A 112,123-nucleotide genomic window follows, 5' to 3' on the forward strand; every position below is an offset into this window, starting at 1 on the left:
GGCCGAGGCAGTGACAGCTGAGGCCACCATGGCCGACGCGGCTGGTGAGAGCACTGTCGAGGGCACGACGTCCTCGACCGGGGAGCACGAGGAGTAGAGCGTGAGTGGAGCCACGGGCGCCGGTTCGGCCGCTTCCGGAGCCGGCGCGAACGGTGCCCGTGGCCCTGCCACGGACTCCCAAGGGGGCACTGTGACGGATACCCGGGGTCCTCAACCCCAGTACGAGGGCTACGCGGCCGGGCCGCTGCCCGGTGAGCGCGAGCCCGCACCGGGCCAGGCGGGGCCGTACCACCCGCCGCAGGCCTACCCCTCGCCTCCGGGCGGGACCCACGGCGGCCGCCCCCAGGGGGGCCAGCAGGGCGTGGGCGCGGCTCAGGCGTCCCGCAAGCCGCGGACGGGGGCGCGGACCACTCCGCGTACCCGCAAGGCGCGCCTGCGGGTGGCCAAGGCCGATCCGTGGTCGGTGATGAAGGTCAGCTTCCTGCTGTCCATCGCGCTCGGCATCTGCACCGTGGTCGCGTCGGCGGTCCTGTGGATGGTGATGGACGCGATGGGCGTCTTCTCCACCGTGGGCGGCACGATCAGCGAGGCGACGGGTTCCAACGAGGGCAGCGGCTTCGACCTGCAGTCGTTCCTGTCGCTGCCGAGGGTCCTCATCTTCACCTCGGTCATCGCCGTGATCGATGTGGTGCTGGCGACCGCGCTGGCGACGCTGGGGGCCTTCATCTACAACTTGTCGGCCGGCTTCGTGGGCGGTGTCGAGCTCACGCTGGCCGAGGACGAGTAGCGGCTCATCTATCGATTTTGGGACTGGCCCCGACGTGCGCTAATCTTCTTCACGTCAGCGCGACACAAAAGCGCGGCGGGGCTATAGCTCAGTTGGTTAGAGCGCATCCCTGATAAGGATGAGGCCACAGGTTCAAATCCTGTTAGCCCCACAGTGACAACAGAAGGCCCGGTCCCTCTTCGGAGAGACCGGGCCTTCTGCGTGGGCGGAGCCTGGTGGGGGTGAGTGGAGCTCGGCGGGATCCGGTGGGCTCCGGCTGTTGCGGCGGGGGCCGTCGGAGCTGTCGGGGCCGTCGGCGTCTTCGGGGCTGCGGGGCTGCGGGGGGCCATGAGGCCCGGGGGCGTTCCCGTTGCACCGTCAGGGGATGTGTGTGCCGCGCACGTCCGGGCGGCGCTCGACACAGGCGGGACGGCTGTGGCGGGGTCGGCTGGGGTGGCGGGTCGGGCCGTTGGGGGCGGCGGGCGTGGCGCGCGTGACGGTCCTGGGGGCGTGACGGTCCTGGCAGGCGTCACGGTCCTGTCGGGTGTGACGGGGCGAGTGGGGTGCGCGGGAGCACGGGAAAGCCCCCGTCCGGTGTGAACCGGCCCGGGGGCTCTGGGTGTGTCAGGTGCGCCGCTCTCAGGGGGGCAGCAGGGACGCGTCCCCCGCCGGGGCTCCATGCGAGGCGCGGGCGGTGCTGGTGGTGTTCACGGTGTCCGTGTTGTCCGTGGTGTCGGAGGACAGGTGGCGCGTGGAGGGTGAGGAGCCGTGCGCCTCGGCGCGGATGCGCTGCTTCATCGTGGGCGGCAGCGACCGGTCACGCGGAAGGGCCCATCGCACCGACGGGGTGTTCGCGGTTGCCGCGGTCGTACCCGTGTGCTCGTGGGTCGTGGCCGCCGGCTCCGTGACCGTGGCTTCCGTGGCCGAGGCGGTGGAGCCCGCGAGGCCCAGTGCCGCGAGAAGTGCGAAGAACGCGGTGACGAAGGCGGTCCAGATGTTCTTGGCCCGGTAGGTGCTCATGGCCCCTCACTCACTTTCAGGTGGTCCGTTTTGCTTACCTTCCTGATGATGTGGATCCGGGGCGCGATTTCACGGACCGACGCAGCCGATGTGCCGATGTTCAGATGAACACCACTCGTATGGTGCAACCGGCCCCGATCGGCCGGGGCGGGGCCCTCCACGGGCGTCGGTGACGGTGTGGTGGTAGTGCGGTGACAGGGCGTCGGCAGGGCTGACCCGATCCTCCGACGATCGCTTTTCCGCAGGCCCCAGTTGGGTTGCGGGGAGGTCACCGGTCGATATCGGCCGGTGTGTATAGTCGGGCGGCAGAAGTCCCCTACGCCAACGAAAGACGAGGTCGCGCGGTGAAGAAGCTTCTCCTGGTCGCACTGGCCGCCATCGGCGGGCTCCTCGTGTACCGCCAGATCCAGGCGGATCGCGCCGAGCAGGATCTGTGGACGGAGGCGACTGACTCCGTGCCCGCAGGTTCGGGTGTGTGAGACAGAACAGCCTGTTTGCGAGCCCCGGTCGCCTGAGCGGCCGGGGCTTCGTGCTGTTGCGGGACCGTGACACCTGTGCCCTTGAGTTCACCTACGCAAATCAATAGGTTGCTTGAGCAAAGAAGCCGGGGATTTCGGTCTAGGGGGAACGGATGAGGGCTGGCAGCCACCGCCGTACTGTGCGGGCGGGGACATTGATCGGCGGGGCGCTGTTCGCCCTGGTGGCGGGCGCCCTGCCGGCCGAGGCGGGGCCCGGGGGGTCGGACGCGGTCTCCGCCGCCCGCGCGGACGGCGGGAGCGGCGGCCTGGTCATGGTGCTCGACTCGTCCGGCTCCATGGGGGACGACGACGGGACGGGCCGGACCCGGATGGAGAGCGCCCGAGCGGCTGTCGGCACGGTCGTGGACGGCCTGCCCGACGGCCACCCGACCGGCCTGCGGGTGTACGGCGCCGACCGGCCGCAGGGCTGCACGGACACCAGACTCGTGCGCCCGGTTCAGAAGCTCGACCGGGCCGCGCTGAAGCGGGCGGTCGCGGCCGTACGGCCCAGGGGCGACACCCCCATCGGTCTGTCGCTCCGCAAGGCGGCACAGGATCTGCCCCGGCCTGCGGACGGTGCCGTCGGCACGCGCACGATCCTGCTGATCTCCGACGGCGAGGACAACTGCGGTACGCCGCAGCCCTGCGAGGTCGCCGAGGAGCTCGGCAAGGAGGGCGTCGGGCTGCGGATCGACACCGTCGGATTCCAGGTGAAGGGCGCGGCCCGCGACCAGCTCGAATGCATCGCACGGTCGGGCAACGGGCGTTACTACGACGCCCCGGACGCCGAGGCGCTGGCCCGCCAGCTCCAGCGCGCCGCGCAGCTCTCCGCCGGCGCGTACCGCTTCCGGGGCGAGCGGGTGACGGGCGCGGCCGCGGCCGGCCGGGCCCCCGTGCTCGTACCCGGGCAGTATCTGGACACCATCGGGCCGGGCGAGAAGCGCTACTACGGGGTTGATCTGGACGCGGTGTCCACGGTGGACTTCGCGGCGACCGCGGTGCCGCAGCCGGGCGCTGCCGTCGACACGTTCGACGCGCTGAGCACCAGGATCGAGCACGACGAGCACGGCTCCTGCGATACGGACACCGAGCGCTTCCTGCAGAAGGAGGGGGCGGCTCCGCTCACCTCGGCGGTCGTCCGGATCCGCTCCGAGGACGGCACCCGGACCTGCGACCGTGCGGGCAGCTACCGGCTGGTGGTGGAGCGGCAGAGCAAGAGGGGCTCCGACGCGGCGCGTTGGCCGCTGGAGCTCGTGTACGGGGTCGAGAAGCCGCTGAAGGAGGGCGTGCTGCCCGCCGAGTCGCAGGCGGAGTACGGCAGCGGCGGCAAGGAGGCCACGCTGCCGGCGGGTGATCCCCGCGACGCGCGGGGCGGCACCGGCTTCAACGATGCCAGGGAGCTCGGCAAGGGCGTGTGGCGCGACCGGATCCTGCCCTCCCAGACGCTCTGGTACAAGGTTCCGGCCGGCTGGGGCCAGCAGGTGCGCTACGACGTGGAGTTCGCGAACGAGCCCACGGTGGAGCGCGCCTCCGACACGTACTCCTACGGGGCGACCCAGCTCTACACACCGGCCCGCCATCCGCTCACCGGAGGCGGCGAGTTCACCCCGAGCACGATGTACGACGGGCGGCCCACGGCGCTTCGGATGGGCGGCGTCCCGGTCTCCTGGACCAACCGCTACGAGAGCCGGAACAATGTGCGGCCGGTTCATGCCAGGGGCGGCTTCTACATCTCGGTGACGCTGGGCGCGCGGGCCGCCGAGATCGCGGAGCACCCGCAGATCGGTCTGGTGCTGCGGGTTTCGGTCCTCGGCGCGGAACGTACCGGGCCGCAGCACGGGGCGCCCGTGCGGGCCGGCTCCGACGGCGGTCTCGACCGGGGCAGCGACCGGGGCGCCGGCAACGACGCGGACAACAGGGACGATTCGACCGCGTCCGCAGACAGCGGTGGTGCTGGAGGGGCAGGATGGACCGTCATCGCGGCTGCTGCCGGGGCGGCCGTCATGGCTGTGCTGATCGCCGTGTTCGTATATGTACGCAACCGCCGCGGGGCAGCCGCACGGACGACGAGGGGGAGCGCGTGATGAGGCAGCGCAGCAGGGGCCGGGCGGTGCTGGCCGCAGCCGCGGCGATGTGCGCGGTGGCGGCGCTGCCGGGGCAGGCGTACGGGGCCGGCGAGGCTGCCGCGTACGCCTTCGACCCGCAGGCGAAGACGGTCAGCGGCGCCGACGTGAGTACCGACGCGACGACGCTCACGACCGGTTCGGTCTACCGGAGTTCGATCAAGTACGGCCAGAAGCTCTACTACCGGCTCGACCTGAAGGCGACGACGAACGCGTACGTCTCGGCCGTCGTCGTACCCAAGGGCGGCGGCAAGGTCGCCTACGGGGACGGCATCGCGATCAGCATCAGGGACAAGTCCGACCTGCAGTGCAGTTCGGAGAACGCCCGCTTCGGGTCTGCGGAGTACCTGCGTCCCATCGCCGCGTACGCCTACCGCAACGTGGACAAGGACAGCAGCAGCTGCCAGGGCGCCGGTGTGTACAACGTCCTGATCGAGCGCGAGAGCGAGGACACCTCGGGACGCGGCGAGTGGGATCTTGAGATCCGGTACGACTCGGAGCCGGAGCTCGCCAAGGGCGGGACGACGCCGACCGAGGCGCCGGAGGACTGGCCGTCCGCGTCACCGGAGCCGCCGGCCGCCGTGGCCGACAACCGCAGGCACGGCGGCAGCAGTTACTACGACGCGACCAGCCTGCAGACCGGGGAGTGGAAGGACAGGGTCGAGCCGGGCCAGACCCTCTTCTACCGGGTCCCGGTGGACTGGGGGCAGCAGGTCTTCGCCACCGCCGCGCTCGGCAACAGCACCGTCCCGGACGCGGACGAGTACGTCAGCGGGGCGCTCGCGCTGGCCCTGGACAATCCGGCGCACGGCCATGTCGGCAACGCCTCCCCCATGGCCTACTCGGGCAAACCGGCCTCGGTGTCCCTGGACCCGGTGCCTCCCGTGGCGTACGAGAACAGGTTCGCCTCCGACACCGGCGTCAGCGCGATGCGCTTCGCGGGCTGGTACTACCTGTCCGTCACGCTGAGCCCGGAGGTCGCCAAGGCCTACGGCTCCGAGCCGTTTCCGCTGACCCTCACGGTCAAGGTCGACGGGAAGGCCAAGGGCACGCCGTACCGGGGCGACGCGGGGATCTTCGGCGTCTCACAGGGCGACAAGGACATGGCGCGCAGCGGCCAGAGCGGCGCCCAGGCCGCCGAGAGCAGGAGCAGCAACATGAAGCTGCTCGGCGCGGCCGGCATCGGTGCGGGCGCCGTGCTGGTGCTCGGACTGGGCGGGTGGATGCTGCTCGCCCGGCGCGGGCAGGCCGCGGCCGGAAGCGCCGACGGCGGGCAGCAGCATCCTTACGGAGGGCCGCCACAGGCCTGGTAGCCGCCGCGGCCCGCACCGGGCCGGAGCCGTCGCTCAGGCCTGGGTCAGGGCCCAGATCCCGACGGCGAAGCAGATCAGCGCCACCAGCAACACCGGGACCGCCACCTTCGTGGACGGTCCCGGTCGCTTTTGCGGAGCGGGTGCCGAGGTGTGCGAAGGGGGCATGACCTGCGGCGTCGGCGCCTGGGAGTAGTACGGCGAGGCCCCGGCGCCGGGAACTCCCTGCCCGGGAACTCCCGGCCCCGGAACTCCCGGCCCCGGAACGGGAACCTGTGCCGGCTGAGCGGTGTATGGACGAGTGAGGGCTTGTTCGTGCCGCACCCCCGCCGTGGGGGCCTGTGCATGGTTCGGTGCGGCGGCGGGGAAGGCGGATGCCGCATGTGCCGGATGCTGCGGGGCGGGAGCGCCGGCGGGAGCGCCCGGAATGCCGGGCTGCGCTGGGTGGTGAGCGGCCGGAGCGGCCGGCTGAGGCACGTGGGGCGCGGCGTCGGGGTGCTGCGGGGGCGGCGGGAGGTGGAAGCTGCCCGTCTCCGACATCGAGGCACGGGGCTGCGCGTACGGCTGTTCCGCGGGCTGGTGACCTGGCTGCTGCCCGGTGCCGTGCGGTGCCTGTCCCTGTGCCTGTGCCTGCGCCTGTTCTTGTTCCTGCCCCAGGCCCTGTTGCGGCCCGTGCGCCTGCGGTTGTCCGGGCGGGGCTTCCGCGACGCCGGCCTTCGGCTGGGCAGGCACCGGGCCGGTGGGGCCGAAGCCGGCGGGCAGCGGGCCGATCTGGTCGAAGACCTCCACCGGCTCGTCCTCGGCGCCGGGCTCCGGCAGCATCTCGACGGCGGCCGTCAGTGCCTTCCGGGCGCCCGTGGCGGTACGGAAGCGGGCCTGCGGGTCCGGTTGCAGCAGCCCCGCGAGCACCTGCCAGAGCGGCTCGGGGATGCCCTGCGGAGCACCGGGCGTGCCGTGCGCGGCGAAGTGCTCGATGAGCGCCTGCGAGTCGGGCTTCTTCCCCTGGAGCAGGTACAGGGCGACGAGCCCGACCGCGAAGAGGTCTGCGGGGAAGTCCGGTTCCGCGCCCATCATCTGCTCGGGCGCGAAGTAACCCGGCGTGCCCACCACGTAGTTGGTCTCGGTGAGGCGCGGCTCACCCTTGCGCATGGAGATGCCGAAGTCGGAGAGCCGCAGGTGCGGCCGGCCGGTGCCGGTGGCCTCCATAAGGATGTTGGCCGGTTTGATGTCCCGGTGAACGACCCCCTCGGCGTGCACCGTCGACAGCCCGGACAGCAGCTGGTCGAGCAGCGTGCAGACGAACCGAGGGGGCAGCGGGCCGTAGTCACCGATGACATGGGCCAGCGAACCACCGGTGATGAGGTCCATGGTGAACAGGACCTTGTCGTCGTCCGCGGCCCAGCTGGCCGGGGCGAGCACATGCGGATGCTCGATCCGCAAGGCCTGTTCGCGGACGAAACGCAACAGCGTGTGTGCGTCGCTCTGCTGGAGAACCTTGGCTGCCACATAGCGGCGGCGCCGGTGATCCCAGGCACGCCAGACAGCCCCCACCCCACCACGTCCGATCGGATCGATCAGTTCGTACCGACCAGCGAAGACCTCACCCATTGCGCTGCGCTCGCTCCCCGTTCCTGCTTTCGGCCGGTGCGTGTGCTGCCCGTGCCCGGATCATGCGGTGCCCGGCTGTTGCCCGGCCGCCCTACGGGCGACGACGGCAGTTTGAAGACAGGCCCTAGCTCTGGTGTCCCTCGTAGTGCGCCACCGCGTCCGCGGTGCGTCCGGCTCCGTACACCTTGAGGAACTCTGCCAGTTCCGGGTGCGTCGGGGCGAGGGAGTCGGCAGCATCGATGATGTCACCGGCCGCGGCGACGGACCGCAGCAGCGACTGGATCTCGCGGACCACTCGGCGCACCGTGGGCGCCCCGCTCGTCGACGACGTCTGGCCGGTGCCGGTGAGCACGGAGCCGCCCTGGGACTTCTTGATCTCTTCCATCCGGTCGGTGGCCTCCCCCGCACTGACACTGCCGTCCGCGACCTGACTGGCCAGCTCCTGGAGCGCCTGGACGCGCTGCACCACTGCCGGGTTGCCGATCTTCGCCCGCTGACCGCTCATGAGCTGGGAGAGCATGGGTGCGGACAGCCCGAGCACCGCCGCCAGCCGGGCCTGGTTCAGGCCCAGGTCGTCGATCAGCCGACGGAAGAGCGCCCCCAGCGGCTCCCCGTACCAACTGCGCTGAAGTTCCCTGGCTCTGGCTGTTGCCTCTTGCTGTGCCGCGTCCATAGCGTCTCCCCTTCGCCGAGCCTTCGCTGCTGCGAACCTCGACGAGCATCTTACGGAGCGTGGTCGTCGACCGGGAGCCCCAATTTTTGGAGGATTCGGGGGATCAGCGGGTAGTCTGGTCTGCGGCGGTGACCACCATGCCGGTGCGTCCGGTGGTGCCCGCTTTCCGGGGCCTTAGCTCAGTTGGTAGAGCGCTGCCTTTGCAAGGCAGATGTCAGGAGTTCGAATCTCCTAGGCTCCACATACACGTGACCCCCCTGGCCTGCGGAAACGCGGCCAGGGGGGTCATTTTTCCATTTCCCGTCGGTGGCAGGTTCGGTGGCAGGTTCGGTGGCAGGTGAGGAGCCGGCCGATGTAGTCGGGCCAGGCCTGGGACGCCTGCGGACGCGCGCAAGGGTCGACGCGCGCAAGGGCGGACGGAATGGATCCGTCCGCCCTTGCGCGTTCAGTGCCCGGTCTCCCGTCGCCCGCCCGTTGCCGGTGCTGTTCGGCCGCCGCTCAGGGGCGGTCGTCCAGGTCGGTGCCGTCCACGGCGTCGGGTCCGTCCAGCGGGTCCGGTCCGTTCGCCTCCGCGTCGGCCTGCTTGGCCTGGACGTCGGGGTCCAGGACCGTCGAGCCGCTTCCGTCGACCGAGGTCAGCGGCGCGCGGTCGTCGACCTCGGTGGGGGCGGGCGGCTCGACCAGCCAGTCGGGGTTGGCCTGCTTGTCCCACCAGCGCCAGACGGCGTACGCGCCGCCCGCGAGGACGGAGGCCACGGCCAGTCCCTTGAACGCCTTGCCGGCCCTGGCCCGTCGCTCGTGCTTACGGGTCAGCTTCCTGATCTCCTTCGCCGTGACCTGCCCCCGCAGGGCGGCCAGCGCGGCGGAGCTGCGGGCTGTCGCCTCCTGGGCGACCGGCTGGGCTGCGGCCATCGCGTTTTCGACGCGGGGCACGGTGTAGTCCGCGGCGCTCCGGGCGGCCTGACGGGTGCGCAGCGCCGCGCGCTGCGCGGCCTCGTCGACCTTGGGGGGCACATGCGTCAGGGCGAGTTCGATACGTGGTGCGAGGTGCGCGCCGTACTGGACGCGGGCCTGCTGAGCTGCCTTCGAAACCTTCGGCGCGAGCAGCGTACGGGCCTCGTGCGCGTAGTGAACGGCCTGTTCCCTGGCCGTGTCGGCGTAGGGGGCCGCCACTTCCGCGGCGTGCTGCACGCTGTCCCTCGCCGAGTCGGTTGCGGCGCGCACGCTGTCGATGCGGGTCACGGGATCCTCCTCCTTGGTGGCGGGTTGGTACTCCGCCTATCCACCCAATTCGAGATCATGCCTACCTGGGGCCTGTGCGGCACGCGGGGCGGGCATCCGGGTTATTCAGGTCATGAGGGACACCCTCGGGCAATGAGGTGCAAGGGGAGCCTGTGGACGACAATGCCACGGTTCGGCCCGGCACGCGCCGCTTCGTCACGCACTTGGCCGCATTCGTTTCTCCGGGGGCCGTGGCGGGCGACCCCGTGCGGCGTGGCGGGCCGGGCGACGCGGGGTGTGGTCCGTGCGAGGATCGGTGGACGTCATCGCAGACTCACGGAAGGCAGATCGTGGCCGAGCAGCTTTACGCCACCTTGAAGACCAATCAGGGCGACATCGAGGTCCGGCTCCTGCCGAACCACGCTCCCAAGACGGTCAAGAACTTCGTCGAGCTCGCCACCGGTGAGCGCGAGTGGACCCACCCCGCGACCGGGAACAAGTCCAAGGACCGGCTGTACGACGGCACCGTCTTCCACCGCGTCATCAGCGGCTTCATGATCCAGGGCGGCGACCCGCTGGGCAACGGCACGGGCGGCCCGGGGTACGAGTTCGGTGACGAGTTCCACCCCGATCTGGCCTTCACCAAGCCGTACCTGCTGGCCATGGCCAACGCCGGCCCGGGGACCAACGGCTCGCAGTTCTTCGTGACGGTTTCCCCGACCGCCTGGCTGACCGGCAAGCACACCATCTTCGGTGAGGTGGTGGACCCGGCGAGCCAGAAGGTCGTCGACACCATCGCGGCCGCCTCGACCAACACGCGCACCGACCGTCCGCTGCAGGACGTGGTCATCGAGTCGGTCGTCGTGGAGAAGCGCTGACTTCCGAACGTATCCGCCCGCTCACTCTCCGGTCCGTCCGGGAACCAACCGCCCTGCCCGTCCGTACTTGATGACAGAACGGATGTGCAGGGTGGCTCGGTGCGCCCTGACGCTATGACGAGGACCGAGGGGACCGGGAAGTGATGGGACCGATGGACCAGCAGCCGCCGGGCGAGCAGAACGCGTCCGCTCCCGTGGACGGTCCGGTCACCTGCTACCGCCACCCGGGCCGCGAGACGGCCGTCCGCTGCACCCGCTGCGACCGCCCGATCTGCCCGGACTGCATGGTGAGCGCCTCGGTCGGCTTCCAGTGCCCGGACTGCGTGCGGCAGGGATCCGGTACGGGGCACAGCCCGGCCGCAGCCAGGCCGCGCACGATCGCCGGCGGCTCGATCGCGGCGGACCCCCGGCTGATCACCAAGATCCTGCTGGGGATCAACCTCGCGGTGTTCGTCGCGGTGCTGGCCAACAGCGCGCTGGTCGACGATCTGGTGCTGCTCGGCCGGGCCAACTTCTACTACGGCGGTCCGCCCGAGGGGGTCGCGGAAGGCCAGTGGTACCGGCTGGTCACGTCGATGTTCCTGCACCAGGAGGTGTGGCACATCGCCTTCAACATGCTGGGGCTGTGGTGGCTCGGCGGCCCGCTCGAGGCGGCGCTCGGCCGCGCCCGGTTCATCGCGCTCTACATGCTGTCGGGGCTGGCGGGCAGTGCCCTGACCTACTGGCTCGCCGCGCCGAACCAGCCCTCGCTGGGTGCCTCGGGGGCCATCTTCGGTCTGCTGGGAGCCACCGCGGTGCTCATGCGCCGGCTCAACTACAACATGCGCCCGGTCTTCGCGCTCCTCGCGATCAACCTGATCATCACCTTCAACCCCTGGGGCGGGATCGCCTGGCAGGCACATGTCGGCGGGCTGATCGCGGGCACGCTGATCGCGATCGGCATGGTGCACGCCCCGCGCGAGCGACGGAACCTGGTGCAGTACGGCACCTGCGCCGCGGCCCTCGTCGTGGTGGTCCTGATCGTGCTCCTCAGGACAGCCTCGCTGACGTAGCAGGACAGCCTCGCTGGCGTAGAAAGCGCGCTGTCAGCTCGATACGGACCGTTTGTGATCGAAGTTGTCCACAGCGTGCACGTGATCTTGTGCATTCAGTGGGTACAACTGTGCCCCTTGCCGCTGAACTGGGTTTTTCCAGCAGGGACAAGGGGCGTACCGCCCCGGCGAGGGGTGGCTGCAGTCACACCGGCGTCAACGGCCAAGGAGTTATCCACAGATCGTCTGACCTTTTCCCCCGCCTGTGGATAACGCTGTGGGTAACTCAGGGCAAGGGTTGCGGGACCGGGGTCCGCTGTGGTGCTACGTGCTCGGCGGAGCTACTTCCACTGGGTGGAGACGCCGAAGCCGCCGGCGATGAAACCGAAGCCGACGACGATGTTCCAGTTCCCCAGTGCCTCGATCGGCAGATCGCCGTCGGTCACGTAGAACACGACGATCCAGGCCAGACCGACCAGGAACAGCGCCAGCATGACCGGCGCCACCCAACTGCGGTTGGTCAGCTTTATGGCCGTTGCCTGCTTCGTCGGAGGGGGCGTGAAATCGGCCTTCTTGCGGATACGTGACTTCGGCACGAGGAACTCTCCTGTCGATGCGCTGCGTTACCGCGCAGGGAACTGTTGGCTGACGCCGGACGTGGTGCGAGGGGGAAATCCTGCCTCCCCCGGGCGTCCGTTAGCGTAGTGCTTCCGTGGCGCCGAAGGAGATAAGGGTACGTTGAGCAATTCTGCCGACTCTCCCCCAGGGCCGGTCCGGCGCTCCCTCCGGAACCCGGTCAGAGTGCTCACCGCTGCCGTTTTCGCCCTTGCCGGTCTGATCTTCGTCACCAGCGCGAACACGGCCAAGGGCACCGACATCCGTACCGACTCCTCGCTGCTGAAGCTTTCCGACCTCATCCAGCAGCGCAGCGAGAAGAACGCCGGGCTGGAGGAATCCGCCGCCTCCGTGCGCGGGGACATCGACGCCCTCGCCCAGCGCGACGACGGGAGCACCAAGGCGGAGGACGCCCGGCTCAAGGCGCTGGAGCGGGCGGCCGGCACCACGAAGCTCTCCGGCCGGGCCGTGTCCGTCACCCTCGACGACGCCCCGCCGAACGCCACCGCGAACCCCGGCTACCCCGATCCGCAACCCAACGACCTGGTCATCCACCAGCAGGACCTCCAGGCGGTCGTCAACGCCCTGTGGCAGGGCGGGGCCGGTGGCATCGAGGTCATGGACCAGCGGCTGATCTCCACCAGCGCCGTGCGCTGCGTCGGCAACACCCTGATCCTCCAGGGCCGGGTCTACTCGCCCCCGTACAAGATCACCGCCGTCGGTGACCCCGGAAAGCTCCGGCGGGCGCTGGACGCCTCCCCGGCGATCCAGAACTACCTGCTGTACGTGAAGGCGTACGGGCTCGGCTGGAAAGTCGATGAGCGCCAGGCGGTGACTCTTCCCGGCTACTCGGGCACAGTGGATCTCCACTATGCGGAGCCGGTGAAGTAGCGAGCAGCTGCGGGGAGGCCGCCCGGTGTCGGTGCGACTGATCGTCAGGACGTTCAGCGAACTGTGCATCACGATCGGTGCCCTGATCGTCCTCTTTGTGGTGTACGTGCTGTTCTGGACCGGAGTGAAGGCCGCCGGTGCTACCGAGGGGCAGATCGACGACCTGCAGCGCCAGTGGGCGAAGGGGGCGGTCTCCGCACCCGCCCCGCCGGCATCGGCCTCACCTACCTCACCCACCTCGCCGAAGTCCCCGGGTCCGAAGCCCCCGGCCCCCGGGGCGTTGCGCGACGGGAAGCCGTTCGCGATGCTCTACATACCCCGCCTCGGCAAGGGCTGGGACTGGCCGATCCTGCAGAACACCGAGGTCAAGACCTTGCAGAAGGGTCTCGGGCACTACCGGGGCACCGCCCGTCCCGGAGCCACCGGCAACTTCGCGGTGGCCGGCCACCGCCGCACGTACGGCGATCCCTTCAAGGACTTCCCGAAGCTGCGACCCGGCGACCCGGTGTTCGTGACGGACGGGACGACGTGGTTCACGTACCGCATCGACAAGAAGCCCTACCGCACCGTGCCGAGCGACATCGGCGTCATCGACCCCGTGCCGCGCAAGTCCGGCTTCGACGGGCCCGGCCGCTATCTGACGCTGACCACCTGTGACCCCGAATGGGGCAGCAGTCACCGGCTGATCGCCTGGGCGCACCTGGACGCGACCCAGCCGGTGACCGACGGAAGGCCGGCAGCTTTCCACAGCTGACCCACGGCTCTGCCCCGGCCCTTTAGTCTGGTCCCGTATCGAATACGGAGGGGTCAGCATGTACGGCTGGATCTGGCGTCATCTGCCGGGCAACGTGTGGGTACGCGGGTTCATCTCGCTCGTGCTCGCCCTGGCGGTTGTCTACGTGCTGTTCCAGTACGTCTTCCCGTGGGCGGAACCGCTGCTTCCGTTCGGCGATGTGACGGTCGACGGCGCGGCCGCGGCTCCGGGGGCCGGCCGATGAGCGCCCGCATCCTGGTCGTCGACAACTACGACAGCTTCGTCTTCAACCTCGTCCAGTACCTCTACCAGCTCGGCGCCGAGTGCGAGGTGCTGCGCAACGACGAGGTGACCACGGCCCACGCCCAGGACGGCTTCGACGGCGTCCTGCTCTCGCCCGGCCCCGGCACCCCCGAGCACGCGGGCGTCTGCGTCGACATGGTGCGGCACTGCGCGCGGACCGGCGTCCCGGTCTTCGGGGTCTGCCTCGGAATGCAGTCGATGGCGGTGGCGTACGGCGGCGTCGTGGACCGCGCCCCCGAGCTGCTGCACGGCAAGACGTCCGCCGTGACCCACGAGGGCAAGGGTGTCTTCGCCGGGCTGCCCTCCCCCTTCACCGCGACCCGCTACCACTCGCTCGCCGCCGAACCGGACACGGTTCCCGAGGAGCTGGAGGTCACCGCGCGCACGGCCGACGGCATCATCATGGGGCTGCGCCACCGTGAGCTGGCGGTCGAGGGAGTGCAGTTCCATCCGGAGTCGGTGCTCACCGAGCACGGCCATCTGATGCTGGCCAACTGGCTTGCGCAGTGCGGTGACGCCGGAGCCGTCGAGAGGTCGGCGGGGCTCGCGCCGGTGGTGGGCAAGGCCGTCGCGTGACCCCACCGCGCCACGGACGCGACGCCGGTCAGGACGGCCCGCCCGAAGAGGGGACGGACGGGGCCGCGGGCGCGTTCGAGGCGGCGGTCGGCCAGCTGGCGGACCCGTTGAACGACCCGCTGCCCGGGGAACACGCCTCTCCGTGGTTCCGCGCGGAGCACGGCCCCGCCGGGACGGCCGGCCCGGACAGTACCCCGGGCGGCGCCGGTACGCCTCCGACGCAGACGCCACACGGGTCGCAGGCGGCTCAGGACCCCCCGCGTGAGTGGTACGACCCCGAGGGGTACGAACGGGACTGGTACGGCCGTCAGGGGCCCGCCCCGGCGGCTCCGGCCGAAGTGCCCCCCGCCGGCGACGAGACCGTCGCGCTGCGGACGGCGGACACCCGGCGAATAGCGCCTCGCGCGCAGTCCCAGCCGCAGCCGCAGTCCCAGCCCCAGCCGCCGCACCGCCCGGAGCCGCACCGCCCGGAGCCGGGCCGCAGTCCGGCCGGCGAGGACGCCACGGAGGTCATGGCGGTAGTACCGGGCGCGGGGCGGACGGCAGGCCGGGAGGCGTCGGAGGCCGCGGGTCTCCTGGGTGCGTCGGGCGGCGCGGATGCCCCGGACGATCCGGGTGCCCCGGCTGCCTCGCATGCCTCCGAAGGGGAGCCGGACAGCTCCGGTGAGACCGTGCCGCCCACCGGAGGCCGGGCCGAGCGGCGGCGCGCTGCCAAGGGGCGCGGCCGCAGGCGCGGCGACCAGCGGCCGGGACCGTCGTCGGAGCCCGCCGCCCCGGCGAAGCCGATGTCACGCGTCGAGGCACGAAGGGCCGCGAGAGCGGCCAAGGACAGCCCGGCCGTCGTGGTCAGCCGGGTGGTCGGCGAGCTGTTCATCTCGCTCGGCGTGCTCATGCTGCTGTTCGTCACCTACCAGCTGTGGTGGACCAACGTGCGCGCCGACCAGATCGCCGGCAACGAGACGCACAAGATCCAGGACGACTGGGCCAGCGGGAAGCACGCCCCCGGAGCGTTCGAGGCAGGTCAGGGCTTCGCCATCATCCACATCCCGAAACTGGACGTGGTCACGCCGATCGCCGAGGGCACCAGCAAGGAGAAGGTCCTGGACCGGGGCATGGTCGGCCACTACGGCGAGAAGCCGCTGCGCACGGCGATGCCGGCAGACAAGCAGGGCAACTTCGCGCTGGCCGGCCACCGCAACACCCACGGTGAGCCGTTCCGCTACATCAACCGGCTGAAGCCCGGTGACCCGATCGTGGTCGAGACCCAGGACGCCTACTACACGTACGAGATGACGAGCGTGCTGCCCCAGACCTCGCCGTCCAACGTGTCGGTGATCGGCCCGGTGCCGCCGCAGTCCGGGTTCACCAAGCCCGGCCGATACATCACACTGACGACCTGTACGCCCGAATTCACGAGTACGTACCGAATGATCGTCTGGGGCAAGATGGTCGACGAACGGCCGCGCAGCAAGGGGAAGCCCGACGTGCTCGTGGGCTGAACCGGCTGAAACATCATCACGACAGGGACGGTGCGGTGGCAGCGAGGACCGAGGACCAAGAGCAGACCGGCGAGTCCGCGCCCCCGGTGCGGCGCGGGCGCCGCCATCCCGTCGCGACCGCGGTCAGTGTCTTCGGCGAACTCCTGATCACCGCAGGCCTGGTGCTCGGACTCTTCGTCGTCTACTCCCTCTGGTGGACCAACGTGCTCGCCGACCGGGAGGCCGCCAAGCAGGGCCACACCGTCCGCGACCGCTGGGCCGACGGCCCCGGGGCGCTGGACACCAAGGACGGCATCGGCTTCCTGCACGTCCCGTCGATGAAGAACGGCGAGGTGCTCGTCAAGAAGGGCACCGACACCGAGAACCTCAACGACGGCATCGCCGGCTACTACACCGACCCGGTGAAGTCGGCGCTCCCCTCGGCCGAGGAGGGCAACTTCGCGCTGGCCGCCCACCGGGACGGCCACGGGGCGAAGTTCCACAACATCGACAAGGTGCGGACCGGTGACGCGGTCGTCTTCGAGACCAAGGACACCTGGTACATCTACAAGGTCTTCAAGGAGCTTCCCGAGACGTCGAAGTACAACGTCGACGTGCTCCAAGAGGTCCCGAAGGGCTCGGGCAGGAAGAAGCCCGGCCGCTACATCACGCTGACGACGTGCACGCCCGTCTTCACGTCGAAGTACCGCTACATCGTGTGGGGCGAGCTGGTCCGTACGGAGAAGGTCGACCGCGACCGCACGAAGCCGGCAGAGCTGCGCTGACGCGTACGCGGGGCCCGTACCCCCGTATAGACACGCCCCCTCGCAGGGCGGCGCACCCACACACCACGACACAGCGCAGGGCCCCGGTCACCGTTTCGGTGCCGGGGCCCTGCGCTGTGTCCGTGCCCGGAAGGACCCGGGGCGCGGACGGGGTGTGGCGTCGGTCAGTGCCGGGAGCGGCCGGACAGGCCGCCGAAGATGTTGTTGTCTCCGCCACCCTGAGGGTTGCCGCCCATCGTGGTGAGGGTGACTGGGGTGTTCGCCGGGTCGGCCTGGGTGTTCGGCTGCGGGTCGATGCCGGTGACGATGGCGTTGTCGTCGTTCGAGCTGCCCTCCGCGAACTGGATGTTCGTGAAGCCGGCATCGGTCAGGATCTGCTTGGCCTCGGACACCTTCTTCGTCCTGACCTCGGGGACGGGCTGAGTCGTCGGCTCCGGCGGTCCCTTGGAGACCTTCAGGATGATCGAGGTGTCCTTGCCGGCCTTCGCGTTGGCTGCCGGGTTCTGCCCGACCACCTCGTTCGCGGGCTTCTCGGAGTCCTGCTCGGACCTGCCGATGTTGGTGAAGCCGAGCGAGTTGAGCTGGGCGACGGCGTCGTCGTACTGGCGGCCGTCCAGGGGCGGCACCGTGAGCAGCTTCTCCGTCGCGACCGAGATCTGGACCTCGGAGTTCTTCTCGGCCTTGGCATTGCCCTTGGGGGACTGGTCCAGGACGGTGCCCACCTCGGCGTCGGCGGACTCCACCGACTTCACGTTGACCGTGAAGCCCTGGTCCTCGAGGAGCTTGCGCGCGTTCTCCTCGCTCTTCTCCGTGACGTCCGGGACGCTGACCTTCGGCGCACCGGTGGAGACGAAGACCGTCATGGTGTCGTCCTCCGCCATCTGCTCGTCAGGCGTCGGAGTCTGACGGCAGATCTTGTTCTTCGGCTGGTCCTTGCACGCTTCCTTCGGGCCCTCCTTGAGCACGATGTTGGCGTTGTCGGCGAGCCGCTGAGCTTCCTTGACGGTCGAACCGACCATGGTGGGCGCGGCGAACTTGTCGGGGCCGCTGTTCGAGTCGCCGAAGACCTGCTTGCCGATCAGCACAGCGCCGATCAGCACCAGGATGCCCGCGACGACCAGCAGGATCGTCGAGGTGTTGCTCTTCTTCTGACGGCGGCGGTCGGGCCGGTCGTCGTAGCCGTAGCCGCCGTCGTCCGGGTTGACCGGGGGCAGCATCGACGTCTGGGCGCCGTTCTGGTCCGCGGACCGCAGGGCGGTGGTGGGCTGGTCGTTGCCGTACCCGTCGTAGCCGCCGTAGCCGGCCGCGCCCATCGCCGCGGTGGCGGCGACCGGCTGGCCGTCGAGGCAGGCCTCGATGTCGGCGCGCATCTCGTCGGCCGACTGGTAGCGGTAGTCCGGGTCCTTGACCAGGGCCTTCAACACGATCGCGTCCATCTCGGGCGTGATCTCGGGGTCGAAGTTGCTGGGGGTCTGCGGCTCTTCCCGTACGTGCTGGTAGGCGACCGCGACAGGTGAGTCACCGATGAACGGAGGGCGGACCGTCAGCAGCTCATAGAGCAGGCAACCCGTCGAATAGAGGTCCGACCTGGCGTCGACCTGCTCGCCCTTGGCCTGCTCCGGGGAGAGGTACTGGGCGGTGCCGATGACGGCCGAGGTCTGGGTCATCGTCATGCCGGAGTCGCCCATGGCGCGGGCGATGCCGAAGTCCATGACCTTGACCTGGCCGGTGCGCGTCAGCATGACGTTGGCCGGCTTGATGTCACGGTGGACGATGCCCGCGCGGTGCGAGTACTCCAGCGCCTGGAGGATGCCGACCGTCATTTCGAGGGTGCGCTCCGGCAGCAGTCTGCGGCCGGAGTGCAGCAGCTCCCTGAGCGTCGAGCCGTCGACGTACTCCATGACGATGTACGGGATCGAGACCCCGTCGACGTAGTCCTCACCGGTGTCGTACACCGCGACGATCGCCGGATGGTTCAGGGAGGCGGCGGACTGGGCCTCACGGCGGAACCGGGCCTGGAAGGACGGGTCGCGGGCGAGGTCCGCCCGAAGCGTCTTCACAGCTACGGTGCGGCCGAGCCGGGTGTCGTGGGCGAGGTATACCTCGGCCATGCCACCACGGCCGAGCACCGAGCCCAGCTCGTACCGGCCGCCGAGGCGACGCGGCTCTTCCATAACTGTTCCAGCCCTCTCCGTCAGTCCTGACCGCACCGGTGTGCGGTCCGGCGGTGTGCTGTTCGCGCATACGCTACCGGCCGCGTACTACGTGATCGGCCCGCAGCCCCCACCTGATATCCGACCGGTATCCCAACGTGCGGAAATGGCGTCCGGCGTGACGGGCGTCACTTCTTGCTGTCGATGACCGCCTGCATGACCTTCTTCGCGATGGGGGCCGCCAGGCCGCCACCGGAGATGTCGTCGCGGGTGGCCTCGCTGTCCTCGACGACCACGGCGACGGCGACGGGGGAGCCGCTGTCGGTCTTCGCGTACGAGATGAACCAGGCGTACGGGTTCTCGCTGTTGCCGAGACCGTGCTGGGCCGTGCCCGTCTTGCCGCCGACGGTGACGCCGGGGATCTTGGCGTTGCTGCCCGTTCCCGACTCGACGACCGTCTTCATCATTTCCTGGAGCTTCTGGGCGTTCTCACCCGACAGCGGCTGGCTGAGCTGCTCCGGCTCGTGGGTGTAGATGTTGTCCAGGCTGGGCGACTGCCGGTTGGCGACCATGTACGGCTGCATCAGCTTGCCGTCGTTGGCGACCGCGGAGGCCACCATGGCCATCTGAAGCGGGGTGGCGCGGTTGGACGCCTGGCCGATGCCGGCCATCGCGTTCTGCGGCGGGACGTCCTTCGGGTAGATGCTCGCGGTGGCGCGGACCGGGGTGAAGACGTCCTTGTTGAAGCCGAACTTGTCGGCCTGGTCGATCATCTTCTGGTTGCCGAGGTCATCGCTGATCTTGCCGAAGACGGTGTTGCAGGAGATCCGCAGCGCTTCCCGGAGCGAGACGTTCTCACACTGGATGCTGCCCTCGTTCGGCAGGTCCTGGCTGGTCTGGGGCAGGCGGAAGGGCACAGGCGACTTCGTCTTGGCGTCGATGTCGGTGTAGAGCCCGTTCTCCAGGGCGGCGGCCGCGGTGACGATCTTGAACGTCGAACCGGGCGGGTAGGTCTCGCGCAGTGCCCGGTTGAGCATCGGCTTGTCCTTGTCCTTCTGGAGCGCCTGCCAGGCCTTGGAGTCCTTGTCGGAGTTGCCCGCGAAGGTCGAGGGGTCGTACGAGGGCGTGCTGGCGAGCGCCAGGATGGCGCCGGTCTGCGGGTCGAGGGCGGCGACGGCGCCCTTCTTGTTGCCGAGCCCCGTGAAGGCGGCCTTCTGCGCGGCGGAGTTGAGCGTGGTGACGACGTTGCCGCCCTGCTTCTTGTCGCCGGTGAACAGCGACTTGGTCCGGTCGAAGAAGAGCTGGTCGTCGTTGCCGGTGAGGATGCCGTCCTCGATCTTCTCGATCTGCGACGCGTCGAACGCCTGCGAGGAGTAGCCGGTGACCGGTGCCCACATCGGGCCGTCCTGCCAGACCCGCTTGTACTTGAAGTCGCTGTCCTTGGTCTCCGTGGACCCGGTGACGGCCTTGCCCCCGTCGACGATGATGTCGCCGCGCTCGTGGGCGTACCGCTCGATACGGACGCGGCGGTTCTCGTCGCGGGTGTTGAGCTCGTCGGCCTTCACGTACTGGAGGTAGTTGGTCCGCGCGAGCAGGGCGAAGATGAGGACGCCGCAGAAGATCGCGATCCGGCGCAGGGGCTTGTTCACGGTCGGACCACCTGGGTCATCTCGGCGTCGGAGGTCGGCGCGGGGGCCGGGGCGGGGCGGCGGGCGGTGTCGCTGATCCGGATGAGGATGGCGATCAGCGCCCAGTTGGCCAGTACGGACGAACCGCCGTACGCGAGGAACGGCATGGTCATACCGCTGAGCGGGATGAGGCCCATGACGCCGCCGGCCACCACGAACACCTGGATCGCGAAGGCGCCCGAGAGGCCGATCGCGAGGAGTTTGCCGAAGGGGTCACGAGCGGCGAGGGCCGTGCGGACGCCCCGCTCGACGATCAGGCCGTAGATGAGCAGGACGGCCATCATCCCGGCCAGTCCCAGTTCCTCGCCGACCGTGGAGAGGATGAAGTCCGCGTTGGCGGCGAACATGATCAAGTCCGAGTGGCCCTGGCCCAGTCCGGTTCCGAGTGTGCCGCCGGAACCGAAGGACATGAGGGACTGCGCGATCTGGTCGCTCTGCGCCATCGTCGACTTCGCGAACGGGTCGAGCCAGGCGTTGACGCGTTCCTGCACATGGGGCTCGAAGGACGCCACACCCACCGCACCGGCCGCCGACATCAGCAGGCCGAAGACGATCCAGCTGGTGCGTTCGGTGGCGACGTACAGCATGACGACGAACAGACCGAAGAACAGGAGGGACGTACCGAGGTCGGTCTCGAAGACGAGGACCAGGATCGACAGGGCCCAGATAGTGATGATTGGCCCGAGGTCGCGTCCGCGCGGCAGGTACAGACCCATGAAACGGCGGCTGGCCAGTGCCAGCGCGTCCCGCTTCACCATGAGGTAGCCGGAGAAGAACACGGCGATGAGGATCTTGGCGAACTCACCGGGCTGGATGGTGAACGAGCCGACGCTGATCCAGATCTTCGCGCCGTTCACCGCGGGGAAGAACATCGGGATGACCAGCAGAATCAGCGCCGCGGCCATCGAGATGTACGTGTAGCGCTGGAGGATGCGGTGGTCCTTGAGGACGATCAGCACGGCGACGAAGAGCGCGACACCGATCGCCGAGTAAAGCAGCTGCTTGGGGGCGTCCGGGCTGTACGAGCCGTACAGGTACTCCGCTCGCTGGATCAGCCTGGGCGACTGGTCCAGCCGCCAGATCAGCACCAGGCCCAGGCCGTTGAGCAGCGTGGCCAGCGGCAGGAGCAGCGGGTCCGAGTACGGGGCGAACTTGCGCACCACGAGGTGAGCGACGCCGCCGAGCAGGATGAGCCCCGCTCCGTAGCCGAACATGCCGGACGGGAGGCTCCCGTCCATGGCGAGGCCCACGTTGGCGTAGGCGAACACCGAGATGGCGATGGCGAAGACCATCATCATCAGTTCGGTGTTGCGCCGGCTCGGTGCGTCGATCGCGCCGATCGTGGTCGTGTTGGTGACAACGCTCATAGTACTGAAGGCCCCCTACGGCTTTACTGCTTACCGCACTGCGGGACCAGCTTCTTCTCTTCCTCCGAGAGGCTGGGACCAGGAGTGGGAGTCGCTGAAGTCTGGTTGGTCTTGGTGGTGCCGGACTTGTCGGACGACTTGATCGCGTCCGTGTCCGGACCGCCGGCCTGGCCCTCGTCACTGGGGGCGTTCTTCTCGGCTGCGCGGCGCTGTGCGTCCTTCTTGCAGGCGGTCGCCTGGTTGGAGAGTTCGGTGATCTTCTCGCGGGCGTCCGCGAGGCTGCCCTCGGTGATGGTCTCCTCGACCTGCTTGCGCTGGTAGGGCGGGAGGTACTTGAGTTCGATCTCGGGGTGGTCGGTCTCCACCTTCGAGAGCGAGACCCAGGCGAGATCCTGGCTGATGCCCCGGTACAGCGCGACGTTGTCGTTCTTCGCGCCTACGTAGAACTGGGTCTGCGTCCACCGGTAGCCGCCGTACAGACCGCCGCCGATGACCGCCAGCGCGAGCACGATGTACAGCGACCGCTTGAGCCACTTGCGGCCGCCGGGCTTGACGAAGTCCTCGTCGGAGTAGGACCCGAAGGACCCGTCCGGCATTCCGTCGTAGCCGGCGTCGTCACCGCTGCCGGGAGGGCCGAAGCCCCCTGCGGGCGGCGGGACGGGGCGGCCGAGGCCGGCCGCCCGCCCGGCGGGGGTCTCCATCGCGCCGGCGTCGTTCAGCTGGGCTGCCTGGTTCTCCGCGACCGCGCCGACGATGACCGGGGTGTCGTTGAGCTGCCCGGCCAGGGTGTCGTTGCCGTCGACGTCGAAGACGTCCGCGACGATGCAGGTGATGTTGTCCGGGCCACCGCCGCGCAGCGCGAGCTGGATCAGGTCCTGGATGGTCTCCTGCGGCCCCTGGTAGCTGGCGAGGGTCTCCTCCATCGTCTGGTGGGAGACGACGCCGGAGAGGCCGTCGGAGCAGATCAGGTAACGGTCGCCGGCCCGGACCTCGCGGATGGAGAGGTCGGGTTCGACGTGGTCGCCGCTGCCCAGTGCGCGCATCAGCAGGGAGCGCTGCGGGTGGGTGGTGGCCTCCTCCTCGGTGATCCGGCCCTCGTCGACCAGCCGCTGAACCCAGGTGTGGTCCTGCGTGATCTGGGTCAGTACACCGTCACGCAGCAGGTAAGCGCGTGAGTCGCCGACGTGGACGAGACCGAGGCGCTGACCGGTCCACAGGAGGGCGGTGAGCGTGGTGCCCATGCCCTCCAGCTGGGGGTCCTCCTCGACCATCATGCGCAGTTGGTCATTGGCCCGCTGGACCGCCGTACCGAGCGAGGTGAGGATGTCGGAGCCGGGTACGTCGTCGTCGAGCTGGACGAGTGTGGAGATCACCTCGGAACTGGCGACCTCACCCGCGGCCTGTCCGCCCATTCCGTCGGCGATGGCGAGAAGGCGAGGTCCGGCATAACCGGAGTCCTCGTTGCCTTCCCGGATCATGCCCTTGTGCGATCCGGCGGCGAAGCGCAGGGAAAGACTCATGCGCACCTCGCCCGTCGGTTCGGGGTACAGCCGGTCTCGCGCCACACTGCCCACCCTCCGGTCGGGAGCCCGGCAGGGTCCGATGCCCGTGCCACCGCGGCTCGCTCGCTCCGCTCGCTCATTGTCGTACTACTTCCGCAGCTCGATGACGGTCTTGCCGATCCGGATCGGCGCGCCCAGCGGAACAGGCGTCGGGGTGGTGAGACGGGTCCGGTCCAGATACGTGCCGTTGGTGGACCCGAGATCCTCGACGATCCACTGACCGTCACGGTCGGGGTAGATCCTGGCATGCCTGCTGGACGCGTAGTCGTCGTCCAGCACGATCGTTGAATCATGGGCCCGGCCCAGCGAGATGGTCTGCCCCTGGAGCGCCACCGTGGTGCCGGTGAGGCTCCCCTCGGAGACGACCAGCTTTGTCGGTGCCCCCCGGCGCTGGCGGCCGGGCTGCTGGCGCTGCTGCGGTGGTGCCGCGGCGGTTTGGCGTGCCTGTGGCGGGCGTGCGTCGTTCGCAGTGCGGCGTGAGCCGCGCTGCGTCACGCGCGTTCCGAACAGGTCGCTGCGGATGACCTGGACGGCCACGATCACGAACAGCCACAGAACAGCCAGGAATCCTAGCCGCATGACCGTAAGGGTCAGCTCTGACATTGCCCCCGCTTCACCCTTCGGCTTGCCTGTAAACGATGGTGGTGTTGCCCACGACGATCCGCGAGCCGTCGCGGAGCGTAGCGCGGGTTGTGTGCTGCCCGTCTACCACGATGCCGTTGGTAGACCCGAGATCCTGGATCGTCGAGGGCGTTCCGGTCCGGATCTCACAGTGCCGGCGGGAAACGCCGGGGTCGTCGATCCGCACGTCGGCGTCGGTGCTTCGGCCCATCACCAACGTCGGGCGGGAGATCTGATGGCGGGTGCCGTTGATCTCGATCCAGCGTCGCACCTGCGTGTTCGGCAGGGGGCTGGGATTGGCCGGCGGGCGCCGGTCGGATGAGGATGCCGCAGGACGCCCGGCGCCCGGCGGCGGGGTCGCGGGCATGGGCGGGGCGGAGGTGGGCGGATAGCCGTACCCGCCGGGGGCCTGTGGAGCGGCGGGGCGCCCGTGGCCGGAACGAGGGGGGCCGGCCGGCTGTCCGGGCTGGCTCTGGAATCCCTGCGGCTCGGGCTGGCCCTGCTGTGACGTACTCGACGCAAGGGTGCGGCTGCGTACCCGGTACAGGCCGGTGTCGAGGTCGTCGGCCTTCTCCAGGTGGACCTTGATCGGGCCCATGAACGTGTACCGCTGCTGCTTGGCGTAGTCCCGGACCAGGCCCGAGAGCTCGTCGCCCAGCTGGCCCGAGTACGGGCTGAGCCGTTCGTAGTCGGGGGCGCTGAGCTCGACGATGAAGTCGTTGGGGACGACGGTCCGCTCGCGGTTCCAGATGGTGGCGTTGTTGTCGCACTCCCGCTGGAGGGCTCCAGCGATCTCGACAGGCTGCACCTCGGACTTGAAGACCTTGGCGAAAGTGCCATTGACGAGACCTTCGAGACGTTGCTCGAAACGCTTCATGACTCCCATGGGGCACCTCCTCCGGTGTCGTCGTCCCTGTACTGCTTACTGATCGTATCCACGCGTCGGGAAATCGGCTGGTTCCCCTTGTCTGCACTGCGGATGAGTGTCCCCCCTCACACGGATCGTAGAGGCGGCCTCCTGACAGTGTCCCGCACCTTGGGTGCACTCAGGAGGAGTGGGGGGCGCCGGGTCCGGGTTCCCGGTTCCCGTCAGGCGTTCGGTGAAACAAACGGATGTGAATCCGCCCTGTCCAGCGTGCTAATCTTCCTGATGTCGCCAGGGGCTCGCACCGAAAAGTGAGAGTTTCTGGAAACACCACTCATGCGCGAGTGGCGGAACGGCAGACGCGCTGGCTTCAGGTGCCAGTGTCCTTAGGGACGTGGGGGTTCAAATCCCCCCTCGCGCACAAGAGAGAAGCCCCGCAGACCACGGTCTGCGGGGCTTCTTCGGTTTGGCGCCCGGCTCGGGTGCGGATGTGCGTGGAGCGCTTGGTTTCACGTGAAACGCCCGGTTGGTGCCCGTTGGGGGTGGTGGCGGTCGGTTGGGGTGGTGGTGGTGGTGCTCCTGGTCGCGCCGGTTGCGGGCGGGGCTGCCGGTCGGGCTGCCCATCGCGCTTTTCGTCGCGCAGGGAGTGCTGGGATCGTTATACGGAAGGCCGGGACCCAGCGGGTCCCGGCCTTCCGTATGCGTGGAGTCCCGGTTGTGTGGAGCCTCAGTTGCGTGGGGTCTCAGCGTTTCAGGCGGCGAGCCGGGATGCGAGGCTCTTAGCCTTCTCCGCGGCGTCGGTGAGCGCCTTCGCGCGGGAGGCCTCGGCGAGTGGGATCAGCTCGGCCATAGCCGGATTGCTGTGGGCCAGGGTCAGCTCCGGGACGATGAAGTCGACCTCGGCGCCGAACATGGACGTCAGCAGCGTCGCCAGGTAGTTCTGGACGAACTCGGCGCCTTCGCGAGGGGTGCCGGCGGCGTAGGAGCCGCCGCGGCTGGCGACGACCGTGATCGGGGTACCGGCAACGGGGCTGTCGGGGCCGGCGTTGTGGCCCACGACGATGACGTGGTCGAGCCACGCCTTCAGGGTGGAGGGGATCGAGAAGTTGTACATCGGTGCGCCGATCAGCACCGCGTCCGCGGCGGCCAGTTCGGCGGCCAGTTCGCTGCGCAGCGGGTGCTCGGCGCCGGCGGCGGCGGCCGCGGCATCCAGGTGCGGCAGCGGGTCGGCGGCGAGATCGCGGTAGACGACCTGTCCGTCGGGGTGCTGCTCACGCCAGGTCTCCACGAATGCTGCGGTGACCTCGCGGGACGCGGATCCCTCGGGGAAGACGGCGGAGTCGAGGTGCAGAAGCGTGGCCATGGGTGTCTCCAGGGGGTGGCGCGGCCTGCCGGTGAAGCGGACCGCTTTTTCGTATGCACCTAGTAATAACATAGGGACTTACTAATCGTAAGTCCCTCACTGTGGCGCAGTACCCTGGGCGTATGGCGGATCACAGCGAGCAGGCGTGCCGAAGGGTCGACGTGGGCATCAGCCGCGTCTTCGAGCTGTTCGGCAAGCGCTGGACGGGGCCCATCGTCTCCGTGCTGCTTCAGCAGCCCGTGCACTTCGCTGATCTGCGGCGAGCGATTCCCGGCATCAGTGAGCGCATGCTCTCGGACCGGCTGTCCGAACTGGGGACGGCGGGCCTGGTGGTGCGGGAGGTCGACGAGGGGCCGCCGCTGCGGGTTTCGTACCGCCTGACGCAGGCCGGTGCCGCGATGGAGCCCGCGCTGAAGGAACTGGGGCGCTGGGCGGAGACGCATCTGAAGGACGGCGGGGGCGACTGCTAGGGCCTGTCGTGCGGGTCAGATCTCATCGGACTGGATCAGGTCGGCCGCGGCAGGTCGGATCAGACCGGGTCGGATCAGGCCGGCTCGGGTGAGGCCGGGTGAGGGGTGTGGGACCTGGTGCCGGGAGTTGTCCACAGGTACGTGGAGTGCTCGGGGCATCGGACGCTGCTGCCGGATCACCCGCGCCTGTGCTTGTCCACAGGGGGAGACGGCCGGCTGTGAACGGCGGTACCGTCGTCGGCAGTTGATGTTGGACCGGGTTGCCGGACGGCGGCTCCGGGCGAAGCCGGGGGAGCCGCGCGCCATGGGTGAGATCGAAGCGTCGGTGCCGGTGCAACGGGCCGTGGAGGGTGATCCGCGCATTCCGGTCGTGCCCGGGTTCGCCCGGCGCAGGCACTCGGGGGAGCCGGGTGGCCCGCAGTCGCCGCGCGAGGCGGGCAAGGCCCTCCGTGCGCGTGTGCCCCGGTCCGCGCACGCCTCGCTCGTCCTGCCCGAGAACAGGCCCGACGCGGTCCGGGCGGTCGAGGAGTCGAACCGGGGCCGGGTGCCCGCGCTCACGCCGATCCGGGTGGGGCGCATGGCGGCCACCCCGTTCGCCTTTCTCCGGGGTTCGGCCGGGCTGATGGCCCACGACCTGGTAGGCACCCCCGTCACCGGCGTGGGAGCCCAGCTCTGCGGTGACGCCCACGCGGCCAACTTCGGCCTTTACGGCGATGCGCGCGGCAACCTGGTCATGGACCTGAACGACTTCGACGAGACCGTGAACGGCCCTTGGGAGTGGGACCTCAAGCGTCTGGCCACCTCGCTGGTGCTCGCGGGCCGTGAGGCGGGCGCGGACGAGGAGACGTGCCGCAGGGGCGCGTACGACACGGTGGGCGCCTACCGGCGCACGATGCGGCTGCTGGCCAAACTGCCCGCTCTCGACGCGTGGAACGCCATCGCGGACGAGGAACTCGTCTCGCACACGGACGCGCGTGATCTGCTCGGCACCCTGGAGCGGGTCTCGGAGAAGGCCCGCAACAACACCAGCGCCCGCTTCGCCGCGAAGTCCACGGAGGACTCCGGGGACGGCGGACGCCGGTTCGTCGACGCACCGCCGGTGCTGCGCCGGGTGCCGGACGCGGAGGCGGCGGCCGTGGCGGCGGGGCTCGGTGAGTATCTGGGCACCGTCTCGCCGGACCGGGTTCCGCTGCTCGCCCGGTACGCGATCCACGATGTGGCGTTCCGGGTGGTCGGTACCGGGAGCGTGGGCACCCGGTCGTATGTGGTGCTGCTCGTGGACCACCGGGGCGAGCCGCTGGTGCTGCAGGTGAAGGAGGCCAGGCCCTCGGTGCTGGCGCCTCATCTGCCCGCTGTGGGGTTCGAGGTGCCGGAGGCGGGTCACGAGGGGCGCCGGGTGGTGCTCGGGCAGAAGCGGATGCAGGTCGTCAGCGACATCCTGCTCGGCTGGGCGACCGTGGACGGCCGGCCCTTCCAGGTGAGGCAGTTCAGGAACCGCAAGGGCAGCGTCGACCCGGCGGCCCTGGCGGCCGACCAGGTCGACGACTACGGCCGGATGACCGGCGCGCTGCTGGCTCGGGCGCACGCGCACAGCGCCGACCCCCGGCTCATCGCGGGCTACTGCGGCAAGAACGACGAGCTGGACGAGGCGGTGGCGGCGTTCGCCGTGACCTATGCGGACCGCACGGAGGCGGATCACGCCGAGCTCGTGCGGGCGATCGCCGCAGGCCGCATACGGGCCGAGCCGGGGGTGTGAAGCCCGTCGCGCGGACCGCGCGTCTCCGGGGTGCGGGCCGTGGCCATACGCTGGACGGGTGACCCACGAAGCCGCCGGGGTGCCGACCACCCGGAACGACGATGACCGGCAGGACCAGGACCGGCAGGACCAGGACGAGGACCGGCAGCACGGGCAGCCCGGCCGTCCGTCCGACGCGGATGCCCAGGCGGACGCGGACGCCCACGCGGAGACCGTTCCTCCCGCCGGGGCCCCCGCAGACGGTGCCGACGGTGCCGACGGCGGGCCTGCGGGGCAGGAGCGGCCCGAGGCGCGCCTCGCGCACGCTGTACGGGTCGCCGAGCAGGCCCTGATCGAGTTCGAGATCGCGGTGGAGACCTTCCGGGTGGAAGTGGAGAACTTCTCCCGGCTGCATCACCAGCGACTGGGCCCGATGTACACACGTCTCGACGAGCTCGATGCGCAGATCGCGGAGGCACGGGCCGCGATGACCGGTGACCCCGAGGATCTGCGCAAGGCGCAGGAGGCGCGGGCGGTCGTCATGCCGATGCCGGGTGTCGACGAGCTGTTCCACGACTGGATGGACTCCGACGGGCTGTCCCCCGAGGCGAGCGCGATGCTGACCGAGCAGCCCGTCAGGCCGCCGAAGCGGGTCCGGCCGACCGAGGAGGCCCGCAAGCTGTACCGCGAGCTGGCGCGCAAGGCCCATCCGGACCTGGCCCAGGACGAGGTGGAGCGGGCCCGCAGGGACGAGTTCATCACCCGCGTCAATGCCGCGTACGGGCGTGGGGACGAGGCGCTCCTCAGGGAGCTGGCCCAGGAGTGGGCGGCCGGGCCGGTTGCCCCGGAGGCGGAGCTGGGCGAGGCCGACGAGCTGTACGCCCGGCTGAACTGGCTGACCCAGCGCAAGGAACTGCTGACGCTGCTCGCCCAGGAACTGGAGCAGAGCGCGATCGGCGCCATGCTGCGGATGGCCCCGGACGATCCGGATCACCTGCTCGAAGAGATCGCCGATCAGTTGCTGGGCGAGGTGTCGCGGCGCGAGTCGGAGCTGGCAGCCCTGGTGCAGTAGCGTTTCCGGGGATTTCGAAGCGTAATGACGAGAGAAGGCATGACCCATGAATTTCGGCCCGCTTCCCACGGTCGATGTCACGGCGGTGCCGGCGGACGGCCTCGTGCTGGACGTACGGGAGGACGACGAATGGGCGGCCGGACACGTCGACGGCGCCCTGCACATCCCGATGAGCGGTTTCGTGGGCCGCTTCGGTGAGCTGACCGAGGCGGCTGAGGACGGCCGGCGCGTGCATGTGATGTGCCGGGTCGGCGGTCGGTCCGCCCAGGTCACCCAGTACCTGGTGCAGCAGGGCATCGACGCCGTGAACATCGATGGCGGCATGCTCGCCTGGGATGCGGCCGGGCGCCCGATGGTCACCGACAGCGGCAACCCGGCCTTCGTCGTCTGACCTGGGCGTCTTCGGGCGTTCCGGGGCCCCGGACTCGCTCTTCCGGGGCCCGGCGCGGGTGCGTTCAGCCGAGGTCGAGATCGAGGGAGTGCGCGGCCAGCAGGTCGCCCAGCGCCTCCTCGTGAGCGGCGGCCGGGCCGAGAGAGAGCTCGATCTGCTTTGCCCAGGCGTGGAAGCGGTGCAGGACGTAGTCGGTGTCCGCGCCGAAGCCCCCGTGCAGGTGCTGTGCCGTCTGCACGACCCGGCGGACCCCGTCCGACGCCCAGATCTTCGCCACGGCTACATCGCCCGCAGGGGGAAGCGCGCCGCTCCCGCCGGTGGCGATCCGCCAGGCGGCCTGCCAGAGGGTCACCTCCATGGCCCGCAGATCGATGTAACGGTCCGCGGCCTGTACGGCGACGGACTGAAAAGTCGCCACGGGGAAGCCGAACTGCTCGCGCTTCCCCGTGTACTCGCTCGTCATGGCCAGTACGGCCTCGCCAAGGCCCAGCGCCAGTGCGCAGGTTCCGGTGGTGAGCAGTGCGTGCAGCCACTCCCAGGCACCGGCGGCGTCGATCAGCTCGCGGTCCGAGACCCGTACCGCGTCCAGCCGTACCTCACCGAACAGTTCGCCGCTGGTGGAGACCTGCTCCGCGATGGTGAGACCGTCGTGGCCGCGCCGGACCAGGGCCACGACTGCCCTGCCGTCCCCGGTATGCGCGGGCACCGCGATCCAGTCCGCGGCCTGCGCCCACGGGACGGCCGACTGAACACCGTCCAGCACCCAGCCGGCTTCCGAGCCGTCGTCCCCGGCCGACTCGCCCCCGGTCCCGCTTGCGGCTGCCTCGCTCGCGGCGCCGTCGCGGCGTGCCGTGACGGCGAGTTCGGCCGGATCGTGGCCGGTGCGCCCATTGGCTCCGACGGTGAGGACCAGCTCACCGCGGCCCACGCCGGGCAGCAGCTCGGCGGCCAGCTTCTGGTCCCCGTAGCGCTGGAGCGCCATCGCGACCGCGCACGTCTCCAGCAGCGGGACCCGGGCGAGGACCTTCGCCGACTCGCGCAGCACCAGGCAGAGCGCGATCAGGTCGAGGCCCGCACCGCCGTGTTCGGGTGACAGCGTCAGGCTCAGCAGGTCTCCGGCGGCGAGACCGGCCCACAGCGGCCGGTCGATGTCCTCGGCCACCGCACCCGGTACGAGTGCGGGGCTGGGCACCGCGTCGGGTGCAACGCCCGAGAAGACGGCTCGTGCCGCCTCTGCGGCTGCCTGCTGTTCCTCGGTGTAGGTGAAGTCCACTGTCCTGGCCTCCCGCGAACCGCTGTGCTCGTACCGGACCTGACGGAGCGTCAAGATAGAACAGGTTCTACAAGAAGGGAACAGGCGCGGTCCGGGCGCGGCGCGGGTGCGCCACGCGGCCGGCCCGGTCACCGGTCGAAGTCGAGCTCCACCTCCCCGGTCACCGGGTGGGACTGGCAGGCCAGCACATAGCCGGCCCCGGTCTCTTCCGGTTCGAGCGCGAAGTTGCGGTCCATCCGCACCTCGCCCGAGACCAGGAAGGCCCGGCAGGTCCCGCACACGCCCCCCTTGCAGGCGTACGGCGCGTCCGAGCGGCTGCGGAGCACCGTCTCCAGCAGCGATTCGCCCTCCAGGACCGGCCACTTGCCCGAGCGGCCGTCCAGGGTGGCCGTGAGCATGCTGTCCGCCGGGGCCTCGATCCGGGGGCGGGCCGTGGCGCTCGGTCCGTCGTCGACGTGGAAGATCTCCTGGTGAATACGGGTCCGCCCGACTCCCAGCCCGTGCAGCGCGCCCTCGGCGGCCCGGACCAGACCGAGCGGGCCGCACAGATACCAGCCGTCCACATCGGCCACCGGGAGCAGGGCGGGCAGCAGGCCGGCCAGCCGCTCGCGGTCCAGCCGGCCCGAGGGGAGACCGGCCTGCTGCTCCTCCCGGGAGAGCGCGGTGACCAGCTGGAACCGGTCCGGATAGCGGTCCTTGAGGTCGGCGACCTCGTCCAGGAACATCGTCGACGCGGCGGTCCGGTCGCTGCGGATCAGACAGAACGACGCGTCGGGCTCCCGGGCCAGCAGCGTCGCGGCGATGGACAGCACCGGGGTGATCCCGCTGCCGCCGACGACCGCCGCGAACAGCCCGGCGCGCGGGGTGAGCACGAAGCGGCCCATCGGGGGCATCGCCTCGACCTGATCGCCGACCGCGAGCTCCTTGAGCGCGTACGTGGAGAACGCCCCGCCGTCGACGAGCCGGATGCCCACCCGCAGCCGCGGGTCGGCCGGCCGCTCGGTGGCCGGTGCGCAGATCGAGTACGAGCGGCGGACCTCCTCACCATCGACGGTGTAGCGGACGTTGAGGTGCTGGCCGGGCTGGTGGCGGAAGGTCTCGCGCAGATCCGGCGGCACGGCGAAGTCGACAGCGACCGAATCGTCCGTGAGCCGCTCGATCGCGCTGACCCGGAGCGGATGGAACATCTACAACTCCTTGAAGTGATCGAACGGTTCGCGGCATGTCACGCACCTGCGCAGCGCCTTGCAGGCGGTGGACGAGAACCGGCTCAGCAGCTCCGTGTCGGTGGAGCCGCAGTGCGGGCAGCGAACGGACAGGGCGAGCGGCACGGGTCCGGCGGCGGGTGAGGCCGCGTCGTGCGACCGGGGAGGCGCTATGCCGAACTCGGTGAGCTTGCGGCGCCCTTCCGCGCTGATGTCGTCCGTGGACCAGGCCGGGGTGAGCACGGTGACCACGGAGACCTCGGTCATGCCGTGGTCGAGCAGCACGCGCTCGATGTCCGTGGACATGGCCTCTATCGCTGGGCAGCCGGTGTAGGTGGGGGTGAGCCGGACCGTGACGCGGCCCGGTGCCAGCACCTCCACGCCCCGGAGCACGCCCAGCTCCTCCAGGGTCAGTACCGGCAGCTCGGGGTCGGGGACGGAGCCCGCGAGGGTGCGCAGCTCCTCCTCCAGTGCCGTCCCGGTCACCATGACGCCCCCGGGTGGCTGCGGTGCAGATGCTGCATCTCGGCGATCATCCGGCCGAAGGGCTCCGTGTGGATGCCCTGCCGGCCCGCTCCGGCCGTCCAGGCGCCGGACTGCGGACCGGCCGGGACGGTCAGCCCGGCCTGCTCCAGAACGGTGGTGACGGACGCCAGCCAGTCGCTCCGCAGGGCGTTCCAGTCCACCTCGACCCCTTCGACGGGCTGGAACAGCTCCCCGGTGAAACGCCACAGGGCGTCCACCGCGCGCTGCATCCGCTCGTGGCTCTCCGGCGTGCCGTCACCGAGGCGCAGCGTCCACTGCTCGGCGTGGTCCCGGTGGTAGGCGACCTCCTTCACGGCCTTGGCCGCGATGGCGGCGAACTCGCCGTCACCGGCTGCCAGCCGCTCGTACAGCCCGTGCTGGTGGACGGAGAAGTAGAGCTGGCGGGCGATGGTGTGGGCGAAGTCGCCGTTGGGCTGCTCGACCAGCTGGACGTTGCGGAAGGCACGTTCCTCGCGCAGATACGCCAGCTCGTCCTCGTCCCCGACGAGGGAGAGCAGCAGGCGGGCCTGGCCCAGCAGGTCCAGGGCGATGTTGGCGAGTGCCACCTCCTCCTCGAGCACGGGGGCGTGGCCCGCCCACTCCCCCAGCCGGTGCGACAGCACCAGCGCGTCGTCGCCCAGGGCGAGGGCCGCGGTCACAGGTGCTTCACCCCGTCCGGGATCTCGTAGAACGTGGGGTGCCGGTAGGGCTTGTCGCCGGCCGGCTCGAAGAAGGTGTCCTTCTCGTCCGGCGAGGACGCCGTGATCCGGGCGGAAGGCACCACCCAGATGGAGACGCCCTCGGACCGGCGTGTGTACAGATCGCGTGCGTTGCGCAGCGCCATCTCGGCGTCCGGGGCGTGCAGACTGCCGGCGTGGGTGTGGGAGAGGCCACGCCGCGAGCGCACGAACACCTCCCACAGCGGCCAGTCGGTCGAGCTGCTCATGCTGTCGCCTCCCCATTCGGTACGACGGTGTTCGTTGCGGCGGTGTTGGGTGCGGCGCTCGGTGCGTCGCCGTCAGGTCCGACTGCCGTGTGTTTCTGTGCGTAGGCGGCGGCAGCATCGCGGACCCAGGCACCTTCCTCGTGCGCCCGGCGGCGCTGGGTGAGGCGCTCTTCGTTGCACGGGCCGTTGCCCTTCAGGACCTCCTGGAACTCGGTCCAGTCGATCGCCCCGAAGTCGTGCTGACCGCGCTCCTCGTTCCAGCGGAGGTCCGGGTCGGGGAGGGTGAGCCCCAGCACCTCCGCCTGCGGGACGCAGATGTCGACGAAACGCTGCCGCAGCTCGTCGTTGGAATGCCGCTTGATCTTCCAGGTCATCGACTGGGCGGAGTGCGAGGAGGCGTCGTCCGGCGGGCCGAACATCATCAGGGACGGCCACCACCAGCGGTTCACCGCGTCCTGGGCCATCTCGTGCTGTGCGGCCGTGCCGCCGCTGAGGGCCAGCAGCAGTTCGTAGCCCTGGCGCTGGTGGAAGGACTCCTCCTTGCAGATGCGGACCATCGCGCGGGCGTAGGGACCGTAGGAGCAGCGGCACAGGGGCACCTGGTTGGTGATCGCCGCGCCGTCCACGAGCCAGCCGATCGCGCCCACGTCCGCCCAGGTCAGGGTTGGGTAATTGAAGATCGACGAATACCGCTGGCGGCCCGCGTGGAGCTTGTCGAGCAGCTCCTCGCGGCCCGTGCCGAGGGTCTCGGCCGCGCTGTAGAGGTAGAGCCCGTGTCCCGCCTCGTCCTGCACCTTGGCGATCAGGATCGCCTTGCGGCGCAGCGAGGGCGCACGGGTGATCCAGTTGGCCTCGGGCTGCATGCCGATGATCTCGGAATGGGCGTGCTGGGCCATTTGCCTGACCAGCGAGGCGCGGTAGGCATCGGGCATCCAGTCACGCGGCTCGATGCGCTCGTCGGCCGCCACCGCGGCATCGAAAGCCGCCGCCAGGGCCCCGTCCGCCCCATCGGTACTGCCCGCTGTCGCCTGCGCTGTCTGGCCCGCAGTCAATGCCGCCATCCCGGACTCCCTACCGACCGATCGTTCGGTTCAATGTCTTCAATGGTGAGTCTGCGGCCCGTAGGGTGTCAACCCTGTGGATAACTGACCGGGATCGACGGGGATCGGGGCGGGATGGATTCGTACGACGACAGGGGCGTCGGCGGCAGGGACGGACGTGTTTCCGGCCCCGATTCAGGGCCGGCTCCAGCGGTTCCCGACCCCCGTACCGAGCCCGATCCGGAACCGGGTCCCGGTACAGATCCTGGTCCGGATCCTGGTACGGGGCTTTGTGGCGAACCCGGTCCGGAGCCCCGTTCCGGAATCGCCGGGCTGTCGTTTCCGTACCAGGTCGCCGCCGCTGTGGCTCTCGCGGTGATCGGCCTGGTCACCTGCACTCAGCTGGCGATGGTGTTTCTGCACGTCGCCCCCTCCAACACGCTGACCAAGCAGCACGGCAAGGGGGTCGACCAATGGATCTACCCCGAGTTCGAGCAGAACTGGAAGCTCTTCGCCCCCAATCCGCTCCAGCAGAACATCGCCGTGCACGTGCGTGCTGAGATAGCCGGCCCCGACGGCCGCCGTACCACCCCCTGGATGAGCCTCTCGGGCGAGGACGGCAAGGCGATACGCGGCAATCCGCTGCCCAGCCACGTGCAGCAGAACGAACTCCGCCGGGGCTGGGACTTCTACCTCGGGTCCCACGACAACCAGAACCGGGCCAACGGGCTGCGCGGGACGCTCTCCGAGCAGTACATCCGCCGGATCGTCATGCTGCGCCTGAGCGAGCACGACTACGGCGGCACCGTCGAACGGATCCAGGTCCGGTCCGAGGTGCGGTCCGTCGCGGCCCCTCCGTGGAGCGACGAGAAGATCAGTACGAAACCGTCCTACCGGGTGCTGCCGTGGTGGACCGTCACCGCAGCCGACCTCCCCGAGGGCTCGGCGGACCCGAAGGAGACGGACCAGTGAGCACGCCAGGACCAGTGAGCACGCCGGCACCGGTGACCACACCCGGACCTGCGAGCACGCCCCGGCGCACGAGCGGGCTCGCCCGGGGTATCCAGCGCGTCACCGCCTCGTCCCTCGGCCCGTACCAGAGCGCCGTCATCCGGATCGGCTTCGCGGCCACGTACCTGCTCTTCCTGCTGCGGGAGCTGCCGCACCGGCACGAGATGTACGGTCCCGGCGCCCCGTGGCGCTGGGACATGGCGGAAAAGCTGATCTCCAACAACCAGGCCTTCACCAGCCTCATGTGGACGGACAGCACCGTCTGGTTCGAGATCGTGTACGCGCTGGCGCTGATCGCCGCCGTGCTGCTCCTGGTGGGCTGGCACACGCGCGCCATCTCCGTCCTGTTCATGGCCGGCGTGCTGTCGCTGCAGAACCGCAGCATCTTCATGGGCGACGGCGGCGACAACGTCATCCACCTGATGGCGATCTACCTGGTGCTGACCCGGTGCGGGCAGGTCTGGTCGCTGGACGCCCGCCGTGCGGCGCGCCGGGCGCGGGCGGCGCTGACCGCGGACGGCGACGCCGACGCAGACGTAGACAGGGGCGGGCGTTCACCTCGTGCGGATGTGGCCGGGCCGCTGCTGTGGGTGGCGTTCGGGGCCGTACTGATCTGGGCCACGGTGACGGACGGCCTGGGCGGAACCGTGTGGTTGCCGGTGCTGTTCTGGATTCTGTGGACCGGGCACGGGGTCTGGTGGGCCGTGAACCGGTACGCGCCGCACAGCGAGCCGCGCACCCTGCTCGACGTCATCGCCAACCTCGCCCACAACGCCACCCTCGTCGTGATCATGGCCGAGGTCTGCCTGATCTACTCGACCGCCGGCTGGTACAAGATCCAGGGTTCGAGGTGGCAGGACGGTACGGCGCTGTACTACCCGCTCAAGCTGCACTACTTCACGCCGTGGCCCGGACTCTCGGACCTCCTCGCATCGAGCGGGGTGATGGTGATGGTGCTGACGTACGCCACGGTCATCGTGCAGGTCGCGTTCCCGTTCACCCTGTTCAACCGGCGGGTCAAGAACGTCCTGCTCGTCGTGATGATCGGCGAGCACGCCGGCATCGCCCTGCTGCTGGGGCTCCCCTTCTTCTCGATGGCCATGATCGCGGCGGACGCCATCTTCCTGCCGACCGTCTTCCTGGTGTGGCTGGGCAGCCGGGTGGCGCTCGGGCGGCAGCTGTTGTCCCGGGGGCGTGGCAAGGCCCCGAGGCCCCGGGACGCGGACGAGGGCCTGGACGGGGGAGGACGCCGGGACGGATCCGGGGGCGGGGAGGCAACGGAGCGCAGCGGCAGCGGGGGCCATACGCTCGTCGGGTGAGCAGTGAGACCGGGAGCACCGGCAGTACGAGCGGTATCAGCAGTACGGGCGATAACAGTGGTACCAGCGGCACCACTGGGAATCCGTCGACCGATGAGTCCGGGGTGGACGAGCCGGCCCAGTACGACGACGGGTTCGGGACGGAGATCGGCGTCGGGCCGCACCCGCTTCCCTGGCCCGTGGGCGAGCGTTACGACCCCGAGCTGCTCGCCCACGGCGACCGGCGCAATGTGGGCGACGCGTACCGGTACTGGACCCGGGAGGCGATCGTCGCCGATCTGGATCTGCGGCGGCACGATTTCCATGTGGCGGTGGAGAACTGGGGTCACGACTTCAATATCGGCTCGGTCGTGCGTACCGCGAACGCCTTTCTCGCCAAGGAGATCCACATTGTGGGACGGCGGCGCTGGAACCGTCGTGGGGCGATGGTCACCGACCGCTACCAGCACGTCCGCCACCATCCCGACACTGCGGATCTGACTGCCTGGGCCGCAGCCGAGGGGCTGCCGATCATCGGCATCGACAACCTGCCGGGTGCCGTGCCGCTGGAGCGGACCGAGCTGCCGCGGCGGTGCGTGCTGCTGTTCGGGCAGGAGGGGCCGGGGCTGACCGAGGAGGCGCGCGCGCATGCCTCGATGGTGTGCTCGATCGCGCAGTTCGGGTCCACGCGGTCGATCAATGCGGGGGCTGCGGCGGCGATTGCGATGCATGCGTGGGTGCAGCGGCATGCGGATATTCCTGGGGCGGGTGTGTAGGCATCGGCCGGGGCCGGGGCCGGGGCCGGTGTGAGGCCGGGGGCGGGGCTGGGGGTGCGGCCGGCCTTCCCCCACCCGCCCCTTCCCGTAACCGGGGGCGCTGCCCCCGGACCCCCGGTCCTCAAACGCCGGACGGGCTGGGAATGCGGGCTGGGCCCCGGGTCTGGCGGGGGGCAATGCGGGCGGGCAGGGGTCGGCGATACGGGCGGGCTGGGATCGGCCACGGGCCCCGGGGTTGGGTGGGCTGGGACCGCCCGCTGGCCACGGTGGCGGTGGGTGGGCTGGGACTGGCGGTTGAGGGCCGGGGGTCGAGCAGGGTTGTCAGCGTTGGCGGCGGACTTCCAGGGTGCGGAAGCGGTTGGATACGAAGGCTCCGTCGCACAGGGCCGCGTTGGCTGCCGGGTTGCCGCCCGAGCCGTGGAAGTCGGAGAACGCAGCCGTCTGGTTCACGTAGACCCCGCTTGTGAGGTTGAGTGAGAGCTGGGCCGACTCGTCCAGGCAGACGTCCACCAGCGAGCTCTCCACCTCCGGTGACGTGGTGTACGCGCCCACCGTCATCGCGCCCTTGTCGCGGATCGTGCGGCGCAGCAGCTCCACGGCGTCGGCCGTCGACTCGACCGCGACCGTGAACGAGACCGGGCCGAAGCACTCCGAGAGGTAGGGGGAGTCGTCGTCCGGCTTGGCGCCGTCGAGCTTGACGATCAGTGGCGTGCGGACCACCGCCTCCGGGAAGTCGGGGTTGGCCACCTCCCGCGAGGGCAGGGCGACTTCGCCCAGCTGGGCGGCGGCCTCCAGACGGGCCCGTACCTCCGGGTTGACCAGGGCGCCGAGCAGGGCGTTGGCGCGGGCGTCGTCGCCGAGGAGCCCGGTGACGGCTGCGGCGATGTCGACGACCACGTCGTCGTACGTCTTGTCGCCGATGTCCGTCGTGATGCCGTTGCGCGGGATCAGCAGGTTCTGCGGGGTGGTGCACATCTGGCCGCTGTAGAGGGAGAGCGAGAACGCCAGGTTGGAGAGCATGCCCCGGTAGTCGTCCGTGGAGTCGAGGACGATCGTGTTGACCCCGGCCTTCTCCGTGTAGACCTGTGCCTGAAGGGCGTTGGCCTCCAGCCAGTCGCCGAAGGCGGTGGAGCCGGTGTAGTCGATGATCCGGATCTCCGGGCGGAGTGCCAGGGACTTGGCGATGCCCTCGCCCGGCCGCTCGGTGGCCAGGGCGACCAGGTTGGGATCGAAGCCCGCCTCGGTGAGCACCTCGCGCGCCAGCTGAACCGTGAGGGCCAGCGGGAGCACCGCACGGGGGTGCGGTTTGACCAGGACGGGATTGCCGGTGGCGAGAGAGGCGAAGAGGCCGGGGTAGCCGTTCCACGTGGGGAAGGTGTTGCAGCCGATCAGCAGGGAGACGCCCCGTCCCGCCGCGGTGAACGTCTTGTGCAGCTCGATCGGATCGCGCTTGCCCTGCGGTTTCGACCAGTCCGCGGTGTGCGGGGCGCGGGTCTGTTCCTCGTAGGCGTACGCCACCGCTTCCAGGCCGCGGTCCTGGGCGTGCGGGCCACCGGCCTGGAACGCCATCATGAAGGCCTGCCCGCTGGTGTGCATCACCGCGTGGCCGAACTCATGGGTACGGGCGCTGATCCGGGCCAGGATCTCCAGGCAGACCAGGGCCCTGGTCTCGGGGCCGGCCTCGCGCCAGGCGGGCATGCCCGCGCGCATCGCCGGGATCAGGACATCCGGATCGGAGTGCGGGTACTCGACGCCGAGTTCGGGCCCGTACGGCGAGATCTCCCCGCCCGTCCACCCGTCGGTGCCCGGCTGGCCGAGGTCGATACGGGTGTTCAGCACGGCGTCGAAGGCGGCCTTGCCCTCGGCGGCGCCCAGGCTGCCGGGGGCGCCGCCCTCGCCGTACGCCTTCGGGTGCTCGGGGTGCGGGGACCAGTAGGCACGCGAGCGGATCGCGTCGAGGGCCCGGTCGAGCGTGGGGCGGTGCTTCTCGGTCAGCAGGTTCGGGGAGAGCTCGGCGGCCATGACGGACCAACTCCTCATCGAGCTGGGCAGGGACGGGCGGACAGAGTTAGAGTAACCGAACGATCGGTCGGGACAAGGGGCCCCACGAAACCTGTGGACAACTCGTAGGGGAGGATCGCTGGCATGACCACGGCCAGGCGGGACACGTACACCCCGGAGACTCTGCTCACTGTCGCCGTCCGGGTCTTCAACGAGCGCGGCTACGACGGCACGTCCATGGAGCACCTCTCGAAGGCTGCCGGGATCTCCAAGTCGTCCATCTACCACCACGTGGCCGGCAAGGAAGAGCTGCTGCGGCGAGCGGTCAGCCGGGCGCTGGACGGGCTCTTCGGCATCCTCGACGAACCGGGTGCGACGCGCGGCCGCGCGATCGAACGCGTCGAGTACGTCACCCGCCGTACCGTCGAGGTGCTGATAGCCGAACTGCCCTACGTCACGCTGCTGCTCCGGGTGCGGGGCAACACGAAGACCGAGCGCTCGGCGCTGGAGCGGCGGCGCGAGTTCGACCAGCGGGTGGGCGATCTGCTCAAGGCCGCGGTCGCCGACGGCGACCTCCGTTCCGACGTGGACATACGTCTCGCGACCCGGCTGCTCTTCGGCATGGTGAACTCGCTGGTCGAGTGGTACCGGCCGCTCCCGGACGGCGGCGCGGAGCGGGACCAGCTCGCGGACACCGTCGTGCGCCTCGCCTTCGACGGGATGAAGGCCTGACGAAGGCGCCGCCGCGCTGCGCCTCGGGCGAGGCCGGCGCCGCGCCACGCCTCAGGTGAGCTCCGTGGGGAGGTCAGGCCCCGGGGCCAGGTCGGTCTCCTCGAACACCAGCAGTGTGCGGGTGGAGAGAACCTCGGGGATGGACTGGATCCTGGTGAGCACCAGATCGCGCAGTGACTGGTTGTCCTGGGTGTGCACCAGCAGCAGGACATCGAAATCGCCGCTGACCAGTGCGATGTGGGTGGCGCCCGGCAGTGCCTGGAGCTGCTCGCGGACGGTGCGCCAGGAGTTCTGGACGATCTTGAGCGTGATGTAGGCGGAGGCCCCCTGCCCCGCCCGCTCGTGGTTCACCCGGGCGCTGAAGCCGCGGATCACCCCGTCGTCGATGAGCCGGTTGATCCGGGCGTAGGCGTTGGCGCGCGATACGTGAACCCGATCGGCCACCGACCGTATCGATGCTCTGCCGTCCGTCTGGAGCAACCGGAGGATGGCGCGGTCGATGGGGTCGAGCGGGCGTGCCGGAGGAGTCCGGCCGGGATCCGCGCCCCCGTCGGCCATTTGTTCAGCTGCCATGTTCCCGCGCCTCCCTGTCCTGGACGAGCTGTCTCCATCCCAGGCTGTGGAGAACCGTTTGTCCACAGGCTGACGGTGCCTGTAGCCAAAATGCGCCCGCGACCGAACAATCGGTAGGTGAGGCGCACCACACTCGCACCTCACGGAGTAGTTGACATTTCGACATTTTTCGACACCCCTCGATGCCAGGAGGTGCTTGTCATGACGGTCCAAGAGCTGCCCGGCGCGGCCGCCTACCGGCCCACGCCGCCCCCGGCGTGGAAGCCGCTCACCGACCCGGCGCCGCTGCTCCCGGACCCCGAGCCGTACCGCGTGCTCGGTACGGACGCCGCGGACGGCGCAGACCCCGAGCTCCTGCTGCGGCTCTACGCCGAGCTGGTGCGCGGCCGGCGCTACAACGCCCAGGCAACCGCCCTCACCAAGCAGGGGCGGCTCGCGGTCTACCCGTCGAGCACGGGGCAGGAGGCCTGCGAGATCGCGGCCGCCCTGGTGCTCGAGGAGCGGGACTGGCTCTTTCCCAGCTACCGCGACACGCTCGCTGCCGTGGCGCGGGGGCTGGACCCCGTCGAGGCGCTGACGCTGCTGCGCGGGGACCGGCACACCGGTTACGACCCGCGCGAGCACCGCATCGCACCGCTCTGCACCCCGCTCGCAACCCAGCTGCCGCACGCGGTGGGCCTGGCCCACGCGGCGCGGCTCAAGGGCGATGACGTGGTCGCGCTCGCCATGGTGGGCGACGGCGGCACCAGCGAGGGGGATTTCCACGAGGCGCTGAACTTCGCGGCCGTGTGGAAGGCCCCGGTCGTCTTCCTCGTGCAGAACAACGGCTTCGCCATCTCCGTACCGCTGGCCAAGCAGACCGCGGCACCCTCCCTGGCGCACAAGGCCGTGGGATACGGGATGCCGGGCCGGCTGGTCGACGGGAACGACGCGGTGGCCATGCACCAGGTGCTCTCCGAAGCGGTCGAGCGGGCCAGGAGCGGCGGCGGCCCGACGCTCGTGGAGGCCATCACCTACCGCATGGACGCGCACACGAACGCCGACGACGCGACCCGCTACCGCGGCGACAGCGAGGTCGAGACCTGGCGTGCCCACGATCCGGTCCAGCTCCTGGAGCGCGAGCTGACGGGACGCGGGCTGCTCGGGGAGGACGGCATCGAGGAGGCGCGGTCGGCCGCCGAGCGGATGGCGGCCGGACTGCGCGAGCGGATGAACGCGGATCCGGTGCTCGACCCGATGGATCTCTTCAACCAGGTGTACGCGGAGCAGACCACCCAACTGCGAGAGCAGGAGGCCCGGCTGCGTGTCGAGCTGGACGCGGAGAACGAACAGCACGGCACGGATGACGGGGGAGCAGGGCGATGACCACCGCAGCGGCCACGGCCACGGCGCGGACGGCGAAGGCCAAACCCGCCACCATGGCGCAGGCCCTCGGGCGCGCACTGCGCGACTCGATGGCGCAGGACCCCTCCGTGCACGTCCTCGGGGAGGACGTGGGCACGCTCGGCGGCGTCTTCCGGATCACCGACGGCCTGGCGAAGGAGTTCGGCGAGGACCGTTGCACGGACACCCCGCTGGCCGAGGCCGGCATCCTCGGAGCGGCCGTCGGCATGGCGATGTACGGACTGCGGCCCGTCGTCGAGATGCAGTTCGACGCCTTCGCCTACCCGGCGTTCGAGCAGCTCATCAGCCATGTCGCCAAGATGCGGAACCGGACCGGGGGCGCCATGCCCCTGCCGATCACGGTCCGGGTGCCGTACGGCGGCGGAATCGGCGGCGTCGAGCACCACAGCGACTCCTCGGAGGCGTACTACATGGCGACCCCTGGTCTCCATGTCGTCACGCCCGCCACGGTCGACGACGCCTACGGGCTGTTGAGAGCCTCGATCGCCTCCGACGATCCGGTGGTCTTCCTGGAGCCCAAGCGGCTCTACTGGTCGAAGGCGGACTGGTCGCCGCAGGCGCCCGCCGCCGTGGAGCCCATCGGACGCGCCGTCGTGCGCCGGGCCGGACGCAGCGCGACGCTGATCACGTACGGTCCCTCGCTGCCCGTCTGCATGGAGGCCGCAGAGGCCGCGGTCGCGGAGGGCTGGGACCTCGAAGTCGTCGACCTGCGCTCGCTGGTGCCGTTCGACGACGAGACGGTGGCCGCGTCCGTGCGACGGACCGGACGCGCGGTGGTCGTCCACGAGTCCACCGGCTTCGGCGGTCCGGGCGGCGAGATCGCGGCCCGGATCACCGAGCGCTGCTTCCACCACCTGGAGGCGCCGGTGCTGCGCGTCGCCGGCTTCGACATCCCGTACCCGCCGCCCATGCAGGAACGGCACCACCTGCCGGGCGTGGACCGGGTGCTCGACGCCGTCGCGCGACTGCAGTGGGAGGCGGAGCACTGATGCCGCACGTACTCGAATTCAAGCTTCCGGATCTCGGTGAGGGGCTGACCGAGGCCGAGATCGTGCGCTGGCTGGTGGAGGTCGGCGATGTCGTCGCCATCGACCAGCCGGTCGTCGAGGTCGAGACGGCCAAGGCGATGGTGGAGGTGCCGTGCCCGTACGGGGGCGTGGTGACCGCGCGGTTCGGCGACGAGGGTACGGAGCTTCCGGTCGGGGCACCGTTGCTGACGGTCGCGGTCGGGTCCGAGGAGATGTCCGGGAGCCCGGCGGAATCCGGGTCCGGCACGGAGGCCGCCGAGGCGGAGCCGTCCGGGTCCGGCAACGTGCTGGTGGGGTACGGGACCGGCGCACCGCCGGTCCGTCGGAGGCGGGTCCGGCCGGAGGCGCTCTCGGCTCCTGCCGCTGCGCCTGCTGCGGCTCCAACCGGTGTTCCAGCCGCTGTTCCTGCTAGGGCTGTTGCTCACGTTGTTGCTGCTTCGGCTGTTGCTGTTGTTCCTGGAGCGTCTGATTCATCTGGTGCGTCTAGTGCGTCTGGTGCATCTAGCGCTTCCGGGGTTTCGGACGAGGCGCGGGGGCCGGTCGCTGTCGTGTCCCCGCTGGTGCGCAAGCTCGCCCGGCAGCACGACCTCGATCTGCGTCGGCTGACCGGCTCCGGGCCCGGCGGCCTGATCCTTCGGGCCGACGTGGAGTCCGCCATCCGGTCCGGGGCGGAGACCTCGCAGGTGGCCGAGGCGACGGACCACACCTCGGCACGTCCCGCCGGTGAACGGGTTCCGCTGCGCGGTGTCCGGGGCGCGGTCGCCGACAAGCTGGCGCGCAGCCGGCGCGAGATCCCTGACGCCACCTGCTGGGTGGATGCCGATGCCACCGAGCTGATGGCTGCCCGAGCGGCCATGAACAGCGCCGGTGGTCCCGGTGCCGGCCCGAAGGTGTCGGTGCTGGCGCTGCTCGCCCGCATCTGTACGGCCGCCCTGGCCCGGTACCCCGAACTCAACTCGACGGTGGACCAGGAAGCGCGGGAGATCGTGCGGCTGCCCGGCGTCAACCTCGGGTTCGCGGCCCAGACCGAGCGGGGGCTCGTCGTTCCGGTCGTACGGGACGCGGACGCGCGCAGCACGGAGTCGATCGGAGCCGAGATCACCAGGCTCACCGAGGCCGCCAGGACGGGAACGCTGAAGCCCGCCGAGCTGACCGGAGGCACGTTCACGCTCAACAACTACGGGGTCTTCGGGGTGGACGGGTCGACGCCGATCATCAACCACCCGGAGGCGGCGATGCTCGGCGTCGGGCGCATCGTCCCCAAGCCGTGGGTGCACGAGGGCGAGCTGGCCGTCCGGCGGGTCGTCCAGCTCTCGCTGACCTTCGACCACCGGGTCTGCGACGGCGGTACGGCGGGAGGCTTCCTGCGCTATGTGGCCGACTGTGTGGAACAGCCGGCCGTGCTCCTGCGGACGTTGTAGACACCTCCGCCGGACCTCCCTCGTCTCCCGGTTCTTCTCCAGCTTCTCCAGCTCCTCCCGGTTCTCCCCGTTCCGTTCCGCCTTGATCCACGGGATCGCGGACGGGGAGGATCCTGCGGGCCACCGGGCACGCATACTCGGGACATGACCGCGTATGACGCCATCGTCCTCGCCGGAGGTGCCGCGAAGCGGCTCGGCGGTGCCGACAAGCCGGGGCTCCGGATCGGTGGCCGTGCGCTGCTCGACCGGGTGCTCGCGGCCTGTCCCGACGCCGGGACCACGGTGGTGGTCGGGGGCAGACGGCCCACAGTGCGCGCTGTGACCTGGGCACGTGAAGAGCCCCGGGGCGGCGGTCCGCTGGCCGCCCTCGGTGCCGGGGTGCGGCACACGGCTGCGGAGCGCCTGCTGGTGCTCTCCGCAGATCTGCCCTTCCTGGGGGCGGACACGGTCGGGGCCCTGCTGGCAGCTGCCGGCCGGGGCGACCTGGAGGGTGCCGTCTGCACCGACCGGGACGGCCGTGACCAGCCGCTGGTGGCCGTCTACCGGGCGGAGCCGTTGCGACGGGAGCTGGCGCTGCTCGCCGCGGAGCACGGTGGACTCGCCGGACTTCCCCTGCGGTTGCTGACCCACGAGCTGCGGCTTTCCCGGGTGGCGGCGGACCCGCTCGCCTCGTTCGACTGCGACACCTGGGAGGACATCGCTTCGGCCAGGGCCAGGATCAGAGAACATGGGACCGTGCTGGACGAATGGATCACCGCAGTCAAGAACGAACTGGCCATCGAACTCGACGTCGACACCGCCGTCCTGCTCGACCTTGCCCGTGACGCCGCCCACGGTGTCGCCAGGCCCGCCGCACCCCTGACGACCTTCCTGGTCGGGTACGCGGCGGCGAAGGCGAGCAGCGACGGGGGCGGGCCCGAGGCAGTGGCCGAGGCCGCCCGCAAGGCCGCCGCGCTCGCTCTCCGGTGGGCGGACGAGACCGGGACGCCATGACGGGGCGCGGCGGCAGTACCGGGCGCCCACCGGCTGCCGCGAAGAGCCCGGCCGGAGACGCCGCGGCCGACGCCCGGTCCACGAAGTCTGCCGGGTCCCCGCGCCCCGCCGGATCCCGCGGGCCGGCCGAACCCCGCGGGCCGGCCGAACCCCGCGAGCCCGCCGAACCCCGCGAGCCCGCCGCGCCCCCTCAGCCGCCAGGGCCCACGAAGTCGTCCGAACCCCCGAAGCCCGCTGACGCCGAAGCGCGTCGTGCGGCCGAGCTCGCGGCAGAGGCCGAGGCCGACGAGGAGCGTGCGGTCGCGCAGGCCCTCGCGCTGGTCGGCCGACAGCCGTACCGCGACCCGGGCCCTGACTCAGGCCGCGACTCAGGCCCAGGCCGTAACCAGGGTCGCCGCTCAGGCCGCGGCCCAGGCCCAGGCCGTAACCAGGGTCGCCGCTCAGGCCGTGACCAGGGCGGCGATCAACGTTATGGCTCACCCTCCGACTCAGCCCCTGATTCACCCCTTGGCTCACCCCCTGACCCTGGCCCGACCCCCGGGCGCACCCGTGCGACGCAGTGGGGCGAGGCGCGTGCCGTCGCGGCCCGTGCCGGGCGCGGGGTTCCTCCCCGTACCGGACGCGTCCCCCTCGATCACGCGCTCGGCCACGTGCTGGCCGAACCGCTCGCCGCGCTCACCGATCTCCCGTCCTTCGACACCTCCGCCATGGACGGCTGGGCCGTCGCGGGCCCGGGACCGTGGAAAGTCCGGGAGAACGAAGGCGTCCTCGCGGGCCACGCCTCCCCCGACCCGCTCCCGGACGGTGACGCCGTACGGATCGCCACCGGCGCCCGTATCCCGGCGGACGCGACCGCCGTCATCCGCAGTGAGCACGCCCTGGCCGACGAGGCGAAGGGGCTGCTGTACGCGCAGCGGCAGGTGAGCCCCGGGCAGGACATCAGACCGCGCGGCCAGGAGTGCCGCTCCGGGGAGCAACTCCTGCCCGTCGGAACGCTGGTGACGCCCGCCGTCCTCGGGCTGGCGGCTGCCGCCGGGTACGACGAACTGTTCACCCGCCCCAGGCCGCGCGTCGATGTCCTCGTCCTGGGCGACGAACTGCTGACGGCCGGGTTGCCCCACGACGGACTGATCCGTGACGCACTCGGTCCGATGATCGGCCCCTGGCTGCACGCGCTGGGCGCCGAGGTCTCCGCGCCCCGCCGCCTCGGTGACGACGCGGAGGCCCTCAGGCAGGCCCTCGTCGTCTCCGAGGCCGATCTGGTCATCACCACCGGCGGCACCGCTGCGGGGCCGGTCGACCATGTGCACCCCGTGCTCGACGATCTGGGGGCCGAACTGCTCGTCGACGGTGTCGCCGTCCGCCCCGGTCACCCCATGCTGCTGGCCCGGCTCAGGGCCGGAGGCCCGTATCTCGTGGGGCTGCCCGGCAACCCGCTGGCCGCCGTGTCCGGGCTCCTCACCCTCGCCGAGCCCCTGCTCAACGGACTGGCGGGCCGGGTGGTGCAGGACCTCTACCGCGTCCCGGTCCGTGACGACGTGCACGGCCACCCGCACGACACCCGGCTGGTTCCGGTGGTCCACCGCACGGGCGACGCAGGCGAGTTCACCCGCAGCGGCACTGCCACCGGCCTCACACCAGGCCCCGGAAGGGCGGATGGCCCCGGAGTCGGAACCGGTGGTGGGGGAGATCACGTCGTACCCCTGCATTACAACGGTCCCGCCATGCTGCGCGGGATCGCCGCCGCGGACGGGCTGGCCGTCGTGGAGCCGGGCGGGGTACGGTCCGGCACCGAGGTGGAGATCCTCGATCTACCGTGGGCCCCGGCGATGCCGTGGGCTGAAGGGTGTTTCACGTGAAACTTCCCGGCCATGATGCGATGGCCAGGCGCGCCGACGAGCATGTCGTACCCACCCGGGTGATGCTCCCGCGCCGGGTCGTCGACGGACCGGCGCGACAGGTCGCCAAGCGGTTGATGATGGCTCTGATGGTGCTGGCCGCCACGGTGCTGATCGTCTGGGTCGACCGCGGCGGCTACCACGACGCGGCCGACGGCAAGGTCGACCTGCTGGACGCGGTCTACTACGCGACGGTCACCCTCTCGACCACCGGGTACGGCGACATCACCCCGTACAGCGACGGGGCCCGGCTCACCAATGTGGTGCTCGTGACACCGCTGCGCGTGCTCTTCCTCATCATCCTGGTCGGCACCACCCTTGAGGTCCTCACGGAGCGGACCCGGGAGGACTTCCGGCTGAAGCGTTGGAGAACCAACTTGCGTGACCACACCGTTGTCGTCGGCTTCGGCACGAAGGGCCGCTCGGCCATTCAGACCCTCTGCGCCACCGGCCTGAAGAAGGATCAGATCGTCATCGTCGACCCGGCGTCCAAGGTGATAGAGGTCGCCAACGCCGAGGGGTTCACCGGAGTGCTCGGTGATGCGACGCGCAGCGATGTGCTGCTGCGGGCCGAGGTGCAGAAGGCGCGACAGATCATCATTGCCACCCAGCGCGATGACACGGCGGTACTGGTCGCGCTGACCGCCCGCCAGCTCAACCGCGGTGCGAAGATCGTCGCCGCGGTGCGCGAGGAGGAGAACGCCCCGCTGCTGCGGCAGTCCGGTGCCGATGCCGTGATCACCAGCGCCAGCGCGGCCGGACGGCTGCTCGGCCTCTCCGTGCTCAGTCCCAGCGCCGGCACGGTGATGGAGGATCTGATCCAGCAGGGCAGTGGGCTCGATCTGGTCGAACGGCCGGTGATAAAGGCCGAGGTGGGCAAGAACGTCCGGGAGACCGACGATCTCGTCGTCAGTGTTCTGCGCGGTCACCGGCTGCTCGGTTACGACGATCCGGCGGCCAGTCCCCTCCAGCTGACGGACCGCCTGATCACCATCGTCCGGGTCACCAACGACGCGCCCGCGAGCCACACCCCGCCGACGGCCCCGCGCCCCTGACCAACCCGATACACCCGGCAGCCAAGCCCTCCCGCAGCCAAGCCCTTCCGCAGTCCGGCAGTCCCGCCGTCCCGCCGTCCCGCCGTCCCGCCGTCCCGCCGTCCCGCCGTCCCGCCGTCCCGCCGTCCCGCCGTCCCAAAGTTCCGGCGTCCCGCCGCCCCGCCCGGCCGCGCCTCGCGGGGGTCGTCGGCACGGCACGGAGTAGCCTCGCGGCCATGCATGCGATCACGATCCCCGAACCCGGTGGCCCCGAGGCGCTCGTGTGGGCCGAGGTGCCCGATCCCGTACCCGGTGAGGGCGAGGTCCTCGTCGACGTCGTCTCCAGCGCGGTCAACCGTGCGGATGTGCTCCAGCGGCAGGGGTTCTACAACCCGCCGCCCGGCGCCTCGCCCTACCCGGGGCTGGAGTGCGCGGGCCGGATCTCCGCCCTCGGCCCCGGCGTCACCGGCTGGTCGGTCGGCGACGAGGTGTGCGCGCTGCTGGCGGGCGGCGGTTACGCCGAGAAGGTCGCCGTCCCCGTCGGGCAGCTGCTCCCCGTACCGGCGGGACTGGACCTCGTCCTCGCCGCGGCGCTGCCCGAGGTGACCGCGACCGTGTGGTCCAACGTGTTCATGGTGGCGCACCTGCGCCCCGCCGAGACGCTGCTCGTGCACGGCGGGTCCAGCGGCATCGGCACGATGGCGATCCAGCTGGCCAAGGCGGTCGGGGCCCGGGTCGCGGTGACCGCGGGCGGGCCCGAGAAGCTGGCGCGCTGCGCCGAGCTCGGGGCCGACATCCTGATCGACTACCGGGAGCAGGACTTCGTCGAGGAGATCGCCGCGGCGACGGCCGGGGCGGGCGCCGACGTCATCCTCGACATCATCGGCGCGAAGTACCTGGACCGGAACGTCCAGGCGCTCGCCGTGAACGGCCGGCTCGCGATCATCGGTCTCCAGGGCGGGGCCAAGGGCGAGCTGAACCTGGGCGCCCTGCTGACCAAGCGGGCCGCCGTCACCGCGACCTCGCTGCGCGGGCGCCCGCTCGCGGAGAAGGCCGCGATCGTCGCGGCCGTACGCGAGCACGTCTGGCCGCTCGTGGCCGACGGCGTCGTACAGCCGGTGGTGGACCGTACGCTGCCGATGCAGGACGCGGCCGAAGGGCACCGGGTGATGGAGTCCAGCACGCACATCGGCAAGGTGCTCCTCCGCTCGCCCGCAGCCGCCTGACCCGCCCACCCCGCCCCCGTCCCAGGCCGAAGCCGAAGGGCCCGGCACACGAAAGGTCGTGTGCCGGGCCCTTCGGCTTCGGCCTGACTGGTCGGGCTTCGGCCCGGCTGATCGGTACGGACAGGGGGTTACAGGTACGGGCCCGAGCGGATCGCTCCGTGGGGGTCCCCGCCGCCTTCCTCCTCCTCGTGGACAGTGCCCGGGGGCAGGGCGCGGCGCATCTGCTCCAGCTGCGCGCGGGCCGCCATCTGCTGGGCGAACAGTGCTGTCTGGATCCCGTGGAAGAGGCCCTCCAGCCAGCCCACCAGCTGGGCCTGCGCGATACGGAGTTCCGCCTCCGAGGGCACCGACTCCTCGGTGAACGGCAGCGAGAGCCGCTCCAGCTCCTCCACCAGCTCCGGCGCGAGACCGTCCTCCAGCTCCTTCACCGAGCTGGCGTGGATCTCCTTGAGGCGCACGCGGCTCGCCTCGTCGAGAGGAGCCGCCCTGACCTCTTCCAGGAGCTGCTTGATCATGCTGCCGATGCGCATGACCTTCGCGGGCTGTTCGACCATCTCCGTCACCGGGATCTCGCGCGACTCGTCGTCAGTGCCACCGCCGCCGATCGCCATTCCGTCCTGTCCCACCACGAGGACTTGGGGGTGCTCCTGCGACCGTTCATTCCTCGGCATCTCCATGTCGTCCATTGTCTCGCACACCTGCGGTACAACACTGTGGTGCCCCCGGAAACGTGAGATCCACCGTTTCCGAGGGCACCGGAACGACACCCGACGACGCCGGAACGACGCCGGGACAGCCGGTCAGCGCGCTGCCGGAGCCTTGTGCCCGGTCATCCCGCGCGCCGTGACAGCGTCAGCCGGGACCGGGTGAACACCGCCGCCAGCAGCCCGGCCAGCAGCGGGACGACCACGGCGAGCAACCCTATGGTCGCCCAGGGCAACACGATCGGGGTGTACGCGGACTCCATCGGGTCCAGCCGCATCTCCTTCAGCGCGTTGCGCAGGTCGATCAGGCGCAGCGCCACCGCGGGCACCAGCCCGGCGGCCGTGCCGAGCAGCACCCCGGTGAGCGCCACCACCAGGCACTGGAACCCGGAGAGGGTCCGCCGCACGCCCGGGGGCGCGCCCACCGCGCTGAGCGTGGTGAGGTCGGCCTCCGCGTCGGCCTTGGACAGCCCGGTCGTGATCGCGGCCGCGCCCACCGTCACCACCCCGGCGAACAGCGTCAGCACCAGCAGCATGATGTTCTCGCGGTCACCGGCCTCGGATCCGGACCGCACGTAGACGGTTCCGCCCGCCTGCTGGATCGCGGCGTCGGTCCGCTGCGTCTCGGCGTCCGTCGGCGGCCGGGAGACGGAGTAGATGCTGCCGTACAGCGTGGTGTGCAGGCCCAGCCGATGGGCCGTCTTCTCCGGCATGATCATGCGGATCCCGGGCGTCCCGGCGTACTTCGCGTCGGCGGTGTACACCTTCAGCCGGTCCGTCCTCGTCCTGGCCGGGCCGGGGTGCAGGGCGCGGTTCTTCTTGTCCTTGTCGCTGTACCGGTGGACCGCCTTGAGCGTGACCTCGCCGTCCTTGGCGTACGCCCGGTTGAGCAGCACGGGGGTGCCCGCTTCCAGCGCCTTGGCCGCGGCCGGGTCGTCGAGCTTCACGTACGTCCGGAGCAGCGCTGGGCCACCCACGACGACGTTGCTGCCGCCGCCGTTGAACGTGTCGATGGTGTAGCGCTCGTCCACGCACTCGGGGGAGTGCATCGTGCTGCGGTGCTCCTCGTCGCTCATCCGCAGGGCGAGCTCCTTGGCGCCCGTGGTGTTGAGCGGGCAGGTGTGTCCCTTGCCGGTGGGCTTGAGGAGTTCGAGCGCGCCGCAGCTGTTCTCGTCCTCGTAGTAGGTGTCGCAGTCGCTGCCCGCCCAGACCCGGGAGATCCGGGCCGGCGCGCTGGTGGTGTGCATGTTCCGCTCCACCGCCGCCTGGGCCGGCACGAGCTGCTCGGCGGGCGTGGAGCCGCCCTCGCCCGAGGCGTACAGGGCGACCGACGTCGCGCTGAACATCGGTGTGTAGTCGTACTCCCCCTCGGCATCCTTGCTGGACACGAACGTGGCGATGGCCACCGAGCCCGCCACCGCGGCCATGACCGCCGCGACCGCCGGAGCGGTCCTGCCGCGGTTACGGGCCGCGTCGCGCAGCGCCATCCGGGGCGAGAGCGGCAGTGCGCGGCCCAGCCGGCCGAGCACCCCGACGATTACCGGGATGCAGCACAGGAGCCCCAGCTCGGCGACCACCGAACCGGCGGCGACCGCCGTCGAGTTGCCGGTGGTGCCGCCCACGATGGCGATCCCGACGCCGATGACCAGGGCGCCGGCGCCCACGCTCGGCAGGACCCGCGAGCTGCGCCGGACCCCGCGGTGTCCGGTGAGCGACTCCAGTACGGACTGGCGGCCCGCCACGATCGCCGGGGCCAGCGCCGCGAGCACCCCGGTGATCATCCCGATCACGGCGATGGCCAGCAGTTCCTTCGGCTCCAGGGCGAGCGAGCCGAAGCGGTGCCCGGCCTGCTCCTCCAGGAGTGGCCGGAACGCGGCGGTGAGTGCGAGTCCGGCCACCACACCCACCACGGCCCCGGCGCCGCCGAGCACCAGACCGCCGCAGAGGACGACGGCCCGTACGTGGCGCCGGTCCCCGCCGCAGGTGCCGAGGAGGCCGAGCTGACGGCGGGAGCGGCGCGCGCCGACGGCGAAGGCCGGTCCGGCGAGCAGGACGATCTCCAGGACCGCCATCGCGACGATCGTGATGAGGGCCGCGCTCAGCTCGTCGGAGGTCTCGGGCATCTGGCTGGTGCCGCGCTTCTTGAGCAGCGGGACCTCGGAGTCCGGCGGCGGGTCCAGGACGACCTGCCGGGAGACGACCAGGGCGCCCTTCTTGTTGGCCGCCATCACGTCGGACCAGCTGACGCCCTTGCCGCCGTCCGCCTTCACCAGCCAGGTCAGCGCGCCGGCGTTCGGGGGCAGCACCTTCTTGTCACGGGCGGCGACGGCCTTCCACGGCGCGATGACCGCGCCCGGGTCGGCGTACAGGGCCTTGAGCGACAGGTTGTCGGGTTCCTCGACGGTGCCCGTGACGGTGTACTTCCGCTCCGGCCCGTGGACGGTGATGTGCGAGCCGATGTGCAGTCCGGCCGACTTCAGGAACGGCTCGGTGGCGACCATCTCGCCGCTCTTCTTCGGGAACGCGCCGTCGACGAGGTCGAGCTTGCCGCGCGCCATCTCGTCCGAGGTCCGGAGCTCGAAGACGTCGACGTCGGCGACGCCGTACCCGGTGGTGACGTGAGCGGGCACCGACTGGATGCTGATGCCGCGTGCCCCCTTCGGGAACGCGGTGCGCAGGTCGAGTGCGGGTGCGTCCTCGGGCGCCGGCGGGTCCTCGCTGAGGGGGTTGTAGTCGTCCCCGCCGACCGACTGGTCCAGCGGACCGGCCTCCGGGTCCCTGAACAGCGCGTCGGCCGAGCCGACCTGCGCCGTCAGCTTCTCGGCGGCCGTGGGCTCCACACTGCGGTACGTCACGTCGAGCGCGGTGACGCCGAGCACCGGTATGGCGATCATCGCGACCACCAGCGCGCTGCGGCCCTTGGCGCGCATGGCGTCGCGCCTGGCGATCCGGAGGGCGGCGCGCCACCCCGTGAAGACGCTCACGCCTTGCCCCCGGCGGCCAGCAGCGAGTCCGCGCCGACGCTCAGCGTCTGGTCGACGATCGAGCCGTCCCGCAGGAAGACGACCCGGTCCGCCCAGGCCGCGTAGCGCGGTTCGTGCGTCACCATCACACCGGCCGCGCCCTGGTCGCAGCGGTTGCGCAGCAGGGCGAGGACGGCCTCGCCGGTCTCGGAGTCGAGCGCCCCGGTCGGTTCGTCGGCGAGCACCAGGCGCCGGTCCCCCACCAGCGCTCGGGCTATTGCGACGCGCTGCTGCTGGCCGCCGGACATCTCGTCGGGGAAGCGGTCGCCGATCTCCAGGAGCTTCATCTCCTCCAGCGCGGCGCGAGCCTCCTTGCGCGCCTTGCGCACCGGGACGCCGTCGAGCTCACGCGGCAGGGCGATGTTCTCGGCGGCGGTCAGCGCGGGGATCAGGTTGTAGTCCTGGAAGACGTAGCCGACGCTGCGGCGGCGCAGCGCGGCCACGCCCTTACGGCCGAGCGAGGAGATGTCCTGGCCCTCGATGACGACCTGGCCCGAGGTCGCGGCGTCCAGGCCGCCGGCGATGGTCAGCAGGGTGGACTTGCCCGAGCCGGAAGGGCCCATAACGGCGACGAGCTCGCCGGCGTGCACGGACAGGTTGATGCCGCGCAGGGCGTGCACCTCGGCGATGCCGGTGCCGTGGGTACGGGTGAGCGAGCGGAGTTCGAGCACCGGTGTGTCCACCGACAGGGGCGGAGCGGCTGGGGACGGGGCGTGCGGTGACATGACGGGAGGTTCCCCCTCGGAACGAACGGTTCTGTGGTCGGTGACGCGGTGACGCGGTGACGCGGTGATGCGGTGATGCGGTGATGCGGTGACGCGGTGACGCGGTGATGCGGTGATGCGGTGATGCCGTGATGCCGTGACGCGGTGATGCCGTGATGCCGTGACGTGGTCGGCGGCCGGCGCGTGGCTCAGCGGCGGGCGCGGGGCCGGGTGGTGCGGGCGGCGGGGCCGGGAGCGGGCGTGCTGGTCTCCGGGTCCGTGGCGGCGGCCTCGGCGAGCCGGACCAGCCGGGCCTCGCAGTGGTCCAGCCAGCGGGCCTCCGCCTCGGCCTGGAAGATCAGCTGTTCCAGTACGAGCAGCCAGGCGACCTCGTCGCGGTTGGCGGGCACGTCGCTGAGGGCCTGGGCCTTCAGGCGCGTGTAGTCCTGCATCGCCTTCACGGTGTGATGGCGCTGCGACTGGATGACGGCCCTGATGTCCACGCCGGGCGCGCCCACGGCCATGGCGAGCTTGATGGCCAGCTCGTCGCGGGGCGGGCTGCTGCGGTCGACGGGGGTCTCGAACCAGCTGCGGAGCTCGCTGCGCCCCCCGTCGCTGATCGAGTACAGGGAGTGCCCCTGGTCGTCCTCGCCGTCCTGCACGACCAGGCCGTCACGCTCCAGCCTGCTCAGCGTCGTGTACACCTGCCCGACGTTCAGCGGCCAGGTGGAGCCGGTGCGGGACTCGAATTCGGTACGGAGCTGGGAGCCGTAGCGCGGCCCCCGTTCCAGGAGGGCCAGTAGCCCGTGGCGGATCGACATACTGAGTATGTATACCGAGTATGTTGCTGAACGCAAGTCTGTGACCTGGCGTGAAGGGGGTGAGGTGGTCCGGGCGCGGCGGTCAGTCGGCGCGGCGCATGCGCAGTGCGAGGAAGCCGATACCCAGCCCGACCAGGCAGATTCCCACGCCGAGCGACATCTCCTGGACCTGCCGCACGTCCCGTCCGCCGAGGGCCTGCGGCCGGGTGGCAACCGGCGAGGTGCTCGCGGCGGGGGTGACGGCCGTCGCGGCGGCCTGCTCCTCTTCCGCTTCGACCGCGTCGTCCGAGCGCTCGATCTCCTGAGGTGTCAGCGGCCGCCCGGGGCGCTGCCGCCCTTCCCCGGCGGGCAGTCCGGCCAGCGGTGACTGCTCGTCGTGCGGTCGCGGCGAGCCGGCGCCCGGCGAGGGCGGTCCGGAGGCCTCGGGCGGGGCGCCGGGGGGCCCGGTCGGCAGCGAGGCGGGGGGCGCGGGCGCGGCCGAGGGGCCGGCGGATGCGCCGGGTCCTTGCGGGCCGGCCGGGCGCTCCGAAGGCGGCACGGTGGGCGTCGCGGAAGGCGTCACCCCCGACGCGGGGCCCGCCGGGGCCCCGGACGACGAGCCCGCCGACGAGCCCTTCGACGAGCCCGCCGACGGGTCGGACGACGCCCCGGCCGGTCCCGGCGCGACACCGGAAGGTCCGGGCACGGCACCCGCCGGTCCCGGTACGGCAGAGGGCGCGCTCGCGGTCACTGAAGGCTCCCCGGCCACGGTCGCCGCAGCGCGCGCCTCCCCGCCGGTCAGGCCGCCCAGGGCTGCGGCCGCCGTCAGCGCGAGGCAGGCCGCGCACCGTGAGGGCCGCGAGGGGAAGCGTCCTGAAGCCATGTGGCCAGCGTCACATGTGACGATATGTCCGGCATCTCGGGTGGTGCGGACGGATGGCCCCTGGCAGCGCGGACGGATGGCCCGGCCACCCAGCGGGTGCCACGCAGGGGCTCCCGCCCACCCGGCGGGTGTTACGCCGGGTCGCCCGTGGCGATGCGGAGCTCGAAGTGGGCGCCGGTCTTGGGCACCGCGGTCCCGGAGGTGGGGAACTGGTCGACGACCTGGTCCTCCGCGTAGGCGTTGCCCGGCACCTTGATCTGCTTGATCGTCCAGCCGGCCGCGTCCGCGCACTGCCGGGCGGAGATGACGTCCTTGTAGAGGAAGCTCGGGGCGTCGACCTTGTTCGGGTCGTCGGAGTCCTCGATGGCGTCCGTGCAGTCCTCGGTGTCCATCGTCCGGTTCCGCTCCGGATCCTTGTGATCGGCGGCCGGCTGGGAATCGCTCGCCGTGGGCTTGTCGTCGCCCTTGTCGCCCTTCATCGAGAGCACCGTGATCAGGCCGCCGATCGCGATCAGGGCCACCACGATCGAGCCCACGATCACCGGAACGTTCCGCTTGGAACCGCCACCGCCCGAGGGAGTGGCGGTCGTCTGCGCCGACATCGAGTACGGCGGCGGGGTCTGCTGCTGCATCGGCGACATCTGCGCCTGGCTCTGGTACGCCGGGGCCGACTGGGGGTAGCCGTACGAGGGCGCGGGCGTCGGCGGACCGTAGGGGCCGGGCTGCTGCTGGGACTGGTACGGGCCGGGCTGGTACGGCGTCTGGACGTTCTGCGGAGCCGGGGTGGACTGGTCGACCGGCGGGAAGACGGCCGAACCGACGCCGGAGCCGCTGTTCGCCGGGGCGCCGGCACCGGCGACGATGACCGGGGCGCCCGTCTGCCCGCCGGCGTTCAGCACCCGGGTGATCTCGTCCTGCATCGCGGCGGCGCTCGGGAAGCGCTCGTTCGGGTTCTTCTTCAGCGCGCGGGCGACGAGCGCGTCCATCGCCGGGGTGACCGACCGGTTGATGGTGGACGGCGCGACCGGCTCCTCCTGTACATGCGCGTACGCGATGGCGAGGGGCGAGTCGGCGTCGAACGGGATGCGGCCGGTCAGCAGCTGGAACAGCATGATGCCGACCGAGTACAGGTCGGAGCGCGCGTCCACGCCCCGGCCCAGGGCCTGCTCGGGGGAGAGGTACTGCGGGGTGCCGACGACCATGCCGGTCTGCGTCATCGACGTGACGCCGGACTGCATGGCGCGGGCGATGCCGAAGTCCATGACCTTCACGATGCCGCGCTTGGTCACCATGACGTTGCCCGGCTTGATGTCGCGGTGGACCAGGCCCATTTCGTGGCTGGTGTCCAGGGCGGCCAGCACGTCGGCCGTCACCTTGAGCGCCTTGTCGGCGGGCATCGCACCGTGGCTGCGGATGTCCGCCTGGAGCACGGAGCCGAGCGGCTGCCCCTCGACGTACTCCATGACGATGTACGGCATCAGCGCGCCACCGAGCTCGTCCTCGCCGGTGTCGAAGACGGAGACGATGTTGGTGTGCTGGAGCTTCGCGACGGCCTGCGCCTCGCGCCGGAACCGCTCGCGGAAGGACTGCTCGCGTCCGAGTTCCGTATGGAGCGTCTTGATCGCGACCTGCCGGTCCAGCGCGGAGTCGTACGCCAGATATACGGACGCCATCCCGCCTTCGCCGAGCAGGTCACGCAGCTGGTAGCGGCCGCCGGCGACCGAACCGCCCGCGTAGCGACCCTGGGCCCCTTGTGCGCCGTCCTGGCTCATGACTTGACTTCCCCCTCGGGCGCGCGACTCACGCGAAGATCCGTATTACGGGCCAAGTCTGCCCGAGGGGTACGACACGTCAAGCCAGGTGCCCGTTCCGTGACCCTACGCACAAGAAGCGTCTCGGAAGCGTTACAGGAACCGCATGTAATTTGCGCGGGCGGCTCGTCAGCCGGTTGGATGGCCGGTCCCTCTCGAAATCGGTGTGTCCGACGAAGCCTGTAGCGTGACGTGGCAATGCAGCGTGACGTGGCAATGCAGCAGGGGCCTTTCGGACGAAGGGCCTCAAACACCGTGAGAACCCGCGGACGCGCGGACAGAAACGACGGCGAGGACTGATGGCACCCGAACCCGAAGCAAACGGCGGCGGAGTTCCGGATGGCACCGACTCCTGGGGTATCGGCGGTGTTGTCGGCGACGGGCGTTACCGGCTGACCCACCGGCTCGGCCGGGGCGGTATGGCCGAGGTCTTCGCGGCCGAGGACGTCCGGCTCGGGCGCACGGTCGCGGTGAAGCTGCTGCGCTCCGATCTCGCGGAGGACCCGGTCTCCAAGGCCCGGTTCACGCGTGAGGCCCAGTCGGTCGCGGGGCTCAACCACCACGCGGTCGTGGCGGTGTACGACTCCGGCGAGGACACCGTCGGCGGGCAGACGGTCCCGTACATCGTGATGGAGATCGTCGAGGGTCACACCATCCGTGACCTGCTGCTCAACGCCGATCCGCCGCCTCCGGAGCAGGCGTTGATCATTGTCTCCGGGGTGTTGGAGGCGCTCGCCTACTCGCACCAGCACGGCATCGTGCACCGCGACATCAAGCCCGCCAACGTGATCATCACGCACTCCGGTGCGGTCAAGGTGATGGACTTCGGCATCGCCCGTGCGCTGCACGGCGCGCAGTCGACGATGACCCAGACCGGCATGGTCATGGGCACGCCGCAGTACCTCTCCCCCGAGCAGGCGCTGGGCAAGGCCGTCGACCACCGTTCCGACCTGTACGCCACCGGCTGCCTGCTGTACGAACTCCTCGCGCTGCGGCCCCCGTTCACGGGTGAGACGCCGCTCTCCGTCGTGTACCAGCACGTTCAGGACATTCCGGTTCCGCCGTCGGAGATCTCGAACGGTGCGGTGCCGCCGGAGCTGGACGGGCTTGTCATGCGCTCGCTGGCGAAGGACCCGGACGACCGGTTCCAGAGCGCCGAGGAGATGCGCGGGCTGGTCCAGTACAGCCTGCAGATGCTCCAGGTCCAGGGCGGCCACACCGGTACGTGGAACACCGGCCCGGTGGTGCTGAACGAGGGCGGGGCCACCCCGCCGCGAGGCATGACCGGCGCCACCCGCGCGATGGGGCACCCGCAGCACGGGGACACCTCGCAGGGGCCGATCCTGCCGCCGATGAACCCCGACGACGGCGGTTACAACGGCTACGACGGCAACGGCAGCCACCAGGCCGGCGGCGGCCGGGGCCGGGGCAAGCTGTGGCTGTTCGTCGTGCTGGCACTGATCGCGATCGGCGCGGGCGTCGCCATCGCGCTGAACGCGACGAAGGGCGACGGCGGGACACCCAAGAAGGACCCGACGCCGACGTCCAGCTCGCCCTCCCCGAAGAAGAGTTCACCCTCGCCGACCGAGGAGCAGACGCAGGACACCGAGCAGCCCGGCAACTCCTCCGGCGATCAGCAGGAGACGCCGCGCAGGCCCACGTACTCCAAGTCGATCACGCCGAGCGAGACGAACAAACCGCCCACGCCCACCCCGTCGGACACCGACTCGGGCACCACGACGGATGGCGGCGCCAGCACCGACGCGGGCGGCGCGGCGGCGGACGGCGGCACCGGAAGCAGCAGCAGCACGGGCAGCGACACGGGTGGTACGACAACCGACGGCGGTGCGAACGGCGAACAGGACGGCGGTACGACGCCGGCCGGCGGAGCGGGCGGTGAGCCGGGGGGCACCGCGGACGGCGCCAGCGCCGGCACCGCCGAGGGCCCGGTGGGCACCACCCCGTAAGCACCCGCCTCACCCCGTGAAGGCCTCGCGCACCGCGTCGTACTCACGGGTCCACCACACCGCCAGGGCCGACACCGCAGGGAACTGCGGGTCGGCCCTCCGGTCGTTCAGGCAGTACCGCCAGCGCAGTATCCAGAAGTCGTTGAGCCGCTCCCACCACACCCGGTGCACCGCGGCGGCCAGTTCGGCGGCCCCGGCCCCGGCCGCCCGCCGGTAGGCGCGCGCGTAGGCCCGTACCTTCGTCAGCTCCAGCTCACCGGCCGGCTGGACGAAGAAGATCGCGGCGGCCCGTACCGCCTCCTCCGCCCTGGGCTGCACGTCGAGGCGGTCCCAGTCGAGGATCGCCACCGGGTCGGCGCCCCGGTAGAGCACGTTCAGTGGGTGGAAGTCGCCGTGCACCCAGCCGGTCGCCGGCACCCCGGGGGCGGGCGGGCGCCTGTCCGCGTGCTGGTCCAGCAGGGTGCGCCGCTCCAGGAGCCGGTGCTCGGCCAGCTCGTCGAAGGCGTCCCTGGGCCGCCGGCCGCGCGCGGCGGCCAGCAGCTCGTCGATCAGCGCGAAGGTGTCGGCCGGGTCGGGGCTCGCATGGCCGCGCGGCCTGCCCGCACCCCCGGCACCCGCCTCCATCACCTGCTCAAGACCAGTGTGTACGGCTCCGAGGAGCGCCCCGAGACGTACCGACTGGGCCACGGTGAGGTGGGCGCCGGCCCGGTGCAGCCCGTCGACCCAGGGATGCAGGGCGTAGCAGCGGCCGCCGATCTCGGTGACGGTGCCGCCCTCGGTGTCCTCGATGGGCGGGGCGACGGGCACTCCGAGTGACTGGAGGCGCTGGGTGGCGCGGTGCTGGCGGACGATCGTGGCGCGGTCGCCGGTCGAGTCGTCCAGATGGTGCTTGAGGAAGTAGGAGCCCCGGGTGGTGGAGACCCGGTATCCGTGGTTGAGCAGTCCCTGGTCCAGCGGTTCGCAGGTGAGCGGCTCACCTGCGTGCGGGTAGCGGCGGAGCACCTCGCGGACCGGGGGAACAGGCGTAAGGGTTACAGATGAGCGCGGCACTCGCCAGATGTTAGATCACGCTGTGTTGCAGGCTGTGACGAGTTGCGTGGAAGTCCAGAGTGTGCACCTGGACGAAATGCGGGTCGAGCCGGAGGAACGCCGGGGTGAAGGGCTCCCCGTTCACCTCGACGGGGGCGGGACCGAAGAGTTCGCGCTGGGCGCAGGTCGGCTCGACGGTCCGGGCGGGCCCGGTGAACTCCACGGACCACAGGTCCCGGCTGCCGGCGGCGGCGGCCACGTTGAAGTTGTCCGCGCCGTACGCGACGACGGTGCCGTTGCAGGCGTCGTGGTAGCCGAGGCCGCCGTGCATCCGCAGGACGACCCGGCCGTCGATCACGACGTGACGGGCCACCGTCAGAAACGGAAGGGCCCTCATGCTCGTCGCCAGCCGGCCGTAGGGGACCCGGCCGAGCAGGTCGATTGCGTGGAGTTCTTCCGCGGTGGACATGACCTCCACTGTGCGTCACCGCTGAGCACCTAATAAGAGGCTGCCGCCCCGGGCGCCGGGGGACCAAAGTCCCGAATCGGCATCCCGGGTGCCGGGCGCCGGCTCAGCGCTTTTCGGCCTGGAGCCGTGCGACATAGGCGGCGGCCTGCGAACGGCGCTCCATGCCGAGTTTGGACAGCAGGCTGGAGACGTAATTCTTGATCGTCTTCTCCGCGAGATGCAGCCGCTCCCCGATCACCCGGTTCGTCAGACCCTCGCCGATCAGATCGAGGATTTTGCGTTCCTGGTCGGTGAGGCCGGCGAGTTTGTCGTCGCCGCGGCCCTTCTTGCCGTCGCGCAGCCGCTCCAGCACCCGCGCGGTGGCCACCGGGTCGAGCAGCGACTTCCCGGCCGCCACGTCCCGTACGGCGTTCAGCAGCTCGTTGCCCCGGATCGCCTTGAGCACGTATCCGGAGGCGCCCGCCATGATCGCGTCGAAAAGTGCCTCGTCATCGGCGTACGAGGTCAGCATCAGGCAGTTGATGGACTCGTCCTGGGACCGGATCTCCCGGCAGACCTCCACCCCGCTGCCGTCCGGCAGCCGCACATCGAGGACGGCGACATCGGGCCGGGTCGCCGGGATGCGGACCAGCGCGTCCTGGGCGGTACCGGCCTCGCCGACCACCTCGATGTCGTCCTCCACCGAGAGCAGCTCATGAACTCCGCGGCGGACGACTTCGTGGTCATCCAGCAGGAAAACCGTGATTTTTCCTTCTTTGCGCACAAACGCAGTCTCACACACTCACCCCTTCCCTGCCGCTGTCCGGCGGGATAACGTGCCGTTGTTCCGGCAGCCTGCAAGGCTGTTACCAGTGCTGTGACCAGCGAGAGTTCCCGAATTCTTCGATTTACTTGGATATCCAAGCAAAATCGCAGGTCAGATAGGGTTTCGCAGTTACGCGAGGCACTGGGTAACGTGCCTAATAACAGGGCGCTCGCCGGGGCACCTGTCACGCCTGTTCCCGGACCGAGCGGCACCCCACCCCGTGCACGGGTACGGACACAGGCGAGCCGCACTGGTCTCCCGGCAGACCCCGGGGGCCGGACCGACGGAGGAGCACGCACGTGACCGTGGAGAGCACTGCTGCCGCGCGTAAACCGCGACGCAGCAGCAAGCGGACCAGCGCCGCGAAGACGCCCGCGAAGACACCGGGGACTTCCGGACCCGAACTCGTACAGCTGCTGACGCCCGAGGGCGAACGCGTCGAGCACCCGGACTACTCGATCGACCTGAGCGCGGACGAGCTGCGCGCCCTGTACCGGGACATGGTCCTCACCCGCCGCTTCGACGCCGAGGCGACCGCCCTCCAGCGCCAGGGCGAGCTGGGCCTGTGGGCCTCGCTGCTGGGCCAGGAGGCCGCCCAGATCGGCTCGGGCCGGGCCCTGCGCGACGACGACTACGTCTTCCCGACCTACCGCGAACACGGTGTGGCCTGGTGCCGGGGCGTCGACCCGACCAATCTGCTCGGGATGTTCCGCGGTGTGAACCACGGCGGCTGGGACCCGAACACCAACAACTTCCACCTCTACACGATCGTCATCGGCTCGCAGACCCTGCACGCCACCGGCTACGCCATGGGCGTCGCCAAGGACGGCGCGGACTCGGCCGTGATCGCGTACTTCGGGGACGGCGCCTCCAGCCAGGGTGACGTGGCCGAGGCCTTCACCTTCTCCGCGGTCTACAACGCGCCGGTCGTGTTCTTCTGCCAGAACAACCAGTGGGCGATCTCGGAGCCGACCGAGAAGCAGACCCGGGTGCCGCTCTACCAGCGCGCCCAGGGCTTCGGCTTCCCCGGCGTCCGGGTCGACGGCAACGACGTGCTGGCCTGCCTGGCCGTCACCCGCTCCGCCCTGGAGCGGGCCCGCCGGGGCGAGGGCCCCACCCTCGTGGAGGCGTTCACCTACCGGATGGGCGCGCACACCACCTCCGACGACCCGACGAAGTACCGGGCCGACGAGGAGCGTGCCTCCTGGGAGGCCAAGGACCCGATCCTGCGCCTGCGCACCTACCTGGAGAACGAGGGCGCCGCCGACGAGGCGTTCTTCACCGGCCTCGACGAGGAGAGCGAGACCCTCGGCAAGCGAGTACGTGAGGCGGTACGGTCCATGCCGCAACCGGACCGGATGGCGATCTTCGACCACGCCTACGCCGACGGGAGCGCCCTCGTCGACGAGGAGCGCGCCCAGTTCGCCGCCTACCAGGCATCGTTCGCCGAGGAGGGCAAGTAGCCATGGCCATGGAAAAGATGTCCATCGCGAAGGCGCTCAACGAGTCGCTGCGCAAGGCCCTCGACACCGACCCCAAAGTCCTCATCATGGGTGAGGACGTCGGAAAGCTCGGCGGCGTCTTCCGGATCACCGACGGCCTCCAGAAGGACTTCGGCGAGGGCCGTGTCATCGACACCCCGCTCGCCGAGTCCGGCATCGTCGGTACGGCGATCGGCCTGGCGCTGCGCGGCTACCGGCCGGTCGTGGAGATCCAGTTCGACGGCTTCGTCTTCCCCGCGTACGACCAGATCGTCACGCAGCTCGCGAAGATGCACGCCCGCTCGCTCGGCAAGATCAAGCTCCCGGTCGTCGTACGGATTCCCTACGGCGGCGGCATCGGTGCGGTCGAGCACCACAGCGAGTCGCCCGAGGCGCTGTTCGCGCACGTCGCGGGGTTGAAGGTGGTCTCGCCCTCCAACGCCTCGGACGCCTACTGGATGATGCAGCAGGCCGTGCAGAGCGATGACCCGGTCATCTTCTTCGAGCCGAAGCGCCGCTACTGGGACAAGGGCGAGGTCGACACCGAGTCCATTCCGGGCGGGCTGCACCGGGCCTCCGTCGCCCGCACCGGCACGGACCTCACGCTGGTCGCCTACGGCCCGATGGTGAAGGTCTGCCTGGAGGCCGCCGCGGCCGCCCAGGAGGAGGGCAAGTCGGTCGAGGTCGTGGACCTGCGCTCGATGTCCCCGATCGACTTCGACGCCATCCAGGCCTCGGTGGAGAAGACCCGCCGCCTGGTCGTGGTGCACGAGGCGCCGGTGTTCTACGGCTCCGGCGCGGAGATCGCCGCACGGATCACGGAGCGGTGCTTCTACCACCTGGAGGCGCCCGTGCTGAGGGTCGGCGGCTACCACGTCCCGTACCCGCCGGCCCGGCTGGAGGACGAGTACCTGCCGGGTCTCGACCGTGTGCTCGACGCCGTCGACCGCTCGCTGGCGTACTGAGGACTGGGGCGTGACAACGATGACCGAAACTGCGAACGCTGCTCGCTTCCGCGAGTTCAAGATGCCCGACGTGGGCGAGGGACTGACCGAGGCCGAGATCCTCAAGTGGTTCGTCCAGCCCGGCGACACCGTCACCGACGGCCAGGTCGTCTGCGAGGTCGAGACGGCGAAGGCGGCCGTGGAGCTGCCGATCCCCTTCGACGGAGTGGTGCAGGAGCTGCGCTTCGGCGAGGGCACGACCGTGGACGTCGGCCAGGTGATCATCGTCGTGGACGTGGCACCGGGCAGCGGCGACGCGGCCCCGGACCCGGCCCCGGCTTCCGCTCCCGCTGCGGCCCCGGCCGAGCCGGAGGCCGAGGCCCCGAAGGGCCGTACGCCCGTCCTGGTCGGCTACGGCGTGGCCGAGTCCTCGACGAAGCGGCGCGCCCGCAAGGGCACGGAGACCGGCCCGCCGGCCGCCGCGTCCGCCGCGATCCAGGGCGAGATGAACGGCCACGGCACCGGCGCTGTGCCCACTGCGCCCCCTGTCGCCGGGGTCCGGCCGCTCGCGAAGCCGCCGGTACGCAAGCTGGCGAAGGACCTGGGCATCGACCTGGCGACGGTCAGCCCGACCGGCGAGGGCGGCGTCATCACCCGCGAGGACGTGCACGCGGCGGCCACCCCGGCGCAGGCCCCGGCCCCCGAGCCGGCGCAGGCGCAGATCCCCGCCCCGGCATCAGCACCGGCATCCGCACCGGCCCCGGCCGTGGTCGCCTCGATGGGTGCGCGCGAGACCCGTATCCCCGTCAAGGGCGTACGGAAGGCCATCGCGCAGGCGATGGTCGGCAGCGCGTTCACGGCGCCGCACGTGACCGAGTTCGTGACGGTCGACGTGACGCGCACGATGAAGCTGGTCGCGGAGCTGAAGGAGGACAAGGAGATGGCGGGGGTGCGGGTCAACCCGCTCCTGATCATCGCCAAGGCCCTCCTGGTCGCGATCAAGCGCCACCCCGAGGTCAACGCGGCCTGGGACGAGGCGAACCAGGAGATCGTGCAGAAGCACTACGTGAACCTGGGCATCGCGGCCGCCACCCCGCGCGGCCTGATCGTGCCGAACATCAAGGACGCGCACGAGCAGACGCTCCCGCAGCTGGCCGCGTCCCTGGGCGAGCTGGTCTCCACGGCCCGCGAGGGCAAGACGTCCCCGGCGGCGATGGCGGGTGGCACGGTGACCATCACCAACGTCGGCGTCTTCGGCGTCGACACGGGCACGCCGATCCTCAACCCCGGCGAGTCCGCGATCCTCGCGGTCGGCGCGATCAAGCTCCAGCCGTGGGTCCACAAGGGCAAGGTGAAGCCCCGCCAGGTCACCACGCTGGCCCTCTCCTTCGACCACCGCCTGGTCGACGGCGAGCTGGGCTCGAAGGTGCTGGCGGACGTCGCCGCGATCCTGGAACAGCCCAAGCGGCTGATCACCTGGGCGTAGCCGTCCGGCGGTACGTGTGTGAGGTGGGCCCGCGCGAGGTGTTGCGCGGGCCCGCCTCTTTCTCCCGGAGCTCGTCACACGATCTTGCTGAAGCGTTCTGCCGGGCAGGTGCCAGGGGGCACCTCGCCATGGCGCTGAGTACGTCCGGAGTCCGTGGCGTGCGCCTGCCACGGTGGTGGTGTGCAACCGTTTGTTGATCTCAGCTGTCACACGCACATGACGACGATGCCTGGCCTCCCCTCCCTGGTGCTGCGAGGCAGCAGCGCCACCGCCCGCTTCGGGGACGGGTTCGACTATGTGCAGTGGGAACAGGGCGGGCGGGTGATACGGATTCCGCTGGAGGCCATCGAAGCGGTCCGCAGCCTCGACCGCTCGTTCGAGGTCATACTGACGACCACAGTGTCCGACCGCCCTGCCGACGTGTACGGGGTCCACCATGCCAGCGCCGCCGCCGTGGACACGTTCTCCGCCGCCGTTCGGGCCCGCCTGCCCGAGAGAGCGGCCGAAGGACCGCGTGTCGACGGCCGAGACCTGATCGCCGACGTCTCTGAAGAACACTCCCGGAAGCCGTCGAGGCGCCTTCTCGTCGTCACCTTGATCGCCGTCCTCGCCGCGGTCGATGCGACGGTCGGTGCGCTCCGGGGGTCGGGGTGGGTGGTCGTACTGCCGTTCTTCCAGCTCTTCGCTTGCACGGGAGCGTTCATGGCGCTGACGTTGGGACGCGGCTTGTACGACGGGTTGCGCCTCTCCAGGCACGGCATAACGGTGATGGCCGAACTCGACCATTACACCGACAGTACGAGGGTGTACCGGTACGCGGACCACGAGGGCGGGTCGCACTTCTTCCGGGAGCCGGCCGGCGGGCAGCAACTGGAGCTCAGCTACGACCCACGCGACCCCAGCCGTGCCTCCGCCCGCCAGCCTCTCTATGGCCAGGTCATGATGGCGCTGATATCAGCCATCGGCCTCGGTATGGCCTGCGGCGGTTTTGGGTTCACCGGTTACCAGCTCTTCCTCGCGTTGCTCGGCTGAACCGAGCGTCGCGCACCCGCCGGCCCATCCCGGCTCGGCGCGCTTGTAACAGCCATGCATTAGCGCGTGGTTGGGCGGAACGGCCGAGCCCCTCCGGCAGGTCCTGTTGATCAGAAGCGCTCGCTGGTACCGACCCGTACCGAGTGGGCCGGTACTGACCAACCGACGCTGAGGACGAAACCATGCGCGCTCGTAAGCTCACCTTCGCGGCCCTGGCGCTTGCTGCGGGTCTCTCGCTCACGGCCTGCCAGAACGACGACGACGCCGTGGGGCAGGCCGACCCGTCGTCCGGGTCGTCCGCGTCCGCCGCTTCCTCCTCCGGCGGTGGCTCGGACTCGGGTGGTACGGACGAGGCCGGTGGCAAGGAGTCACCCGCCCCGGACTCGGCCGGCTCCGCCTCCGGCGGCTCGGCCTCCGGTGGGAGCGGGAGCGGCTCCGAGGCCAAGGGCGGCAAGTGCACCACCGACGGTCTGAAAATCACGGCGCAGGACACCTTCATCGACGGCGACACCGACGGCAGCATCGCGGTGGGGCTGACGAACACCAGCGGCGCGGACTGCGTGGTCTCCGGGTTCGTGGGCGTCGACCTGAAGACGAACGCGGGGACGATCTCCGCCACGCGCAAGGGTGACCCCGGCGACCCGTACACCCTCAAGAACGGCAAGGAGATCGACTCCAACGTCAGCTACCCGCTCAACAAGACGGGTGGTTCCGGCATCCGCATCACGGGTCTCGTGGTGACCCCGCCGAACGAGACGAAGTCGGTCACCATCGCCTGGCCGGGCGAGAGCTCGCTGCCCGCGGGGGACAGCGGCAACGGTGACCAGGTCCTGGTCGGCCCGATCGGCAGCGCCGGCCAGGGCGGCTGACCGGAATAGCCGCTTCGGCGGTACGTGTGTGAGGTGGGCCCGTGCGAGGCGTGCGCGGGCCCGCTTCCTTTCCGGGCTACGGGACGTTCCTGGCCGAGACTTCGACGTCCGCCCGCCTGTGCAGGGCGAGTTCGGCGAAGACGGACTTGCCGACGCTGCGCGGCTCGACGCCCCAGCGGTCGGCGAGCCGGTCGACGACGAGCAGCCCGCGCCCGTAGCAGTCGTCGTCCTCCGCCTGGCGCACAGCCGGCAGCCGCTCGCCGCGCGGGTCGCTGACCTCGATGCGGAGGGTGGCGGCCGTGAGGATGAGGTGAACGCGGAAGAGCCGCCCGCGCACGGAGCCGTGCAGTAAGGCGTTGGTCGCCAACTCGCTGACCAGCAGCGCGACGTCCGCAACATGGTTGGAGTACCCCCACTCGGACACCAGCCGCACGGCCCGCCGCCGGCAGAGGTGGACGCTACGCGCGGTGGGCGTGTAGTCGAGCCGGTCCTCCTGAACGACGGGCTCGGGGGCGGGTGCGGGGGCCTTCTCCTGGGCTGCGGTCATGGGCGCGTGCCTCTCGGTGCGGGGGCGGTGGCGATACCGGACCTTTTCCTGAGCAGGGCAGGGCGGTGCACTTCCGCTGGGCGGTGCCGCTGGGTGAGCGGATGGGTGCCGAACGTAGCGACCGCGTGGACTCGGGAGCAAGTGAAACGGGGACATTAGTCCCCAATGGATGAAGGCGGTCGACGCGCGGCCTCGCGGGACGAGACACTGAGGTGGTGAATCGAGCGACTCCGCAAGGCAATCGAACGTCAACTGTGCTCGGCCGCAGGCTCGGTAGCGAGCTGCTGCGACTGCGTGACGCCTCCGGGAAGACGCAGCAGCAAGCCGCCCAGGTCATCAGCGCGACCAACTCGAAGATCGTGAAGATGGAGCGGGGATGGGTTCCGATGAGGGACCCGGACATTCGCACCCTCTGCGAGTTCTACGACCTCGAAGACACGAAGGCCGTCGGTCGCCTGCTGGAGGTGGCCAGGCTCGACAGGGAACGCCGTAAGGCAAAGGGCTGGTGGAACCAGTACCCGGAACTGCGCTCGCTGGTTGAATACGTCGCACTCGAGGACATCGCGACGGGGATCCGAACCTGGCAAGGAGCCTTCGTCCCTGGACTGCTTCAGACTCCGGACTATGCCAGGGCGCTCGCGGTCGGCAACGCGGACTGGGACGACCCGGAAGAGATCGAGCGCTTCGTGGAGGCGAAGATCGCCCGTCAGGCCCGCCTGACGGAGAGCAACCCGCTTGCTCTGTGGGCGATCGTCGCAGAGGGGGCCCTGCGGCAGCTGGTGGGTGGTCGGGAGGTGATGCGTACACAACTGGCTCGCCTGGCCGCGGCGGCTGACGAGCCAAATGTCACGGTGCAGGTTGTCCCCTTCCTTGCAGGCTCCCATCCGGGCATGACCAGCGCATTTAGCGTGGTGTCGTTTGCTGAACCCGGTGCGATGGACGTGGTCTACATGGACACGACGTCGTCTACGCTGTGGCTTGAGAGCGAGACGGATGCCGCACGTCACAACGTCACGTTCGGTCGTATCGCCAGAAGCGGACTCGCTCCTCGCGATTCCATCGCTCTGATTGGGCGTATTCGCAAGGAGTTGTAGTCGTGCCACACTTCGAGTTCGTCAAGTCCAGCTACAGCAGTGGCAACGGCGAGTGCGTCGAAGTGGCCCGCAACGTCCCCCGTACCGTCGCCGTCCGCGACTCCAAGCTGTTGGACGGTCCCGTTCTTCTCATCGCTCCCGCCGCGTGGGACGCTTTTCAGGCGATCCTGGGGCAACGCCTTGGGGCGCAGGGGCTCTGACCGCACCCGCCTGGGTGCTGACCGGTCCCGATATTGGCAGAGGGAGCATCAGGTGAAGGCGTTCCGCTTCCGTAAGTCCAGCTACAGCGCGACGGCCAGCGAGTGCGTAGAGGTCGCCCGCAACATCCCCCGTACCGTCGCCGTCCGCGACTCCAAGCGGCTGGACGGTCCCGTCCTCCTCCTCGCCCCCGCCGCGTGGGACGCCTTCCAGGAGACACTGGGGCGGCAGTCGTAGAGGCCGCTGCCCGCTGGAGCTCTCCTGTTCTCCTGAGCGTCTGCTACGTGAAGGGCTCTGCTTCCACCTGCTCCAAGACCCTGGTCAAGCACGCGTGAGCGAACGGTCGCTGGTGCTGGTCGGTGACGACGACTTCGCGGACGACGCGGTCACTCGGTTCGACGCGCCGGGCATCCGCTCCCGCTGACGGGCCGCGCCCGCCGGGGTCCCGGGGTTCCTCCTCCCCGGGCCCTCAGTGGTCCACCGTCTCGGTCCACGGCCCCGGCAACGCCGCCCGGACGCCGTCCAACGCCTCCCGAGTCAGTGCGCGGACGTACAGCCACCCCAACTCCGACCGGTCGTCCGAGAGGTCCTCGTGCACCAGGACGTCCGCGCCCGCGTACCAGCGGTCCGCGCCGTCCCGGCCGTAGGGGGCGAGCAGCGGCGGTATGCGGGTGAGCGACCGCTCCAGGTACCCGGCGTCCGACGCCAGGCACTCGCGGCGCCAGCCGCCCCAGTCGCCGCACAGTGAGTTCTCCGACATCACCGTCTCCACGCACATGGCGGAGAAGCGGTCGGCGAACGGCTCCCAGTCGTCGTACGCCTGCGAACTCCCGTCGATCAGCACGGGTGGGTCGGCGTCCGCGATCCGGTCGAGCGGCACGGCGATCTGGTACAGCCAGTACTTCTCCGCCTGCCAGATCAGAGCGGCGCCGTCCGCCTCCAGATCCTCTGGAGGCAGGAGCGACCTCGTCCCGTGCAGCAGGTCGTGACGGCGCCCGAACCTGGTGTACAACTCCCTCATCGCCTGCGGAAGTCGCAGTCCGAGCCGCAGCTCGGCGGCGGTGAGCTCGGCCTCAGGGAACCCGTCATCCGGCCCGATCGGCGCGCCGAGACGCGCGGCGAACCGTTCGACGAACCGCCAGGCCGCCGCGGGGCCCGTGAGGGCGGCGGGAAGTTCGACGCGTAGATCGAAGGTCTCGGGCATCCGCACACCCTAGGGTCTCTCGTCCGGATCACGGCCGGCCGCCTTCGGTGAGGAGACGGTCCGGATGCCTGCCGGGGTCGTAGCCTCCGCATTCCGCTTCGGCGGTCGATGCCGACGAACCGGCAGGCATCCGTTCTCGTCCCGGTCCGGGATCTCCGAGTTCAGCGCTTCAGCAGGAACGTGAAGTCGCCGGAGAGCTTTCCGCTCAGCCTGGCCGCTGATACGAGTCTGCCCTCGGTGAGCAGCCGCTCCGCCTCCGCCCGCGAGAGACCGCACCCCTCGGCGATCAGCCGCAGCGGCCGGACCGGAATCCGTGCCGCGAAGCGGACCGATACGTCGATCACCTCGCGGTCCGGATCGACCGGGTCGCCCGTGTCGAGGCGCCAGGCGCCGGTCCAGTCGAGGGCGATGCGGTTGCGGCGCCGCAGGACCGGGTCCTGGAGCAGTTCGGCCGCCAGGCCGGGATCGTTGTCGTGCATCCGGTCCAGCAGTTCGGGCCGGATGGAGCGCACGTGCGCCCGTTCCAGGACCGTGAGCTTGGTGGTCTCCCGGCACATCGTGCAGAGCGCGAGGAGCCACGCGTCGAGGAGCTTGTGGTTGGCGTTGACGCGGAACTTGCCGTTCGGGCGGAAGGCCCTGGACGCGCACGTATGGCATCGACGGAGGACGAGCGGCAGGCAAGTGGGCATGACGACCCAGGTGTTGAGCACAGGGGTACACCGTTTCCAGTGAGAAGTCCGCAGCAGGAAGCAGCGCGGCGCACAGGTGCGACGCGCGACAGATCAGCAGTCGGGAAGTCTCAAACGGTGTACAACGGAACGCCCTTGCCTAGACGACGTGGAACCGCAGCACGGTAACCGCGCACGGTGGCAACGATCCAGTGGTTTTCACGCACTTGCGGGCCGGCTATCGGTCCGGTCCGGTCCGGTTCGGCTGGCGGTTCGGTCCGGCTGTCGGGCTCCATGCCGGCGATGCCGTGGGGCCCGCCCGGCTTCGACGCCGAGGAATACAAGGAACGCAATGCGTCGAGCAGTGCATCGCCCGACTCGAACAGTGGCGCGGTCTGGCTCTGCGGACCGGCAACTCGCGATCGCGCTGGTTGACGGATGCCACAAGCGTGGAGACGGGCTGCCCCGCTGTCCTCGTTGCGCTCGGCCGCCACGTGGACAGACCGTCCGTAGGGGTTCGGGCGTGCCAGGCGCGAAACTCGTCGTAGGTGCGGATCCCGTGGTCCAGGACCGCCTGGCAGACCCACATTCCTTGTGTCGCCTCGCCCTGTGCTGCCGCATCCTCCTAGATGGCGAGGACGGCGGAGGACGGCGTCGCGGGTCGAGGGGGCCAGGGCGTCCCGAGCTTGTCGAGGAACGTGTGCGCGGAAGCCCGGCGCCGGGGCGAGGCTCAGGCCTGACCGGTTTCGAAGCGGCTTACCCTCCCGTCGGGAGCGACGGTGAAGCGCCACGCGGTTCGCATCGTGCCCCAGGTGTCATTGCGGTAGTCCACGACCAGTGCGCGTCCGGTTGCGTCCGTGGAGACCACGTCCATGTGCCCGCCAGAACTGAAGATCTCCGAATCGGCCCACTGGGTGAGGTCACGGTCGGTGCCGTCGTCCGACATCGTGGCGTCAAGGGTCAGGGCCGCGCGGAATGCCTCCCGGTCTCCGGCATTCACCGCTTCAACGAAGGCTCGCACTGCCGGGTCGGGCAAGTCGTTCGCGCTGGTCACGGCTGGTCTCCAAGGGTGTCGAGTGAGTGCCACACCGCCACCTGCTGGAACTGGAAGACGGCGCTGACGGAACGCTAGCCGGTGCGCCCAACGCGCACGTGGAGATCAACTGGCGTGTCTTGCGAGTCAGATGAAGCCTCGCTGTCCGTCCTGCCGCGGGGCACGACTGGTGGTCGCCGTCCCTCTCCAGTGCTGTGACCGGGGTGGCCCACCGGGAACGGAACGCGGCTCGCGGGGCGAGCGCAGGCGCAACGGCTGGTATTACTGGGATATGCAGGAAGAGACGGCACGCTCCGCGATCGATACGTTCATCTCCGCGTTCAACGCCTCGGACGACAGTTATGTGACTGACCTGCTCTCCCAGGCCTTGACCTCAGACGTGGTCTTCTGGGGGCCATTGGGCCGCAGCGAGGGAATCGCGGCGGTCGAGCGGTTCGTGCTGGACATCCGGCGCCACCCGGCGGGGACCGGCACGATGGTGCGCTGCTCAGCGGTGGACATGCCTGGCGAGTGGGCCCGGTACCAGTGGGTCTTCACCATGCCGGATGGAGGCCCCCGCCTGGCGGGAACGGACGTCGTCCATCTGCGGCGGAGCCTCATCGACCAGGTCATCGTCTTTGCGGGGGAGATCGAGCCGTCCGCCTCCTGAGCCGTCCTTCTGCCGCTGTCCTTCTCGTGAACTTGTCCCTTTCCGCACTCCGGGGCGGTCCGTCCGCGAGGCGGGTGCCGGGAGGGCGCCGCTTACCCCGGAGGTAATCGCCACCGGCTGCCGGTGCGGGCAAGAATGGTGATCGCCGCACCGGCAGGGGGCGGGTTCCGAACTGGAGGATCAGCCATGGCAGTTACCGTTCCCACGACCACCCGCGCCGCCGTCGAGAGGCTGCTGGGCCGGATCGGCGAAGGAGACCCTGAGCGCATCGCCGAGCTGTACGCCGAGCGCGGTGACTGGAAGCTGGACTGGCCCGAGACCGAGCACGGACGGGCCGCCACCCCGTGGATCCGCCACCGCTCCACCCGGGCCGATGCCGCCGCCCACTACCGCGAGCTGGGTGAGCACCACGTGCCCGGGGCAGCGGCCACCGAGGTCGAGCGCATCCTGGTGGACGGCGACGACGCCGTCGTGTTCGGGGAGATCCGGCAGACGGCCCGGTCCACCGGACGGGCCTACCGGGCGCGGTTCGCCCTGCACCTCACGTTCGCGGACGGACTGGTCACCCGGCACCACGTCTACGAGGACAGCCTCGCGGTGGCCCAGGCGTTCGAGGCGGAGTAGCCGGGCGCGGATCCCGACCCTCCGGAACGGATCAGCACGTGGAGATCGGTGGCCCCGGCGGACTCAGGCGCCCACGGTCCCGTCGACGCCTTCACGCAGAAGGTCCGCGTGCCCGTTGTGGCGGCCGTACTCCAGAAGCACGTGCACCATCACCATGCGCAGTGACACCTCTTCGCCCCATCGTGGCTGGTGCCCGGCCTGGTCCAGGGACGCAGCCTCCCGCTCGACACGGCGCGAGTTCTCCACCTCGGCATTCCAGGCCGTGAACGCCTCGTCCCTGGTCGACGCGCTCGCGTCGTAGGCTGCCTGAAAGTCGATTTTGTCGGACCAGACCATGGGGGCGGCGTTGTCCTCGAACACCCGGCGGAACCACGCACGTTCCACCTCCGCCATGTGCCGCACCAGCCCGAGCAGCGAAAGCGTGGACGGCGGCATCGACTGCTGCCGCAGTTCCTCGTCGGTGAGCCCTTCGCACTTCATGGCGAGGGTTGCGCGGTGGTAGTCGAGGAAAGCCCGCAGCGTGTCGCGTTCGCTGCCGAAGCTGGGCGGTCCTATGCGGCTCTCGCTGGTCATCGGTCGTGCTCCTCATCTGTGCCTGCATTGAGGGCCAGTATCTGTTCCCGTCGGCTGTCCCCGCACGAGGGCCGCCAACCGGACCCGACTGTTCCCGAAGAGGTCGCCGGACACAGGAATCGGAAGGGTTCATTGGACGCCGTAGCCGCACCACCTCTTGGCATCGACCATCCAGGGTCCTTCGTTCGGATCATGCCGGGCTCGCGGGGCCCGGTGCGGGAAGGGCGGCCAGGGTGCTGGAGCGGTTGAACCAGGCGATGGACCACGTCGAGGAGCACCTGGGTGATCCTGTCGACGTGGCGGAGCTGGCCCGTATCGCCGCGACGTCGGAGTACCACTTCCGCCGGATGTTCACGGCGCTGGCCGGCATCCCGCTCTCCGAGTACGTCCGCCGCCGGCGGCTGACGCTCGCCGGGGCCGAGGTGCTCGCCGGGGAGCGGACGCTGCTCGATGTCGCGGTGCGGTACGGGTACGGCTCCGGCGAGGCGTTCGCGCGGGCCTTCCGCGCCGTGCACGGGGTCGGGCCCGGCGAGGCGCGGCGGACGGGGGCCGTGCTGAGCGCCCAGCCCCGGATGTCCTTCCGGCTGACCGTCGAGGGGCGGAACAGCATGCGCTACCGGGTGGTGGAGAAGGACGGGTTCACGCTGCTGGGGCGGGGGACCCGGGTCCCGCTGGTCTACGAGGGGATGAACCCGGCCATCGTCGCGTTCGTCAGGAGCATTGGCAAGGAGACGCTGGGGCGCTGGGAGGCGTACGGGGACGGGGAGCCCGCAGGGGTGCTCGCCGTCGTTAGCGACCACTGCGCCGATGACGCGGAGGGCACCGAGATCGGCTACTTCCAGGGGGTGGTGAGCGACGCGGAGGAGGTGCCCGGGGCGCCGGAGCGGCTGGATGTCGGTCCGGGCGTGTGGGCGGTCTTCGAGTCGTCCGGGGATTTCCCGTCGGCGGTCCAGTACCTCTGGCGGGACGTGTACACGCAGTGGTTCCCGTCCAACCCGTACCGGAGCAGGCCCGGCCCGTCGCTCTCGCGCACCCGGGTGTCCGAGGACGGCACGCACGCGGACGCGGAGGTGTGGATCCCGGTGGAGCGGGCGGACGGCTGAACCGGGCCGTCCGCCCGTCCGGATCTCCATTACCTTGCCGCCGCCTCAGCCGGCGGGCTCCACGGCGGGGCAACTGGTGCCACGGGCCGGGACCTTCAACGAGATCAGGTAGGCGTCGATCACCTCCTGTGCGCAGGGGCTGCTGCCGTACGTGCCGTGGCCCCAGCCCTCGTAGGTGTGCAGGACACCGCTGTTGCCGAGCTGGCCGGCCACGTGGGTCGCCCAGTTGTAGCCGGACGCCGGGTCGTGGAGCGAGTTGGTGAGCAGGAGGGGTCTGCTGGTACGCACCTTCAGCGGGTGCTGCGGGGCATTCGGCTCGGGTGCGCCGAGGCAGGCGGAGACGGACATGAGGGAGCGGGGGTACTTCATGTCCGGGGCGATCCTGCCGACGCGCCGCAGCTCCTTCGCGTAGCCCCGGTAGCCGTTGACCGGGAGACTCCAGTCCTGGCAGAAGATCTGGAACGGGTCGGCGCCGAGTGCCGGTTCGGGGCCGTCCGCGTTCGTTCCGGCCGGTCGCTTCGCCGCTGGGCCGTTGTCCGCCGGGCCGCTGTTCGTCCGGTCGTTGTTCGCTGGACCGTTGTCCGCCAGGCCGTGCAGATACTCGGCCAGCCTCGTCCACTCGGGGTCGTACAGCCGTTTCATCACCATGACGTTGAGGTCGAACGGCGGGATCGGCGTGCCGTCGTCAAGGAGCTTCCCGCGTTCGGCGCGGTCCAGCAGGTCTGCCCAGACGGCGCGTACGTCCGAGCCGTGGAGGGCGCAGCTCCCGGTCCGTTCGCACCACGCGACGAACTCGTCGAAGGAGTCCTGGAGCGTGGCGGCCTGGGTGGCGAGGAACTCCCTCGTGCCCAAGCTGTGGTCCACCACGGCCTCCAGGACCACGGCACGGACCCGCTGCGGATACCGCTCCGCGTAGAGCTCGCCGAGCAGCGTCCCGTACGAACTGCCGTGGAAGGTCAGGGACGTCTCGCCGAGAGCCGCCCGGACCGCGTCGAGGTCCTGCACGGTGCTGAGGCTGTCGACGTGGTCGAAGAGGCCGTTCTCGGTGTGCTTCCGGCAGTCCTGCCGCAGCTCACGGTTGTACTTCTGCGTGGTGTCGAACTCCGCCCGGCTCCTGATGAGCGGTGACGGGCGCCGGTCCAGAAGCTCCTGCGAGCAGCGGACCGGGTTGCTGAGGCCCACACCGCGCGGATCGAAGCTGACGATGTCGAACCTGCTGCGGAGCTCGTCGCTGAAGCGGCTCATACCGTCTTTGTTCACGATCCGGGCCACACCGGAATCACCGGGTCCGCCCGGCCCGAACACCATGGAGCCGACCCGTGCGCCGGGGTCCGTGGCCCGGCGCCGGGCGAGCTGGAGGTCGAACCGGTCGCCGTCCGGCCTGCCCCAGTCCACCGGCACCGAGAGTGCGCCGCACTCCGCCGAGGCGTCGTCCGCGCACGGCTTCCACGCGATGTGCGAACCCGCCCCGGCGGGCCCCGGCGCACTCGCCGCCGCGTCCTCGACCCGTGTCGGCGCCCCGCTCGCGGGCCCCGCACCGACGAGGCCGGCCGCTAAGACCAGCACCGCACCCCAGGCCACGCGCGACCGCCTCCGCCGGCGGTGGTCGCGCCGTTCATCCGATGCGTGACTGTTCAGCACAGTGACTGCCCCTCACCTCGTCCGAGGTCCTGAGCATCGTCCGGGTGCGCCCTGCCCGGCATCGGGTAAGACCCTGCACTTGTCCCCTAAGGGCTGTCCCGTCAGACAGCGGCGGCCGCCCCCACGCAGAACTCGTTGCCCTCCGGGTCCGCCATCAGGACGTGGTGCCCGTCGAACGTCTCCCGGACGGTGGCGCCCGCCAGGACCAGGCGGGCGGACTCCGCCTCGATCCGGGCCCAGCGCTCCTCGGGCGTGCCGTGCCCCGGCACGCGGACGTCCATGTGGAGGCGGTTCTTCGCCGTCTTGGGCTCGGGGACCTTGAGGATGGCCAGGCGGGGGCCGTTGCCGTCGGGGTCGCAGAGCCACGCGCCGTCGTCCACGGAGTCGTCCTCCGGCAGGTCGAAGGAGGCGTGCCACTGCGCCCGCGTCTCGAAGGGTGCGGGCGGCGGCTCGTCGACGTAACCGAGAGCCGTCCTCCAGAAGGCCGCGAGCACCTGCGCGTCCGCGGCGTCCAGCGTCAGATCGATTTTGGCTGCCATGGGTGGGACCGTACTGCGCGCCTCTGACAACGGGCCGGTCAGGTGCGGTCCACGACGCGGCGGGCCGGACGGAGCCGTCCGTTCTCGGTCGGACCGACTCCGGAATGAGGGCGCGCGCAGGGTGCAGGAACCGGGGATGCGGGCGGACAAGGCTGCGCTGCGTTCCACTCCCGGCCAAAGTTGATCTTTGTAAGAGGCCTGTAACAGGGATCATCTGATTATTGATCGCAAACGGCCATCGTGATGTTCTGCTCTGGAGCCGAGGAGAAGCGTCGGACGCGGACGCGTGGTCGATGAACGTAGTTCCTTGGCCGGTACCGGTACGGGAACAGCGCTGGGCGGCGAACTCCGGAGTCCGCCGCTTCGGTTCCCCCCACCCCCGGATCCGTGGAAAGAGAAGCCGCTCGCCTCTCAGGCGGGTGGTGGACCGTGCAGAGGAGAGACACATGCGTAGGAAGCTCGCCAAGGCCGCTGTCGTGGTCGCCGGAATCGCCGCCATCGCCGGAGGTACCACCGTGACCGCTCAGGCGGCTGACGGAACGCCGGTCAAGGTCGCCAGCTTCGAGAGCTGCGTCCAGTGGGGCAATGCGCTGCAGGCCCAGGGCTCGATCAAGGGCTACCACTGCGACAACATGAACGACGCACGGCAGTGGTACCTCACGCCGGTCTACTAAAGACTCCTGGCCCCATCGGCGGGCCGGACAGCACAGCCAGGCCATGAAGGGCCGGGCCCTCCCGGGTCCGGCCCTGCCCGGGGTCAGTCGGCCCGCGGCAGCGCCAGCCAGTCCTGCCAGCTGAGGTCACGGCCCAGGCAACGGGGCTGCCGGAACGGCCAGTCGGTGGCGAGCCATCGCGGAACCAGGGCGTCGAGGGCGTGTTCCGCCTCGGTGCCGACGAGGTCGTCCACCACCCACCAGGAGATGTCGCCGTCGGAGCCGGTGCGCTCGGGCGGGTCGAGGTAGACGCAGCCGAGAACCGCCGTCTCCTCCTCGTCGAGCAGCGCGTAGTTGAACGACTGGTGCGCGGCTATCTCCTTCTCGTGCCGCAACAGGTCGACGCGGTCCTCCTCGTATGTCATCGTCTCCGAGGGCCAGGACCAGGCCGGTCCGAAGATCTCCCACAGGCGTTCCCGGGAGCCCATCACTGCGGGGTAGTCGAGCGGGGTGTCCGCCTCCCGGATCGGCCGCAGGTGCAGCGCGGTGCCGGGAACGGGGACGCGGACGGGGTGGATGAAGTCGTCAGGCAGCCAGCTCATAAGGGCCGAGGCTACCGCCGGCCGCCGACGCCGGGGAATGGCGAAGGGGGCCCGCGGTGCGCGGGCCCCCTTCGCCGGAAGCGGTCTGACGGGTTACTTCTTGAAGCCGTAGTCCATCAGCTTCTTGGCGTCCGAGGTCCTGGTGGACTCGGACGTGGCCGTCAGGACCGTGCCGATGACGGTCTTGCCCTTGCGGGTGGCGGCGAAGACCAGGCAGTACTTGGCCGACGGGCCGGAGCCCGTCTTCACACCGATCGCGCCGCTGTACGAACCCAGCAGCTTGTTGGTGTTGGTCCACGACATGTAGCGGTAGCCACCGCTCTTGGTCGTGACCTTCTGCTTGGTCGACTTGGTCTTGACGACGCTGCGGAAGGTGGAGTACTTCATCGCGCTGCTCGCGAGCTTCGTCAGATCGCGCGGGGTCGAGTAGTTGGACCCGTTCCCTATGCCGTCGAACGAGTCGAAGTGGGTGTTCTTCAGCCCGAGCGTCTTCGCCGTGCTGTTCATCTTGCCGATGAACGACTTCACCCGGGCGGCGCGCGTGGAGCCCGAGCCGAACTTGTCGGCCAGGGCGTACGCGGCGTCGCAGCCGGACGGCAGCATCAGCCCGTACATGAGCTGGCGGACCGTGACCTTGTCGCCCACGATCAGGCGTGCCGAGGACGCGCCCTTGGAGACGATGTAGTCGCTGTACGCCTTCTGGATCGTGACCTTGGAATCCAGGTTGAGGCCCTTCTGGGCCAGCACCACCCTGGCAGTCATGATCTTCGTGGTCGAGCCGGTGGAACGGCGGGTGTCCGCGGCCTTGGAGAAGAGAGTCTTCCCGGTGCCGTTGTTCATCACGAAGCCGCCCTTGGCGATGATCGTCGGCGCCTTCGGCGCTGCGGCCTGGGCCTGGGAGGCGAACGCGCCTCCCGCGACGACGGCACCTGCGGTGAGGGCCACTGTGGCGGATACGGATACGCGCCTTATGCCCTTAATGCCGAGTTTCAAGTTGAACGCTCCAAATGCCCCTGGAATGCGGCCACATGAGGGTGCCGCGCGTTGTGAGACGTATGAGTCGGATGAAGGGTTGTAGGGAGGTGGGGGTGAATTTCCGTGTCCTGGGTTGTCTGACGGGTATGTGCGCGCCGCGGGCGGTTCCCCGGCCGCCGGGGGCGTGGGGTGCGTCGTCCGGGTCACGGTGTGGCCCGCTCCCGGCGCGCGAGTGCTGCCGAGGCCCGGTCCAGCCGCCGCAGCGAGCGCCGCAGGGTGTGCGGCTGCATCAGCTGGAGTGCTCCGGCAGCCAGCGCGACCAGGGCGCTCAGGGGTGACCCGTTCAGGAACTGGAACACCGCGCCCATGATGAACAGCGCGGCAGCGGCCCGGTAGAACCAGCGGTAGCGCGCCATTCTCTCCGTGTTCTGCCGCTGCCGGGTGATCAACCGGCCCATCGCCGCCCGTTCCTGCGGGTCGGCCGGGATGTCCGCGCGCTGGATGCGCCGGGCGAGCGGGCGGAGTCCCTTCGCCGGTACGCCCACCTTCCGCGCCGCCGAGCGATTGATGCGCACGGCCAGGGCCACTCCCGCGCCGACGGTGACCAGCAGTACGGCCCCCACGAGCGGCGCGGGATGATCCAGCAGGCCCGCACTCACGCCCGCCCCGATCGCGCCCCCTGCTGTGCCGATCGCAAGGAGGCAGAGCGCCGCCACGGCCATCGCGCGGTCGCGTCGCCTTGGCTCGTCGTTGTTGGTCCCCGTCATTCTCCGCCCCCTGGTGTCGTCGTGTGCGCCGTCCGCGCCCCGGGCCTCTCGCGTACCCGGGATCGGCGGGGGTGTGCAGGCGGTGCGGGGCGGGTCGCCCTTCGTGGTCCAGGATCCGGACGCATGGCCCACCGCATGCATGTTGTATCTATGCTGTGCGCATGCCTGCCCCAGCCTCTTCGCCCGTCCGCCCGCCCGTGAAGCAGCCACCCGCCGCCGAGCGCGTCTACACCCACATCAAGGACGCCGTCCTGGACCGCCGTTACGAGGGCGGGACGCTGCTGACCGAGGGCGACCTCGCGGAGGCCGTGGGGGTCTCCCGCACCCCCGTGCGCGAGGCGCTGCTGCGGCTGGAGGTGGAGGGCCTGATCAAGCTCTACCCGAAGAAGGGCGCCCTGGTGCTCGCCGTCTCCGCGCAGGAGATCGCGGATGTGGTGGAGACCCGGCTGCTCGTCGAGGAGTTCGCCGTGCGCCGGGCCGTGCCCGCCTCGGCGAAGCTGATCGTCCGGCTGGAGGAGCTCCTGGAGGAGCAGCGGCAGATGTCGGAGGCGGGTGATCTGGCGGCCGTCTCCGTGAAGGACCGCTGCTTCCACGCCGAGATCGTCCGCCACGCGGGCAACGAGATCCTGTCCCGCCTCTACGACCAGCTCCGCGACCGGCAGCTGCGGATGGGCGTCGCCGTCATGGAGGCCCACCCCGGCAGGATCGCCGCCAACATCACCGAGCACGGTGAGCTGCTGGAGGCGATCAGGGCCGGTGACGCGGACGGTGCGGCGCAGGTCGTGCGCCGTCATGTGAGCCGGGTCAAGGTGCTGGTCAGGGGGGAGGACCGGTGAGTTCCGCCGCCTCGCCCACCCTGTCCCTGCCCGGTGATCCGCCCGGCGGCCGGCGTGCCGCCAGGATCTGGGGCATCGGGGTCGCCGTCTACTTCGTCGCCATCATCTTCCGAACCAGCCTGGGCGTCGCCGGGCTCGACGCCGCCGACCGGTTCGACGTCAACGCCTCGGCGCTCTCCACCTTCTCCATCCTCCAACTGCTCGTCTACGCGGGCATGCAGATACCCGTGGGCCTGATGGTGGACCGGCTGGGCACCAAGAAGGTGCTCGCCCTCGGCGCCGTCCTGTTCACCCTCGGGCAGCTCGGCTTCGCGCTCTCCCCCTCGTACGGTGCCGCGCTGGCCTCCCGTGCCCTGCTGGGCTGCGGCGACGCGATGACGTTCATCAGCGTGCTGCGGCTGGGCACGCGCTGGTTCCCGGCCCGGCGCGGCCCGATGATCGGGCAGGTCGCCGCGCTGTTCGGGATGGCGGGCAACCTCGTCTCGACGCTGGTGATCGCGCGCTCCCTGCACGGCCTGGGCTGGACCACCACCTTCGTCGGCAGTTCGCTGGCCGGGGTCGTGGTGCTGGTCCTGCTGCTGCTCTTCCTGAAGGACCACCCCGAAGGCCACGAGCCGCCGCCCGCCGAGCACGCCGGAGCGGCGTACGTGCGCAAGCAGATCGCCGCCGCCTGGCGGGAACCCGGCACCCGGCTCGGGATGTGGGTGCACTTCACCACGCAGTTCCCGGCCATGGTGTTCCTGCTGCTGTGGGGCATGCCGTTCCTGGTCGAGGCGCAGGGGCTGAGCCGGGGGACCGCGGGGGAGCTGCTGACCCTGGTGGTGCTCTCCAACATGGCCGTCGGGCTCGTCTACGGGCAGGTGATCGCCCGTCACCACGCGGCCCGCGTCCCGCTCGCGCTGGGGACCGTCGCGACGACGGCGCTGCTGTGGGCCTCGGTGATCCTGCACCCCGGGGACCACGCTCCGATGTGGCTGCTGGTCACGCTGTGCGTGGTGCTCGGCGCCTGCGGGCCCGCCTCGATGATCGGCTTCGACTTCGCCCGGCCGGCCAACCCGCCGGAGCGCCAGGGCACCGCTTCGGGCATCGTCAACATGGGCGGCTTCGTGGCCTCGATGACCACGCTGTTCGCCGTCGGTGTGCTGCTGGACGCGACCGGCGACAACTACCGCATCGCGTTCGCCTCGGTCTTCGTCCTGGAGGCGCTCGGGGTCACGCAGATCCTGCGGCTGCGGGCCAGGGCCGCGCACCGGGAGCGCGAGCACCACGTCATCAGCCGGGTGGAGGCCGTGCACGTACCCGCGTGAGCCCGTGCCCGCAGGCGCCTGCGCAAACGGCGGCGCGCCCGTCCCCTCGTGGGGATGGGCGCGCCGGTTGCCGTGGGTGCTGGGCGTCGTGACTACGGGGTGACGGCGAAGTTCCGCAGGATGGCGGCGGCCAGCTCCTGGTCGCCCTCGGTCTTGATGTCGTCCGCGACCGCGCTCGCCCGTACCCGGCCGCAGGCCAGCCGTACGTACGTCTCCCAGTCCATCGCCAGCGTCACCGCAGGACCCAGCGACGGTGCGCCGTCCACCGAACCCCGGCCCTCCGCGTCGACCCGCACGGTCCGCAGGAACTCCGTCGCACCGTGCACATCCAGCACGACGGCCGAGTTGGGCGGTGCGCCCGCGTCCTTCGCGACCACCTTCGGCAGTGCGGCCAGCAGCGTGTCCCGGACGATCGCGGCACCGGGGGAGTCCAGATTGCCGGGCTTCCCCAGCGTCGTACGCAGATCCTGCTCATGCACCCAGACGTCGAAGGCACGCATCCGCAGCGCCAGTTCGAGGGTCTGCTCGGCGCCGAGCGGCGCCCGCGTCATGGTCTCCGGATCACGGGTCTCGTTGCGCAGCTGACGGGACCGGCGGATGATCGTGTACTCCAGCTCGGAGGTCATCTCCGGCGCGGTGTGGTGACGCCGCACATCGACCTGCATCTCCATGTAGCGGGCGAAGTCGCTCTGCACATGGTAGAGATCGCGCGGCAGGGTGTGGATGGGGCGCGGGTCGCCGAGCTGCTCGCACTCCATGCCGATGATGTGCGACACGATGTCGCGCACCGACCAGTTGGGACATGGAGTACGGCCGTTCCACTCCCCCTCGGTGAGCGGGTTCACCAGCTCGGCTATCGACTCGATGGAGTGGGTCCAGGCGTCGGCGTAGGTCTGGAGGCTGGGATGGACGGTCACGGGACCCCTCGTGCGGTTCTGCGGTGCATGGGCTGGCGAACTGGGCGCGGACGGCGGGCTGCGAGCTGCGATGAGGTTCGGTCGGTCCAAGTTACGCTGCGAGCAGGCACCCCGGCAGTGCTTTCGTGTGACGATCGTAGGCCCGTGTTGACGGCTCATATGCCAGGACGGTGGTAGTGTGCGCGCCTCTCTCATCCAGATCGCAGTAGACCCGGACGAATCCGTCGACGCGCGCAGGGCGCGGGCGGCTTCGCTGATCGCGGCCTCGCGCGGCGCGGATCTGGTGGTCCTGCCCGAGCTCTGGCCGGTCGGAGCCTTCGCCTACACGGAGTTCGAGAGCGAGGCCGAACCACTGCTCGGCCCCACCCACGAGGCGATGTCCGGGGCCGCCGCCGACGCCGGGGTCTGGCTGCACGCCGGCTCCTTCGTCGAGCGGGCCGACGACGGCACCCTCTACAACACCACGCTCGTCTTCAGCCCCGAGGGCGAGCGGGCAGCCGTGTACCGCAAGATCCACCGCTTCGGCTTCGACAAGGGCGAGGCCGTCATGATGGGCGCCGGCGACGAGCTGGTCACGCTCGGCCTGCCGCAGACCACGATCGGCCTCGCCACCTGCTACGACCTGCGCTTCCCGGAGATGTTCCGGGGGCTGGTCGACGCGGGCGCCGAGACCCTGGTCGTCGCGGCGGGCTGGCCCGAGCGCCGCCGCGCCCACTGGACGCTGCTCGCCCAGGCGCGCGCCGTCGAGAACCAGGCCTACGTGCTGGCCGTCGGCTGCGCCGGTACCCACGCCGGGGTCCCGCAGGCCGGGCACAGCATCGTCGTCGACCCCTGGGGCGAGGTGCTCGCGGAGGCCGGCGCGGACGAGGAGGTGCTCAGCGTGGAGTTCGACCCGTCCCGGGTCGCCGCCACCCGGGACCAGTTCCCGGCCCTCAAGGACCGCCGGCTCGGGCTCGCTCCGCCGACGGTGCTCGGATAGCGGGGGGCCCTTTTCGGTCCGGTGCCTGTTTCACGTGAAACAGGCACCGGGTGTGCTCAGTCCTCGTGCTCCTTCTCCGCGAGCACGATCACGCACACCGCCACCGCGATCAGCAGGGGCGTGTCGGCGTCCTCCCGTACGACGTCGATCCCGTACGTGTCCCGGACGGTCAGCCAGCGGCGCGAGATCTGGGCCAGCAGCTCGCCGTCGTAGTCCACCGCGAACTCGCGGTCCAGGATCTTGCCGCTGACGTCGAGCTCGGTGCCGTCCACCAGCGTCACCCGGTAGTGGTTGCGCAGCAGCGACAGCCGCTTCCGCTTGACCTTGGCCAGCTGCTCGCCGTCCCGCTCGATGAGCATCGTGTCGCGCAGGCTGATCAGCTTCTGCTTGATCTCGACGACGATCCGGCCCTGTGCGTCCTTCAGCTCGAAGGTGTCGCGCACCCGCATGGCCTTGCCGTCGACGAGGAAGACCTTGTGGCCGTCCGCGTCCTCGATCCAGTAGTCGTCACCGATGCCGAACAGGCGCTCACGCACGAGAAGTCTCATGGCTCACAGGTTCCCCGAGGTACCTGTGGAATGCGTGGACGCCACGGTGATGTTGACTGTTGACATGGCAACACGTGCGCGCGTCAGGGCCCCCGAACTGATCGGCAAGGGCGGCTGGCTCAATACAGGCGACCAGCAGTACACCCTCGCTGACCTGCGAGGGCGCATTGTGATCTTGGATTTCTGGACGTTCTGCTGTGTGAACTGCCTGCATGTCCTCGACGAGCTGCGCGAGCTGGAGGAGAAGCACCGCGACACCGTGGTGATCATCGGCGTGCACTCGCCGAAGTTCGTCCACGAGGCGGAGCACCAGGCCGTGGTCGACGCCGTCGAGCGGTACGAGGTGCACCACCCGGTGCTGGACGACCCCGAGCTCGCCACCTGGAAGCAGTACGCCGTACGCGCCTGGCCGACGCTCGTCGTCGTCGACCCCGAGGGCTATGTCGTCGCCCAGCACGCGGGCGAGGGCCACGCCCACGCCATCGAGAAGCTGGTCGAGGAGCTGGAGGCCGAGCACGCCGCGAAGGGCACCCTGCGGCGCGGCGACGGCCCGTACGTGGCGCCCGAGCCGGTGGCCACGCACCTGCGGTTCCCCGGGAAGGCGCTGCTGCTGGACGACGGCGGCTTCCTGGTCTCCGACACCACCCGGCACCGGCTGGTCGAACTGGAAGCGGACGGCGAGACCGTCCGCCGCCACTTCGGCACCGGCGACCGGGGGTTCACCGACGGCGGGCCCGAGGAGGTGCGGTTCAGCGAGCCGCAGGGGCTGGCGGTACTGCCCGACGGGCGGATCGCCGTCGCGGACACCGTGAACCACGCGATCCGCGCCCTCGACCTCGCGACCGGAGCGACGACCACTCTCGCCGGCACCGGCCGCCAGTGGTGGCAGGGGGCGCCCACCAGTGGGCCCGGCCGCGAGGTGGACCTCTCCTCGCCGTGGGACGTCGCCTGGTTCGACGGCAGGCTCTGGATCGCCATGGCGGGCGTGCACCAGCTGTGGACGTACGACGCCGAGGACGGCTCCGTCCGGGTCGCGGCCGGGACGACGAACGAGGGACTGGTGGACGGGCCCGGAGCCGAGGCCTGGTTCGCCCAGCCGTCCGGGCTCGCCGCGACCGAGGAGCGGCTCTGGGTCGCGGACTCGGAGACGTCCTCCGTGCGCTACGTGGACCTGGACGGTGCCGTGCACACCGCCGTCGGCACCGGACTCTTCGACTTCGGCCACCGCGACGGGGCCGCCGGTCAGGCGCTGCTCCAGCACCCGCTGGGCGTCACCGCGCTGCCCGACGGATCCGTCGCCGTCTGCGACACCTACAACCACGCCCTGCGCCGCTACGACCCGGCGAGCGGCGAGGTCACCACGCTGGCCACGGATCTGCGCGAGCCCAGCGACGCCGTGCTGGTGGACGGCGACCTCGTGGTCGTCGAGTCCGCCCGGCACCGGCTGACCCGGCTGCGGCTGCCCGAGGAGGCTGTACGCGTCGCGGACTCCGCGCACCGCACCCAGCGTGCCGCCACCGAGATCGCCCCGGGCACCCTGCGGCTCGACGTCGTCTTCCAGGCGCCCGCCGGTCAGAAGCTGGACACCCGCTACGGGCCCTCGACCCGGCTGCTGGTCTCCTCGACCCCGCCGGAGCTGCTGGCCGGGGGCGACGGCGCGGGCACCGACCTGTTCCGTGACCTGGTCCTCGCGGACGGGGTGACCGAGGGCGTCCTGCACGTCTCCGCGATGGCCGCGTCCTGCGACGACGACCCCGCCAACGAGTACCCGGCCTGCCATGTCCACCAGCAGGACTGGGGCGTCCCCGTCCGCGTCAGTGCGGAGGGGACGCCCCGGCTGCCGCTCGTGCTCGCGGGGATGGACGAGCAGGGCTGACAGCCGTACCGGGGGACGGGAACGCGGACGGGGACAGGGGCAGGCGCACAGGCGGGCGGCTCAGAAGTCGTCGGCGCCGTTGCGCAGCTCGTACGTCCAGTACCCCGTCCGGTACTTCGCCGGGTCGACGGCGATGCCCCCGGCGCCGGGGGCCCGCACGGTGGCCTGGCCGCTGCCGCCCTGGAGCCACACGGCGAAGGCCGTCACGGGCTCCACGTCCTCGTCGGCGCCGCCGTCGGACAGCTTCACCAGTGCGTAGGCCGGTGCGCCCGCTTCGAGCACGACGCGGGCCGCCGGCTTGCTCTTGGCCACCGACGGGATGTTCTGCTTGTGGCTCTCCAGGAACTGGATCTCCGGGAAGCCCTTCATCTCGCACGCGTGGCCCGAGGTGTTCTTCGCCGTCAGGACGAGGTGCGTGTAGGGCGGGCCGTCCTGGGCGGCGGCACTGATCCTGACGTCCTCGGTGGTGCAGAGCGGGGCGTTCGCGGATCCGGTGCTGCCCTTCGACGTGCCGCCGGTGGTGCTGCCGCCGGTTCCGCCGCCTCCGCCGGTGGTGCCGGTGGTGCGCTTCGCGGCCACGGGGGTCTTGGCCCCGGAGCTGTCCTTGGCCCCGGCGCTGTCCGCGGACCCTGCGGCCGGCTTGGCGGCGGAGGCCGACAACGAGGTGTCCGCCGGGCCCTCGGACCTGGTGCCGGTGCCGCTGTCACTGCCCCCGCAGGCGGTCAGCGCCAGGGCGAGTACGGCGGTGGTCGTGGCGGCGAGCGCGGCGGCGCGGCCGCGGGTCCGGATGACAGACATGGATGGTTCCCCCGTGTGTGACGGTGAGGCGAGAGCCCGGCGCGGTGGTCTGTCGCGCCCGGCGTGCTGACAGCCATGAGTCTTCCGGTCACCGCTCACGTACCGCTGACGTGCGGCTAACGTCCCGCTGACGCGGCCGGCGCCCTGACTCCGGCCGGGCTCACCCGTCGTCGGTGAGCCGCCGTACCGCCTGTTCGTGCCGCCGTACGTACTCCGCCCGCGAGGCCACCCGTAGCAGCGCCTCCAGCGCCCGCACCGCACCCTCGTCGTACCCCGCGCGCTCCGCCTCGGCCGCCGCCAGGTCCAGCAGCCGGATGCCTTCGTCCTCCGTGCCGAGGGCCAGGTGCGCCTCGCCGCTGACGGCCAGCAGGAGCACGCGGCGCGCGGCCTCCTCGTGTTCGGGGCCCAGGTCGAACGCGGTCCGGGCACAGTCCAGGGCGTCCTGCGGCCGGCCGGCCACGAGCCGCAGCCGGGCCAGGTGCTGCAGGGCGAGCATCTCGGTGTGCGCGTCGCACTCCTGCCTGGCCAGCGCGACGGCCTGCTCGCAGCCCTCCAGCGCCAGGTCCAGACCGCCCTGTTCGGCCTGGACGACCGCCAGGTTGATCAGCGCCGTCGCCTCGCCCAGCCGGTCCCCGGCCCGCCGCGCCAGCCCCGGCGACGGCTCCAGCAGCGCAGCGGCCTCGGCGGTCCTGCCCTCCTCCGACAGCACCCAGCCCAGCAGATTGCGCACCCGCGACTCGGCGTACGGATCGCCCTGCGCGACCGCCGCGTCCAGCGCCAGCCCCAGGGCCGGGGCCCAGCCGTCCCGGGCCCGCCACACCACGTGCGGCCACTGGAGCAGGATGATCCGCCAGGCGCGGTCGTCGAGACCGGCACCGCGGGCGGCCGCGGCCGCCAGGGACAGGTCCTCGCGCTCGGTGGCCAGCCAGCTCATCGCCTCGGCCCGGTCGGTGAAGTCCCGTACGGCGGCCGGCTTGCGGAAGTCCTCCGGCAGGACGAAGCAGGGCTCGCCGCCCGGTTCGGCCGTGTCGGCGGCGGCCAGCGCGGTCGCGATGCAGTGGTCCAGCACGCCGAGCAGGGCGTCGGGCCCGGACTCCGGATCGAGGCCCCGGGCGTAGAGGCGCACCAGATCGTGCAGCACCCAGCGCCCCGGACTCGTCTCGCCGACGAGGTGGGCGGCGGCGAGCCGCTCCAGCGCAGCGGCGGCGACCACCGGATCGCTGCCGGCCAGCGCGGCGGCGGTGTACGGGTCGAAGTGGCTGCCGGGGTGGTGGCCGAGCCGGGCGAAGTGGTGGATGGCGTCCGGCGGCAACTGCTGCACGGTCAGCCGCAGCGCCGCGGAGACCCCGGTGTCCTCCACGTCGAGATAGGCCAGCCGGCTGCGCTCGTCGGCCAGTTCGTCGGCGGTCCCGGCGAGCGTCCGGTTCGGGCGCCCCGCCAGCCGGGCGGCCGTGACCCGCAGCGCGAGCGGCAGTCCGCCGCACAGCTCGGCCAGCCGACGGGCCGCCACCGGTTCCGCGAGCACCCGCTCCTCGCCCAGCACCCCGGCGAGCAGCGCGGTGCCGTCCGGCGGTTCGAGCACGTCCAGCGGCACCGGGCGGGCGGCGTCCGAGGCGATGAGGCCGTCCAGGCGGTGCCTGCTGGTGACCAGCGTGACGCAGTCGGCGCCGCCCGGCAGCAGCGGCCTGACCTGCGCAGAGTCGCGGGCGTTGTCCAGGACGACGAGCAGGCTGCGCCGGTCGGTCAGCGAGCGGAAGAGCGCGGCGGCGGACTGGACGGACTCCGGGACCCGGCGGGGTGCGACACCGAGCGCCAGCAGGAACTCGCGCAGCACCTCCAGCGGTGTCGGCTCCCCCGTATCGCCGAACCCGCGCAGATCGGCGAAGAGCCGCCCGTCCGGGAACGCGGCCGGGGCGCGGCGCGCCCAGTGCAGGGCCAGCGCGGTCTTGCCCACCCCGGCCGGTCCGGTGACCAGGCAGATCGGCGCCTCACCGGCCGCCGCCCGGGAGAGCGCGGCCAGCTCGGCCGCCCGGCCCTGGAAGCCGCGGGGCGCGCGGGGCAGCAGATCGGTGGGATGCGGCTCGCCCGCCCGGGGGCCGCCCGGCGCACCGATGCCCGGCCCCACGACCTGCCCGCCGCCCGCAGATCCGCCGCCCGGTGCCGTACCGGTGCCCGCGGCCCCGGTCGTCGCGGAGTCGGGGCCCGGACCGTGACCGGGCCGGTCCGGCTCGGGCTGCGGGTCGCCGCGCAGGATCCGGGCGTAGGCGTCCGCCAGTTCGCGGCCGGGGTCGATGCCCAGCTCGTCCGCGAGCAGCCGCCGCGTGCGGTGGAAGCAGTCCAGCGCCTCCGACTGGTGGCCCGAACCGTGCAGCGCCGACACCAGGGCCGCCGCCAGCGACTCCCGCATCGGATGGGCCGCCGCCTCGGTCCGCAGCACCGCCGCCGCTCGGTGGTGCTCGCCCAGCACGGCGTAGGCGTGCGCCAGTTGCTCGACCGTCGTCAGCCGGGACTCCTCCAGCGCCTGCGCGGCGGCCTGGAGCGGTGCGCTGGGGTACGTACCGGTGAGGGCAGGGCCCTCCCACAGCGACAGGGCCTCCTTCAGCATCAGCACGCTGTCGGCCGGGCTGCGCTGCTCCCGGGCCAGCATCAGCAGTTCCTCGAAGCGCTGGGAGTCCAGCAGGGTCTCCGGCACCCGCAGCAGGTACGCGTCGCCGAGCGTGGTCAGCTCGACCCCGTACGCCTCGGCGTCGGCGCCCGTCAGCAGGGCGCGCAGCCGGGACACGTGCCCCTGGATGACCGTACGGGCGTGCAGGGGCGGGGCGTCGTCCCACAGGCAGCCCGTCAGCCGGCTCACGGAGACGGGAGTGTTGGCGCGCAGCAGCAGTGCGGCGAGCAGGCTGCGGCGTTTGGCGGGGCCGAGTGGCAGCGGCCCGGTCAGCGTGTCGACGCAGACCGTGCCGAGCAGCCGGAACTCCACGAGCGGCTCCCCTTCCGGGTGTGACGCGCCCGGTGCCGGGTCACGGACAGGGGCCCAGAATATCCGGCCCCGTCCCTGTGCGGGGAGGGGGTGCGCCCGCCCGGCGGGGCGCACCCGGCCGGGTCACAGGTGGCGTTCGTCGTCGGATACCACCGTGGTGGTGGGGGGTACGACCATGCGGCGGCGCCGCATGACGCTCGCGTACACGAAGACGCCGATGATGCCGACGATCATCATGATCCAGCCGACCATGTCGACGTTGACGCTGTCCATCTCCCAGTCGGTCGCGAAGGCGAGGATCGCCCCCGCACCGATGAGAATGATGCATCCACCGAGACCCATGAGTTCCGCCTCCTCGACGCCCCGGAGGCTCCGGGCCGTGTACGGAGCGGGTACCCGGCCCGGCAACGACCATGTCCGTGAAGACGGTTGGCGTTTCGGTCAGCCTGCCAGGAACGCGGCCAGGGCGGTCGCCAGCAGGTGCGGGTCGTCGGCGCCGCACAGCTCACGGGCGCTGTGCATCGACAGGATGGCGACGCCGATGTCGACCGTCTGGATGCCGTGCCGGGCGGCGGTGATCGGGCCGATCGTGGTGCCGCACGGCATCGCGTTGTTGGAGACGAACGTCTGCCACTTCACGCCCGCCTGCTCGCACGCGGCCGCGAACAGGGCCCGGCCGCTGCCGTCGGTCGCGTACCGCATGTTCACGTTGGTCTTGAGGATCGGTCCGCCGTTGACGACCGGGTGGTGCGTCGGGTCGTGCCGTTCGGCGTAGTTGGGGTGGATCGCGTGGCCGGTGTCGGAGGAGAGGCAGACGGTACCGGCGAAGGCGCGGGCCCGGTCCTCGTACGTACCGCCTCGGGCGAACACCGAGCGCTCCAGGACCGTGCCGAGCAGCGGTCCGTCCGCGCCGGTGTCGGACTGCGAGCCGTTCTCCTCGTGGTCGAAGGCGGCCAGCACCGGGATGTACGGGATCTCCGCGTCGGGCTGTCCGGCGACGGCCGCCAGGGCCGCGGTCGCCGCGTGCACCGAGAGCAGGTTGTCCATCCGGGGCCCGGCCACCAGCTCGCGGTCACGGCCCAGGTAGGACGGCGCCTCGACGGGGTGCGGCATCAGGTCCCAGCCGGTGACGTCCTCGGCGTCGACGCCCGCCTCCTCGGCGACGAACCGGATGAGGTCGCCCTCCGCCACCTCGCCGAGGCCCCAGATCGGCTGCATGTGCTTCTGGCGGTCGAGCTTGAGCCCGTCGGGGTTGGCGCTGCGGTCCAGGTGCACGGCCAGCTGCGGGACGCGCAGCAGCGGCCGGTCGATGTTGACCAGCCGGTGCGTGCCGTCACGCAGTGAGATGCGGCCGGCGAGACCGAGGTCCCGGTCCAGCCAGGTGTTCAGGAGCGTGCCGCCGTAGACCTCCACGGCGACCTGCCGCCAGCCGTGGGCGCCCGAGTCGGGCAGCGGCTTCACGCGCAGGTTCGGTGAGTCGGTGTGCGCGCCCGCGATCCGGAACGGGGTGTGCGCCTCGGCGCCCTCGGGCACGTACCAGGCCACGATCGCGCCGCCGCGCAGCACGTACTTCCCGCCGCTGGTCCCGTCCCAGGCCGCCGTCTCCGCGACCTGCCGGAAGCCGGCCTTCTCCAGCCTCGACGCGGCGGTCGCCACGGCGTGGTACGGGGAGGGGCAGTCCATCAGGAATGCCATCAGGTCGTCGGTGTGCCCGCGGTCGAAGCGGAGGGAAGAACTCATGTTATTCACTCTAACCAGGCATGACACGAAGATTTCACCGTCGTCCCGGGGTGACTCACCGTCGCTCGCCGGTGACCCGGAACCGTCATCCGGTGACCGCTGCGGACGGCTTCTCGCCGTCCTGCGCCTGCTGGGCCCGGTCGGCGAGCATGGCCGCGAGGGCCTTGACCTCCCCGTCGGGGACCGACGCCTTGCCCTGGGTCCCGGTGCTGATGCCGAGGACGAGGGTGCCGACGCGGAGCTGGGTGACGGTGGCGGGGCCGCCCATGGTGCCGGTGGCGGCCCGGTTGGCCTCGCGTTCGGCCCCCGGTTCACCGATTCCGACGGGTTTCGCGCCCACCCCGACCCTGTCCCCGCCGTAATAGGCGTTCAGGGCGTCGTAGGCGGCATCGGCCGTCTTCTCGTCCTTGTAGGCGAGGGCCCAGAAGTTCAGCGAGGTCACATCGGGCTTGCGGACGAACGAGGAGACGCCCCAGAACGTGATCTCGCCGCAGGTGGCCTGCCGCTTCTTCTTGTCCACCACCTGGCAGACCGGCGGCGGGTACTCGGCCACCGGCTTCTGCGCCTCCGGCTTCATCACGGTCCGCCAGCCCGGCAGGGCCTTCGCGTCCGGCAGCACCGAGGAGAGCGCCGCCCTGCCCAGCGGCTTCGAGGCGCCGCCCTTGCCGTCGCCGCCGTCCCCGCTGCCGCAGCCCGCGAGGAGCAGCGCCACCGCCCCGGCCGCCGCGCCCCGTACGTACCACCGCTCGCCCGGACGATTCATGTGCCGGCCTCCCCCTCGGAATCGGGCTCCGATCATAGGGAAGGCACGGGCGGCGGCTGCCGGAGCGTGTCGATCGCTGTCGGATCGATATCGATGTCGTACGGAACGGAGAGCGCGAGCCGGTCGTGCTCGCCGCTCATCTCGACCCGCCAGAAGTGCGGGATGCGGGATTCCCGGACCTTTGCTCCGCGTACCCGGCCCGTACGACAGCACCGCCACCCGAGAGCGTCTCCGGGTGACGGTGCGTGTTGATCTTCGCGGCGGAAGCCCTAGAACGCGGCCTCGTCGAGCTCCATCAGGGAGTTGTCGACGGCCTCGGCGAGTGCGCGCTCGGCGCCGACGCCCGGCAGGACGTTCGCGGCGAAGAACTTCGCGGCGGCGATCTTGCCCCGGTAGAAGGCGACGTCCTTGGCGGCGGCGGTCGGCAGCTTCTCGGCGGCCACGGCCGCGCCCTTCAGCAGCAGGTAGCCGACGACGACGTCACCGGAGGCCAGCAGCAGGCGGGTGGTGTTCAGGCCCACCTTGTAGATGTTCTTCACGTCCTCGCCGGTCGCGGTGAGGTCGGTGATCATCGTGCCGACGATCGCCTCCAGGTCCACGGCGGCCTTGGCGAGCGAGTCCAGCGCGCCGGACAGCTCCTCGTTGCCCTGGGCGCCCGCGAGGAACTTCTTGATCTCCTCGGAGAGCGTGTTGAGCGAGGCGCCCTGGTCGCGGACGATCTTCCGGAAGAAGAAGTCCTGGCCCTGGATCGCCGTCGTGCCCTCGTACAGCGTGTCGATCTTGGCGTCACGGATGTACTGCTCGATCGGGTACTCCTGGAGGTACCCGGAGCCGCCGAAGGTCTGGAGCGACTGCGCCAGCTGCTCGTACGACTTCTCGGAGCCGTAGCCCTTCACGATCGGGAGCAGCAGGTCGTTGAGGCCGTGCAGCGCCTTCGCGTCCTCGCCCGCGGCCTCCTTCTCCTGGATCGCGTCCTGGACGGAGGCGGTGTAGAGGACGAGGGAGCGCATGCCCTCGGCGTACGCCTTCTGCGTCATGAGCGAGCGGCGCACGTCGGGGTGGTGCGTGATGGTGACCTTGGGGGCCGTCTTGTCCATGAACTGCGACAGGTCGGTGCCCTGGACGCGCTCCTTGGCGTACTCCAGCGCGTTCAGGTAACCGGTCGAGAGCGCGGCGATGGCCTTCGTGCCGACCATCATGCGGGCGAACTCGATGATGCGGAACATCTGGCGGATGCCGTCGTGCTTGTCACCGATCAGCCAGCCCTTGGCGGGGTGCTGGTCGCCGAACGTCATCTCGCAGGTGTTGGACGCCTTGAGGCCCATCTTGTGCTCGACGTTCGTCGCGTACACGCCGTTGCGCTCGGCCAGTTCGCCGGTGGTCCAGTCGAAGTGAAACTTCGGGACCATGAAGAGCGAGAGGCCCTTGGTGCCCGGTCCGGCGCCCTCGGGGCGGGCCAGTACGTAGTGGATGATGTTCTCGGACATGTCGTGCTCGCCCGAGGTGATGAAGCGCTTCACACCCTCGATGTGCCAGGAGCCGTCCTCCTGCTCGACGGCCTTCGTGCGGCCGGCGCCGACGTCGGAGCCGGCGTCCGGCTCGGTCAGCACCATCGTCGAGCCCCACTGCTTCTCGACGGCGATCTCGGCGATCTTCTTCTGCGCGTCGTTGCCCTCGTCGAAGAGGATGCCGGCGAAGGCCGGGCCGGAGGAGTACATCCACACGGCCGGGTTGGCGCCGAGCAGCAGCTCCGCGTAGCCCCAGATCAGGGAGCGCGGGGCGGTGGTGCCGCCGATCTCCTCGGGGAGGCCCAGGCGCCAGTACTCGGAGTCCATGAAGGCCTGGTAGGACTTCTTGAAGGTGTCCGGGACCGGTGCGGTGTTGGTCTCCGGGTCGAAGACCGGGGGGTTGCGGTCGGCGTCGGCGTAGGAGTCGGCGAGCTCGTTCTCCGCGAGGCGGGTGACCTCGTCGAGGATGCTCTTCGCGGTCTCGACGTCCATCTCCGCGAACGGTCCGGTGCCGTACAGCTTGTCGCGCCCGAGGACCTCGAAGAGGTTGAACTCGATGTCGCGGAGATTCGACTTGTAGTGCCCCATGGGAAGGCTCCGTAATCAATAGCAGTGGCGCGCAGCGCCCCGTGGAGGGGTGGCCCGGACTTATCAGCTGACCCCTACGATGATGCTACCCGTCAGTAATAAGACGCAACCCCTCAAGGCACAGATGTGTCCGATTACTCTTTGCCTCATGTACGGCTACGACCAGAATCAGGGCGCACAGCAGCCGATGGGTGGCGGCTACGGCGAGCAGCCGCTGTATCCCGAACCCTCGCCGCCCTCGCTGGGCGACGCGGTACGGGCCTTCACGACCGGCTCGCTGGCCGCCGAGGACTTCCAGCAGATCTTCGCGACGTCGAAGGTCTACTGCCCGCGCGGTGACAACCCGGGTTTCCTCGCGCTCCACAACACCCAGCAGCCGGTCATCCCGATGTTCACCACGCTCAAGGAGCTGCGGCTCTACGCGGGCAAGGAGTCCAAGTACTTCGTGATCACCGGTGCCGAGGTGATCGACCTGCTGCCCACCGGCTACGGCTTCGTCCTGGACATGGAGGGCGAGCACCGCATGGTCTTCGACGCCAAGGCCGTGGAGCAGATGGTCGACTTCGCGATGCGCCGGATGTACGGCTGAGAGCCAGGGCCTCTCGTTCGTACGGGTGAGAGCTAGGGCCTCTCGTTCGCGGCGGGCAGGCCGCGGGCGCGCAGCACCCGGCGCTGTACCGGTCCGAAGACACCCGTCTCGACCACCACCCCGACGGCCAGGATCACCAGGGCGGCGGCCAGTACCGGGCTCAGGCGGCCGCTGCGCCGTCCGGCGTCGAGCACCTGGCCGAGGCCGGGCAACGGGGTGGACGCCATGAGCTCCGCCGTCATCAGGGCCCGCCAGCCGAACGCCCAGCCCTGCCGGAGCGCGGCCACCACACCGGGCAGGGCGGCCGGAAGCAGGACGTGGCGCACCCCGGCCGCTCCCGTCGCCCCCATGGCCCGGCCCGCCCGCACCAGGAGCGGTGGCACCTGGTCCAGCGCGGTGAGGACCCCGGTCGCCACCGAGGGAACGGCGCCGAGGAGCACCACCAGGTAGACCGCGGCCTGCGAGGTGCCGAGGCAGATCACGGCGATGGGCACCAGGACCGCCGCCGGAAGTGACTGGAAGGCACTCAGCATGGGGCCGAGAGGCCCCCGGATGAACCCGAACCGGTGCAGCAGCAGGCCGAGGGGCACACCCACCGCCGCGGACGCCGCGAACCCCGCGAGGCAGCGGCCCAGGCTGTGCAGCAGTCCGGGGCCGAGCGCCCCGGCGGACCAGGCGTCGGACAGATCGCGCAGGACCGCGGCCGGTGCGGGCAGCACCGGCGACAGGCCGAGCAGGTGGACCAGCTGCCAGACACCCACCACCAGCAGGACCGCGGAGCAGCCGGGCCAGGTGCGGGCCACGACGCGTCTCACCGGTGCTCCGGTGAGGACTCGGCGGACGTCCCCGCCGGGCAGCGCGTCCGCCGGGCGGGCCGCGCTGTCAACAGCGTGCACGGCGGTCGGCCTCCTCGCTGAGCCGGGCCGTGATCTCGTCGACGAGACGGGCCGCGTCCGGGGCGTCGGCGTCCCGTGACCGGCGTCCGACGGACCACTCGGCCACCACCCGGCCGGGCCCCGACCCCATCAGCACCACGCGGTCCCCCAGCGCCACCGCCTCCCTGACGTCATGGGTCACGAAGAGCACCGTCGCCCCCCGTTCCGCACAGACGCGGACGAGCTCGCCGTGCAGCGCCCCCCGGGTCGCGGTGTCGAGTGCCGCGAACGGCTCGTCCATCAGCAGGACGTCCGCGCCCTGTGCCAGGGCACGGGCCAGGGCGACCCGTTGGCGCATGCCGCCGGACAGCTCGTGCACCCGCTGCCCGTAGCTCTCGGGGAGCCCCATCAGGGTGAGGAGGCTCCGGGCCCGGTCGCGGCGGGAGACCGGGGAGACACCGGCGAGGCGGAGTGCCAGTTCGACGTTCCGGCCCGCCGTGAGCCACGGGAACAGGGCGTGGTCCTGGAACATCACGGCGGGACGTCCGCCCGTGACGGAGATCCTCCCCGCGCTCGCCGTATCCAGCCCGGCGACCAGATGGAGCAGGGTCGACTTGCCCGAACCGGAGGCACCGACGACGCACACGAACTCGCCCTTCGCGAGCCGCAGATCGACATCCTCCAGCACGACGCGACGGGCCGGACCCGTGCCGTACCGCTTCGTGACGCCGTGGACCTCGACGGCCGTGGTGTGCGCCGTCATCTCAGAAGTCCCAGCCCTCGTCGTCGGCTTCGGGCGCGTCGGTGGCCGCGGCGGCGAAGGAGGCGCCCGCCATGCCGGCCGACAGGGTGGCGCCGTCGGCGGGGTCGATCAGCAGGAAGGAACCGGTGCGGCGGGAGTCGGCGTACGCGTCGAGCGCGAGTGGCCCGGCGGTGCGGACGATGACCCGGCCGATGTCGTTGGCGGCGAGCCGGCCCGGGGCCGGGTGCTGGGAGAGGTCGTCCAGCGTGAGGCGTGAGGGGATGTCCTTGACTATCGCCTTGACGGTGCGGGTGGTGTGCTTGATGAGTACCCGCTGGCCCACGGTGAGGGGCCGGTCCGCGACGTGGCAGACGGTCGCTTCGACGTCCTGGGTGACGGCGGGGGCGTCGTCGGAGGGTGCGATGAGGTCGCCGCGTGAGATGTCGACGTCGTCGGTGAGGCGGATGGTGACCGACTGGGGGGCCCAGGCGGTGTCGACGCTGGTGCCGAGGAGGTCGATCGCGGCGATCGTCGAGGTACGGCCGGAGGGCAGTACGGTGACGGGCTCGCCGACCCGGAACGCTCCGGCGGCGATCTGGCCGGCGTAGCCCCGGTAGTCGCGGTGCTGCGGGGTCTGCGGCCGGATCACGTACTGGACGGGGAAGCGGGCGTGGCAGCCGGTGAGGTCGTGGCTGACCGGGACGGTCTCCAGGTGCTCCAGAACGGTCGGGCCGCCGTACCAGTCCATGTGGGAGGACGGCTCCACGACGTTGTCGCCGGTCAGCGCGGAGATCGGGATGGCGGTGATCTCCGGGACGCCGAGGGATGCCGCGTAGGCGGTGAACTCCTGCGCGATGGCGGCAAACACCGGTTCCGCGTAGTCGACCAGGTCCATCTTGTTCACGGCCAGCACCACGTGCGGGACGCGGAGCAGGGCGGCGACGGCGGCGTGCCTGCGGGTCTGCTCGACGACCCCGTTGCGGGCGTCGACCAGCACCACGGCCAGCTCGGCGGTGGAGGCGCCGGTGACCATGTTGCGGGTGTACTGCACATGGCCCGGGGTGTCGGCCAGGATGAACCGGCGCCGGGCGGTGGCGAAGTAGCGGTAGGCGACATCGATCGTGATGCCCTGCTCACGCTCGGCCCGCAGCCCGTCGGTCAGCAGCGCCAGGTCAGGTGCTTCCTGGCCGCGCTTGCGGGACGCGTCCTCGACCGCCCCCAGCTGGTCGGTCAGAACCGACTTGGAGTCGTGCAGCAACCGGCCGACCAGCGTCGACTTCCCGTCGTCGACGGAGCCCGCGGTGGCGAAGCGCAACAGGGCCGCCGACGGTCCGACGCCGGGCCGCTGAATCGTCTCGGTCATCTCTAGAAGTACCCCTCGCGCTTGCGGTCTTCCATCGCGGCCTCGGACATCTTGTCGTCGGCGCGGGTCGCGCCCCGCTCGCTGAGCCGGGAGGCGGCGATCTCGGTGATCACGGCGGCCAGTGTGGTGGCGTCGGAGTCGACGGCGCCGGTGCAGGACATGTCACCGACGGTGCGGTAGCGGACCTGGCGGGTCTCGGTCCGCTCGTGCTCCTTGGGACCGCCCCAGTCGCCCGCGGTCAGCCACATGCCGGAGCGGCTGAACACCTCGCGCTCGTGGGCGAAGTAGATCTGCGGGAGCTCGATGCCCTCGCGCTCGATGTACTGCCACACGTCCAGCTCGGTCCAGTTGGAGATCGGGAACACCCGGACGTGCTCGCCCGCGGCGTGCCGGCCGTTGTACAGCTGCCACAGCTCGGGGCGCTGGCGGCGCGGGTCCCACTGGGAGAACTCGTCGCGCAGCGAGAAGACCCGCTCCTTGGCCCGTGCCTTCTCCTCGTCGCGGCGGCCGCCGCCGAACACCGCGTCGAAGCGGTGCTGCTGGATCGCCTCGGTCAGCGGCACGGTCTGCAGCGGGTTGCGGGTGCCGTCGGGGCGCTCGCGGAGCTTTCCGGCGTCGATGTACTCCTGGACGGAGGCGACGTGCAGTCGCAGCCCGTGCTCGGCGACCGTGCGGTCGCGGTACTCCAGCACCTCGGGGAAGTTGTGCCCGGTGTCCACGTGCAGCAGCGTGAACGGCACCGGCGCGGGCGCGAACGCCTTCAGCGCCAGATGCAGCATCAGGATCGAGTCCTTGCCGCCGGAGAAGAGGATCACCGGCCGTTCGAACTCTCCCGCCACCTCACGGAAGATGTGCACCGCCTCCGACTCCAGAACGTCCAGATGGGAGAGCGTGGCTCCCGCGTCCGCCCGCACTGCCTCCGTACCCGCCATCGCTCAGGCCGCCGGCAGGGCGGTGGCCAGTGAGTTCGCCGCCTGGAGACCCAGGTTGAGACCGGCCGCCGCCGGGTCGTCCGACCAGGGCTGGGACCGGGCGCTGGCCGCGAACCTGCGCAGCGCCGACGCGGGCGCGCTGCGCGGGGCCAGCCGACCCGCGCGCCAGGCCTCACGCAGCGCGATTCCGGCGCCCTTGCTGTTGCGGTGGGCCACCCGGAGCCCCGGCACGAAGTGCACCCGGCCGCCGGACTCGGCGAGCCGTTCCACGAGGCCGTTGTCGCTCGCGGTGACCTGGTCGGGGAACCCCTCGGCGGCGCGGAACGCAGCCGTCCAGACCGCCGAGTTGCCGCCCGCGAAGAACGTGACCTCGCTGCCGGGGACGTGCTGTGCGTAGCGGACCTCGTAGCGGTACTGGCGGGCGCGTGCGACCACGCTGCTGTCGAACGGCAGCACCCGGCCGGTGATCGCCGCCCGCTCCGGGGTGAGCGCCGTGTCGAGGACGTCGAACCAGTCGGGGAGGGGCCGGGCGTCGTCGTCGAGGAACGCCAGGACGTCGCCGGTGGCCTCCTGGCCCGCGAGGTTGCGGCCGGCCGCCGCACCGCGGCGCCGTTCGTGGCGCAGCAGGCGGATGGGGAAGCGGTGGGCCGACTCGTCGACGCGCAGCGGGGTCTCCGAGGCGTCGTCGACCAGGATCACCTCGTGGACGATGCCCGTGTCGCATGCCGCGATCGCGGTCAGCAGTGCGTCGATGTCGGCGGGGCGGTTCCGGGTGGCGACCACGACGGAGACCTGCTTGCCGCCGTCTGGGGGTGTCGTGTTCATCGCAGTTCTACTCCTTGCGGACGTTCGCGGCGGCCACCTGTGGGGGCCGGGCGGGGCTCTTGGGGTGCGGCGGGACGCGGCCGGTCAGCGGGACGCCGCACCGAACGGGTCGAGGACCTCGTCCACTTCGTCGAGGAGCGTGCCGAGGGTGGCGGACCCGCCGTCGTCGCCGGTGACCGGCTCCGTGGTGATCACGATGCGGGCCGCGGCCTCCGCGGCGAGCCGCACGGCGGCCTCCGCGTCGGCCGCGCGGACCACGACATGGCCGCAGCGGTCCTCCGACCAGCGCAGTTCGTGCACCGTGTCCCCGGGCTCGACCTGGACGTCGACCTGGACGACTCCGTCCATCGCCTCGGCCTCCGCCGCGCCCGTCACCGAGGTGACGGTTCCCGGGGCGGCGACGAGGAAGCGGATGGCGGCCGCGCTCGTCGGCTCGGCCCGCTGCGGCAGCGGGTCGCCGTCCAGGGCGAGCCGGTAGGCGGCCTCCTCCAGGTCGACGCCGTGGACCAGGCGGACCAGTTCGTTGATGCGGTCCCCGCCGCGGCGGCTGTGCGACTCGATGACGCGGGGACCGGCGGCGGTGAGGATCAGTTCGGTGTGCGCCGGCCCGTCGACGAGACCCACGGCGTCCAGCAGGGCTTCGACCGTCGAGACAACGGCCTGCCGTTCGGCTCCGTCCAGGGGCGCGGGCACCACGTGACCGAGCTCCACCACGCCCTGCCCGGTCTCCTTGCCGGTGACCGCGACGACGGTGTGCGCCCCGGCCCGGGAGAACGTCTCGACGCTGAGTTCCTCGCCGGTCAGCCACTCCTCCGCCATGAAGTCGTCGAGGCCGAACGCCTCGCGCCACGCCCACGCCTCGTCGACCTCGTCGACGGACGCGATCCGGCGGACGCCCAGGCTGCCGGAGCCCATGGTCGGCTTGAGCACGGCAGAACCCGCCGCCTTCACGAAGTCGCGCAACTCGGCGGCGGTCGGCCGGGTCACCGTCCGCACCGGTCCGATGCCCTGTTCGTTCAGCAGGGCGCGCAGGGCGGGCTTGTCGTGCAGCAGCCGGGTGGTCCGCTCGCCGTTTCCGGGCAGTCCGAGCGCGTCGGTGAGATGGCCCGCCACCACCTGGGCCGCCTCGGTCTGGGTGAAGACCCGGGCGAACGGCCGCTGTGCGTGCAGGGCGCGCACCAGGGCCGTGACGGTGGGAACGTCCTGGTAGTCGATGAGCAGCAGCTGGGAGCAGTGCTCGACCACATCCGGGTCGAACGCGGACGGCTTCTGGATGTGCACCACCTCGAGACCGAGCGCTGCGGCCTTGCGGACGATGCCGGCCTTTCCGCCGACGACGAGAACGCGGGTTGCGGGCAAGGGAATCACCTTCGGTAGGGGTTCGGCGGATCAGGTGCGGGCGGGTACGGGAAGCGTGGAGTGACGCAGCGCCTCCCACACGGAGGCGGTGTCCGCCGGGAGCGCGTCACCGGTCTCCGCCGCCGGGGAGCGGGGCTTCAGCCCGGCGAGGTACGGAGCGAGGTCGAGTCCGGTGAACCGTGACAGGCGTTCGGTCTCCTCGCCCCGGCACAGTGCGTGGTACTCGACGACCAGGGCGTTCCCGGCCGGTACGGCCGGTGCGAAGTCGAGCCAGTGCCTGTTCCAGGCCGTCCACTTGGCGAGGGCGGCCCCCTCCGTGAGGGGCACGTAGGGCCGGTCACCCTTCCAGCGCAGCATCGAGCGGGCCGCCTCCGCCGGGTGGCGCACCAGCATCACGTAGCGGGCGTTCGGCAGCACCTCACCGAACCAGGGCAGATGCAGCAGGTACTCGTTGTACTTGTCTCCGCAGTACGGCAGTTCGCCCTGGGTGTCGGCCAGTATCCGCCGTGCCAGCTCCACCGGATCGTCCCCCCACGAGCCCTCCGCGACCTCTCTGGCGGCGGTCCGCAGGCTCTGTTCCACCCGGGCGCGCCAGCGTTCGACTCCCGAGCCGTCCGGCGGACGGCGGTCCAGGGCGTGCAGGATCTCGTCCGTGCGCAGATGGCGGTCCGCCAGGTCCTGCCGGTTCAGCCAGCGGTGCAGCAGATAGGGGAGTTTGCCGTTGACGGTGAAGTGGCCGCCCGCGTCGTGGAAGGCCAGATTCAGCGCGTAGGCGAGGGCGGTGGTGCCACAGCGCTGGCCCCCGAGCAGGATCACGGGTGAGTCGCTCATGCGCCGGCCTCCACCGTGTGCGCGTCGGGGACGGCGGGGACGGCGTCCTCGCCCGTTGCCCGCGTCATCTCGCGGAGCAGTCGCATGCAGATGCTGCTGGCCTCGAATCCGCCGGAGGTGAACTCCTCGCCCCACGGCTCGTCCCGCTGCGCCTGGTTCAGCACCCGGCCGATGCGCCAGTGCGTCTCCAGGGAGATCCATTCCTGGTATCCGTCCTCGGCCAGCCGGGCGATGATCGCGGGCCAGGGGAGGTCCCCGTCACCGAGGCGGACGTAGGCCCGTCGGCCGTCCGGGTCCTTCACATGGACGTGCCGGATGCGTTCGCGGCCGAGCGCGTAGTCCTGCGGGAACGGTGCCGGGTCCCAGCCACTGAAGACGCTGTTGCCCGGATCCCACAGGACGCCGAGCCGGTCGTCGCCCAGCGCGTCCAGGAACTCCAGGGTGTGGCGCATGGTCGGGCTGTTGGTCCGCATGCCCGTCTCCACGAGCAGGGGTACGCGTCCGAAGGGGACGCCGTCCAGGACCTCCCGGGCAGCGGCGGCGGCCTTGCGCGGGTCCGGATCGCCCTGCCGGTAGAAGGTGAAGATGCGGACGAACGGTGCCCCGAGCAGCTCGGCCCGGCGCACGGAGTCCGTGACCAGCGCGCGGACGGAGTCCGTCTCGGCGGCGGTGCGGGGCAGTTCGCACTTCAGCGCCGGAGGGTCGAATCCGGCCACCCGTAGTCCGTGCCGGGCCACGGTCGCCCGTATCCCGGTCAGGGCGGCGTCGTCCATGCGATGCGGCGCCACACCGTTGCTGGAGCGGATCTCCAGTCCGTCGAAGCCGAGGCGGGACGTCGTGGCCGCCGCCTGCTCGATGTCCTGGGACAGTTCGTCGTTGATGACGGCGAGTCTCACGAAGGGGTCTCCTCGCTCAGGTCCTGGGGAAGGGGCGGGTCCGGCGGGTACCACTCGCGCAGGAGGGCCAGGTCCTCGGTGAGGGCGGGTGCCTTCGACTCGACGGTCACCGCGCGCAGTTCACCCGCCGCGTCGAGGACCTTCCGGGTCAGCTCGGGCCGGGCGGAGGCGAGCGGCCGGTGCCGCGAGGTGGCGGGCTCGTCCCAGTCGAACCCCTTGACCTGGGCGTAGGAGATCCAGGGCGCGAGCCGGGCCGCCGCCGCGACGGGATCGCCGTCGATCCGGGCGAGGCCCATCGTGTCGAGCAGGACCGAGGTGCCCGCGCGCCGGCACAGCTCGTCGAGCTCGGCCACGGGCGCGTATCCGTGGTGGGTCTCCACCAGGACGAGGGAGCTGTCGCCGACCCGGGCGGCCAGCGCCGCGATCTGCGCGAGCGTCAGGGCGAACCGGTCGGGGGCGGTGCACCCGGCGGCCGCGAAGACCTTCACCGGCAGGCCCCGCTCCGGCGTGCGCAGTCCGTCGACGGAGCCGGGCGGATGCTCATCCGAGCCCAGCACGGTGGAGACGCCGACGAAGCAGACCTCGGCCCCCGCGGTGCGCAGAGCGTCGAGCCCTCCGTCCTCCCAGGCGTGGCCCTTGCCCTCCCTGACATCGACGGCTGTGCCGCCGGACGAGAGGACGAGGCCGGCCAGGGCCGCGGCTCCGAGGCGCGGCGCGGAGCCGGAGGAGACACCGGTCAGCGGATTCACGCGGCCACCGCCGCTGCGGCGGTGGCGATCGACGAGAGGATCTCGGTCACCGCACGGGCGCCGTCGAGATGGCAGCGCACCGGGGGACGCCCCGTCGCCACCGCCTCGGCCATCTCCCGGTAGACCTCGGTGCGCAGGTGTGAGGTCGGCACCGTGGGCCAGGTCTGCTCCATGCCGCCGATCTGGGTCATCACCGTGCCGTCGGTGATGTTGAACCCTCCGTCGGGCCCGAGGATCTGGAGCCGTTCGGTACGGACCACCGACTCGGCCGTCACGGTGAACGCGAGGGTGGCCCCGGACCGGAAGGCGACCATTCCCGTGACGCGGGTGTCGATGCCCGCGGCGACCTCCCTGGTCGGCGTCAGGCGTACCGACTCCGGCTCCCCGAGCAGCTGACACGCCAGGTCGAGGTAGTGGACCCCCAGATGGGCGGAGATCCCGCCCAGCGCCACGGTGGGATCGCTGCGCCACCCGGCACGCCGGTAGTGGGCCGGTGGCCGGAACCGCGACACCTCGAGGACCGCGGTGACGGAGGACGCCGACCAGGTGGCGGCGAGGGCCGCCTCCGGCAGGCGCATCCGGTGCTGGAGCATGACGCCGACCGGCAGCCCGGTCCGCCGTGCGGCGGCCGCGACGCTGTCGATCTCGCCCACGGAGACGGCGGGCGGCTTCTCCAGCAGGACGGCCTTGCCCGCCTCCAGCGCCTGGACCGCCATCCGCGCGCGCCCGCCGGGCGGGACGCACAGGGCGACCAGGTCGACGCACGGGTCGTCGAGCAGTTCTTCCCAGGAACCGGCCCGGTGGTGACTGCCGGTGTCGACCGTGGGGTCCTGCTCCAGGACGGACACGATCCCCGCCTCCGGCAGTTGCTCCAGTGCGGTGGCGTGCTGCTGGGCGGCGATGCCGAATCCGACGACGCCCACACCGAGTGGCGTGTTCATGCGGCTCCTCCTGCCGTGGCGGGGGTGGTCCGGGTGGTGCCCCAGCCGAGCTGTTCGACGACCGACGCCGGTACCGGGACGCCGTGTTCCGCGGCCGTGGTCTCGGCCAGCCGCTCCTGCTGTTCCGGCAGGTGGACCTCGGGCGGTCCCTGCGGGTAGCCGGCGGCCACCGCTCCTGACAGGACGTCGAGGAGTTCGTCAACCGGAGGGTTGCCGAACGCGTCCGGCGCCAGGGCGAGGAAGAGCTGGGAGCAGTCCATCGCCCGCTCGGGCTCGGCACGCTGCTTGTGGACGAGCGGGCTCACCGTGCCCCCGGCCAGGATTCCGGCCAGCACCTCGGTGATCACCGCGACCCCGAGGCCCTTGTATCCGCCGAAGACGGGGACGGCACCGCCTCGGTCGAGTTCCTCCGGATCGGTGGTGGGGCGGCCCTCGCGGTCCACCAGCCAGTTCGCGGGGACCTGTTCGCCGCGGTGCGCGGCATGCCGGATCTTTCCGCTGGCGACCGTCCCGGTGGCGAAGTCCACGACGAGCGGGGGCCCGTCCTCGCGGGGGACGACCATGCACACGGCGTCGTTCCCGAGCGTCGGGCGTCCCGCGCCGGGGGCGGCGACGCTCGGGCCCGAGACGTTGAGGACGAGGCCGACCACGCCGTGGCGGACGAAGTGGCCGCGGTAGGCGGCGAGCATGCCCACGTGGTTGTTGCCCCGGACGGCGACGGCGGCCAGCCCGGTGCGGGCGGCCCGCTCCGCGCACCGTCCGGCCGCGAGGTCCGCGGCCACCTGTCCGAACCCGCCCCGGGCGTCGAGCCGTACGACGGGCCCGTCCTCCTGGCTCCACTCCGGCTCTGCGGTGGGGTCGATGCCTCCCTCGCGCAGCCGGTCGAGGTACATCGGCAGCAGGCCGACACCGTGCGAGAAGTGACCCCGCACATCGGCGTCCACGAGGACCCGGGCGACCAGGGCGGCGCGCTCGGCGTCGACGCCCGCGGCGGTCAGCGATCCGGCCGCGGCCTCCCGCAGCGCCTCCGTGGTGAAGCGCGCCGCCGCCTTCGGGCGGGGTTCCGGACGGGGCGCGCGGTTGAGGTGCACGGTCCGGTCGGCGGACGCCGCCACCTCCGCGTCGGTGGTGACCAGGAGCACCGCGCCGCCCCGCCGGGCCGCGGTGCGCGCAGGTTCCGCGCCGAAGTCGTCGGGCTGCCGCTCGGGCTGCCGCCCGGTGGCGTCGACGACCAGGACACGGACCGAACCGTCCGGACAGCGCTCGTGTGCGGCCACCACGCTCACGCCGGCCGGGAGGGACGGCCTGATCCGGCGGGACCGCCCCGCCCCGCCGACGTCGAGGGCTCCGTACTGGGCCCGCCGTCGTCCGGCGAGCACCTGGATCAGGGCGGCCGCGGACCCGGTGCCGTCCGCGAGCACCGCGACGATCTCGCCCGCGGCCACGGTGACGGTCAGCCCCGCGATCAGGATGCGCTCCGCGCCCTCCGGGCCCTCGGCCACGATCAGGTCCGCGATGCGGAATGCGGGCGGTCTGCCCGCTGCTTCGGTCATTGCTGGCTCCTCGAAATGCCGTGGTACGGGTCGGAACACCACCGGGTCGCCCGGGGCGGGGCCTGCACGGGGCCGTTCCGCGGTGTCACGGGACGGCCCCGTGCGGGCCCTGGGCGGCGGTGGCTGTTTCACGTGAAACAGCCACCGGCCCTGGCGGACATGCCCTAGGAAGCGGCCTGCGGCTCCAGGAACTCCAGCCGGTTGCCGAACTTGTCGAACGCGTAGAAGCGGTCGTGGCCCGGGAAGTTGTCGTCCCACGTCACCTCGTGGCCGCCCTCCTCCAGCCGCTTGGCCAGACCGCGCAGCGACTCGACAAGGATTCCGGGGTGCGCCTTGCGTGCGGGCGCGAAGTCCTTCTCGACGCCGAGGTGGACCTCCAGGCCGCCGCCACGGAACCAGCACCCGCCGCGGGCGGCGAGGACCGGGGGCTTCTCCAGCTCGGTCATCCCGAGGACCTCGCCCCAGAACGCCCGGCACTGGTCCTCGCCGCCCGGCGGGATCGCCAGCTGGACGTGGTGCAGACCCCCGAACGCGTAGTCGGCGCCGGTCTGTTCACTGCTCTGATCAGTCATCTCTCGTCTCTCTTCTCTCTGTTGTGCGGGCACCGGTCCGGCGCCGGGGACGCCGGACCACTGCCGTCCGGATCGGCTGACGCGAGGTCAGCCGGTCGAGGCGAGTGCCTCGTGACGCGCGGCCATGCCGTCGCTGCGTACGGTGAACGACAGTTTGCGTACGCCCTCCTGGGCACGCCGCAACGCCTCGTCCTGTGACGTGCCCACCGCGCAGACATGTGCACCCCGGGCGAAGGAACCGGTAACTCCCTTGAGCCGCTTGCCCGGTTCGCGCAGCACCTCGACATCGACGACGCCCTCCAGCGCACGGGCCTCCTCCTCGCCCGCCACCTCCTTGATCTCGCCCACCGCGTCCGGGCAGGCGTACCAGATGGCCGCTGCTGCGGGGCCGTCGTGCGGGGCGGCGAGGGTCGCGCGGAGATCGTCGAGGACCTTGATGCCCACGGCCTGGCGGGCGACGACGTCGATCAGGTCGACCCCGCTGACCCGCGCCCACAGCTCGGGGATCTCGTCGCCGGCCGGACGCAGGTGCGTCTCCACGATGTGGACGGCGTCCGCCGCCACGATGACCTCGGTGTGGGTGACGCCCCGCCGGACGCCCAGGGCCGTCAGCATGTCGGTCACGGTGGTACGGATTCGCTGCCCTTCCGCGTCGGGAAGGGGGGCCGGGACGACGTGGCCGACCTCGACGAAGTGATCGTGCTCGGAGATCTTGCGGGTCACGCCCACGGCCAGATGCTCGCCGTCCTCGCTGACGCACTCCACGCTGTACTCGTCGCCGCTCAGGAACTGTTCGACGAGCAGGTCCGGAGCGTCCAGGTCACCGGCTCCCTCCGCGCCCCACGCGAGGGCGCGGGGGATGTCGGCCGGGCCGTCGATACGGGTGACGCCCTTGCTGGCGACCCCGCGCACGGGCTTGCAGATCAGCGGGTAGCCGGTCCGCTCCGCGACCTTGAGGACGCCCTCGACGTCGTGGACGGTCTCGGCGACGACCTCGCCGACGCCGGCTTCGGCCAGCACCCGGCGCATCGTGTACTTGTCGGCGACCGCCCGGACCGTGTCCGCGCTGTGCCAGTCGAGGCCGAGGTCGAGCCCGATGGCCGCGGTCTTCTCGGTGTCCTTCTCGGTGAAGTTGGTCAGCCGGTCGACCGGGTCGACCGCGTGCACGAACCGCGCGGCGGCCACCCACTCCTGGACCGGGGCGTCCTCGCGGAGCACGATCAGGCGCTGGATCTTCTCCCGGCTGCGCAGCCGGGGCACCACCTCCGGCCGGCAGATGACGGTCGTGCGCAGTCCCGGCCAGGCGTCGCGGGCGCGGTCGGGCAGATCGCGCCCGCCGCTGACGATCAGGAGATGCTGGGGCGGGGGTGTGTCGGACATGCTTTCCTCCGTCAGTGCGCATTCCACCGAGGGGTGGGAATGGGTCGGTGCGGTCGGTCAGGAACCGTCTGTCGCGGGTACGGGCTCCGAGTGCCGCGTCGTGGGCCCGGTGGTGACCGGTACGGGCTTCTGCCGGGTGCCGAGCCAGCTCAGGGCCGCGGACAGCGGGAAGCAGGCCGCGATGATCAGCCAGCCGCCCGGTCCCGTCCGGGAGAGGAGCCACAGCACCACGGCCGGTCCGGCGATCTCCGCCGCCGAGAAGCCCACGTTGAAGAAGGCGAAGTACCTGCCCTGGGCCGCCTCCGGCGCCATCGCGAAGGAGATCTCCCAGGACGAGGCCGAGTGCAGCAGCTCTCCGAAGGTCAGCAGGAGCAGCGCGGCTACCAGGGTCACGACCGCCCAGCCGGACGCGTCCGTCCAGCCGCTCGCCGCGAAGGCGACGCAGGCGAACAGCAGCAGGACCGACGACATGGTGGTGGCCCGGGTCGCGGTGGCCAGGTCCCCGATATGGCGGGTCACTCTGACCTGGGCCAGCACCGTGAGGACCGTGTTGGTGGTGACCAGGACGGTGATCATCCAGATCGGTGACGCGGTGTGCTCGGCCACCCAGAGCGGCAGCACGGTGATCAGGATCGCGTCGTGCAGGAACATCACGCCGTTGGCCGCCGTGGCGGCCACGAACCGCCAGTCGCGGATCGGCGGGACCACCTTCTTCGCGCTCTCCCCGTCCCCCTTGGCCCCGGCCGCCGCCGGGCCGACCCGGGGCAGCATCCAGACCAGGGAGAACACCACCAGGAAGCTGATCGCGTTACCGATGAACAGCCAGTGGAACGCCGTCTTCGAATTGGTGGTCAGGGCGATGCCGGCGAGCGAGAACCCGACAGTGAAACCGAGGTTGCGCAGGGACCGGATGAATCCCATCGTGCGGTTGCGTTCGGTTCCGGTGATCAGGCGGCCCACCAGGGCCTGGTTCAGGGGCTGTCCCGCCCGGTCCATGACGTACAGCAGACTGGCCGTCACCACGAACTGGCTGAATCCGTCGACCCTCAGATAGGCGAGGTAGCCGATGGCACGCCACAGGCAGACCACCAGGATGATGTTCCTGGGGCCGAAGCGGTCGGCGAGCATGCCCATCGGCACGGTGGTGGCGAGCCCGACCACTCCGGCGATCCCCAGGCCCACGCCGAGCTGTGTCTCGTTGATTCCGGCGAAGCGCGTGAAGTAGAGGGCGGAGCTGGCCAGGAACATGCCGGTTCCCATGGACCCGATCAGCGCGTTGACCGCGATGATCCGGGATTCCCTGGTGGCGGGCAGGGCCCCGGTCAACCGGGTGCGCCACGTCTTCTGTTCGGTCATCTCTCTTCCCTCTCGGAAGCGGTCAGGGCGGGGCCGTCGGCGGACGGGCCGGACGTCCCGTCCCACTCGGTGCGCCAGTGGCGGACCAGTCCGGCCCAGGTGTCGGCCGCCCCCGAGGGCAGATAGGTCCTGCGGATCCGCTGGTGGTCAGCGGTCCACGGCGTGGCGGGTGAGCGGACCGTTCCGAAGGCCAGCACGCCGTCCGGCAGCAGCGGCCCCGCGGGCACCCCGCCGTAGGGGTAGGCGAACAACCGGGCGGGGCCGGGTCCGTACCGCTCGCGGATATCGTCGAGCGAGCCCAGGGTCTGGGCGCGGCCCTCCGCCGGGGTAATCCGGTCGAGATGCGGGTGGGTACGGGTGTGGGCGCCGATCAGGTGCCCCTCCCGGGCCAGCCCGTCGCACTCCTCGTACGTCAGGTGGTCCTCGCGCGGACGGGGACTGCGCCGGCCGAGCAGTCCGGTGCAGACGAAGAACACCGCACGGACGCCGAGCCGGTCCAGGATGTCCCGTGCGTGGGTCGTGTTGTCGCGGTAGCCGTCGTCGAAGGTGACGAGCACCGTGGGGCGGTCGGGCCGGCGAGGGCCCCCGTCGGCCAGCAGGTCCGCCGGGTCGTACGGGGCGAACCGTTCGAGCACCTGCTCAAGGCCCCGCTCGAACGCGTCCGGGGAGAGCGCGGTGTAGTGCCGCACGTCCGGGTGCACGTGGTGGAAGTACAGCACCAGGGGCCAGTGCGGGGCGCTGCCCAGGGCGGGCTGGTGCTCGGCCGGCACGCCGGGGACCACGGGCGGCAGCGGTCTCATCGCGCACCGCCGCTCACCGTACGGGCGGTGTCCGCCGCGGCCCGGGGCCCGTCGGGGGAGTCCAGGGTCCGCCGCATCACGCGGTCGACGTGGCGGGCCAGCTCCTCGATCCGGTCCGCGCTCCAGTGGACCGTGGAGTACTTCAGGCTCATCTCCAGCTCACCGTCGACGATGTCCCCCTCGGCCATCAGCAGATAGCGCTCTCGCTGGAGCGGCGAGCGGTGCGCGCCGAAGCTCTCGTCCGCGGGCCGCAGCACCGCACCCGGCGCGCGCTGCTCCAGCCGCAGCAGATGACCGCGGAAGTTGAGCCGGACCCGGGGCCGGGGGCGGTCCGCGAGGGCGGCACGCTCCGCGGGATCGGGCGAGAGGAAGCGCAACGCGTCGAACCCGTAGCGGCGTTCGGG

Annotated in this window: 110 protein-coding genes and 3 tRNA genes (2 of these 113 running past the window's edge); 49 read left to right on the top strand and 64 right to left on the bottom strand. The window is 70.9% G+C overall.

Features of this window, described 5'->3' with window-relative positions; all coding sequences use genetic code 11:
- The 3 genes from gyrA to EDD93_RS10410 all read left to right on the top strand — a co-directional run.
- Positions 1–97: the final stretch of a DNA gyrase subunit A gene (gene gyrA, locus EDD93_RS10400; RefSeq protein ID WP_123524875.1), read on the top strand. Its footprint begins 2,555 nt before the window's first position; 97 of the gene's 2,652 nt are visible here — the last part of the coding sequence; its start codon lies beyond the left edge, outside the window; its stop codon occupies positions 95–97.
- Between the two features lie 93 nt (positions 98–190).
- The gene (locus EDD93_RS10405; protein WP_123524876.1) at positions 191–787 is read left to right on the top strand and encodes a DUF3566 domain-containing protein; all 597 of its coding nucleotides are present in this window, start codon (positions 191–193) and stop codon (positions 785–787) included.
- Positions 788–864: 77 nt separating this feature from the next.
- Positions 865–938, top strand: a tRNA-Ile gene (locus EDD93_RS10410).
- Positions 939–1,405: 467 nt separating this feature from the next.
- On the opposite strand, the gene EDD93_RS10415 is transcribed toward EDD93_RS10410, so the two are convergent.
- Positions 1,406–1,786, bottom strand: coding sequence for a DUF6344 domain-containing protein (locus tag EDD93_RS10415; RefSeq protein WP_123524877.1), 381 nt, complete (start codon positions 1,784–1,786; stop codon positions 1,406–1,408).
- A gap of 344 nt (positions 1,787–2,130) precedes the next feature.
- Here EDD93_RS10415 and EDD93_RS39870 point away from each other — a divergent pair, with 344 nt between their 5' ends.
- The 3 genes from EDD93_RS39870 (at position 2,131) to EDD93_RS10430 (ending at position 5,740) form a co-directional block, all read left to right on the top strand.
- Positions 2,131–2,265, top strand: coding sequence for a DLW-39 family protein (locus tag EDD93_RS39870; RefSeq protein ID WP_003958712.1), 135 nt, complete (start codon positions 2,131–2,133; stop codon positions 2,263–2,265).
- 152 nt (positions 2,266–2,417) lie between these two features.
- On the top strand, positions 2,418–4,388 hold the full coding sequence (locus EDD93_RS10425; RefSeq protein WP_123524878.1) for a VWA domain-containing protein: 1,971 nt from the start codon (positions 2,418–2,420) through the stop codon (positions 4,386–4,388).
- Complete coding sequence (locus tag EDD93_RS10430; protein WP_185092268.1) at positions 4,388–5,740, top strand: hypothetical protein; 1,353 nt, start codon at positions 4,388–4,390, stop codon at positions 5,738–5,740. The genes EDD93_RS10425 and EDD93_RS10430 overlap by 1 nt, the downstream gene beginning before the upstream one ends.
- 33 nt (positions 5,741–5,773) lie before the next feature.
- Here the strand turns inward: EDD93_RS10430 and EDD93_RS10435 are convergent, their stop codons facing one another.
- Positions 5,774–7,345: a serine/threonine-protein kinase gene (locus EDD93_RS10435; RefSeq protein ID WP_123524880.1), complete on the bottom strand. Its 1,572-nt coding sequence runs from the start codon at positions 7,343–7,345 to the stop codon at positions 5,774–5,776.
- A gap of 124 nt (positions 7,346–7,469) precedes the next feature.
- Positions 7,470–8,018 (bottom strand): transcriptional regulator, encoded by a 549-nt coding sequence (locus tag EDD93_RS10440; protein WP_024489493.1) that lies wholly within the window; start codon positions 8,016–8,018, stop codon positions 7,470–7,472.
- Between the two features lie 168 nt (positions 8,019–8,186).
- Between EDD93_RS10440 and EDD93_RS10445 the strand changes: the two genes are divergently transcribed.
- Positions 8,187–8,259 (top strand) — tRNA-Ala (locus EDD93_RS10445).
- A gap of 257 nt (positions 8,260–8,516) precedes the next feature.
- Here EDD93_RS10445 and EDD93_RS10450 read toward each other — a convergent pair.
- Positions 8,517–9,260, bottom strand: coding sequence for a DUF5324 family protein (locus EDD93_RS10450; protein ID WP_123524881.1), 744 nt, complete (start codon positions 9,258–9,260; stop codon positions 8,517–8,519).
- A gap of 329 nt (positions 9,261–9,589) precedes the next feature.
- On the opposite strand from EDD93_RS10450, the gene EDD93_RS10455 reads away from it, so the two are divergent.
- Together EDD93_RS10455 and EDD93_RS10460 are read left to right on the top strand one after the other, a co-directional pair.
- Positions 9,590–10,117: a peptidylprolyl isomerase gene (locus EDD93_RS10455; RefSeq protein WP_123524882.1), complete on the top strand. Its 528-nt coding sequence runs from the start codon at positions 9,590–9,592 to the stop codon at positions 10,115–10,117.
- Positions 10,118–10,269: 152 nt separating this feature from the next.
- Positions 10,270–11,169 carry a rhomboid family intramembrane serine protease gene (locus EDD93_RS10460; protein ID WP_123524883.1) on the top strand — a complete coding sequence of 300 codons (900 nt, stop codon included), beginning with the start codon at positions 10,270–10,272 and terminating at the stop codon, positions 11,167–11,169.
- 320 nt (positions 11,170–11,489) lie between these two features.
- Here EDD93_RS10460 and crgA read toward each other — a convergent pair whose 3' ends face one another.
- Positions 11,490–11,744 (bottom strand): cell division protein CrgA, encoded by a 255-nt coding sequence (gene crgA, locus EDD93_RS10465; RefSeq protein ID WP_123524884.1) that lies wholly within the window; start codon positions 11,742–11,744, stop codon positions 11,490–11,492.
- 142 nt (positions 11,745–11,886) lie between these two features.
- Here crgA and EDD93_RS10470 point away from each other — a divergent pair, with 142 nt between their 5' ends.
- The 6 genes from EDD93_RS10470 to EDD93_RS10495 are packed head-to-tail and all read left to right on the top strand — an operon-like array spanning position 11,887 to position 16,550.
- Positions 11,887–12,654: a DUF881 domain-containing protein gene (locus EDD93_RS10470; protein WP_123524885.1), complete on the top strand. Its 768-nt coding sequence runs from the start codon at positions 11,887–11,889 to the stop codon at positions 12,652–12,654.
- Between the two features lie 25 nt (positions 12,655–12,679).
- A complete protein-coding gene (locus EDD93_RS10475; protein WP_123524886.1) occupies positions 12,680–13,408 on the top strand; it encodes a class E sortase in 729 nt (242 codons plus the stop codon).
- 58 nt (positions 13,409–13,466) lie between these two features.
- The gene (locus EDD93_RS10480) at positions 13,467–13,652 is read left to right on the top strand and encodes a hypothetical protein (protein ID WP_123524887.1); all 186 of its coding nucleotides are present in this window, start codon (positions 13,467–13,469) and stop codon (positions 13,650–13,652) included.
- Positions 13,649–14,287 (top strand): aminodeoxychorismate/anthranilate synthase component II, encoded by a 639-nt coding sequence (locus EDD93_RS10485; RefSeq protein WP_123524888.1) that lies wholly within the window; start codon positions 13,649–13,651, stop codon positions 14,285–14,287. The genes EDD93_RS10480 and EDD93_RS10485 overlap by 4 nt, the downstream gene beginning before the upstream one ends.
- Positions 14,284–15,786, top strand: coding sequence for a class E sortase (locus EDD93_RS10490; protein WP_123524889.1), 1,503 nt, complete (start codon positions 14,284–14,286; stop codon positions 15,784–15,786). Before EDD93_RS10485 ends, EDD93_RS10490 begins: the two co-directional genes overlap by 4 nt.
- 35 nt (positions 15,787–15,821) lie before the next feature.
- On the top strand, positions 15,822–16,550 hold the full coding sequence (locus EDD93_RS10495; protein ID WP_123524890.1) for a class E sortase: 729 nt from the start codon (positions 15,822–15,824) through the stop codon (positions 16,548–16,550).
- A 164-nt stretch (positions 16,551–16,714) separates the two neighbouring features.
- On the opposite strand, the gene pknB is transcribed toward EDD93_RS10495, so the two are convergent.
- From pknB to EDD93_RS10530, 6 genes are all read right to left on the bottom strand, one after another.
- Complete coding sequence (pknB, locus tag EDD93_RS10500; RefSeq protein WP_123524891.1) at positions 16,715–18,724, bottom strand: Stk1 family PASTA domain-containing Ser/Thr kinase; 2,010 nt, start codon at positions 18,722–18,724, stop codon at positions 16,715–16,717.
- Positions 18,725–18,891: 167 nt separating this feature from the next.
- Positions 18,892–20,352 (bottom strand): penicillin-binding protein 2, encoded by a 1,461-nt coding sequence (locus tag EDD93_RS10510; RefSeq protein WP_123524892.1) that lies wholly within the window; start codon positions 20,350–20,352, stop codon positions 18,892–18,894.
- Entirely contained in the window at positions 20,349–21,758 is a 1,410-nt protein-coding gene (locus EDD93_RS10515; protein ID WP_123524893.1) for an FtsW/RodA/SpoVE family cell cycle protein, read from the bottom strand. The genes EDD93_RS10510 and EDD93_RS10515 overlap by 4 nt, the downstream gene beginning before the upstream one ends.
- A 23-nt stretch (positions 21,759–21,781) precedes the next feature.
- On the bottom strand, positions 21,782–23,278 hold the full coding sequence (locus EDD93_RS10520) for a Stp1/IreP family PP2C-type Ser/Thr phosphatase (RefSeq protein WP_123527686.1): 1,497 nt from the start codon (positions 23,276–23,278) through the stop codon (positions 21,782–21,784).
- A gap of 129 nt (positions 23,279–23,407) precedes the next feature.
- On the bottom strand, positions 23,408–23,923 hold the full coding sequence (locus EDD93_RS10525) for an FHA domain-containing protein (protein ID WP_123524894.1): 516 nt from the start codon (positions 23,921–23,923) through the stop codon (positions 23,408–23,410).
- Between the two features lie 10 nt (positions 23,924–23,933).
- Positions 23,934–24,827 carry a DUF3662 and FHA domain-containing protein gene (locus EDD93_RS10530; RefSeq protein WP_123524895.1) on the bottom strand — a complete coding sequence of 298 codons (894 nt, stop codon included), beginning with the start codon at positions 24,825–24,827 and terminating at the stop codon, positions 23,934–23,936.
- A 317-nt stretch (positions 24,828–25,144) separates the two neighbouring features.
- On the opposite strand from EDD93_RS10530, the gene EDD93_RS10535 reads away from it, so the two are divergent.
- Positions 25,145–25,227, top strand: a tRNA-Leu gene (locus EDD93_RS10535).
- Between the two features lie 330 nt (positions 25,228–25,557).
- Here the strand turns inward: EDD93_RS10535 and EDD93_RS10540 are convergent.
- Complete coding sequence (locus EDD93_RS10540; RefSeq protein WP_123524896.1) at positions 25,558–26,169, bottom strand: FMN-dependent NADH-azoreductase; 612 nt, start codon at positions 26,167–26,169, stop codon at positions 25,558–25,560.
- A gap of 122 nt (positions 26,170–26,291) precedes the next feature.
- Between EDD93_RS10540 and EDD93_RS10545 the strand changes: the two genes are divergently transcribed.
- The 4 genes from EDD93_RS10545 (at position 26,292) to EDD93_RS10560 (ending at position 29,837) form a co-directional block, all read left to right on the top strand.
- Positions 26,292–26,639 carry a helix-turn-helix domain-containing protein gene (locus EDD93_RS10545; protein WP_123524897.1) on the top strand — a complete coding sequence of 116 codons (348 nt, stop codon included), beginning with the start codon at positions 26,292–26,294 and terminating at the stop codon, positions 26,637–26,639.
- 304 nt (positions 26,640–26,943) lie between these two features.
- Complete coding sequence (locus tag EDD93_RS10550; protein ID WP_123524898.1) at positions 26,944–28,395, top strand: DUF2252 domain-containing protein; 1,452 nt, start codon at positions 26,944–26,946, stop codon at positions 28,393–28,395.
- Positions 28,396–28,453: 58 nt separating this feature from the next.
- Positions 28,454–29,446, top strand: coding sequence for a J domain-containing protein (locus tag EDD93_RS10555; protein ID WP_123524899.1), 993 nt, complete (start codon positions 28,454–28,456; stop codon positions 29,444–29,446).
- A gap of 46 nt (positions 29,447–29,492) precedes the next feature.
- Positions 29,493–29,837 (top strand): rhodanese-like domain-containing protein, encoded by a 345-nt coding sequence (locus tag EDD93_RS10560; protein WP_123524900.1) that lies wholly within the window; start codon positions 29,493–29,495, stop codon positions 29,835–29,837.
- A 64-nt stretch (positions 29,838–29,901) separates the two neighbouring features.
- Here EDD93_RS10560 and EDD93_RS10565 read toward each other — a convergent pair whose 3' ends face one another.
- From EDD93_RS10565 to paaA, 6 genes are all read right to left on the bottom strand, one after another.
- Complete coding sequence (locus tag EDD93_RS10565) at positions 29,902–31,110, bottom strand: acyl-CoA dehydrogenase family protein (protein WP_123524901.1); 1,209 nt, start codon at positions 31,108–31,110, stop codon at positions 29,902–29,904.
- 128 nt (positions 31,111–31,238) lie between these two features.
- Entirely contained in the window at positions 31,239–32,297 is a 1,059-nt protein-coding gene (locus tag EDD93_RS10570; RefSeq protein ID WP_123524902.1) for a 2Fe-2S iron-sulfur cluster-binding protein, read from the bottom strand.
- Positions 32,298–32,804, bottom strand: a complete 507-nt coding sequence (gene paaD, locus EDD93_RS10575) for a 1,2-phenylacetyl-CoA epoxidase subunit PaaD (protein ID WP_123524903.1) — start codon at positions 32,802–32,804, stop codon at positions 32,298–32,300. It lies immediately after the preceding gene.
- A complete protein-coding gene (paaC, locus tag EDD93_RS10580; RefSeq protein WP_123524904.1) occupies positions 32,798–33,499 on the bottom strand; it encodes a 1,2-phenylacetyl-CoA epoxidase subunit PaaC in 702 nt (233 codons plus the stop codon). Before paaC ends, paaD begins: the two co-directional genes overlap by 7 nt.
- Positions 33,496–33,786 (bottom strand): 1,2-phenylacetyl-CoA epoxidase subunit PaaB, encoded by a 291-nt coding sequence (gene paaB, locus EDD93_RS10585; RefSeq protein ID WP_123524905.1) that lies wholly within the window; start codon positions 33,784–33,786, stop codon positions 33,496–33,498. The genes paaC and paaB overlap by 4 nt, the downstream gene beginning before the upstream one ends.
- The gene (gene paaA, locus EDD93_RS10590) at positions 33,783–34,847 is read right to left on the bottom strand and encodes a 1,2-phenylacetyl-CoA epoxidase subunit PaaA (RefSeq protein WP_260255685.1); all 1,065 of its coding nucleotides are present in this window, start codon (positions 34,845–34,847) and stop codon (positions 33,783–33,785) included. The genes paaB and paaA overlap by 4 nt, the downstream gene beginning before the upstream one ends.
- Positions 34,848–34,961: 114 nt before the next feature.
- Here paaA and EDD93_RS10595 point away from each other — a divergent pair, with 114 nt between their 5' ends.
- From EDD93_RS10595 to EDD93_RS10605, 3 genes are all read left to right on the top strand, one after another.
- A complete protein-coding gene (locus EDD93_RS10595; RefSeq protein ID WP_123524906.1) occupies positions 34,962–35,798 on the top strand; it encodes a DUF5819 family protein in 837 nt (278 codons plus the stop codon).
- A 14-nt stretch (positions 35,799–35,812) separates the two neighbouring features.
- Positions 35,813–37,156, top strand: a complete 1,344-nt coding sequence (locus EDD93_RS10600; protein ID WP_398903255.1) for an HTTM domain-containing protein — start codon at positions 35,813–35,815, stop codon at positions 37,154–37,156.
- Positions 37,157–37,260: 104 nt separating this feature from the next.
- Complete coding sequence (locus EDD93_RS10605; protein WP_185092477.1) at positions 37,261–37,911, top strand: TrmH family RNA methyltransferase; 651 nt, start codon at positions 37,261–37,263, stop codon at positions 37,909–37,911.
- 321 nt (positions 37,912–38,232) lie between these two features.
- On the opposite strand, the gene paaN is transcribed toward EDD93_RS10605, so the two are convergent.
- A complete protein-coding gene (paaN, locus tag EDD93_RS10610; protein ID WP_123524908.1) occupies positions 38,233–39,933 on the bottom strand; it encodes a phenylacetic acid degradation protein PaaN in 1,701 nt (566 codons plus the stop codon).
- Positions 39,934–40,056: 123 nt separating this feature from the next.
- Here paaN and EDD93_RS10615 point away from each other — a divergent pair, with 123 nt between their 5' ends.
- Complete coding sequence (locus tag EDD93_RS10615; RefSeq protein ID WP_123524909.1) at positions 40,057–40,644, top strand: TetR/AcrR family transcriptional regulator; 588 nt, start codon at positions 40,057–40,059, stop codon at positions 40,642–40,644.
- Between the two features lie 51 nt (positions 40,645–40,695).
- Here the strand turns inward: EDD93_RS10615 and EDD93_RS10620 are convergent, their stop codons facing one another.
- Complete coding sequence (locus EDD93_RS10620) at positions 40,696–41,202, bottom strand: Lrp/AsnC family transcriptional regulator (RefSeq protein ID WP_123524910.1); 507 nt, start codon at positions 41,200–41,202, stop codon at positions 40,696–40,698.
- Between the two features lie 216 nt (positions 41,203–41,418).
- Between EDD93_RS10620 and pdhA (EDD93_RS10625) the strand changes: the two genes are divergently transcribed.
- From pdhA (EDD93_RS10625) to EDD93_RS10660, 7 genes are all read left to right on the top strand, one after another.
- A complete protein-coding gene (gene pdhA / locus EDD93_RS10625; protein WP_123524911.1) occupies positions 41,419–42,582 on the top strand; it encodes a pyruvate dehydrogenase (acetyl-transferring) E1 component subunit alpha in 1,164 nt (387 codons plus the stop codon).
- Positions 42,579–43,610, top strand: a complete 1,032-nt coding sequence (locus EDD93_RS10630) for an alpha-ketoacid dehydrogenase subunit beta (RefSeq protein ID WP_123524912.1) — start codon at positions 42,579–42,581, stop codon at positions 43,608–43,610. Before pdhA (EDD93_RS10625) ends, EDD93_RS10630 begins: the two co-directional genes overlap by 4 nt.
- Positions 43,610–45,070: a dihydrolipoamide acetyltransferase family protein gene (locus tag EDD93_RS10635; RefSeq protein WP_123524913.1), complete on the top strand. Its 1,461-nt coding sequence runs from the start codon at positions 43,610–43,612 to the stop codon at positions 45,068–45,070. Before EDD93_RS10630 ends, EDD93_RS10635 begins: the two co-directional genes overlap by 1 nt.
- A 144-nt stretch (positions 45,071–45,214) precedes the next feature.
- Positions 45,215–46,063: an NTP transferase domain-containing protein gene (locus EDD93_RS10640; protein WP_123524914.1), complete on the top strand. Its 849-nt coding sequence runs from the start codon at positions 45,215–45,217 to the stop codon at positions 46,061–46,063.
- Positions 46,060–47,922: a molybdopterin molybdotransferase MoeA gene (locus EDD93_RS10645; RefSeq protein ID WP_123524915.1), complete on the top strand. Its 1,863-nt coding sequence runs from the start codon at positions 46,060–46,062 to the stop codon at positions 47,920–47,922. Before EDD93_RS10640 ends, EDD93_RS10645 begins: the two co-directional genes overlap by 4 nt.
- Positions 47,923–47,942: 20 nt before the next feature.
- The gene (locus EDD93_RS10650; protein ID WP_398905030.1) at positions 47,943–49,016 is read left to right on the top strand and encodes a TrkA family potassium uptake protein; all 1,074 of its coding nucleotides are present in this window, start codon (positions 47,943–47,945) and stop codon (positions 49,014–49,016) included.
- Between the two features lie 215 nt (positions 49,017–49,231).
- On the top strand, positions 49,232–50,221 hold the full coding sequence (locus tag EDD93_RS10660; protein ID WP_123524917.1) for an NAD(P)H-quinone oxidoreductase: 990 nt from the start codon (positions 49,232–49,234) through the stop codon (positions 50,219–50,221).
- 128 nt (positions 50,222–50,349) lie between these two features.
- On the opposite strand, the gene EDD93_RS10665 is transcribed toward EDD93_RS10660, so the two are convergent.
- From EDD93_RS10665 to EDD93_RS10690, 6 genes are all read right to left on the bottom strand, one after another.
- Positions 50,350–50,898: a bacterial proteasome activator family protein gene (locus tag EDD93_RS10665; protein ID WP_073733723.1), complete on the bottom strand. Its 549-nt coding sequence runs from the start codon at positions 50,896–50,898 to the stop codon at positions 50,350–50,352.
- 152 nt (positions 50,899–51,050) lie between these two features.
- Positions 51,051–53,909 (bottom strand): FtsX-like permease family protein, encoded by a 2,859-nt coding sequence (locus EDD93_RS10670; protein WP_123524918.1) that lies wholly within the window; start codon positions 53,907–53,909, stop codon positions 51,051–51,053.
- The gene (locus EDD93_RS10675; protein ID WP_123524919.1) at positions 53,906–54,673 is read right to left on the bottom strand and encodes an ABC transporter ATP-binding protein; all 768 of its coding nucleotides are present in this window, start codon (positions 54,671–54,673) and stop codon (positions 53,906–53,908) included. The genes EDD93_RS10670 and EDD93_RS10675 overlap by 4 nt, the downstream gene beginning before the upstream one ends.
- A 188-nt stretch (positions 54,674–54,861) precedes the next feature.
- Entirely contained in the window at positions 54,862–55,473 is a 612-nt protein-coding gene (locus EDD93_RS10680) for a PadR family transcriptional regulator (RefSeq protein WP_123524920.1), read from the bottom strand.
- Between the two features lie 82 nt (positions 55,474–55,555).
- Positions 55,556–56,335, bottom strand: a complete 780-nt coding sequence (locus EDD93_RS39875) for a hypothetical protein (RefSeq protein WP_221217302.1) — start codon at positions 56,333–56,335, stop codon at positions 55,556–55,558.
- Positions 56,336–56,466: 131 nt separating this feature from the next.
- Entirely contained in the window at positions 56,467–58,107 is a 1,641-nt protein-coding gene (locus tag EDD93_RS10690; RefSeq protein WP_123524921.1) for a protein kinase domain-containing protein, read from the bottom strand.
- A gap of 338 nt (positions 58,108–58,445) precedes the next feature.
- Here EDD93_RS10690 and EDD93_RS10695 point away from each other — a divergent pair, with 338 nt between their 5' ends.
- The gene (locus tag EDD93_RS10695) at positions 58,446–60,113 is read left to right on the top strand and encodes a protein kinase domain-containing protein (RefSeq protein WP_123524922.1); all 1,668 of its coding nucleotides are present in this window, start codon (positions 58,446–58,448) and stop codon (positions 60,111–60,113) included.
- A 9-nt stretch (positions 60,114–60,122) separates the two neighbouring features.
- Here EDD93_RS10695 and EDD93_RS10700 read toward each other — a convergent pair whose 3' ends face one another.
- From EDD93_RS10700 to EDD93_RS10710, 3 genes are all read right to left on the bottom strand, one after another.
- Positions 60,123–61,115: a phosphotransferase gene (locus tag EDD93_RS10700; protein WP_123524923.1), complete on the bottom strand. Its 993-nt coding sequence runs from the start codon at positions 61,113–61,115 to the stop codon at positions 60,123–60,125.
- A gap of 58 nt (positions 61,116–61,173) precedes the next feature.
- Positions 61,174–61,611 carry a pyridoxamine 5'-phosphate oxidase family protein gene (locus tag EDD93_RS10705; RefSeq protein WP_123524924.1) on the bottom strand — a complete coding sequence of 146 codons (438 nt, stop codon included), beginning with the start codon at positions 61,609–61,611 and terminating at the stop codon, positions 61,174–61,176.
- Positions 61,612–61,714: 103 nt separating this feature from the next.
- On the bottom strand, positions 61,715–62,374 hold the full coding sequence (locus EDD93_RS10710; protein WP_123524925.1) for a response regulator transcription factor: 660 nt from the start codon (positions 62,372–62,374) through the stop codon (positions 61,715–61,717).
- Positions 62,375–62,715: 341 nt separating this feature from the next.
- Here EDD93_RS10710 and pdhA (EDD93_RS10715) point away from each other — a divergent pair, with 341 nt between their 5' ends.
- From pdhA (EDD93_RS10715) to EDD93_RS10735, 5 genes are all read left to right on the top strand, one after another.
- Complete coding sequence (pdhA, locus tag EDD93_RS10715; RefSeq protein ID WP_123524926.1) at positions 62,716–63,879, top strand: pyruvate dehydrogenase (acetyl-transferring) E1 component subunit alpha; 1,164 nt, start codon at positions 62,716–62,718, stop codon at positions 63,877–63,879.
- A 2-nt stretch (positions 63,880–63,881) separates the two neighbouring features.
- Positions 63,882–64,862, top strand: a complete 981-nt coding sequence (locus tag EDD93_RS10720; RefSeq protein ID WP_123524927.1) for an alpha-ketoacid dehydrogenase subunit beta — start codon at positions 63,882–63,884, stop codon at positions 64,860–64,862.
- A gap of 10 nt (positions 64,863–64,872) precedes the next feature.
- Positions 64,873–66,327, top strand: coding sequence for a dihydrolipoamide acetyltransferase family protein (locus EDD93_RS10725; RefSeq protein WP_123524928.1), 1,455 nt, complete (start codon positions 64,873–64,875; stop codon positions 66,325–66,327).
- A gap of 216 nt (positions 66,328–66,543) precedes the next feature.
- Positions 66,544–67,359, top strand: coding sequence for a DUF3592 domain-containing protein (locus tag EDD93_RS10730; RefSeq protein ID WP_260255686.1), 816 nt, complete (start codon positions 66,544–66,546; stop codon positions 67,357–67,359).
- Positions 67,360–67,541: 182 nt separating this feature from the next.
- Positions 67,542–68,228, top strand: a complete 687-nt coding sequence (locus EDD93_RS10735) for a DUF4232 domain-containing protein (protein WP_123524930.1) — start codon at positions 67,542–67,544, stop codon at positions 68,226–68,228.
- A 76-nt stretch (positions 68,229–68,304) separates the two neighbouring features.
- Here EDD93_RS10735 and EDD93_RS10740 read toward each other — a convergent pair whose 3' ends face one another.
- A complete protein-coding gene (locus EDD93_RS10740; RefSeq protein ID WP_123524931.1) occupies positions 68,305–68,775 on the bottom strand; it encodes an ATP-binding protein in 471 nt (156 codons plus the stop codon).
- Positions 68,776–68,990: 215 nt separating this feature from the next.
- On the opposite strand from EDD93_RS10740, the gene EDD93_RS10745 reads away from it, so the two are divergent.
- Genes EDD93_RS10745 through EDD93_RS10755 form a run of 3 tightly spaced genes read left to right on the top strand, consistent with a single transcriptional unit; the run spans position 68,991 to position 70,304 of the window.
- Positions 68,991–69,869: a helix-turn-helix transcriptional regulator gene (locus EDD93_RS10745; RefSeq protein WP_123527688.1), complete on the top strand. Its 879-nt coding sequence runs from the start codon at positions 68,991–68,993 to the stop codon at positions 69,867–69,869.
- A 2-nt stretch (positions 69,870–69,871) separates the two neighbouring features.
- Positions 69,872–70,069 (top strand): DUF397 domain-containing protein, encoded by a 198-nt coding sequence (locus EDD93_RS10750; RefSeq protein ID WP_123524932.1) that lies wholly within the window; start codon positions 69,872–69,874, stop codon positions 70,067–70,069.
- 52 nt (positions 70,070–70,121) lie between these two features.
- Positions 70,122–70,304 (top strand): DUF397 domain-containing protein, encoded by a 183-nt coding sequence (locus EDD93_RS10755; RefSeq protein ID WP_123524933.1) that lies wholly within the window; start codon positions 70,122–70,124, stop codon positions 70,302–70,304.
- A gap of 232 nt (positions 70,305–70,536) precedes the next feature.
- On the opposite strand, the gene EDD93_RS10760 is transcribed toward EDD93_RS10755, so the two are convergent.
- The 4 genes from EDD93_RS10760 to EDD93_RS10770 form a co-directional block, all read right to left on the bottom strand.
- Complete coding sequence (locus EDD93_RS10760) at positions 70,537–71,271, bottom strand: SMI1/KNR4 family protein (RefSeq protein ID WP_148083847.1); 735 nt, start codon at positions 71,269–71,271, stop codon at positions 70,537–70,539.
- Positions 71,272–71,432: 161 nt separating this feature from the next.
- Entirely contained in the window at positions 71,433–71,981 is a 549-nt protein-coding gene (locus EDD93_RS10765; protein ID WP_123524935.1) for a DUF1062 domain-containing protein, read from the bottom strand.
- An 89-nt stretch (positions 71,982–72,070) separates the two neighbouring features.
- Entirely contained in the window at positions 72,071–72,433 is a 363-nt protein-coding gene (locus tag EDD93_RS39880; RefSeq protein WP_148083848.1) for a hypothetical protein, read from the bottom strand.
- Positions 72,434–72,669: 236 nt separating this feature from the next.
- Positions 72,670–72,993, bottom strand: coding sequence for a nuclear transport factor 2 family protein (locus tag EDD93_RS10770; RefSeq protein ID WP_123524936.1), 324 nt, complete (start codon positions 72,991–72,993; stop codon positions 72,670–72,672).
- A gap of 271 nt (positions 72,994–73,264) precedes the next feature.
- On the opposite strand from EDD93_RS10770, the gene EDD93_RS10775 reads away from it, so the two are divergent.
- Both EDD93_RS10775 and EDD93_RS10780 read left to right on the top strand, forming a co-directional pair.
- Positions 73,265–73,642: a nuclear transport factor 2 family protein gene (locus EDD93_RS10775; RefSeq protein WP_123524937.1), complete on the top strand. Its 378-nt coding sequence runs from the start codon at positions 73,265–73,267 to the stop codon at positions 73,640–73,642.
- Positions 73,643–73,828: 186 nt separating this feature from the next.
- A complete protein-coding gene (locus EDD93_RS10780; RefSeq protein WP_123524938.1) occupies positions 73,829–74,266 on the top strand; it encodes a nuclear transport factor 2 family protein in 438 nt (145 codons plus the stop codon).
- A 63-nt stretch (positions 74,267–74,329) separates the two neighbouring features.
- On the opposite strand, the gene EDD93_RS10785 is transcribed toward EDD93_RS10780, so the two are convergent.
- Entirely contained in the window at positions 74,330–74,839 is a 510-nt protein-coding gene (locus tag EDD93_RS10785; protein ID WP_123524939.1) for a DinB family protein, read from the bottom strand.
- Positions 74,840–75,072: 233 nt separating this feature from the next.
- Between EDD93_RS10785 and EDD93_RS10790 the strand changes: the two genes are divergently transcribed.
- Positions 75,073–75,942 (top strand): helix-turn-helix domain-containing protein, encoded by an 870-nt coding sequence (locus tag EDD93_RS10790; protein ID WP_123524940.1) that lies wholly within the window; start codon positions 75,073–75,075, stop codon positions 75,940–75,942.
- 45 nt (positions 75,943–75,987) lie between these two features.
- Here EDD93_RS10790 and EDD93_RS10795 read toward each other — a convergent pair whose 3' ends face one another.
- The gene (locus EDD93_RS10795; protein WP_260255687.1) at positions 75,988–77,523 is read right to left on the bottom strand and encodes an alpha/beta hydrolase; all 1,536 of its coding nucleotides are present in this window, start codon (positions 77,521–77,523) and stop codon (positions 75,988–75,990) included.
- Positions 77,524–77,684: 161 nt separating this feature from the next.
- Positions 77,685–78,122: a VOC family protein gene (locus EDD93_RS10800; protein ID WP_123524941.1), complete on the bottom strand. Its 438-nt coding sequence runs from the start codon at positions 78,120–78,122 to the stop codon at positions 77,685–77,687.
- A gap of 446 nt (positions 78,123–78,568) precedes the next feature.
- Here EDD93_RS10800 and EDD93_RS10805 point away from each other — a divergent pair, with 446 nt between their 5' ends.
- On the top strand, positions 78,569–78,796 hold the full coding sequence (locus EDD93_RS10805) for a hypothetical protein (RefSeq protein ID WP_123524942.1): 228 nt from the start codon (positions 78,569–78,571) through the stop codon (positions 78,794–78,796).
- 83 nt (positions 78,797–78,879) lie between these two features.
- Here EDD93_RS10805 and EDD93_RS10810 read toward each other — a convergent pair whose 3' ends face one another.
- The 3 genes from EDD93_RS10810 to EDD93_RS10820 all read right to left on the bottom strand — a co-directional run bounded on the left by EDD93_RS10810 (position 78,880) and on the right by EDD93_RS10820 (position 81,119).
- Positions 78,880–79,377: a GNAT family N-acetyltransferase gene (locus EDD93_RS10810; protein ID WP_123524943.1), complete on the bottom strand. Its 498-nt coding sequence runs from the start codon at positions 79,375–79,377 to the stop codon at positions 78,880–78,882.
- A gap of 93 nt (positions 79,378–79,470) precedes the next feature.
- Positions 79,471–80,370, bottom strand: coding sequence for a D-alanyl-D-alanine carboxypeptidase family protein (locus EDD93_RS10815; RefSeq protein ID WP_123524944.1), 900 nt, complete (start codon positions 80,368–80,370; stop codon positions 79,471–79,473).
- 185 nt (positions 80,371–80,555) lie between these two features.
- A complete protein-coding gene (locus EDD93_RS10820) occupies positions 80,556–81,119 on the bottom strand; it encodes a hypothetical protein (protein WP_148083849.1) in 564 nt (187 codons plus the stop codon).
- A 161-nt stretch (positions 81,120–81,280) separates the two neighbouring features.
- Between EDD93_RS10820 and EDD93_RS10825 the strand changes: the two genes are divergently transcribed.
- A complete protein-coding gene (locus EDD93_RS10825; protein ID WP_123527690.1) occupies positions 81,281–81,955 on the top strand; it encodes a GntR family transcriptional regulator in 675 nt (224 codons plus the stop codon).
- Positions 81,952–83,262 (top strand): nitrate/nitrite transporter, encoded by a 1,311-nt coding sequence (locus EDD93_RS10830; protein ID WP_123524946.1) that lies wholly within the window; start codon positions 81,952–81,954, stop codon positions 83,260–83,262. The genes EDD93_RS10825 and EDD93_RS10830 overlap by 4 nt, the downstream gene beginning before the upstream one ends.
- A gap of 92 nt (positions 83,263–83,354) precedes the next feature.
- Here EDD93_RS10830 and EDD93_RS10835 read toward each other — a convergent pair whose 3' ends face one another.
- Entirely contained in the window at positions 83,355–84,179 is an 825-nt protein-coding gene (locus tag EDD93_RS10835) for a maleylpyruvate isomerase family mycothiol-dependent enzyme (protein ID WP_123524947.1), read from the bottom strand.
- 178 nt (positions 84,180–84,357) lie between these two features.
- Between EDD93_RS10835 and EDD93_RS10840 the strand changes: the two genes are divergently transcribed.
- Positions 84,358–85,158 (top strand): carbon-nitrogen family hydrolase, encoded by an 801-nt coding sequence (locus EDD93_RS10840; protein WP_123524948.1) that lies wholly within the window; start codon positions 84,358–84,360, stop codon positions 85,156–85,158.
- A gap of 56 nt (positions 85,159–85,214) precedes the next feature.
- On the opposite strand, the gene EDD93_RS10845 is transcribed toward EDD93_RS10840, so the two are convergent.
- On the bottom strand, positions 85,215–85,706 hold the full coding sequence (locus EDD93_RS10845) for an LURP-one-related/scramblase family protein (RefSeq protein ID WP_123524949.1): 492 nt from the start codon (positions 85,704–85,706) through the stop codon (positions 85,215–85,217).
- Between the two features lie 64 nt (positions 85,707–85,770).
- On the opposite strand from EDD93_RS10845, the gene EDD93_RS10850 reads away from it, so the two are divergent.
- Positions 85,771–87,582: an NHL domain-containing thioredoxin family protein gene (locus tag EDD93_RS10850; protein WP_123524950.1), complete on the top strand. Its 1,812-nt coding sequence runs from the start codon at positions 85,771–85,773 to the stop codon at positions 87,580–87,582.
- A gap of 60 nt (positions 87,583–87,642) precedes the next feature.
- Here the strand turns inward: EDD93_RS10850 and EDD93_RS10855 are convergent, their stop codons facing one another.
- From EDD93_RS10855 to EDD93_RS10880, 6 genes are all read right to left on the bottom strand, one after another.
- Complete coding sequence (locus EDD93_RS10855) at positions 87,643–88,380, bottom strand: DUF4232 domain-containing protein (RefSeq protein WP_123524951.1); 738 nt, start codon at positions 88,378–88,380, stop codon at positions 87,643–87,645.
- Between the two features lie 160 nt (positions 88,381–88,540).
- A complete protein-coding gene (locus EDD93_RS10860; RefSeq protein WP_123524952.1) occupies positions 88,541–91,357 on the bottom strand; it encodes a BTAD domain-containing putative transcriptional regulator in 2,817 nt (938 codons plus the stop codon).
- Between the two features lie 123 nt (positions 91,358–91,480).
- Positions 91,481–91,699 (bottom strand): DUF6458 family protein, encoded by a 219-nt coding sequence (locus EDD93_RS10865; RefSeq protein ID WP_123527691.1) that lies wholly within the window; start codon positions 91,697–91,699, stop codon positions 91,481–91,483.
- A gap of 99 nt (positions 91,700–91,798) precedes the next feature.
- The gene (locus tag EDD93_RS10870) at positions 91,799–93,097 is read right to left on the bottom strand and encodes a M18 family aminopeptidase (RefSeq protein ID WP_123524953.1); all 1,299 of its coding nucleotides are present in this window, start codon (positions 93,095–93,097) and stop codon (positions 91,799–91,801) included.
- 85 nt (positions 93,098–93,182) lie between these two features.
- A complete protein-coding gene (locus tag EDD93_RS10875; protein WP_123524954.1) occupies positions 93,183–93,860 on the bottom strand; it encodes a hypothetical protein in 678 nt (225 codons plus the stop codon).
- Positions 93,861–94,129: 269 nt separating this feature from the next.
- Positions 94,130–95,956 (bottom strand): acyl-CoA dehydrogenase, encoded by a 1,827-nt coding sequence (locus EDD93_RS10880; RefSeq protein ID WP_123524955.1) that lies wholly within the window; start codon positions 95,954–95,956, stop codon positions 94,130–94,132.
- A 148-nt stretch (positions 95,957–96,104) separates the two neighbouring features.
- On the opposite strand from EDD93_RS10880, the gene EDD93_RS10885 reads away from it, so the two are divergent.
- A complete protein-coding gene (locus tag EDD93_RS10885; RefSeq protein WP_018522179.1) occupies positions 96,105–96,545 on the top strand; it encodes an SseB family protein in 441 nt (146 codons plus the stop codon).
- 32 nt (positions 96,546–96,577) lie between these two features.
- On the opposite strand, the gene EDD93_RS10890 is transcribed toward EDD93_RS10885, so the two are convergent.
- The 16 genes from EDD93_RS10890 to EDD93_RS10965 form a co-directional block, all read right to left on the bottom strand.
- Positions 96,578–97,441 (bottom strand): ABC transporter permease, encoded by an 864-nt coding sequence (locus EDD93_RS10890; protein ID WP_123524956.1) that lies wholly within the window; start codon positions 97,439–97,441, stop codon positions 96,578–96,580.
- Positions 97,428–98,183: an ABC transporter ATP-binding protein gene (locus tag EDD93_RS10895; RefSeq protein ID WP_123524957.1), complete on the bottom strand. Its 756-nt coding sequence runs from the start codon at positions 98,181–98,183 to the stop codon at positions 97,428–97,430. The genes EDD93_RS10890 and EDD93_RS10895 overlap by 14 nt, the downstream gene beginning before the upstream one ends.
- Before the next feature lies 1 nt (position 98,184).
- Positions 98,185–99,525, bottom strand: coding sequence for a sulfate adenylyltransferase subunit 1 (locus EDD93_RS10900; protein ID WP_123524958.1), 1,341 nt, complete (start codon positions 99,523–99,525; stop codon positions 98,185–98,187).
- A gap of 2 nt (positions 99,526–99,527) precedes the next feature.
- The gene (gene cysD, locus EDD93_RS10905; protein WP_123524959.1) at positions 99,528–100,457 is read right to left on the bottom strand and encodes a sulfate adenylyltransferase subunit CysD; all 930 of its coding nucleotides are present in this window, start codon (positions 100,455–100,457) and stop codon (positions 99,528–99,530) included.
- Positions 100,458–100,460: 3 nt separating this feature from the next.
- Entirely contained in the window at positions 100,461–101,282 is an 822-nt protein-coding gene (locus EDD93_RS10910; protein WP_123524960.1) for a glycosyltransferase family 2 protein, read from the bottom strand.
- An 84-nt stretch (positions 101,283–101,366) separates the two neighbouring features.
- A complete protein-coding gene (locus EDD93_RS10915; protein ID WP_185092269.1) occupies positions 101,367–102,641 on the bottom strand; it encodes an ATP-grasp domain-containing protein in 1,275 nt (424 codons plus the stop codon).
- A gap of 30 nt (positions 102,642–102,671) precedes the next feature.
- Positions 102,672–103,472, bottom strand: coding sequence for a sulfotransferase (locus tag EDD93_RS10920; RefSeq protein ID WP_123524961.1), 801 nt, complete (start codon positions 103,470–103,472; stop codon positions 102,672–102,674).
- The gene (locus tag EDD93_RS10925; protein WP_123524962.1) at positions 103,469–104,368 is read right to left on the bottom strand and encodes a sugar phosphate isomerase/epimerase; all 900 of its coding nucleotides are present in this window, start codon (positions 104,366–104,368) and stop codon (positions 103,469–103,471) included. The genes EDD93_RS10920 and EDD93_RS10925 overlap by 4 nt, the downstream gene beginning before the upstream one ends.
- Complete coding sequence (locus tag EDD93_RS10930) at positions 104,365–105,117, bottom strand: hypothetical protein (protein WP_123524963.1); 753 nt, start codon at positions 105,115–105,117, stop codon at positions 104,365–104,367. Before EDD93_RS10930 ends, EDD93_RS10925 begins: the two co-directional genes overlap by 4 nt.
- Positions 105,114–106,058, bottom strand: a complete 945-nt coding sequence (locus EDD93_RS10935) for a Gfo/Idh/MocA family protein (protein WP_123524964.1) — start codon at positions 106,056–106,058, stop codon at positions 105,114–105,116. The genes EDD93_RS10930 and EDD93_RS10935 overlap by 4 nt, the downstream gene beginning before the upstream one ends.
- The gene (locus EDD93_RS10940) at positions 106,055–107,611 is read right to left on the bottom strand and encodes an Ldh family oxidoreductase (RefSeq protein ID WP_123524965.1); all 1,557 of its coding nucleotides are present in this window, start codon (positions 107,609–107,611) and stop codon (positions 106,055–106,057) included. Before EDD93_RS10940 ends, EDD93_RS10935 begins: the two co-directional genes overlap by 4 nt.
- A gap of 164 nt (positions 107,612–107,775) precedes the next feature.
- The gene (locus tag EDD93_RS10945; protein WP_123524966.1) at positions 107,776–108,183 is read right to left on the bottom strand and encodes a glyoxalase; all 408 of its coding nucleotides are present in this window, start codon (positions 108,181–108,183) and stop codon (positions 107,776–107,778) included.
- 87 nt (positions 108,184–108,270) lie between these two features.
- Positions 108,271–109,563 (bottom strand): ATP-grasp domain-containing protein, encoded by a 1,293-nt coding sequence (locus EDD93_RS10950; protein ID WP_123524967.1) that lies wholly within the window; start codon positions 109,561–109,563, stop codon positions 108,271–108,273.
- A gap of 57 nt (positions 109,564–109,620) precedes the next feature.
- Positions 109,621–110,919, bottom strand: a complete 1,299-nt coding sequence (locus EDD93_RS10955) for an MFS transporter (RefSeq protein ID WP_221217303.1) — start codon at positions 110,917–110,919, stop codon at positions 109,621–109,623.
- Positions 110,916–111,719, bottom strand: coding sequence for a polysaccharide deacetylase family protein (locus EDD93_RS10960; protein WP_123524968.1), 804 nt, complete (start codon positions 111,717–111,719; stop codon positions 110,916–110,918). The genes EDD93_RS10955 and EDD93_RS10960 overlap by 4 nt, the downstream gene beginning before the upstream one ends.
- Positions 111,716–112,123: the 3' end of a non-ribosomal peptide synthetase gene (locus EDD93_RS10965; protein ID WP_123524969.1), read on the bottom strand. The gene runs 2,721 nt beyond the window's last position; only the last 408 of its 3,129 coding nucleotides appear in the window; its start codon lies off the right edge, out of view; it ends in the stop codon at positions 111,716–111,718. The genes EDD93_RS10960 and EDD93_RS10965 overlap by 4 nt, the downstream gene beginning before the upstream one ends.

Source organism: Streptomyces sp. 840.1 (genome assembly GCF_003751445.1).
GTDB lineage: Bacteria > Actinomycetota > Actinomycetes > Streptomycetales > Streptomycetaceae > Streptomyces.

Excerpts from the sequence above, each read along its gene's own strand:
- EDD93_RS10540 (WP_123524896.1), bottom strand. The coding sequence starts at position 26,169 with ATGGCCACGCTTCTGCACCTCGACTCCGCCGTCTTCCCCGAGGGATCC.
- EDD93_RS10440 (WP_024489493.1), bottom strand. The coding sequence starts at position 8,018 with ATGGACGCGGCACAGCAAGAGGCAACAGCCAGAGCCAGGGAACTTCAG.
- EDD93_RS10910 (WP_123524960.1), bottom strand. The coding sequence starts at position 101,282 with ATGAACACGACACCCCCAGACGGCGGCAAGCAGGTCTCCGTCGTGGTC.
- EDD93_RS10680 (WP_123524920.1), bottom strand. The coding sequence starts at position 55,473 with ATGTCGATCCGCCACGGGCTACTGGCCCTCCTGGAACGGGGGCCGCGC.
- EDD93_RS10760 (WP_148083847.1), bottom strand. The coding sequence starts at position 71,271 with ATGCCCGAGACCTTCGATCTACGCGTCGAACTTCCCGCCGCCCTCACG.
- EDD93_RS10865 (WP_123527691.1), bottom strand. The coding sequence starts at position 91,699 with ATGGGTCTCGGTGGATGCATCATTCTCATCGGTGCGGGGGCGATCCTC.
- EDD93_RS10810 (WP_123524943.1), bottom strand. The coding sequence starts at position 79,377 with ATGAGCTGGCTGCCTGACGACTTCATCCACCCCGTCCGCGTCCCCGTT.
- EDD93_RS10660 (WP_123524917.1), top strand. The coding sequence starts at position 49,232 with ATGCATGCGATCACGATCCCCGAACCCGGTGGCCCCGAGGCGCTCGTG.
- EDD93_RS10935 (WP_123524964.1), bottom strand. The coding sequence starts at position 106,058 with ATGAACACGCCACTCGGTGTGGGCGTCGTCGGATTCGGCATCGCCGCC.
- EDD93_RS10435 (WP_123524880.1), bottom strand. The coding sequence starts at position 7,345 with ATGGGTGAGGTCTTCGCTGGTCGGTACGAACTGATCGATCCGATCGGA.
- EDD93_RS10615 (WP_123524909.1), top strand. The coding sequence starts at position 40,057 with ATGACCACGGCCAGGCGGGACACGTACACCCCGGAGACTCTGCTCACT.
- EDD93_RS10425 (WP_123524878.1), top strand. The coding sequence starts at position 2,418 with ATGAGGGCTGGCAGCCACCGCCGTACTGTGCGGGCGGGGACATTGATC.
- paaB (WP_123524905.1), bottom strand. The coding sequence starts at position 33,786 with ATGAGCAGCTCGACCGACTGGCCGCTGTGGGAGGTGTTCGTGCGCTCG.
- paaA (WP_260255685.1), bottom strand. The coding sequence starts at position 34,847 with ATGGCGGCATTGACTGCGGGCCAGACAGCGCAGGCGACAGCGGGCAGT.
- EDD93_RS10880 (WP_123524955.1), bottom strand. The coding sequence starts at position 95,956 with ATGGGGCACTACAAGTCGAATCTCCGCGACATCGAGTTCAACCTCTTC.
- EDD93_RS10650 (WP_398905030.1), top strand. The coding sequence starts at position 47,943 with ATGGCCAGGCGCGCCGACGAGCATGTCGTACCCACCCGGGTGATGCTC.
- pknB (WP_123524891.1), bottom strand. The coding sequence starts at position 18,724 with ATGGAAGAGCCGCGTCGCCTCGGCGGCCGGTACGAGCTGGGCTCGGTG.
- EDD93_RS10785 (WP_123524939.1), bottom strand. The coding sequence starts at position 74,839 with ATGACCAGCGAGAGCCGCATAGGACCGCCCAGCTTCGGCAGCGAACGC.
- paaN (WP_123524908.1), bottom strand. The coding sequence starts at position 39,933 with ATGGCCGCCGAGCTCTCCCCGAACCTGCTGACCGAGAAGCACCGCCCC.
- EDD93_RS10695 (WP_123524922.1), top strand. The coding sequence starts at position 58,446 with ATGGCACCCGAACCCGAAGCAAACGGCGGCGGAGTTCCGGATGGCACC.
- EDD93_RS10415 (WP_123524877.1), bottom strand. The coding sequence starts at position 1,786 with ATGAGCACCTACCGGGCCAAGAACATCTGGACCGCCTTCGTCACCGCG.
- EDD93_RS10665 (WP_073733723.1), bottom strand. The coding sequence starts at position 50,898 with ATGGAGATGCCGAGGAATGAACGGTCGCAGGAGCACCCCCAAGTCCTC.
- EDD93_RS10820 (WP_148083849.1), bottom strand. The coding sequence starts at position 81,119 with ATGACGGGGACCAACAACGACGAGCCAAGGCGACGCGACCGCGCGATG.
- EDD93_RS10630 (WP_123524912.1), top strand. The coding sequence starts at position 42,579 with ATGACCACCGCAGCGGCCACGGCCACGGCGCGGACGGCGAAGGCCAAA.
- EDD93_RS10640 (WP_123524914.1), top strand. The coding sequence starts at position 45,215 with ATGACCGCGTATGACGCCATCGTCCTCGCCGGAGGTGCCGCGAAGCGG.
- EDD93_RS10845 (WP_123524949.1), bottom strand. The coding sequence starts at position 85,706 with ATGAGACTTCTCGTGCGTGAGCGCCTGTTCGGCATCGGTGACGACTAC.
- EDD93_RS10675 (WP_123524919.1), bottom strand. The coding sequence starts at position 54,673 with ATGTCACCGCACGCCCCGTCCCCAGCCGCTCCGCCCCTGTCGGTGGAC.
- EDD93_RS10805 (WP_123524942.1), top strand. The coding sequence starts at position 78,569 with ATGCGTAGGAAGCTCGCCAAGGCCGCTGTCGTGGTCGCCGGAATCGCC.
- EDD93_RS10960 (WP_123524968.1), bottom strand. The coding sequence starts at position 111,719 with ATGAGACCGCTGCCGCCCGTGGTCCCCGGCGTGCCGGCCGAGCACCAG.
- EDD93_RS10705 (WP_123524924.1), bottom strand. The coding sequence starts at position 61,611 with ATGTCCACCGCGGAAGAACTCCACGCAATCGACCTGCTCGGCCGGGTC.
- EDD93_RS10775 (WP_123524937.1), top strand. The coding sequence starts at position 73,265 with ATGCAGGAAGAGACGGCACGCTCCGCGATCGATACGTTCATCTCCGCG.
- EDD93_RS10480 (WP_123524887.1), top strand. The coding sequence starts at position 13,467 with ATGTACGGCTGGATCTGGCGTCATCTGCCGGGCAACGTGTGGGTACGC.
- EDD93_RS10950 (WP_123524967.1), bottom strand. The coding sequence starts at position 109,563 with ATGTCCGACACACCCCCGCCCCAGCATCTCCTGATCGTCAGCGGCGGG.
- EDD93_RS10870 (WP_123524953.1), bottom strand. The coding sequence starts at position 93,097 with ATGAGTTCTTCCCTCCGCTTCGACCGCGGGCACACCGACGACCTGATG.
- EDD93_RS10645 (WP_123524915.1), top strand. The coding sequence starts at position 46,060 with ATGACGGGGCGCGGCGGCAGTACCGGGCGCCCACCGGCTGCCGCGAAG.
- EDD93_RS10735 (WP_123524930.1), top strand. The coding sequence starts at position 67,542 with ATGCGCGCTCGTAAGCTCACCTTCGCGGCCCTGGCGCTTGCTGCGGGT.
- EDD93_RS10525 (WP_123524894.1), bottom strand. The coding sequence starts at position 23,923 with ATGTCAGAGCTGACCCTTACGGTCATGCGGCTAGGATTCCTGGCTGTT.
- EDD93_RS39875 (WP_221217302.1), bottom strand. The coding sequence starts at position 56,335 with ATGGCTTCAGGACGCTTCCCCTCGCGGCCCTCACGGTGCGCGGCCTGC.
- EDD93_RS10460 (WP_123524883.1), top strand. The coding sequence starts at position 10,270 with ATGGACCAGCAGCCGCCGGGCGAGCAGAACGCGTCCGCTCCCGTGGAC.
- EDD93_RS10690 (WP_123524921.1), bottom strand. The coding sequence starts at position 58,107 with ATGAGCCAGGACGGCGCACAAGGGGCCCAGGGTCGCTACGCGGGCGGT.
- EDD93_RS10550 (WP_123524898.1), top strand. The coding sequence starts at position 26,944 with ATGGGTGAGATCGAAGCGTCGGTGCCGGTGCAACGGGCCGTGGAGGGT.
- EDD93_RS10635 (WP_123524913.1), top strand. The coding sequence starts at position 43,610 with ATGCCGCACGTACTCGAATTCAAGCTTCCGGATCTCGGTGAGGGGCTG.
- EDD93_RS10875 (WP_123524954.1), bottom strand. The coding sequence starts at position 93,860 with ATGAATCGTCCGGGCGAGCGGTGGTACGTACGGGGCGCGGCGGCCGGG.
- EDD93_RS10560 (WP_123524900.1), top strand. The coding sequence starts at position 29,493 with ATGAATTTCGGCCCGCTTCCCACGGTCGATGTCACGGCGGTGCCGGCG.
- EDD93_RS10850 (WP_123524950.1), top strand. The coding sequence starts at position 85,771 with ATGGCAACACGTGCGCGCGTCAGGGCCCCCGAACTGATCGGCAAGGGC.
- EDD93_RS10895 (WP_123524957.1), bottom strand. The coding sequence starts at position 98,183 with ATGACGGCGCACACCACGGCCGTCGAGGTCCACGGCGTCACGAAGCGG.
- EDD93_RS10545 (WP_123524897.1), top strand. The coding sequence starts at position 26,292 with ATGGCGGATCACAGCGAGCAGGCGTGCCGAAGGGTCGACGTGGGCATC.
- EDD93_RS10740 (WP_123524931.1), bottom strand. The coding sequence starts at position 68,775 with ATGACCGCAGCCCAGGAGAAGGCCCCCGCACCCGCCCCCGAGCCCGTC.
- EDD93_RS10595 (WP_123524906.1), top strand. The coding sequence starts at position 34,962 with ATGGATTCGTACGACGACAGGGGCGTCGGCGGCAGGGACGGACGTGTT.
- EDD93_RS10825 (WP_123527690.1), top strand. The coding sequence starts at position 81,281 with ATGCCTGCCCCAGCCTCTTCGCCCGTCCGCCCGCCCGTGAAGCAGCCA.
- EDD93_RS10800 (WP_123524941.1), bottom strand. The coding sequence starts at position 78,122 with ATGGCAGCCAAAATCGATCTGACGCTGGACGCCGCGGACGCGCAGGTG.
- EDD93_RS10520 (WP_123527686.1), bottom strand. The coding sequence starts at position 23,278 with ATGAGTCTTTCCCTGCGCTTCGCCGCCGGATCGCACAAGGGCATGATC.
- paaD (WP_123524903.1), bottom strand. The coding sequence starts at position 32,804 with ATGGTGACCGGGACGGCACTGGAGGAGGAGCTGCGCACCCTCGCGGGC.
- EDD93_RS10900 (WP_123524958.1), bottom strand. The coding sequence starts at position 99,525 with ATGACCGAGACGATTCAGCGGCCCGGCGTCGGACCGTCGGCGGCCCTG.
- EDD93_RS10515 (WP_123524893.1), bottom strand. The coding sequence starts at position 21,758 with ATGAGCGTTGTCACCAACACGACCACGATCGGCGCGATCGACGCACCG.
- EDD93_RS10730 (WP_260255686.1), top strand. The coding sequence starts at position 66,544 with ATGACGACGATGCCTGGCCTCCCCTCCCTGGTGCTGCGAGGCAGCAGC.
- EDD93_RS10945 (WP_123524966.1), bottom strand. The coding sequence starts at position 108,183 with ATGACTGATCAGAGCAGTGAACAGACCGGCGCCGACTACGCGTTCGGG.
- pdhA (WP_123524911.1), top strand. The coding sequence starts at position 41,419 with ATGACGGTCCAAGAGCTGCCCGGCGCGGCCGCCTACCGGCCCACGCCG.
- EDD93_RS10885 (WP_018522179.1), top strand. The coding sequence starts at position 96,105 with ATGTACGGCTACGACCAGAATCAGGGCGCACAGCAGCCGATGGGTGGC.
- EDD93_RS10485 (WP_123524888.1), top strand. The coding sequence starts at position 13,649 with ATGAGCGCCCGCATCCTGGTCGTCGACAACTACGACAGCTTCGTCTTC.
- EDD93_RS10920 (WP_123524961.1), bottom strand. The coding sequence starts at position 103,472 with ATGAGCGACTCACCCGTGATCCTGCTCGGGGGCCAGCGCTGTGGCACC.
- EDD93_RS10780 (WP_123524938.1), top strand. The coding sequence starts at position 73,829 with ATGGCAGTTACCGTTCCCACGACCACCCGCGCCGCCGTCGAGAGGCTG.
- EDD93_RS10430 (WP_185092268.1), top strand. The coding sequence starts at position 4,388 with ATGAGGCAGCGCAGCAGGGGCCGGGCGGTGCTGGCCGCAGCCGCGGCG.
- EDD93_RS10570 (WP_123524902.1), bottom strand. The coding sequence starts at position 32,297 with ATGTTCCATCCGCTCCGGGTCAGCGCGATCGAGCGGCTCACGGACGAT.
- EDD93_RS10530 (WP_123524895.1), bottom strand. The coding sequence starts at position 24,827 with ATGGGAGTCATGAAGCGTTTCGAGCAACGTCTCGAAGGTCTCGTCAAT.
- EDD93_RS10955 (WP_221217303.1), bottom strand. The coding sequence starts at position 110,919 with ATGACCGAACAGAAGACGTGGCGCACCCGGTTGACCGGGGCCCTGCCC.
- EDD93_RS10855 (WP_123524951.1), bottom strand. The coding sequence starts at position 88,380 with ATGTCTGTCATCCGGACCCGCGGCCGCGCCGCCGCGCTCGCCGCCACG.
- EDD93_RS10620 (WP_123524910.1), bottom strand. The coding sequence starts at position 41,202 with ATGGCCGACGGGGGCGCGGATCCCGGCCGGACTCCTCCGGCACGCCCG.
- EDD93_RS10940 (WP_123524965.1), bottom strand. The coding sequence starts at position 107,611 with ATGACCGAAGCAGCGGGCAGACCGCCCGCATTCCGCATCGCGGACCTG.
- cysD (WP_123524959.1), bottom strand. The coding sequence starts at position 100,457 with ATGGCGGGTACGGAGGCAGTGCGGGCGGACGCGGGAGCCACGCTCTCC.
- EDD93_RS10720 (WP_123524927.1), top strand. The coding sequence starts at position 63,882 with ATGGCCATGGAAAAGATGTCCATCGCGAAGGCGCTCAACGAGTCGCTG.